Here is a 115343-nt window from a genome sequence, read left to right as displayed (position 1 = left end):
TCAGCCTGAGCGCAGTCGAAGGCCACGCGACCACGATCGCCCCAGTCCGGGGATCTGGCCAGCAGATGTCGGGGTCCAAGTCCCTCTCCCGCTACCACCGACGCTTCACCGATCACGGCCATACCATTCATCCCGCCGCATCAGCTGGTCATACTCTGCATAAGGCGCATATTCGGGCACCAGCTTGGCGGTGAACGGCGCATCCCCGGTCAGCCATTGCCCGGCCGCCTCGGCGAAATTCGACGCCGCGATGGCAACGAACTCGTCGGTGCGGATCCGCTCGCGCTTGCCGTCGGGATCGACCGGAGTGGCGATATAGCCCAGCCCCTCGCGCCCGCGCCCCAGCGACCAATATTCGAAACCGCCCGCCTTGCCCGACACGCCCTCGAACCCGCCACGCTCGGCGATCAGGCCGAGCAGCCCGAGTTGCAGGCTGAACCCCTCGCGCACCGCCGTGGTGGAGGGCGGCTTGCCGGTCTTATAGTCGATCACCACCAGCGCGCCGTCCGCCGCCTTGTCGATCCGGTCGAACCGTCCGGTCAGGGTGACGCCCGCCAGCTTGGCCTCGCCCTTGCCTTCCGCGCTCAGGACATGACGGCCCTCGGCGGCCTTGGCGGCGACCTCGGCGGCGATCCAGTCGATCGCCTCGATCAGACGCGGCTGCCACAGCGCGCGCATCATCGGATGGGTCCGCTGGTCGCGCAGCATCGCCAGCGCACGCGGGCGGAGCGCCGAGACGTCGCAGGCGTCCTCCTTCCACCACATCTCCAGGATGTCGTGGACGGCGGTGCCGCGCCACGCCGCGCTGGGATCGGCATCGACCGGGTCGAGCGGCGACAGGCGGAGCACCCGGCGCGCGTAAAAGGCGTAAGGATCGGCCTTCAGCCGGTCGACCTCGGTCACCGAAATGGTCGTGGGGCGCAGCGCGGCGGGCGGCTTGGGCGCGGGGCGATCCGCGGGGGTATAGTCGTCGGGCCGGTCGAGCCGTTCCGCCCAGCGCGCGAGGGTCGGATGCGCCTCGAACCGATCGCCCGCCATCGCCTGAAGCCGCAGCCAGAAGCGCGAGGCGAGCGTCGGTCCGCTGGCGTCGCGGCGCGCACGGGTCAGGATCGCGCGCGGCGCGCCCATCGCTTGCGCCAGGTCATGCGCGGCGATGCCGATCCGCTGCTCCAGACCCACCAGCCCCAGCAGCGAGCGGATGCGCGGCGCCAGCCACGGATCGGGCGCGGGCCGCCCCGGCCAGACGCCTTCGTTCAGCCCGCCCGCGATCATCAGGTCGGCGGTCTGGAGGCGCGCCTCGATCGGGCCATAGATGGCGAGGCGCGGATGCTGCCCCTCGCGCGGGATGGCGCGCACCGCGATCTCGTCGAACAGGCTGCGCAGCAGGCCCGGCAGTTCGGCGGGATCGGCGCGCGCGGGGCCATGATCGGCCTGTTCCTCATAGCCCGCCAGGAATTCCGCCGCCGCGCGCCCCTGCGGCCCGGTCCACAGCGCGTCGCCGCACAGACTCTGCCCGCATTCGCGCAGACAAGCGAGCAGGGTGCGCAGGCCCTGCGGCCCGTCGCCAAAGGTCCGCCCGACCGCCTCCAGCATCGGTGCGGCCTGGCTCCAGAAGGCGGCGGCGGTCGGCTTGTCGGCGACATGCGCGGCGATCCCATCCAGCCCCGGCGCCGGACGCGGCCCCCGGAGCGCCCGGTCGAGCGCACGCACGCCGTCCAGCCACGCCACCCGGTCCATCTCGCCACGGATCAGCGGATGCTTGAGCAGCGCCAGCAGCGGCAGGGGCGCGAAATGCTGCGCCGCCGCCTCGGCCAGCTGGAGCAGGAACGTCCCCGGCAGCAGGATCGACAAGGGCCGCCCCGCCGTATCGTCGATCAGGATGTTCCACCGCCGACAATGCGCCGCCACCCGCCGCGCCAGCGCGCGATCGGGGGTGACGAGCGCCGCCGTGCGACCCGGCTCCTCGATCGCCTCGCGCAGCGCCAGTGCGATCGCCTGGGCTTCCTCGGCGGGGGTGGCGAGCTCGATGGTCGACACGCCCGACAGTCGTCGGTCCTCGGCGGGCATCTCGGTCCACTTGCCGGTAAAGTCCGCCGGGGCCATGGCATTGGCGATGGCGCGGCCGCGCACCGGCCCCGCGTCGTAATCGCCGCCGCCGCGCCACACCGTCACCTCGCCCCGCCCGACGCTCATCCGGTCGAGCAGCAGCTTCAGCGCATATTGCGGATGCGTCTCGATCGATCGCCGGGTGCGGCCGGTATCGGGGTCGGGCTTGTGGGGGCCGAGCGCATCCCATTCCTCGTCGGGCATGGTCAGGTCCAGCCCGGCGAACACCACCGATCCCCCCGGCATCTCGGACACGCAGCGCAGGAGCCGTGCGACGGCAGGCGCGGTATCGGTGACGCCCGCCGCACAGACGAACCCGGCGGGCTGCGCCTCGGCCCAGCGCGCGGTGATCCGGTCGAGCAGCAGCGTCCGCCGCTTGGCCGCATCGATCCGCCCCATCTTCGCCAGCACCGCAGGCCAGCGGTCGAGCACCACCGAAAAGGTCGCCAGCGCCGATTGCCAATGCTCGGTCAGTTCGGGACCCAGGTCGAGCGCGGCAAGTTTGGCCGGGTCGACCTCCTCGACCAGCATCTGGTCCAGCGTGCGCGCCAGATCGCCCGCCAGCCGCACCGCCTCGGCCGCCGTCACCGGCTGACCGGCGCGCTGGCGTTCCTGCTCGACCAGCCGCGCGAGGATCATCCGGCGCGCGGAGGGTGCGATGGCGGGCGGCGGGGGCGCCTCGGCATCCGCCGGATCGAGCGCGGAGCCCGCCGCCTCGCCCAGTTCGGGATCGCCCAGCGCCACCATGCGCGGCAGGATCAGGCCGCCGCCGCTGGCGCGCACGAACGCCTCGGTCACCGCGCGGACGCCGCGATTGGTCGGCAGCAGGATCATGCCCTGCGCCAGCGTCAGCGGATCGCCGCCGGTGCGCCGCATCAGCCCCGCGACCAGCGTATCGGCGAACCCGCGATGCGCCGGGATCGTGTGCAGCCTCGGGCGGCGCGGCTCAGCCATCCGCGAGGATCAGTTCCGTCTGCGGAATGGCGCGCGGCGTGCCGACATCGAACCACAGCCCCTGATGCACCTGGCCATAGGCGCGCCCGGCCGCGATCGCGCGGTCCCAGAACAGGTTGGTCGAAAAGGCCCCCTCGGGCGCATCGGCGATGATCCGGGGGTGCAGGATCTGGAGCCCGGTATAGGAGAAGGGCGCGACTCGGCCGGGCCTGCGCCGCCCGGTGATCCGGCCATCGGCCCCCAGATGGAAATCCCCCTGCCCCTGATGATTGTGCGCGCGCGCCAGCGGCACCATCAGCAACAGCGCGTCCATCGCGGCCTCGTCCCAGCGCGATGCCAGCAGGCGGATCGCGTCGACCGGCCCGTCGACCCACAGATTGTCGCTGTTGACCACCAGCACCGGCGCGTCGCCCAGCAGCGGCCGCGCCTTGACCAGCCCGCCGCCGGTTTCCAGCAACTGGTCGCGCTCGTCCGAGATGACGATCTCGATCTCCGGGAACCGGTCGCGCAGATGCGCCTCCAACTGGTCCGCCAGGTAATGGACATTGACCACCGCCCGCTCGACCCCCGCCGCGACCAGCCGGTCGAAGACGTGATCGATCAGCGGCTTGCCCGCCACCGACACCAAGGGCTTGGGCCGGGTCGCGGTCAGCGGGCGCATCCGCTTGCCGATCCCCGCCGCCATCACCATCGCGGTGCGCGGCACGCGGCCCGCCGGGGTGGGCCGAATGGAAAGCTGTCGGGTCATTCGCCGTCGCCCCGCGATGCAAGGACATGGGGATCGCCGCGCAACTCGGGCGGCACATTGTCGTCGAACCAGGCCGCGACCGGCGCCAGCACCGGCTGCGACAGGTCGCGTTCCAGATAGGCCCAGACGCGCGGGCAGAGCGCGGCGTAACGCGGCTTGCCGTCGCGCTTCCACAGGCGGGTGAAGATGCCCAGGATCTTGGCGTTCCGCTGCGCGCCCAGCACATGATAGGCGTTCAGGAACGCATCCCCCTCGCCCGTCGCGGCCAGATAGCGTTCCAGCATCGCCTGCTCGATCGACGGCTCGACATCGCGCCGCGCGTCCTGAAGCAGCGAGACGAGGTCATAGGCGGCATGCCCCGCCAGCGCGTCCTGAAAGTCGAGCAGCCCCAGCGTCCGCATCGGCCCGACCAGCATCAGATTCTCGACATGATAGTCGCGCAGCACGGTGACGGGATTGTCGGCGATGGCATGGGCGAACACTTGGTCCCAGGCGGCGCGATAGCCCTCGACATCGACCTCCAGGCCGACCGTGGGCGTGTACCATTCGGGGAACAGCGCCGCCTCGCGGTGGAGGACGGCGGCGTCATAGGGGGCCAGCCCCTCGGGCGCGTGGCCGCGCAGCGCGGCGAGCAGGTCGACCGCATCGCTATAGAGCTTCGCCGTCGCGTCGGGATCGGCCTCGATCGCCTCGCGCATCCGGTCGTCGCCGAAATCCTCGATCAGGACCAGCCCGCGCACCTCGTCCGCGCCCAGGATCGCGGGCGCGGCAAAGCCCCGGCCGACCAGCCAGCGCGCGATCGCGATGAAGGGGCGCGGGTCCTCATGCGGCGGCGGCGCGTCCATCAGGACGGCGCTGTGGCCAGCGCGCGTGACGCGAAAATAACGGCGGAACGAGGCGTCACCGGCGAGCGGCGCGACCACCGCCCCCTCCCATCCGACGCTTGCAAGAAAGGCGGCGGCGTCCGCCGGCGGGGTCATATCGGCCATCGCGCTTCCCAGCCCGAGGGGACCCTGGCTGTCAAGACACGTCCGCCATCCGGATCCATCTCCAGCGTCAGCGCCAACGCCTGCGGCCAGGCATCGGGGCCCGCGCGGTCGGGCCATTCGACGACCAGCGCCGAGTCCCACAACGCCTCGTCCAGCCCCAGTTCCTCCAGCTGCTCCGGCCCGTCGAGCCGGTAGAGATCGACATGCAGCACGGGGAAGGCCGTCTCGGGCGGGGCATAGGGCTGGACGATCGCGAAGCTCGGGCTCGGCGCCTCGCCGGGCAGGCCGAGCGCCGCCAGCAGCCCGCGCGCCAGGCTGGTCTTGCCCGCGCCCAGCGTGCCGGTCAGCGTCACCACGTCGCCGGGGCGGAGATGTGCGGCCAGGCGGCGGCCGAAATCCTCGGTGGCGGCGGCATCGGCCAGCCGGATCGTCATGGCTTTTCCTTTGCGGTCGGGGTCTTGTCGGCCACCCTTCGCGGCAGTTCCACCGTGACCAGCGTCCCCTGCCCCGGTTCGGACAACAGGCTGATGGTGCCGCCATGCGCCTCGACGAACTGCTTGGCGAGCGGCAGGCCCAGCCCCAGCGCGCGCTCGCCGGTGGCCTTGATCCCCGGCTCGGCGAAGCGGTCAAAGGCATGGGCGACCGATTGTTCGTCCATGCCCTGGCCGTCGTCGGACACCACGATCCGCGCGCGCGCCGAATCGCCATCGGCATGGAGCAGGATGCGCCCGCCCTCGGGCGTCTGCTCGACCGCATGGCGCAGCAGATGCTCGATCGTCTCCTGCAGGCGGCGGCGGTCGCCGGTGATCCGGCCGAGCGAGCGGTGGATCTCGACCGCGAAGTCCAGCTTGCGCCGCCCCGCGACCGGGCGGATCGTGTCTGCCGCCGCACGCGCGACGCGGCCCAGTTGCACATCCTCGCGCGCGATGTCGGCATCCACCTGGTCGCGGGTCAGGTCGAGCACATCGTCAACCAGCAGCCCCAGCCGCTCGGTCGATTCGAGGATCGCCTCGATATAGCTGATCGCGGTATCGGGCAGCGGCCCGGCAAAGCCGCCATGCAGCATCTCGGCAAAACCGCTGATCGAGGTCAGCGGGGTGCGCAGCTCATAGCTCATATTGGCGACGAAGGCGGTCTTGACCTTGTCCGCCGCCTCCAGCGCATCGGCCCGGTCGCGCGCGGCCTGTTCGGCGCGTCGGCTGTCGGTGATGTCGAGCAGCGTGAACAGCGCGTTGCCGTCGGGCAACGGCACGCCCGCAAATTCGAAATGCCGCCCATCGGCAAAGGCGACGCGCCCGCTGCGCTGCTGCCGCTCCAGCGTTGCGGACCGGACCAGCTCGACGATCAGTTCGGACCGGCTGGGGGTCGCCAGCCGCCCGGCGACCCGGTCGACAAAGGCATCGACACGCGGATGGCTGGACAGGAATTCCTCCTCCAGCCCCCAGAGCGCGCGGAAGCGGTTGTTCCACAGTTGCAACCGGCCATCGGCGGCGAAGACGCCCAGCGCCTCGAACAGATTGTCGAAGGTCGCGGTGCGCACGCGCAACAGCGTGTCGCGCGCCGAGGCCAGCTGCACCTCCTCGGTCCGGTCCTCGAAGATCAGCAGCAGGCCGCCATCGGGCAGCGGCTGGGCGACGACGCGCAAATGGGTGCCGCCGGGCAGATGCCATTGCTCCTCGATGCCGCCCCCCGCCTGGCGGAACCAGGCGGCGCGCTCGGCCTTCCAGCCGGGGAAGTCGCGGACCTCGGGACTTCGACTGGCTTCGCGCATCCGCTCCAGGACGCGGTCGAATTCGGGATGGTCGGCCAGCCATTCGGCGCGCATCGCGAACATCCGGCGGAACGGCTGGTTGCAGAAGACGAGGCCCCGGTCGGGCCCGAAATGCGCGACCGCCGCCGACAGCCGGTCGAGCATCGCCCGCTGCGCCTCGGCAAAGCGCTTGGCGCCCGCGCGCGACTGTTCCAAATCCTCGATATCGACCGCAAAGCCCGCAATGCCCCCGGTCGGCAAAGGCACGTCGAAGATGTGCAGCGCGCGCCGCGCGCCGTCGATCGTCGCGGGCAGCACCTGTTCGTGCGGTCGTCCCTGGTCGCGCGCCGCCGCCGCCCCCGCCAGCGGGCCGCCGCGCCCCGATCCCTCGACCAGTTCCAGCCCGCGCCCGACCACATCGGCGGCATCGCGCCCCTCGACCGCCTCGACATAGGCGGTGTTGACCATGGCGAGCCGCAAATCGTCGCCGCGATACCACATGGGCAGCGGCGCCGCCTCGATCAGCCCGGTCAGCGCCTGGAAGGCATTGCCCAACCGCTTGGTCTCGGCATCCAGCCGCGCAATCTCGTCCTGCGCATCGGTCATGTCGAAGACCCAGACGACCACCGCGCCGCCCGCACCCTGGTCCTGCGGCGCGCGCGCGCCGTCGAACAACAGCGTCCTGGGCGACCCCTGCGGCCGGATGATCCGACGGAAGCGCTTGCCGGTCTTCTGCGCGGCGATCAGGTCGATGCCCAGCGCGGCGCTGTCGTCGGGGGTCAGGCCGCAGACCTCGTCCCCCAGTTCCTCGGGGAAGCGCGCGACGTCGGGCAGGCCCAGCCAGTCGGCCAGGCGCCGGGGCATGTCGATCCGCCCGTCGCTGCGCACCAGCATCGCCTGCGCCGGCCCGGCGCGCAGCAGCGCATCCAGCCGGTCGCGCTCCAGCCGCACCGCCGAGGCTTCCTTGCGGGCGCGCAGCCCCAGGAACATCAGGGCCATGCCCGTGACGATGACGGCGCACGCCGCCGCCCCCAGCAGAGCCGCCTCGACGCTGCTGATCGCGATCATCCGACAAGGTCCGGGGCAAGGCTGCGCATCCCTACTCCTCTAACCCGATCCGCCAGCGATGCGCCACAATGAAGAAGAGCGCCGCGTGTCCCGCGCGAAAAAGGGGGCCGCCCGGCCGGGCAGCCCCCTTCCCTTCCCATCGGCCGGAGCCGAGCGGGATCAGTAGCGGTAATGATCCGGCTTGAACGGACCCTCGACCGGCACGCCGATATAGGCGGCCTGCTTCTCGCTCAGCTTCGACAGCTGGACGCCCAGCTTTTCGAGGTGGAGCGCGGCGACCTTCTCGTCGAGGTGCTTCGGGAGAACGTACACTTCGTTCTTGTAGTTCTCGCCCTTGGTCCACAGCTCGATCTGGGCGAGCGTCTGGTTGGTGAACGAGGCCGACATCACGAAGGACGGGTGGCCGGTCGCGCAGCCCAGGTTCACCAGGCGGCCCTTGGCCAGCACGATGATCTGCTTGCCGTCCGGGAACTCGACCAGGTCGGTGCCGGGCTTCACTTCGGTCCACTTGTAGTTCGACAGCGCCGCGATCTGGATCTCGGAGTCGAAGTGGCCGATGTTGCAGACGATCGACATGGGCTTCATCGCCTTCATGTGATCGGCGGTGATGACGTCGGCATTGCCGGTCGCGGTGACGAAGATGTCGGCGCGCTTCACGGCCTCATCCATGGTCACGACCTCGAAGCCCTCCATCGCCGCCTGCAGCGCGCAGATCGGGTCGATCTCGGTCACGAGCACGCGCGCGCCGCCATTGCGGAGCGACTGGGCCGAGCCCTTGCCCACGTCGCCGAAACCGGCGACCGCGGCGACCTTGCCCGCCAGCATGACGTCGGTGGCGCGACGGATCGCGTCGACCAGCGATTCCTTGCAGCCATAGAGGTTGTCGAACTTCGACTTGGTGACCGAGTCGTTGACGTTGATCGCCGGGAAGGGCAGCTCGCCCTTCTTCGCGATCTCGTACAGGCGGTGAACGCCGGTGGTCGTCTCTTCCGACACGCCCTTCAGGTTCTTGACGGTCTGGGTCAGATAGCCCGGCTTCTTGGCGATGAACGCCTTGACCGAACGCTGGAACTCGACCTCTTCCTCGTTCTCCGGCTCGCCGAAGGTCTGGCCGGCTTCCAGCTTGGCGCCCCACAGCGCGAACATGGTCGCGTCGCCGCCATCGTCCAGGATGATGTTGGCGGTGGTGCCGTCACCATTCTTGTCCCAGTCGAAGATGTCGCCGACATAGTCCCAATATTCGGCCAGCGTCTCGCCCTTCACGGCGAAGACGGGGATGCCCGCAGCGGCGATCGCGGCGGCGGCATGGTCCTGGGTCGAGAAGATGTTGCAGGTCGCCCAGCGCACATCGGCGCCCAGCGCGGTCAGCGTCTCGATCAGCACGGCGGTCTGGATCGTCATGTGCAGCGAGCCGGTGATGCGCGCGCCCTTGAGCGGCTGCGCCGCGCCGAATTCCTCGCGCAGGGCCATCAGGCCGGGCATCTCGGTCTCGGCGATCTTGATCTCGGCGCGGCCGAAATCGGCCAGGCCGATATCCTTGATGACGTAATCGTTCTTGGTGGCAGCAGTCGTGGACACGACGAAACTCCGTGCAAAATGGGGCCGACCAAGACGTGGGAAACGCCGATCGGCACGGCCGACGCCTTAGCGGCGATCGCCTTAGGGATCAAATATAAAGATATCTTTATATCGTTGAGCGGGTATCGGATGCGGGCCGATACCGGCGGGAACGCGGGCTCAGGCCGTGCCGCCGCCGGTCACCAGCTGGCGCGGATCGACCCCGGCCGCGCCGAACGCCGCCTGCCACCGCCCGCCCGCGCCGACATCATAGAGGATACGCGGCTCGCCGCCGACATTGAACCAGCATCCCGGCTCGCGCAGCTCGCCCTCCAGCTGGCCCGCATCCCATCCGGCATAGCCGAGCGCGACGATCCAACGTTCCGGCCCCCGCCCCTCGGCGATGGCGCGCAGCACGTCGACCGTGCTCGACAGGACCCAGCGGCCGCCGACATCGACGCTGTCCTGCCCCTGCCAGTCATGGCTGTGCAGTACGAAGCCGCGCCGGGGCTCGACCGGGCCGCCATAATGGACCGGCGCGTCGGGTGCGTCGCCGGGCGCGATGCCGAACTGGTCGAGCAGCGCGTGGAAGCCGATGCCGTCGATCGTCGCGCCGACGCCGATGCCCAGCGCGCCGCCTTCGTCATGCGCACACATCGCGATGATCGCATGATCAAAATGGGGATCGGTCATGCCGGGCATGGCCAGCAGGAATTGGCCGGAGAGATAGGTCAGTTGATGCACATCCCGACTATAGGGATCACCGCTTCGCCTCGCCATGCTTGAAATGCGGGGCGGCTTGGCGGCATGGACGGCCCCGACACCCGGCATGGTGCCGGGCCGCGATGCCCCAAGGATTGCAACGATGACGATCAAGGTCGGAGACCGCCTCCCCGCCGCCACGCTGGTCAAGGTGACGCCCGAGGGCCCCGAGCAGGTGAACGCCGCCGATTACTTCGCCGGTCGCCGCGTCGCGCTGTTCGCGGTGCCGGGCGCCTTCACCCCCACCTGTTCGGCGCAGCACCTGCCCGGCTTCATCGCCCAGGCCGATGCGCTGAAGGCCAAGGGCGTGGACGAGATCGCCTGCACCTCGGTCAACGACGCCTTCGTCATGAAGGCCTGGGGCCAGGTGCAGGGCGCGGGCGGCGTCACGATGCTGGCCGACGGCAATGGCGATTTCGCCAAAGCGGTCGACCTGACGCTGGACGGCACCAAGTTCGGCATGGGCCTGCGCAGCCAGCGCTACACCATGCTGGTCAATGACGGCGTGGTCGAACAGCTGTTCGTCGAGGCGCCGGGCGAGTTCAAGGTCAGCTCGGCCGAGTACCTCCTCAGCCAGCTCTGACCGAGCGGACGGCGCGGGGATTTGGATCGCTCGCGGAACAGCCCCAAGTCCCCATGCGTTTTGCACGCGAGGATCAACAGACAAGAGGAACCATGGCATGACCACCTATGTCCCCCCCGAAAAGCAGGCCGAGGCCAAGAGCCTCGCCGAAAAGGCGCAGGGCGCGGCCAAGGCCGCCGGTGACACGGTGAAGAGCCACCCCTATGCCGCCGCCGGAATCGCGGCGGGCGTCGCGGCGGCGGTGGCCGGGGCGGCGTTCGGCGCGGCCAAGCTGCGCACCGCCAGCGACGACGAGAATTCGACGCAGGGCGCCTGACCCGACGGGGCGGGTGCGGACGGCCACGGCATCGTCCGCACCCGCTTGCCAGCTTCCGCGACACACCCGCTTGTCAGCTTCCGCGACAGGGCCTAGCTCCTGTTGCATGACCAATGCCGTACAGATCGTCGAGGAACTCGACCGCCTCTACACCGCCTCCGTCACGCGGCTGAAGGACGCGCTGACCGCCTATCTTCGCGACGGCACCGTGCCCTCGCTCGACGACCGGGCGCATGGCTGTTTCGCCTATCCCGAAATCCGCCTGGTCTTTCGCGGCGACGTCGGACGCCCGACCCCGATGCGTTCCTTCGGACGGCTGGTATCGCCCGGCGACTATCGGATCAGCGTCACCAAGCCCGCCCTGTTCAAGGACTATCTGGTCGAGCAGCTGACCCTGCTGATCGAGGATTACGACGTCACCGTCGAGGCGGTGGCGGGGCGGCAGGAAATCCCCTTCCCCTATGTGCTCGATCCCGGCCACGCGTTGAGCCTGGACACGGTGTCGGCGGCCGAGCTGGCGCGCTTCTTCCCCGCGACCGAGCTGGCCCATATCGGCGACGAGATCGCCGACGGGCTGTGGATGACCGCCGACGGCAACCGGCCGCTGGCGCTGTTCGACGGGCTTCGCACCGACTTCTCGCTCGCCCGGCTGCGCCATTATACCGGCACGCCGCCCGAACATTGCCAGCGTTTCGTGCTGTTCACCAACTATCACCGCTATGTCGACGAGTTCGTCCGTTGGGGCGCCTCGCAGCTGGGCGAGGGGTCGCGCTTCACCGCCCTGTCGGGCGCGGGCGGCGTGGTGATCGAGCGGCCCGAGGATGTCGACAAGATCGTCACCGACAGCGCGTGGCGGCGGCACCAGATGCCCGCCTATCACCTGGTCGCCAAGGACGGCACCGGCATCACCCTGGTCAATATCGGCGTCGGCCCGTCCAACGCCAAGACGATCTGCGACCATCTGGCGGTCATGCGGCCCGAGGCGTGGCTGATGATCGGCCATTGCGGCGGGCTTCGTCCCAGCCAGCGGATCGGCGACTATGTGCTGGCGCACGCTTATCTGCGCGACGACCATGTGCTGGACGATGTGCTGCCGCCCGAAATTCCCGTTCCCGCCATCGCCGAGGTGCAGGTTGCGCTGGCCAGGGCGGCCGAGATCGTGTCCGGCCAGTCGGGTGACGACCTCAAGCGTCGGCTGCGCACCGGCACGATCGTCACCACCGACGATCGCAACTGGGAATTGCGCTATTCCAAGTCGGCGCTGCGCTTCTCGCTCAGCCGCGCGGTCGGCATCGACATGGAGTCCGCGACGATCGCGGCGCAGGGCTATCGCTTTCGCGTGCCCTATGGGACGCTGCTCTGCGTGTCGGACAAGCCGCTGCACGGCGAGCTGAAGCTGCCGGGCCAGGCCAACCGCTTCTATGAGCGCGCGATCAGCGAGCATATGCGGATCGGCATCGAGACGTGCGAACAGCTCCGCCGCGAGGGCAACAAGCTGCACAGCCGCAAGCTGCGCGCGTTCAACGAGCCGCCCTTCCGCTGACCGGCAACCGGCGGCGGGGCGAAGCGTTACGCAGACGGACCGAAACAGGGGGAATGTCGATGGTCGATACACCGGACACCAACAAGCCACGCCCGCCCCGCCGCCGCGCCGCGCCCAAGACGGCGGGCACCGCCGCGTCCCGGAAACGTCCCGCGCCCAAGCCGGTCGAGGACAAGCCGCGCGAAGAGGCCGAGCCCGTCGCGGTAGAGGATGAGGCCGCCAAGGCCCCCCAACCCGCCGCCAAGCCCAAGGCACCGCCCAAGCCGCGATCGACCAAGCGGACCACACCGCGCAAGTCGCCGCCGCGCAAGCCTGCTCCCATCAAGCCCGCACCGGCACCGGCGCTGGGCAAGCATGGGCTCGACCGGGTCGGCGGCAAATGGGGGGTGGCGTCGATTTTGGGGAGCCTCGCCGCGGCGGCCGGACTGACCGCGGCGCTGCTGTCGCTGCGGGGGAGTACGCCGAAGCGGGACAAGGGCGAAGGCGAAGACGGCAAGAAGGACTGATCCCCGACCTCCGTTCAGCCTGAGCGCAGTCGAAGGCCACGGGAAGGCCCGTCTCCTTGGCCTATGGTCGGGCGTGGGCTTCGACTTCGCTCAGCCTGAACGGGCGCTGGGTTAAGCGCCCCTCCACCACCGCTTCGCGGCGGTCCCCCTCCCCATCAAAGATGGGGAGGATTTGGGGTGCCGCTTCATTCCTCCCCAAGCTGTGCTTGGGGAGGGGGACCGCTCGCGAGAGCGAGTGGTGGAGGGGCCGACAACGCCAGCCGCCCCCTCGCAACATCACCAACCCTGCGGCTTGCCCTTGTTCTGCTGATCCAGCCACGTCTTCAACGGCGCGAAATATTCGACCAGTGCCTTGCCCGACATCTCGCGGCTGCCGGTGAACACCTGAAGCGCGTCCGGCCAGGGCTTGGATTGCCCCATGGCCAGCATCGCGTTCAGCTTCTCGCCGACCTTCTTGTTGCCATAGAAGGAACAGCGGTGGAGCGGCCCCTTCCACCCGGCCTGGTCGCACGCCGCCTTGTAGAACTGGAACTGGAGCACCCGCGCCAGGAAATAGCGCGCATAGGGCACCCCCGCCGGGATATGATACTTCGCCCCCGGATCGAACTTCGTCTCGTCGCGCGCGACCGGCGGCACCACGCCCTGGTACTTCAGGCGCAGCGCGTCCCAGCCCGCCTGATATTGCCCCGCCGGGATCTGGCCCGAGAACACGCCCCAGCGCCACTTGTCGATCAGCAGGCCGAAGGGCAGGAACGCCACCTTGTCCATCGCCTGGCGCAGCAACAGGCCGATATCCTTGTCGGCGCTCGGCACCTTGGCGGGGTCGAGCAGGCCGATCTTCACCAGATAATCGGGTGTGATCGACAGCGCGACGGTATCGCCGATCGCCTCGTGGAAGCCGTCATTGGCGCCGTTCTTGTAGAGGAAGGGCTGGTCCTTATAGGCGCGCTGGTAGTAATTATGGCCGAGTTCGTGATGGATGGTCACGAAGTCGTCGGCATTGACCTTCGTGCACATCTTGATCCGGATATCGTCCTTGTTGTCGACATCCCAGGCCGAGGCATGGCAGATCACCTCGCGGTCGGCGGGCTTCACGATCTGCGAACGCTGCCAGAAGCTTTGCGGCAGGGGTGCGAAGCCCAGCGAGGAGTAGAAGCCCTCGCCCGCCTTCACCATCCGGATCGGGTCATAGCCCTTGGCCTTCAGCAGCTCGCCGGTGTCGTATCCGACATCGCCCGCCCCCTTGGGCGCGACGAGGTCATAGATATTGCCCCATTCCTGCGCCCACATATTGCCGAGCAGGTCGGCGCGGATCGGGCCGGTCTTCGACTGGACGGCATCGCCATATTTCTCGTTCAGCTTCCACCGGACATAGGTGTGCAGCGCCTGGTACAGCGGCTCCAGCTCGCCCCAGATCCTGTCGGTCAGCTGCGCGAACTGTTCCGGCGGCATGTCATAGCCGGACCGCCACAGCGATCCGGCATCGACATAGCCCAGCTCCCTGGCGCCCTGGTTGGCGAGCGCGGTCATCTGCGCATAGTCAGGCCGCATGGGGGCGCCGACATTGTCGTGCCAGCTGACCCACATTTCCTTCAGCTTGGCGGGATCGCGCTCGCTGCCCATCGCGGCCTCGATATCCGATCCGTTGATCGGCTGGCCGTTCCGCAGCCCCTTGCCCTTGCCATAGGCCGAGGACATGCGCGTGGTCAGCATCGACAGCTGCGCCGCCGCGCCGGGCGTGGTGGGCGCGGGCAGCGTGATGCCGCCGCGCAGCAGGTCCAGCTTGCGCTTGGTGTCATAGGACAGGCCGGGCAGCGCCTGATAGCGCGCCGCGCCCAGGCCGTAGCGGACCGCGAGATCGGTCATCTCCGCGCCCGAGGCGGCGGCCAGCGCGTCGGTGTCGTCGGTGATATAGGTCGCGTTGACCCAGGCGATCTGCTGTGCCCCGACCGACTTGTCGGCCAGCGTCTTCTCGGCCTCCGCGACGAAGGCATCGGCCCCCGCGACGGTGGCGGGGGGCTGGGTCGCGGCCGGCTGCGGGGCGGTTTGGGCCTGGGCGCCCCCCGCCAGCGCGAAGGCGAGCACGGTGCCGGAAACGGCGGAGCGAAGCATCATTTTCCCCCTGAAATCATCACATTGCTCTCGAAGCGGAGCCGATGACGCGCAGTTGCGCGGCTTTGCCCGCTGCCGTCAAGCGGTCAGGAACCGGGCGATGGCCTCCCCCAGTTCGGGCTTGGTCACCGAACTCATGTGATTGCCCGGAATCTCGACATAGCGGCCGCGCGGCAGGGCGTCGGCCAGATCGACCGCCGCGCCATTGTCGAAATCCTCCACGCCCGCGACGACCAGAGCGGGCAGGTCGAACCCCTCGATCGCCGATAGCGGCGTGTCGGCGAAGGTGTTCAGGATATGCAGCAGCGCGACCGGATCGCCGCCGGTGGTCTTCAGGAACGCCTCCGCCATCCATTCGGGCGAACCGCGCTTATGCTCGCCCAGACGCGTCAGGATGTTGGTGAAATGATCGACCCGTCGCCCGGTATGGAGCAACCCCTCCAGCCCCATGCCCGCAAAGATCGCCTTGCCCGGCTCCGCCCCGGTCGCGAGCATCCGGCTGACCGTCCGCGCGCCCAGCGAATAGCCGCCCAGGTCGTAATCGGTCAGCCCGAGATGCTCGACCAGCGCATGGCCGTCGCGGGTCAGCGCGTCCTTCGGATAGGCGGCCGGGTCATGCGGCTTGCCGCTTTCGCCATGCGCGCGCAGATCGGGCATGATGACCCGGTAGCCCCTGGCCGCGATGGCGGCGGCGTGGCCATAGCGGATCCAGTTGGTGTTCGCGTCGGAGAAATAGCCATGGATCAGGACGAGCGCCCGCCCCTCCCCCATTTCGCGCCACGCGATTGGTGTCCCGTCGAAGCTGTCGAAGAAGCGGGTTTCGGGGGCGGTTGCGGCCAAGGGTCAAATCTCCGGTAGGAAAGCGGGGCTACCGGATCGCCCTAATATAGATCGCGCGGGAAGTGGACCCGTTTGCGGCCGGAATGCCGCGAACGGGCCCGTCTCCGACGGCGGAAAGACCGTGGCTCAGCCGACCGTGATGCCGACGATCCGCCACGCCCCCGCCTGATGCTCGAGCGTGACCGTCTCGATGACATCGCCCGATCTGGAATAGCGCGCGCGGAATTTCACCACCTCATAGCCATCGGGCGGCGCGGGCAGATTCTCCTGCGAGAGGAACGACCGCGAGACCATCGCCCCCATCTGCGCGCGCATTTTTTCGGAGGCCGCCGCCCATGCCGCCTCGCTATTGATCCTGCGAAAGGCCAAGCCGGTCGCGCGGTAGCTGTCCGCCCAGCGTCCCTGATCGACCAGCGCCAGGAAGCGCTGCGCGGCGTCGACCACCGCCGGGTCGTGCGCGGCGGAGGCGACCGGGGCATCCTGCGGCGACGTCGCGAGCATATGGGGCAGGCCGACAAGGGCCATCAGGCCGAGGGCAAGGGTCATGAGCAAGGCTCCTATGAGGATCGGGAAACGGCGTCCGCCGCGTCCCACGCGGTCGATCGGCGCCATGGCCTGATCCTCCGTCACGGCCGGGCGGTCCTCCCCGATCGTCATGTCCCCCGACTTTTCGGGGGGTAGCGGGACGACCAAGCCCCCTTCCGCATCGAGGAGCATCCGCGCCGCCTCCCGGCTGCTCGACACCGACAATTTGCGCCGCGCGTCGCGCAGCCGTTCGTTGATGGTATGGACCGACAGGTCGAGCGTCTGCGCGACCGATTTGGCGTCATGCCCCCGGACGATCAGGCGCAGCGTCTGCTTCTCCTTGTCGGTCAGGGCCGCGAGGCCGTGGCGCTCCTTCATGGTCATCGGCGCGCCCTATGCCCGCGCGGGGCGTGTCGCCACCCCCAATAATTTGTACCCTTCGGGCGGATGATGGCGCGGGCCCGCCGCCCGCCATTTGGCTTGGCTAAGCAGTTGCGCTAAAAGGCCCCATGCCTGCCGCCAGAAGCGGGCCGATGGAGCGGATGCCGGACCCATAACCGGACGCTTGATGACCGCAACCACCGCTCCCGCCGCCGAGACCCTGCCGCCCAGCCCGATCGGGCGGCCGCACAGCCTGCTCGAAGACGCCTATGCCATCTTCATCGGCTGCACGCTGCTGATCGTGGGGCTGGTGTTCCTGAAAGCGGCGGGGCTGGTGACCGGCGGGATCGCGGGCGTCGCGCTGCTGCTGTCCTATCTGATCCCGTTGCCCGCAGGCGTGCTGTTCACGCTGGTCAATATCCCGTTCTTCCTGTTCGCGCACAAGGTGATGGGCGCGCGGTTCGCGGTGAAGACGGTGCTGGTCAATGTCGGGATCGGCATCGCCTCGGCGATCACGCGGGTGTCGGTGCATGTCGATGCGGTCCACCCGGCCTTTGCCGCGCTGGTCGGCGGTACGGTGATCGGCATGGGCATATTGTCGCTCGCCCGGCACCAGGCGGGGGTCGGCGGCACCGGTGTCATCACCATCTGGCTCTATCGCAAGCACGGATGGAATATGGGGCTGACCCAGGTCGCGCTCGACGTCGTGATCCTCAGCCTCGCCATCCCGGTGGTGACGGGCACCCAACTGATCTGGTCGGCGATCAGCGCGGCGGCGATCAGCCTGATCCTCTTCGCCTGGCACCGGCCGGGGCTGTATATGGGGCGGTGAACCCCTTATCCTCCCCGATACGGGGAGGTGGCGGCGCGCAGCGCTGACGGAGGGGGGCTTCCCCATAGGACTGCCCCGTCGGAGAGCCCCCTCCACCATCGCTTCGCGATGGTCCCCTCCCCGTTCCAGGGAGGATCGAGACTTACCCCTTCTTCAGGTGGCGACGGCCGAGCAGTTCGGCGATCTGCACCGCGTTCAGCGCGGCGCCTTTCCGCAGATTGTCCGACACGCACCACAGCGACAGGCCGTTATCGACCGTCGAGTCCTCCCGCACGCGGCTGATGAAGGTCGCATAGTCGCCGACGCATTCGATCGGGGTGACGTATCCGCCGTCCTCGCGCTTGTCGATCAGCATGACGCCGGGCGCCTCGCGCAGGATGTTCTGCGCTTCCTGTGCCGAGATTTCGTCCTCGAACTCGATGTTCAGCGCCTCGGAATGACCGACGAACACCGGCACGCGGACGCAGGTCGCCGTCACCTTGACCTTGGGGTCCAGGATCTTCTTGGTCTCGGCGACCATCTTCCACTCTTCCTTGGTGGAGCCGTCCTCCAGGAAGCTGTCGATGTGCGGGATCACGTTGAAGGCGATCTGCTTGGTGAACTTCTTTGGCTCGGCTGGGTCGCCGACGAAGATGTTGCGGCTCTGCTCGAACAGCTCGTCCATGCCCGCCTTGCCCGCGCCCGACACCGACTGATAGGTCGCGACGACGACGCGCTTGATCGTCGCCTTGTCGTGCAGCGGCTTGAGCGCGACGACCATCTGCGCGGTCGAGCAGTTCGGGTTGGCGATGATGTTCTTGGCGGTATAGCCGTCGATCGCATCCGGGTTCACTTCCGGCACGATCAGCGGCACGTCCGGGTCCATGCGATAGAGCGACGAATTGTCGATCACGATGCAGCCCGCGGCGGCGAATTTGGGAGCATAGACTTTGGTCGCGTCCGACCCGATCGCGAACAGCGCCATGTCCCAGCCGGTGGGATCGAAATGCTCGATATTCTTGATGGTGAGCATCTTGCCGGTCTCACCATATTCGATCTGGTCGCCCTGGCTGCGCGACGAGGCGACGACCGCCAGCTCGTCGATCGGGAATTCCCGCTCCGCCAGAATGTTGATCATTTCCCGGCCGACATTGCCCGTCGCCCCGGCGACCACCACGCGATAACCCATTAAACCCTCCACTCGGAAGCCTGAGCCGGTAGCGTCATTGCGCGGATACGTCCACCGACTTTACGAATAGTGCGCGTTTGGGAAAGGCAAGCGGGGGTTTAGGCCGCCTCCCCTCCCGCAAGCGGGAGGGGGCCCGGGGGAGGGTCCGGAGTCTCACCGAGACCGGCGCGTGCGGCACGCCCCTCCCCCAACCCCTCCCGCCTGCGGGAGGGGAGTTTAGTCATGCGTACTCGCCGCCCAGGTCGCGTGGGCGATGCCGTGGACGCTCTGGAAATGGTCGGTGATCCGGTCGAGTTCGCCCGCCTCGACGATGGTGCTGGTCAGGATCGCGGTGACGGTCACCTGATCCTCTCCGCGCTCCTCGCTATCCAGTTCGCCGACCGGCAGGCCCGCGCCCTCCAGATGTTCGACCAACAGGTCGCCGACCGGCCCGGCCTGCGCGGCGCTGGTGGTCAGGCTGACCGAATAGGTCGCCTCGACATGCCGCCCTTCGACGGGGATGCGGTTGATCGCATCGACCAGCGGGCGCAGCGCGGTGTTGGCGAGCAGGACGATGCCGGTCAACAGCACCGCCTCGGCCACCATGTCGCTGCCCGCGATCGAGCCCACCGCCGCCGAGCACCACAGGGTCGCGGCCGTATTGAGCCCGCGGACGTTCATCCCCTCCTTCATGATGACGCCCGCGCCCAGGAAGCCGATCCCGGACACGACATAGGCGATGATGCGGATCGACTCGACATTGCCGCCCAGCCGCTGGCCCAGATCGACAAACGCCGCCGCGCCGATCGCGACCAGCGCATTGGTGCGCAGACCTGCGGTCCGCTGGCGATATTGCCGCTCGGCCCCGATCACCGTGCCCAGCACGAAGGCGGTCAGATAGCTGACCAGCGTGTCGAGGAAGGGCCAGAGGTGGAAGGTCTTCAGGAATGCCATGGTCGCCACCCTAATTCCTCCCCTGCAAGGGGAGGGGGACCGCCGCGAAGCGGTGGTGGAGGGGTGTCACCATCCGCATGGACACCCCTCCGTCAGTCCTGCGGACTGCCACCTCCCCTTACAGGGGAGGAATGACGGCTTTATTTCTCCGCCGGCTTGTCCTTCACCGTCCGATCCAGGAAGTTCAGGATCGTGTGCCACAGATGCTCGGAAATGCCCGGCCCGCCGACGCGGTGGGTCTGGCCCGGATAGAGCATCATCTCGAACGGCGTGTCGGTCTTCTGCATTTCGGCGGCAAACGCGGTCGCGTTGTCGAGGAAGACATTGTCGTCGGCCATGCCGTGGATCAGCATCAACGGATCGCGGATCTTCGCGGCATCCGTGATCGCCTGCGACGTCGCATAACTCTTCGGATCGGTGCGCGGGTCGCCCAGATAACGCTCGGTATAATGGGTGTCGTAAAGCTGCCAGTCGGTCACCGGCGCGCCCGACACGGCGGCGGCATAGACGCCCGGCGTCTTCTCCAGCATCTTGATCGACATATAGCCGCCATACGACCAGCCATAGGTCGCGATCCGGGCCGGATCGACAAAGGGCAGGCTCTTCAAATAGTTCGCACCCGCAAGCTGGTCGGCGACCTCAACCGTGCCCATCGCGTGATAGATGGCATCCTCGAACGCCTTGCCGCGATTATACGAGCCGCGATTGTCGATCTGGAAGAAGATCCAGCCCTGATCGACCAGATATTGCGGCAGCGCGCCCTGCCAGCCGCGCGTGACCTGCTGGCCGGTGCCGGGCCCGCCATAATGCTGGAAGAAGACGGGATATTTCTTGCCCGGCTCCAGCTTTGGCGTGATCATCTCCCAATAGAGCGTGGTGCCGTCATCGGCCTTGATCGTGCCGAACTGCGTCTCGCGGTGGCTGGCGAGATAGGGCGCATAGGGATGGCCCGCGACAATCGCATTCTCGTTGATCCAGCTCAGCCGCTTGCCCGTGGTGTCGGCCAGATAGACCTGGGTCGGCTGGCTCGGGCTGGAGCGCGAGACGATGAAGCGGCTGGCCGACGAATCCATCGTGGCGCTGTTGGTATAGCCGCGCTCGGTCAGGCGGGTGACGACGCCCGGATGCGCGATGTCGACGGCATAGAGATGCTGTTCGAGCACATCGTCCTTCAGCCCGGTGAAGTACAGCCGCCCCTTGGCCTCGTCGACGCCGACCAGATTGGTGACGACCCAGGGGCCCTTGGTCAGCTGCGTCCACTGACCGTTCGCGAAGTGATAGAGATGGCCATAGCCGTCGCGCTCCGACCGCCAGATCAGGCTGCCGTCCTTCATCGGGCGATAGGCATCGGACAGGTTCAGCCAGCTGCGCTGGCCCGAACGCTCGGTGAAGAGGATGGTCGACTTGCCGGTCACCGGGTCGACGCGCAGCATGTCGAGCGTCTTCTGGTCGCGGCTCTCGCGCTGGACCAGCAGGGTCTTGCCGTCCGGCGTCCAGTCGACGCGCGCCAGATAGATGTCGGGGTTGGTGCCCAGATCGACCTTCACCCGGCCCGATCCGTCCGCCTTCATGACATAGAGGTCGACCAGCGCATTGGGCGTGCCCGCCGCCGGATAGCGCTGTTCATAGACCTTGGTGCCCGCCGCACCGATGGCGGCGCGGACCGCGACCTTGACCGGCGCATCGTCGAACCGCTCGACGGCGATGTAGCGCTCGTCGGGGCTCCACCAATAGCCGGTGAAGCGGTGCATTTCCTCCTGCGCGACGAACTCCGCTTCGCCGAAATGGACGGTGCCGCCGCCTTCCTTGGTCAAGGCCCGCGCCTCGCCCCCAGTGAGCGGCATGGCCCACAAATTCTGGTCGCGCACGAAGCTGACATAGCCGCCCTTGGGGCTGACGATCGGGTTCAGCTCGCCGCCCGGCGTATTGGTCAGACGACGGACCTGCCCGTCCAGCCCGGCGAGATACAGGTCGCCGTCCAGCGGCACCAGGATCGACTTGCCGTCGGGCGCCCAGTCATAGGCGACGATGCCCTTTGACCCGCCGATGCGCGCGCGTTCGCGCTGCATCTTCTCGGCCTCGGACAGTTCGGCGCCCGAGCCGACCTTCTTGGAGTCGACCAGCATGCGTTCCGCGCCGGTGCGGGTGTCGCGCGCCCAGAGGTCCAGCCGCTCGCGCTCGTCGGCGCGCGGGCGCAGCGAGGTCAGCAGCGTGCCGTCGGGCGACAGGCGCAACCCGCGCGGCTGCGACCCCGACAGGTCGGGACTGCCGAACACGCGCGCCAGGGTCAGTTCGCCCTGCTTTTCCGGTTCAGCCGCCATGGCGGGCGCCCCCAATCCCATCGCGATCGACGCCCCGACCGACGCCAGCGCCAGACCCAGCACCCATTTGCGCATTCATACCACTCCAAGCCTCATTGCCACCGGGGGCGCCCCCGGCGCGTCGCCGGGCGTTATCGCGACGAGACCGCGTTCCGTAAAGCCGGATCGACACCATGCCGGATCGGCGGCGATCGGCGCGTCCCGCTCCCCGCGATTTTCCGCGGATCGCAATGCTTTCCATTATTCGTAAACCGGCCGTTAACGAATTTGGATTAGGCCGAAGCTCCGGGGTCGGAAGGCGCATCCTATCCGCGCGTGGCCCCCGGTCTTTTTCGGAATGGACATGGCAAGCTCGACGGCCTTTGACATACAGAATGACCGAAGCGGCGATATCGGGGCGATCATGGCGCGCCTGGGCAGCGCCGGGCACCCGCATGTCCAGGCGCTATTGCTGCCGCAGGCGTTGCTCCACGACCTGACCGACGCGGTCCATGCGGTCTGCGCGGTGCATGGCAATCACCCCTGCATGATCGATTACGCGATGGCGCGCGGCATCCAGATCGACACCTTGCCCTGGCTGATCCAGTCGTCCACCGCCTTTGCCCATGAACGCGCCTATCTGGCGCATCTGACGTCGGCGGCGGGGCCGCTGCCCTCGACGCCGGGGCAGGCACAGACCGATGCGGCGCTGACCCAGTTGCGCCACACGCTGGAAATGCTGGCCAATTCGGACCGGCGCGGCTGCGCGACCGGCGCGGTGTCCGCGCTGATCCTCGACTGGCGCGCGATCCGGCAGGTGCTCGACCAGGCGGCGCGGCGGTTCGGGCTGGCCTCGCTACCCGGCACGATGCCCGATCCGATCCTGGACGATCCCGAAGACGATACCGCCATCGGCCTGGCGCGTGCGCGCGGGTTTGGTGCGACCCAGCTGTTCGTCCAGCATCGCGGCCTGTGGAACATCCTGGAGGCGCGGGCCAGCGCGCGGCGCGGATAGCCCCGTGGCGGCCGCAAAGCCTCGATCGGTCGCGGCGAACGCTCGGCTGATCGCCCTAAGGCCGCATTAACCATCTTGTACAGTTCACGATTAAGCGAGGCTTGTTACCGTGACAGAGATGAAAGGCGTGGTGTCCAAGGCAACTCTCTCACTCTGTGCGCTGACGGTCGCCATCCCCTCGGACGCGCGCTCGCTGCTGGATTATGTCGGCCAGTGCGTCCCCTTCGCGCGACAGGCCTCGGGCATCTCGCTTTATGGCGATGCCTGGACATGGTGGTCGCAGGCGGCGGGGAAATATCCACGCGGCCACGCCCCGCGGGTCGGTGCGGTCGTCGTCTTCGAAAAGACCAGCCGTCTGCCGCTCGGCCATGTCGCGGTGGTCAGCCGCGTGGTCGAGGACCGGGTGCTGATGCTGACCCATGCCAACTGGTCGATCCAGAATGGCGAACGCGGCCATGCCGAGCAGGACGTCACGCTGTTCGACGTATCGCCCGCCAATGACTGGAGCGTGGTGAAGGTCTGGTTCCGCGACTCGGACGGCCTGGGCAGCACGACCTATCCCATCTACGGCTTCATCTATGGCAATGGCCGCACCGCGCCCGAACTGACCGGCGCCAAGCCCGATTATGTCGGCGCGCTGATCGACGCCTATGTCGCACGCTGATTGTCGGTAACGGCGCGTCATGATAGGCTGACGCCCGTCATCTGGGAGGATGCCGATGCTGTCGCTGCTCGCCTTGCTCGCCCTGTCCGCCGCCGATGAGGCGTGGCCCGTCACCCCGACGCTGGGCCAGTTGCCCGAACGCTGCGCACCGAAGGAAAGGCGGGTCAGCCGCAAGACGCCGAGCGTTGGCCTGCACAAGCTGAACGAGATGCCCGATGCCGACCCGCAATATTCCGTGGTCCGCGAGATCGACGGCTGTCCGGTGCCGGTCAAGGCCGACAAACCCCTGAAGCCCCAACGCTAGGGCCGGTCGCCATTCAGGATGCTTCTTTTCCCCTCTCCCCTGGACAGGGGAGAGGGTTAGCGAAGCTTGCCAGCCTGCTGGCTAGCGCAGCTTGGGTGAGGGGTTGAGCGAGCCTAAAGGCTCGCGCGCTCGCCAAGCGAGCGCTCACCCCTCACCCAGCTCCGACTAAGCCTTTGCTCTTCGCAAAGACCAAGTCTGCGCAACCCTCTCCCCTCTGTGAGGGGCGAGGGAAGGAAAGGCGTCGCTGAATGTAGCTCCGCCCCAAGGCCGGAGCGGGACTCGCCGGGACGACGGTCATGCCCGATCGCCTGAACTATCCCCCGGCGGGGCGGTGGATCACGCCCCCGGTCATCGGCTGCGGCACGCCGGTCGTGCCGGGAAAGCTGATCGGCCGCTCGTTCAGCCGACGCACCGCCATATAGGCGAAGCCCTCCGCCTCCATCGCGTCGCCGTTCCAGCCGAGCGCATCGCTCGGCTCGGGGGTCAGCCCCGTCGCGGCGGCGATCATCGCCAGCATCGTGGCATTGTGCCGCCCGCCGCCCGCGACCAGCAGGCGCCGGGGCCGCGCGGGCAGATGGTCGAGCGCGCGTGCCACCGTCTGCGCGGTGAAGGCGGTCAGCGTCGCCGCGCCGTCCGCCGCCGACAGCCCCCGCGCGGGCTGGATGGTGAAGTCGTTGCGGTCGAGCGACTTGGGCGGGGCGAGGTCGAACCAGCCATTGTCCATCATCGTGTCGAGCACGGTCGGCTCCACCCGTCCGCTGCCCGCCAGCGCGCCATCGGCGTCGTAACGCTGCCCGGTCTCGGCCTCCATCCAGCTGTCGATCAGGCCATTGGCCGGGCCGGTGTCGAAGGCGACGAGCGCGCCGTCGTCGCCGATCCAGGTGACGTTGGCCACCCCGCCCAGATTGAGGATTGCCACCGGCTTCTCCAGCCCGGCCGCCAGCGCGGCGTGATAGACGGGGATCAGCGGCGCCCCCTGCCCGCCCGCCGCGACATCGGCCGAGCGGAAGTCGGAGACGGTGACGATCCCGGTCGCATCCGCCAGCGCCTGTCCGTCGCCGATCTGCCAGGTCCAGCCGCGATCGGGGCGATGCGCGACCGTCTGGCCGTGAAAGCCGATGACATCGACCGCATCCGCACCGATCCCGGCATCGCGCAGCAGCTTCTGGACGACCATCGCATGGGTGCGCACGATCAACTCGCTCGCCGCGACGATCGGCGGGCTGGCGCGCGGGCGGTCGAAGGTCAGCGCCATGGCGGTGGCCTCCGCCAGTTCGGTGCGCGCGGCATCCGAATAGGGTTCGCTGCGAAAGGCGATCGCGCGCCGCTGCGCCTCGCCGTCCGTCTCGATCAGCGCGGCATCCACCCCGTCGAGCGAGGTTCCCGACATCAATCCGATCGCCAGCATCACGCTTAACCCTTGTGAATTTGCATCCCTCATGCCGGGATCGCGCGGACGTGTCGACCACATGGCGCAAGCGCATCTGGAAAAGCGCGACGATTTGGACTATGTGCGCGCGTATCCCATGGCAACCAAACTCCCCACTCCGCCGCGTGTCGGCATGGTCTCGCTCGGCTGTCCCAAGAATCTGGTCGACAGCGAACGCATCCTGACCCAGCTCCGCGCAGACGGCTATCAGATGTCGCCCGACTATGCGGGCGCCGACGTCGTGCTGGTCAACACCTGCGGCTTTCTCGACTCCGCCAAGGAGGAAAGCCTGGAGGCGATCGGCGAGGCCATCAAGGAAAATGGCCGCGTCATCGTGACCGGGTGCATGGGCAAGGAGGCCGAGGCGATCCGCACCCGCTTCCCCGACGTGCTCGCGATCACCGGCGCGCATGAATATGAGCAGGTGGTGGAGGCCGTCCACGCCGCCGCGCCCGCCAACCTGTCGCCCTATATCGACCTGATCCCCGACGCCGGGCTGAAGCTGACCCCGCGCCATTACAGCTATCTGAAGATTTCGGAGGGCTGCAACCACCGGTGCAGCTTCTGCATCATCCCGTCGCTTCGCGGCGACCTGGTCAGCCGCCGCCCCGACGCCATCCTGCGCGAGGCGGAAAAGCTGGTCGCGGCGGGCACGCGCGAGCTGCTGGTCATCAGCCAGGACACCTCGGCCTATGGCATCGACATCCGGAAGGAGCCCCGGATGTGGAAGGGGCAGGAGGTCGTGCCGCACATGACCGATCTCGCCCGCGAACTGGGCAAGATCGCGCCCTGGGTGCGGCTGCACTATGTCTATCCCTATCCGCATGTGGATCAGGTGATCCCGCTGATGGCGGAAGGGCTGGTGCTGCCCTATCTGGACATTCCCTTCCAGCATGCCGCCCCGTCGGTGCTCCGCCGCATGAAGCGCCCCGGCAACGACGCCAAGGTGCTCCAGCGCATCCACCAGTGGCGCGACATCTGCCCCGATATCGCGATCCGCTCGACCTTCGTCGTCGGCTTCCCCGGCGAGACGGAGGAGGATTTCGAATATCTGCTCGACTGGCTGGACGAGGCGCAGCTCGACCGGGTCGGCGCCTTCCGTTTCGAGCCCGTCGAGGGCGCGGCCGCCAACGCGCTGCCCGATCACGTCCCCGAGGAGGTGAAGGAAGAGCGTTACGCGCGGATCATGGAAAAGACCGCCGCCATCTCCGCCGCCAAGCTGGCCGCCAAAGTCGGTCGCACCCTGCCCGTCATCATCGACGCGGTGGATGAGGAAGGCGGCGCGACCGGCCGGTCCCAGGCCGACGCGCCCGAGATCGACGGAGAGGTCTTCCTGCGCGATGCCGGGCATTTGTCGGTCGGCGACATCGTGGCGGTCGAGATCGAGGATGCCGACGAGCACGACCTATATGGCGTCCCCGTCACAGGAAGCGAATAAGCATCATCACCAGCCCGGCCATCGACACCAGATAGGCCAGCGACCGGACGTACCGGACGCCGAACAGATAGAGCGGCACATAGGCGACCCGCGCGAGGAACCAGACCCACGCGCCGGTCGCCGCCATCCCGCCGCTCCGGCCCGGTCAAGGCCAACCCCAGCGCCAGCGCGATGAAGACGGGCCAGGTCTCACGATAATTGGCCGAAGCACGCTCCGCCCGCCCGGCAAGCGGCCCCAGCGGCGCCGGAGTCCCGTCGCGCGGCCCCGCATTCCAGCCGATGCCCCGGTCCAGCGTCGCCAATTGCGATTGCAGCGTGAGATGGACGAAGAACAGGATGATCGACCAGCCGAGGATGGTCAGTTCGGTGGTCATGTGCCTGCCCTTTTGTCTACACCACCCCGACGGAGGCCGGGGCGCGCCATGCCTTCTACCAACGCGGGGCTTCGCAACGGGACCCCGGCCTTTGGGGGATTGGGGCGTTTTTTTACCGGGCCTTTTGCATCGTGCGACGTCGAGAGGTTTTCCCGTGGCCTTCGACTTCGCTCAGGCTGAACGGAGGGGAGCCCCTTTTCCCACCGTCGCTCAGACTGAACGGGAGCGTCCCCATTTCCCGCCACCCTTTCAGGCTGGAGCAAGGCTCCATATCCCCACATCCGTTCAGGCTGAGCGAAGTCGAAGCCCACGCCCCTCACCCTCGCCCACCCCCCTCCACCCTCATCCCCGAACGCTCCCGTTGCACCGCCCCCACAAACCTGCTTCCTTGGGGCGCATGAGATACCCGACCCTGCTGGCGGCCGTCGCGCTGCTCGCCCCCGCTCCGCTCGCCGCACAAGCCCTGACCCCGGCCGAAACCCAGAAGATCGATGCGCTGGTAACCAGGACACTGGCCGATACCGGCGTTCCCTCCGCCTCGATCGCGGTGGTGCGCGGCGGCAAAATCGTGCTCGCCAAGGCTTATGGCAAGCAGTTCGAGGGGCAGCGCGGCCCTGCCGATCCGGCGCTCCCCTATCAGATCGCCTCTGTGTCCAAGCAGTTCACCGCCACCGCGATCCAGTTGCTGGCGGACGAAGGCAAGCTGTCGCTGGACGACACCGTCGCAAAATATATCCCCGGCATCAGCGGCGGCGACACAATCACCATCCGCCAGTTGCTCAGCCATACATCGGGCCTGCGCGATTACTGGCCGCAGGATTACAGCTTCAAGGCGATGGCGACCCCGACCACGCCGCAGGGGATCGTCGACCGCTGGGCCAAGGCGCCGCTGGACTTCGCGCCCAGCACCCAGTGGCAATATTCCAACACCGGCTATGTCGTCGCGGGCCTGATCGTCGAGAAGGTATCGGGCCAGCCGCTGCTCGACTTCCTCCAGGCGCGCGTCTTCCGCCCGCTGGGCATCCGCGCGGTGGATCAGGACAAGGCGGTCGGGCCGGGCTTCCCCCAGGGCTATCTCCGCCATGCGCTCGGTCCCGTCCGGGTCGAGACGCCCGCGGCCCCCGGCTGGCTCTATGCGGCAGGCGAGCTGTCCATGGCGCCGCGCGACCTGGCGAAATGGGATGTGGCGCGGATGAACCGCACGCTGCTGCCCGCGAAGGACTGGGCCGAGCAGGAGACGCCGGTCAAGCTGGCCGATGGATCGAACACCAATTACGGGCTGGGCGTCGCGGTCGGCACCGCCGATGGACGCCGCGTGGTCGAGCATAGCGGCGAAGCGGTCGGCTTCCTGACCGAGAATATCGTCTATCCGGACGACAAGGCCGCCGTGGTGGTCGCGGTCAATGCCTGGTTCGCCGATGCGCAGGGGCGGATCGCCAAAGGCATATCCGACATCGTCCTGCCCGCGCCCAAGGCCGATGCCGGGGATGCCGCCGCGCTCGACCGCATCCGCCGGGTCTACGCCCAGCTTCAGGCGGGGCGCCTCGACCGATCGCTGCTGACCGAGGATGCGGCCTATTATTTCACCCCCGCGACCATCGCCGACTATCGGTCGAGCCTGTCGCCGCTCGGCGCGCCGAAGACGATCGAACAGACGGGCAAAACCCGGCTGCGCGGCGGGTTCGTCAACCGTTCCTACCGCGTGACCTATCCGAACCGCACGCTGCGCATCAGCACCTATGCCGAGCCGGGTGCGACCGGAAAGATCGAACAGTTTCTCGTGAGTCCTGCCGAATGACCGACTTTGCCCCCCTGCTCCAACCCGATCGCGGCCAGAGCGCCCATGCGATCACGCTGCTGACCGCCGACGGCTTTGACGGCTGGCTGGGCCGCCAGCCCGCCGCGACCCGCGCGCTGGCGGCGGCGCAGCGCTTCTCCGCCAAGCCCAACAGCCATATCCTCGTGCCGCAGGATGACGGCATCGCGGTGGTCGCGGGCGTCGCCGATCCCGCCGCGCCCTGGGCGCTGGCAAAGCTCGCCGAGACGCTGCCCGAGGGCAGCTATCGCCTGGACGGCGTGGAAGTCGGGGCCAATGCGCTGGGCTGGCTGCTCGGCCAATATCGTTTCACCCGCTATCGCAAGGCGGAGGATGCGGGACCCCGCGTCCTGCTGACCCGCGACGTCGCGCACCGGGACGAGATGCTCCGCATCGCCGCCGCGACCGCGCTGGTCCGCGATCTGGTCAACACGGGTGCGGGCGATCTGGGGCCCGCCGAGCTGGAGGCGCAGGCCGAGGCGCTGGCCCAGGCCCATGGCGCCACCGTCACCGTCACGGCGGGCGAGACGCTCGCCCGCGACTATCCGATGATCCATGCGGTCGGGCAGGCCGCGACGCGCGACCGGGCGCCGCGCCTGATCGAGCTGGCCTGGGGAAACCCCGCCCATCCGCGCATCGCGATCGTCGGCAAGGGCGTGTGCTTCGACACCGGCGGGCTCGACATCAAGCCGTCGGCGGGCATGCGGCTGATGAAGAAGGATATGGGCGGCGCGGCGCACGCGCTGGCGCTGGCCGGCCTTGTCATGGCGGCCAAGCTGCCGGTCCGGCTGCACCTGCTGATCCCGGCGGTGGAGAATGCGGTGTCGGGTGCGTCCTTCCGCCCCGGTGACGTGCTGAAGACCCGCAAGGGCCTGACCGTCGAGAACACCAATACCGACGCCGAGGGCCGCCTGATCCTGGGCGACGCGCTGACCCGCGCGGGCGAGGAGAAGCCGGAGCTGATCCTCGACTTCGCCACGCTGACCGGCGCGGCGCGCGTGGCGCTGGGCCCCGACCTGCCGCCGCTGTTCACCGATGACGAGGCGCTGGCGGCCGAGCTGCTGGCGGCGGGCGTGGCGGAGGACGATCCCGTGTGGCGGATGCCGCTCTGGGACGGCTATGACGATATGCTCAAGTCCGACATCGCCGACATGGTCAACGCACCCGATGGCGGCTTTGCGGGGGCGATCACGGCGGCGCTGTTCCTGCGACGCTTCGTGCCCCGACATACGGCCTGGGCGCATCTCGACGTGTTCGCGTGGCGGCCTTCGGGCAAGCCGGGACGCCCCAAGGGGGGTGACGCCTATGCCCTGCGCGCGGCGTATCGGATGTTGAAGGGGCGCTATTCGGGGGGTTGATCGGCGGTCGGGCGTGGCCTTCGACTACGCTCAGGCTGAACGGAGCTTGGGGATCAATCCCGACAGCCGTTCACGCTGAGCGAAGTCGAAGCGCACGGGCCAACCCCAGCCCCAATCACAACCCCGCCGCCGCCTCGATGATCGGCACGAACTTCTCGGCGGTCAGGCTGGCCCCGCCGACCAGCGCGCCGTCGACATTCTCGACCGACAACAGGGCCGCGGCATTCTCGCCGATCACCGAGCCGCCATACAGGATGGGCACGTCATCCGCCGCATCGCCGATCAGCATGCGCAGCTTGGCGCGCGCGATCGAATGGATCGTCGCGATCTCCTCGACGGTCGGCGTCCGCCCGGTCCCGATCGCCCAGCGCGGTTCATAAGCCAGGGTGAACCAGCTGCCATCGGCATTGTCGGGCACCGACTTCTCGATCTGTGCCTGCACCACCCGCTCGGCGCGGCCCGCATTGCGCTCCGCCTCGGTCTCGCCGCAGCACAATATGACCTTCAGGCCGTTGCGATGCGCCGCCGCCGCCTTGGCCCAGGCGTCCTGGCTCGTCTCGCCCTGGTCGGCGCGGCGCTCGGAATGGCCGACGATCGTGAAGCGCGCGCCCGCCTCGCGCACCATTCCGGCCGAGACGCAGCCGGTATGCGCCCCCGAATCGCGTTCGTGCACATCCTCCGCGCCGATCGCCAGATCGGGCACCCGCTCCGCCGCCGCGGCGATCAGCGTGAAGGGCACCGCCATCGCGACATCGACATTCGGAGCCGCCAGCGCCGCCGCCGCGATCGCGTCCAGCTCGGCCAGGGCGGCGCGCGAACCGTTCATCTTCCAGTTGCCAGCCACCATTTTGCGCCGTGCCATAACCGGGCTCCTCATCTGTCGACTGTTATACGTGTTCAACACCGATAGCGGATCATGCGATCCGCGCAAGCTTGATGCGGGCGCGACGGGCCCCTAAAGCACATCCGTTTTTATCCTTTGCCGATCGGTCGTCCATGCTCAGCTTCTTCCGCCGGATCATCAATTCCAAGGCCGGCGTCGTCGTGACCTTCATCGTGCTGGGCGTGATCGCGATCGCGTTCGCCGCGGGCGACGTGTCCAACATCTCGGGCATGGCGGGCGGGCTGACCGGCTCGTCGGTCGCCAAGGTCGGCGATGCGAAGATCACCGCCAACGACCTGCGCACCGCCGCGCAGAACGAGGTCGCCGCCTATCGCCAGGAACAGCCGACCTTCGACATGGCGCAGTTCATGGCGGCGGGCGGGTTCGAAGGCGTGCTCCAGCGCGAGATCACCGGCCTGTCGCTCGAACAGTTCGGCAAGGACCAGGGCATGGTCGTCTCGCGCCGCCTGATCGACGGGCAGATCGCCTCGATCCCGGCCTTTCGTGGCCCCAATGGCCAGTTCGATCCGGCGCTTTACCAGCAGCTTCTGGCCCAGCGGAAGATGACCGACGCGCAGGTCCGCACCGACCTGGAGCGCACCCTGTTCGCGCAGCAGTTGACCGTGCCCACCATCGGCGCGACCCAGATGGCGATGCAGATGGCGCTGCCCTATGCCTCGCTGCTGCTCGAAAAGCGCGGCGGTGAGGTCGGCTTCATCCCGACCCGTCTGGTGCCCACCGGCCCCGCGCCCAGCGACGCCGACATCCAGGCCTTCTACACGCGCAACGTCCAGCGCTACACACTGCCCGAGCGTCGCGTCGTCCGCTATGCGCTGGTCACCCCGGCCGCCATCGCGGCCAAGGCGACCCCCAGCGAGGCGGAGATCGCCCGCTATTATCAGAGCAACCAGTCGCGCTACGCCGCCGCCGAAAAGCGCGACGTGACGCAGGTGATCGTCGCCGATCAGGCGGGCGCGAACGCGCTGGCCGCCAAGGCGAAGGGCGGCACCAGCCTGGCCGATGCGGCGCGCGCCGCCGGGCTCGAGGCTTCGGTGCAGAAGGGCCTGGACAAGGCGGCCTATGCCGCGCGCGCCTCCGCGCCGGTCGCCGATGCGGTGTTCGCCGCCGCCAAGGGGACGGTCGTGGGCCCGGTGCGCGGCAGCCTCGGCTTCGTCGTCGCCCGTGTCGACGGCGTGACCCAGGTGCCGGGCAAGACGCTGGCGCAGGTCCGTCCCGAGATCGTCGCGGAGCTGACCAAGCAGAAGCAGGCCGCCGCGCTGGGCGAGATGCGCAACGCGATCGAGGATTCGCTGTCGGGCAACGCGACCTTCGAGGAAGTGGTCGCCGACCGCAAGCTTCAGGCGCAGACCACCCCCGCCGTCACCGCGCAGGGCGCGGCGCCCGACGCGCCCGCCTTCCAGCCGACGCCCGAACAGCGCGCGATGATCACCGCCGCCTTCACCGCCGAGGAGGGCGACGCGCCGCAGCTGGTTCCGGTCGGCCAGGACGGCGGCTTCGCCATCGTCGGCGTCGGCCAGATCCAGCGCTCCGCCCCCCGTCCGCTGGCGCAGGTCCGCGCGCAGGTGCTGGCCGATCTGAACGCCGACCGCGCCCGCGCCGCCGCGCGCAAGCTGGCCAATGCCGTGCTCGCCAAGGTGAGCAAGGGCATGCCGATGGCGCAGGCGCTGAAGGAAACCGGGCTGGCCGTGCCGCCGGTCCGCCCGATCGCCGCGTCGCGCCGCGACCTCGCCGCCGCGCAGAACACCCCCGCCGCCGCCCCGCTCGCGCTGCTGTTCTCGATGCCGCAGAACAAGGCGCGCACGCTGGAGGCACCGCAGAACGAAGGCTGGTACATCCTGCGCGTGACGAAGATCGAGGCGGGCAATGCGACCGGCAACGAGGCCGCGATCCGCGCCGCGCGCGGGGACATTGGCCGCCTGGTCGGCCGCGAATATGTCTCGCAATTTGCCCGCGCCGTCCGCGACACGCTGGGCGTCAAGACCGACCCCAAGGCGATCGCCAAGGTCCGCTCGGAGCTGCTGAACAATGGCGGCAACTGAGCCCCACGCCGATGACGCCGCGCTCGCCCAGCTGAAGGCGGGGCGGCCCGCGCTGGTGTGGCGGCGGCAGATCGCCGACACCGAGACGCCGGTCGCCGCCGCGCTGAAACTGATCGAGCCCGGACGCGGCGACTTCCTGCTCGAATCGGTCGAGGGCGGCGCGACGCGCGGGCGCTACAGCCTGATCGGGCTGGCCCCCGATCTCGTCTTCCGCGCCGACGGGCATGATGCCGCGATCAACCGCCAATGGGCGACCGACCGCGACGCGTTCGAGCCCTGTGCCGCGCCGACGCTCGCCGCGCTGCGCACGCTGGCCGCCGAATGCCGCGCCGACGTGCCCGAGGGGCTGCCGCCCGCGCTCGCCTGCCTGGTCGGCTATTTTGGCTATGAGACGGTGGGGCTGGTCGAGGCGCTGCCCAAGCCCCCGGTCGATCCGCTCGGCCTGCCCGACATGATCTTCGTGCGGCCGACCGTCATCCTGGTGTTCGACCGGCTTGCCGACGCGCTCTATCTCGTCGCGCCGGTCTGGCCCGAGAATGTCCGCGATCCCGAACGCGCGCTGGCCGAGGCGCAGGAGCGGCTCGACGCCACCGCCGCGCGGCTGGCCTCGACGCGCTTGCCGCCGCCGGTCCGTGCCGACCTGCCCGAGCCCAGCTATGCCCCCGCCCTGTCCGCTGGCCGCTATGCGGAGATGGTGGCGCGGGCGAAGGACTATATCGTCGCGGGCGACATATTTCAGGTGGTGCTGGCGCAGCGTTTCTCGGCGCCCTTCGCGCTGCCGCCCTTCGAACTGTATCGCAGCCTGCGGCGGATCAACCCCTCGCCCTTCCTTTATCATCTCGACCTGCCAGGCTTTTCGCTGATCGGGTCGAGCCCCGAGATCCTCGTCCGGGTCCGCGCGGGCGAGGTCACGATCCGCCCGATCGCGGGCACCCGCCCGCGTGGACGGACGGGGGCCGAGGATGCCGCCAACCGCGACAGCCTGCTCGCCGATCCCAAGGAACGCGCCGAGCATCTGATGCTGCTCGACCTGGGCCGCAACGATGTCGGCCGCGCCTCGGCGGCGGGCAGCGTCCGTGTGACCGACAGCTATACGGTCGAATTCTACAGCCATGTGATGCACATCGTGTCCAACGTCGTCGGACGGCTGGGCGACGACAAGGACGCGCTCGACGCGCTGTTCGCGGGCTTCCCGGCGGGCACGGTCAGCGGCGCCCCCAAGGTCCGCGCCTGCCAGATCATCGCCGAGCTGGAACCCGAACAGCGCGGCGCCTATGCGGGCGGCGTCGGCTATTTCTCGCCCGACGGATCGATGGACTCGTGCATCGTGCTGCGGACTGCGGTGGTCAAGGACGGCACCATCCATGTCCAGGCGGGCGCGGGCATCGTCGCCGACAGCGACCCGGCCTATGAACAGCGCGAATGCGAGGCCAAGGCGGGCGCGATGCTCGCCGCCGCACGCGATGCGGTCGCGCGGGCGGGCGACGGGGATTTCGGGCAGTAGGGCGGATCAGGGCCGGGTCGCCCGACGGGGAAGCGGAACCAGTATCGCCGCAAACGCGAGGGGACTGGGGCGGATCGATATTCAGGATCACTTCTTCTTCCCCTCTCCCCTGGAAAGGGGAGAGGGGAAGCGAAGCTTGCCAGCCTGATGGCTAGCGCACCCCTCACCCAGCTCCGACTAAGTCTTTGCTTTCGCAAAGACCAAGTCTGCGCAACCCTCTCCCCTCTCCCCTCTCCCCTCTGCGAGGGGCGAGGGAAGGAAGGCATCGCTGAACGTCGATCGACCCTAAGCCAAAGCCCTCACTGCCCGTCGGCGGACGGCGGGGTCGCTTCGGCGCGGCGGGCGCGGCGTTCCTCGGAATATTGGCGGTTCCAGGTCATGCTGCACCCGCTCTGCCCGCCCGTGCCGACCGGCGAGCAGGTGTCGGGGATGCCGCCCGCGACCCGGCCGACCTGATCGATCGTCGCGGCACGGTTGACCCAGCTCTGGTTCTGCGCGGGAATCGGCTTGTCGTCGCGCAACGCCTTGGGAATGCGGTAGGGCTCGTCGACGCGACCGCAGACCACCACCTCTTCGGACGTGCTGGGCGGACATTTCTGGTCGCCGGTCAGCGTCACCTGGCGCACCCGCTTGGGCGGTTGGCCGGAGGCGGCCTGCGCATCCTGCCCCGCTTGCTGGGCAAGCGCCGCGCCGGGGGTCAACAGCAGGGCGGCGATCAGGGCGGCACGAACCATGGCGACGAAACTCCTTTGAGACGACAACGTCGAACGCCGCGCATGGCTCCACGCTGAACGGCCTCTCCCCACGGCCGAATTCCGGCAAATTTAGGGCCATGTGTCGCGCGGCCCGACAATTTCGCACCTCCGACCGCCCGGTGCGGCGCGGCGGGCGTTGCACCATCCGTGCGATCGGCTATGGCGGGATCATGATCCTGGTCGTCGACAATTACGACAGCTTCACCTGGAACCTCGTCCATTATCTTCAGGAATTGGGCAGCGAGGTGGAGGTGGTCCGCAACGACGCGATCTCGGCGGGCCAAGCGCTCTCGTCGGGGGCGCAAGCCTTTCTCATCTCCCCGGGGCCCTGCACCCCGACCGAAGCGGGCGTCAGCCTGGACCTGGTCGCCGCCGCCGCCGATGCGGGCCGTCCGCTGCTGGGCGTGTGCCTGGGCCATCAGGCGATCGGCCAGCATTTCGGCGGGCTGGTCCAGCGCGGCGGGCTGATGCACGGCAAGACCTCGCCCGTGCATCATGACGGCACCGGGCTGTTCCGGGGCCTGCCCTCGCCTTTCACCGCGACGCGATACCACTCGCTGATCGTCAACGACGTGCCCGACAGCCTGGTGGTGAATGCGCGTGCCGAGGATGGCACGGTGATGGGGTTCCGCCACGCCACGCTGCCCATTCACGGCGTCCAGTTCCACCCGGAAAGCATCGCCACCGAATATGGCCATGCGATGCTCGCCAACTTCCTGCGCGAAGCGGGCGTGGCGCACGACCTGCCCGAGCGGCTGCGTCCGCCGGTCGAGACGCCCGCGTGACCACGATCGCGCTGCTGCCCGATCCCGTCAGCCCGCTGTCGCGCGAGACGGCCTATGCGGCCTTTGCCGACATTCTCGACGGTCGCGCGGGCGACGAGGCGACAGCGACCTTCCTGACCGACTTGGCCGAGCGGGGCGAGACCTCGATCGAGATCGCCGAGGCCGCGCGGGCGATGCGCGAGCGGCTGATCCCCATCACGGCGCCGCCGGGCACGATCGACGTCTGCGGCACCGGCGGCGACGGGCATCACACGCTCAACGTCTCGACCGCCGTGTCGCTGGTCGTCGCGGCGCTCGGCGTGCCGGTCGCCAAGCATGGCAACCGCGCCGCCTCGTCCAAGGCGGGCGCGGCGGACACGCTGGAGGTGCTGGGCCTCGACATGGAGCGCGCCGGACAGGTGGCGCAGGCCAGCCTGGGCGACATCGGCATCGCCTTCCTCTTCGCCGCCAACCACCACCCCGCCATGGCGCGGATCACCCCGATCCGGCGGCGGATCGGGCGGCGGACGATCTTCAACCTGATGGGCCCGCTCGCCAATCCCGCGCATGTCGGCCGCCAGCTGATCGGCATCGCGCGGCCCGATTATGCATCGGTCTATGCCGAGGCGCTGGATCAGCTGGGCGCGACGGCGGCGCTGGTCGTGTCGGGTGAGGAAGGGCTGGACGAACTGTCGGGCGCCGGGCCCAGCATCGCGGTGTCGGTCGGCGATGTCGCCGCGCCCGCGACGATCACGCCCGAGGATGCGGGGCTGCCCCGCCATCCCATCACCGCTATTCGCGGCGGCGACGCCCGGCACAATGCCGAGGCGCTTCGCCGCCTTCTCGCCGGAGAGCCGGGCGCGTATCGCGACGCGGTTCTCCTCAACGCCGCCGCCGCCTTGCTGGTCGCGGGGCATAGCGCCGATCTGGCCCAGGGGGCCGTGGCCGCTGCCCGCGCGATCGATACCGGCGAGGCTGCGGCGCTTCTCGATCGATGGATTGCTTACCGATGACGATGCTCGACCGCATCCTGGAAACCAAGCGCGCCGATGTCGCCGCGCGCAAGGCGACGATGTCGCTGTCCGATCTCGATGCCAAGATCGACACGGTGTCCGCCCCGCGCGGCTTTCGCGCCGCGCTCGACGCCAAGACCGGCCATGCGCTCATCGCCGAGGTGAAGAAGGCCAGCCCCTCCAAGGGCCTGATCCGCGCCGATTTCGATCCCCCCGCCCATGCCCGCGCCTATGAGGCCGGGGGCGCGGCGTGCCTGTCGGTGCTGACCGACGAGCGCTGGTTCCAGGGGGCCGACCTGTTTCTGGAGCAAGCGCGCGCGGCGGTGTCGATCCCAGTGCTGCGCAAGGACTTCATGGTCGATCCCTGGCAGGTGCATGAGGCCCGCGCGCTGGGGGCCGACGCGATCCTGATCATCGTCGCCGCGCTGGACGACGGCCAGATGCAGGAGATCGAGGCGGCCGCGATCGAATGCGGCATGGACGCGCTGGTCGAGGTGCACGACGCCGCCGAGATGGAGCGCGCCGCCCGGCTGAAGTCGCGGCTGATCGGGGTGAACAACCGCGATCTCAGGGACTTCTCGGTCGATTTTCAGCGGACCTACGAACTGGTCGGCCGCGCCCCGCAGGGTTGCACCTTCGTCGCCGAGAGCGGGCTGACGACACGCGCCGATCTCGACGCGATGGCCGAGCATGGCATTCACTGCTTCCTGATCGGCGAAGCGCTGATGCGCCAGCAGGATGTCGAGGCGGCGACCCGCGAACTGATCGGATGACCGGCCTCACCCATCTGGACGAGACCGGGTCGGCGCGGATGGTCGATGTCGGGGGCAAGTCGGTGACGGCCCGGCAGGCGGTGGCGCAGGGGCGGATCACCATGTCGGCCGAGGCCGCCGCCGCGATCGCAGCGGGCAGCGTCCAGAAGGGTGACGTGCTCGCCGTCGCGCGGGTCGCCGGGATCATGGCCGCCAAGAAGACCAGCGACCTGATCCCGCTCTGCCACCCGCTTCCGCTCAGCAAGGTCGAGATCGAACTGACGCTGGATGCCGAAGGCGTAACCGCGACCGCGACCGCCGCGACGGCGGGCCAGACCGGGGTGGAGATGGAAGCACTGGCCGCCGTGTCGGTCACGCTGCTGACCGTCTATGACATGGCCAAGGCGCTCGATAAGCGCATGACGATCGGCGATATTCGCCTGTTGTCCAAGACCGGCGGCAAGTCGGGTGACTGGCACGCCTGACCGGCCCGCCTGCGGGAACGCCAGCGCCGACGACGCGTCTTGTCGCCAACAGGAGTGACCGCCATTCTTCTACCCGTTGCCGAAGCCCAACAGCGCCTGCTCGCCCTCGCCCCCGACCGGCCCGTCATCGAGCTCGCTCTGCGCGACGCCGCCGGGCGCTGGGCGGCGCGCGACGTGCTGGCGCAGCGGACCCAGCCGTCGCGCGACCTGTCGGCGATGGATGGCTATGCGATCCGCTTCGACGACATGCCGGGGCCCTGGACGGTGATCGGCGAAAGCGCCGCCGGACGCCCCTTTCCGGAGAAGGTCGAGGCCGGACAGTCGACGCGCATCTTCACCGGCGCCGCGCTGCCACCGGGCACCGACACGGTGCTGGTCCAGGAAGAGGCGGGGCGCGAGGACCGGACGCTGACCCTGACCGGCGAAGGCCCGGCACATCGTGGACGCAATGTGCGGCGGCGCGGGCTTGATTTTTCGCAAGGCGACCGGCTGATCGCCGCGGGGCAGCGGCTGACGCCCGCGCGGATCGCGGTGGCGGCGACCGGCGGCCATGGCACCCTGCCCGTCCGCCCGCGCGTCCGGATCGCGATCGCCGCGACCGGCGACGAACTCGTGCCCCCCGGACAGGGGGATGCCGACGCCCTGCCGGAGTCGAACGGCGTGATGCTGGCCGCTTTGCTCGCCGACCTGCCCGTCGAGATCATCGACCTGGGCATATTGCCCGACAATCTGGAACGGCTGCGCGACGCCTTTGCCGGGGTCGCGGCCGATCTGCTGGTCACGACCGGCGGCGCATCGGTGGGGGATCATGATCTGGTCCAGCCCGCGCTGAAGGCGGCGGGCGGCAGCATCGATTTCTGGCGGATCGCGCTTCGCCCCGGCAAGCCGATGATGGCGGGGCGGCTGAACGACATGGTCGTGCTGGGCCTGCCCGGCAATCCGGTGTCGGCCTTCGTGACCGCGATCCTCTTCGTCAAGCCGCTGGTCGCGCATATGGCGGGCGCAGGCGATCCCTTCCCCAGCGCGATCCCCGCCATTCTGGGTGAGGATCTGCCCGCCAACGGTCCGCGCATCGACTATCTGCGCGCCGCGATGATCGACGGGCGCATCCATGCGGCGGCCATCCAGGACAGCTCGATGCTGCTGACCCTGGCGCGTTCGACATGCCTGGTGATCCGCCCGCCGCACGCGCCCCCGGCCCGTGCGGGCGACTCGGCGGAAATCCTGATGCTCGCTTGACGCAAGCCTTTCCGTTCCATATAAGTTCCACGTCTGTTCTGGACGGAGGATCGCGATGCTCACCGCAAAGCAGCATGAGCTTGTCTGCTTCATCAACGACCGTTTGCGGGAAACCGGCGTCTCGCCCTCCTTTGAGGAGATGAAGGAGGCGCTGGACCTCAAGTCCAAGTCGGGCGTCCATCGCCTGATCTCCGCGCTGGAGGAACGCAACTTCATCCGCCGACTGCCCAATCGCGCCCGCGCGCTGGAGGTGCTGCGGATGCCCGATCGGCCGGAAAAGCCGGTGGCCGCCGCCGCCAGCACGGCCGATGCGCGTCCGCCCGCCGCGAAGCCGGTCGCCGAGCCCGCCAATGACGTGGTCGAGATCCCCCTGCACGGCCGCATCGCCGCGGGTGTCCCGATCGAGGCGTTCGAGGGCAGCTCGACCTTGGCCGTCCCCGCCGCCCTGCTCGGCACGGGCGAGCATTATGCGCTGGAGGTGTCGGGCGATTCGATGGTCGAGGCGGGTATCCTCGACGGCGACTATGCGCTGATCCGCCGCACCGACATCGCCCGCGACGGCCAGATCGTCGTCGCGCTGATCGACGAGGCGGAGGCGACGCTGAAATATTTCCGGCGCGAAGGCTCGATGATCCGGCTCGACCCCGCCAACCGCGCCTATGATCCTCAGCGTTACGCCCCCGCCCAGGTGCGGGTGCAGGGCAAGCTGTCGGGCATTCTGCGCCGCTACGATTGATAAGAGGGCGAGCGGGTCAGCGGCCACGCGCCTCGCTCGCCACGATCCAGGGGTGCCGGTCCCCCGGCATCCGCGCGGTTTCGGCCACGGGTCCCGACAGCCGGATCGTCACGCCGCCGCTGCGGCGCAAGGCGGGGGCATCGAGTTTCAGCCAGCGCGGGCGACACGCCTCGGGCAGCCGCCGGTCGGCGATCATGATGTCGACGCGGTCGCACAGCGCGATCAGGCTGGCCCAGGGCACCGCATAGCCGCTCCGCGTCGCCGCCACCCGCCAGACGCGCCCGTCCCGCACGATCCGGGTCAGGCAGATATCGGCGCCGCACCGCGCCTCCGCCTGGTCGACCAGCGCGAGCGGTGCATCGTCGCTGCCGCCGATTTCGGATAGCGCATTCCGGACATAATCCCCCGCCCGCTCCCGCAACAGCGCCATGCCGCCGCCGGTGCGGATCGCGGCATGGCGGCCGTCGCCGGTCACGATCAGGTCGGGCAAGGGCGCGGCCAGCATGGCGATCACGCCGATGGCCACGCCCGGCACGCCCAGCCATCGCCACCGCGTCCGCCACAGCGCCACCCAGAGTCCGCCAAGGATCGTCACGGCGAAAGCCCCGTCCGGCGCGACCGGCAGCGCCATCACCGCCCCCGGCATCGCCGCCACCTGCCGCGCCAGCCAAAGCAGCGCCCCCAGCGCATGGCCGAGCAGCCACCAGAAGGGCGCGCCCAGCCCCACGGGATCGAGCAGCAGCGCCAGCATCTCCAGCGGCATCGCGACAAAGGTCGTCCAGGGAATGGCGACGATATTGGCGAAGGCACCGTACAGCCCCGCCTTGTGGAAATGATAGATGGCGATCGGCATCAGCGCCGCCTCGACCACCAGCCCGGTGACGAGCAACGCCCCCAGCTGCCGCGCCGCCGACCAGCGCCAGTCGGGATGCGGGCCGAACCAGCGCCGCATCGCGGGATGTTCGTGCAGCGCGACGATGGCGGTGATCGCCGCGAAGGACAGCTGGAAGCTCGCCCCCATCAGGGCCTCGGGCCGGAAGAGCAGCACGATGAACGCCCCCGCCGCGACCAGCCGCAGCGTCATCGCCTCGCGTCCCAGCGCCAGCGCCGCCAGCACCAGCATGGCGGCGACACAGGAGCGGATCGTCGGCACCTCCGCCCCCGTCAGCGCGGTATAGCCGATCGCCGCGACCGCGCCCGCCAGCGCCCCGACCAGCGGCAATCGCACGCGCAGCGCCAGCCATGGCCAGAGCGCGAGCAGCCGGATCGTCAGGACCATGACGATCCCGACCACCGCCGTGATGTGCAGCCCGCTGACCGACAGGAGATGCGCGAGCCCCGCCCGGCGCATCGCCTCGGCATCCGCCTCGCCGATGCCGCCGACATCGCCGGTTGCGAGCGCGGCTGCGATACCGCCCGCACTCCCCTCGATCCGCGCGGAAATATGGGATGACAGCCGCTGGCGAAGCCCCTCTCCCCGGCTCGATGGCCGCAGGACCTCGACCGGCGCGAAGCCACGCCCCGTCGCGCCGATCCCCTGGAACCAGGCGGCACGGGCAAAGTCATGGCCGCCGCGCGCGATCGGTCCGGCAGGCGGCATGAGTCGCGCGCGCAGGCGGACGATCGCCCCGCGCCCCAGACCGGTCGGAACATCCTCGATGGGCAGCGATACCCGGACATGGGGCGGCAGCATGATCGCCCGTCCGCGCCCGTCGCTGGCCTTCGACGGTCGCAACATCAGCCGCATCAGCCCGCGCGCCGCCAGCCGGTCGACGCCCTCCACCGCGCCCGTCATGGTCGCCAGCACCGGGCGGGCCAGGACCGGCGCCGCCACCGACTCGGCCCGCGCCCAGGCCAGTGCCGCGCCGCCGCCGACCAGCAGCGCAGCCATGCCGATAGCGCGCGTCACGCGGCCGCCCCCGGACAGGGTGAACGCCGCCAGCCCGACCCCGCCCGCCACACAGATCAACGCCGCCCAGCCGCGCGGATCGGGCAGGACGAACCACAAGGCGATGCCCAGCCCCCAGGCCACCGGCATCCACAGCGCCAGCTGCGTCCGCTCGCGTTCCGCCCAAAGTTCCAACGCCGTCCCGCGCGGCATTTGGCGAGGGCCGCGCTTGATGCTAGGGGCTGCGGCGGCTGAATAGGCCATCGAAATTCATGATTGGGAGTATGCGCGGTTGAGCGCAACAGATGATATCGCCACCGGGTCGGCCGCAGGCGAAGTGGTCACCCGCTTCGCGCCCTCGCCGACCGGCTTCCTCCATATCGGCGGCGCGCGCACCGCGCTGTTCAACTGGCTGTTCGCCAAGGCGAATGGCGGCAAGTTCCTGCTGCGCATCGAGGATACCGACCGCGCCCGTTCGACCCAGCCCGCGATCGACGCGATCCTGGACGGCATGCGGTGGCTGGGCCTGGACTGGGACGGCGAGGCGGTGTTCCAGTTCGCCCGCGCCGACCGCCATGCCGAGGTGGCGCGCGAGATGATGGCCAAGGGCCATGCCTATCGCTGCTACATGACGCAGGACGAGATCGCCGCGCAGCGTGAGGCCGCGCAGGCCGCCAAGCAGCCTTTGCGCATCCGCTCGCCCTGGCGCGACGCCGATCCCGCGACCGCGCCCGAGGGCCAGCCCTTCGTCGTCCGCCTCCGCGCCCCGCGCGAGGGCTCGGTCACGATCGAGGACCGGGTGCAGGGCAGCGTCACCGTGCAGAATGCCGAGCTGGACGATCTGGTCCTGCTCCGTTCGGACGGCACGCCGACCTATATGCTGGCGGTGGTGGTCGACGACCATGACATGGGCGTGACCCATGTGATCCGCGGCGACGATCACCTCAACAACGCCTTCCGCCAGCTGCCCATCTACAAGGCGATGGGCTGGGCCGAGCCGATCTATGCGCATATCCCGCTGATCCACGGATCGGACGGCGCCAAGCTGTCCAAGCGTCACGGCGCGGTCGGGATCGAGGCGTATCGCGACGAGATGGGCATCCTTCCGGAAGCGCTCGACAATTATCTGCTGCGCCTGGGCTGGGGTCATGGCGATGCCGAGATCATCGCGCGGGACGAAGCGGTGAAGTGGTTCGACCTCGCCGCCGTGGGCAAGGCGCCGTCGCGCTTCGACCTGAAGAAGCTGGAAAATCTCAACGGCCATTATATCCGCGAAGCCGACGACGCGCGCCTCGCCGCGCTGACCGCGGGCCGCATGGGCGTGGAGGACGTCGCGCTGCTGACCGCCGCGATGCCCTCGCTGAAGCCGCGCGCCGCCAATCTGAACGAATTGGCCGATGGCGCGCGGTTCCTTTTCGCGACCCGTCCGTTGACCATGGATGATGCCGCCGCCGGTCTTCTCGATGAAAAGGCACGGCACATTCTCTTTTCCGTACACACCGCGCTTGACGCGGTGCACAACTGGGATACGGAGCTTTTGGAAGACGCGGTACGCAAGGTGGCCGAGGCAGAGGGCGTCAAGCTCGGCCAGGTCGCCCAGCCGCTCCGCGCTGCCTTGACCGGACGCAAGACGTCACCGGGGATCTTCGACGTGCTCAGCCTGTTGGGCCGTGAGGAAAGCCTGGGTCGGATCGCGGACCAGATGACCGCAGATAGGAAGGATAATTGAGCATGAGCGACACCGCGAAATTCAACATCGCAGGCAAAGAGTTCGACTATCCGGTCATGTCGGGTTCGATCGGCCCGGACGTGGTCGATATCCGCAAGCTCTATGCGCAGACCGGCGCGTTCACCTATGACCCCGGCTTCACCTCGACCGCCTCGTGCCGGTCGGAGCTGACCTATATCGACGGCGACGAGGGCGTGCTGCTCCATCGCGGCTATCCGATCGGCGAGCTGGCCGAGAATAGCAGCTTCATGGAAGTCGCCTATCTGCTGCTGAACGGCGAACTGCCGAACCAGGACGAGCTGTCGGGCTTCACCAACACCATCACGCGCCACACCATGGTGCATGAGCAGCTGGCGGCGTTCTTCCGTGGCTTCCGCCGCGACGCGCACCCGATGGCGATCATGTGCGGCGTGGTCGGCGCGCTGTCGGCCTTCTATCACGATTCGACCGACATCCATGACCCGGTGCAGCGCACCATCGCCTCGCACCGCCTGATCGCCAAGATTCCGACGATCGCGGCGATGGCGTACAAGTACAGCGTGGGCCAGCCCTTCCTGTACCCGGACAACTCGCTGTCCTACACCGGCAACTTCCTGCGCATGACCTTCGGCGTCCCCGCCGAGCCATATGAGGTGAACCCGGCCGTCGAAAAGGCGATGGACCGCATCTTCATCCTGCACGCCGATCACGAGCAGAACGCCTCGACCTCGACCGTTCGTCTGGCCGGTTCGTCGGGCGCCAATCCGTTCGCGTGCATCGCGGCGGGCATCGCGTGTCTGTGGGGCCCGGCGCATGGCGGCGCGAACGAAGCCGCGCTCAACATGCTGCGCGAGATCGGCACGCCCGATCGCATCCCCGAGTTCATCGCGCGCGCCAAGGACAAGAATGATCCGTTCCGCCTGATGGGCTTCGGTCACCGCGTGTACAAGAATTACGACCCGCGCGCGACCGTGATGCAGAAGACCGTGCGCGAAGTGTTCGACGCGCTGAAGGTCAACGATCCGCTGTTCGAGACGGCGCTCCGCCTCGAAGAGATCGCGCTGAGCGACGATTATTTCGTCGAGAAGAAGCTGTTCCCGAATGTCGACTTCTATTCGGGCGTGATCCTGTCGGCGATCGGCTTCCCGACCGAGATGTTCACCGTTCTGTTCGCGCTCGCCCGCACCGTCGGCTGGGTCGCGCAGTGGAACGAGATGATCACCGATCCCGACCAGAAGATCGGCCGCCCGCGTCAGCTGTACACCGGCCCGACGCAGCGTTCGTACGTTCCGGTCGAGCAGCGCTAAGCCATGAACCGGTTCCGGCCGATCCTGATCGCCATCGGTGTCATGCTGACGCTGACCGGGCTGTTATGGATCGGTCAGGGGCTGGGCTATATCCACTGGCCCGAACAGAGCTTCATGCTCGGCCAGGGCCAGTGGGCCGATCGCGGGGCGTTTGTCGCGGTGGTGGGATTGCTGATGATCCTGATCGCGCGAAGGCTGCCCCGGCTGCGGCGCTGAACGGATAGCGACGACAGGGAAAGGGCTCCTTCGGGAGCCCTTTTTATTGGGCGCGCAGCCCGAAGGTGAAGGTCGCGCCCTCGCCCGGCACGCTCTCGACGCTCAGGTCGCCCCCCATCGCGCGCGCCAGACGGCGGGCGATATAGAGGCCCAGGCCATTGCCGCCGGGCTCGGACGGATCGACCCGCTCGAACTTCTCGAAGATGCGCCGCTGATCCTCGGGGGCGATCCCCTTGCCCTGGTCGGTGACGCGGACCAGCGCCCATTCCTCCTCGCGCGTGACGCCGATGACCACCTCGCCGCCTTCCGGCGAATAGCGCAGCGCGTTGCCGATCAGGTTGATCAGGATCTGGAGCGAACGGCCGAAATCGCCGGTCGCGGGCATGGCCTCCGCCGGATCGGGGCGGCGCACCCGGACCCCCGCCGCATCGGCGCGAACCGCGAGCAGCCCGGCCGCCCGGCGGGCGACGTCGGCCAGGTCCATCGGCGTGGCGGGCAGCGTGAAATCAGGCTGCTCGACCGCCTGCAACTCGACCAGATTGTCGACCAGCCCGAGCAGATGCCGACCGGCATGCGCGATGTCGCTGGCATATTCGGCATAATCGGCCGCGATCGGGCCGTCCGCCCGTGCGGCGATGCTGTCGGCATTGGCGACGATGCGCGCGAGCGGCGTGCGCAGCGCTCGGTCCAGCCCGGCGGTGAAGCTCTCGGTCAGCGGCGGATCGCCCAGCATGGCGGCCGGATCCACCTCCCCACCCTCCGGATCGACCAGATAGGTCGCGCCGATCAGCCCCGCTATGCCGCCCATCCCGTCATGGCGCACCGCCGCCGACAGCCGGACCGCCGCATCGGTCGGCACCAGCCGCGCGCCCCGTCCGTCGAGCGGGGCCGCCTCGTTGAGCAGCCCCGCCTCGCCGGTATCGAAGGCGAACAGCGCGCTGAGCGGACGCCCCAGCAGCGCGGCGGCATCGATGCCATGATGCAAAGCGGCTTCGGGCGAAAGGAATGTCAGACGCAACGCGGCGTCGGTTTCCCAGCGGAAGTCGGCACCCGCCGTCGCATAATCGGGGGGCGTCGCGCGCGGCTTCCACGCCGCCCGGTCGCGCCAGCCGCTGACGCTCAGGCGAATCTGCCCCGTCTCGGGCCGGGCCTGGACCCAGAGGTCCAGATCGCCCTCGTCATCGGCGACGACGACCCGGCGCGACACCGCGACGCCCAGCCGCCGTGCGAGTCGGGCGATCCGCGCGATCGGCGCCACCGCCAGCCGGTCGGACGAGTCGCCGCCCGCGCGGATGTGCAGCAGCTCGATCGGCGGGTCGGCCGACAGGATACGGTCGCTGCCGTCCAGAATGGCGCGCGCCACCATCGATTCGCCGGGGCCGCTCATCGCGCTCACCGGCGGACAGCCCCGTCCAGCCGGTCGATCGCATCGCGAAACCCGCGCGGCAGGGTCAGCGGCGCGAGCGCACGCCTGGCATCCTCGGCCGTCACCGTCATGATCGCGTCCAGCGCGTCGGCGAACCCCTCGATATCGCGGGCGCCATCCGCCTCGCTCAGCGCCAGCCCGATCCGGCCGAGCGTCGCTCGGTTCATGTCGAGCGCGCGCAGTACCAGCCAGAGGCGATCCCCCTCCGGCTCCAGCACGATGTCGCGCATATCGGCATCGTCGATGCCGGTTCCGCGGGCGAGAAAGGCGATGAACAGGCCCAGCTGCCGGTCGGACAGGCTCTCGACCAGCAGATCGGGCAATTCCCCCGCCCGCGCATCGATCGCCGCCGCCAGCCGACGCGCGGCCACGTCCGGCCGAATCTCACCCGCCTGTGCCGCCAACAGATGATCCGCCGCCAGCGTCAGCGCGCGGTCGAGCGTGGGGTCGTCACCATCGCGCAGCGCGGCGGCCACGGTCCAGACCAGCTGGCGGTGAAGCGCTTCGGGCAGGCAGGGCGCGACGCTTCCCTGCCCCGCCGCCCGGCTCGCCCCCTCGGCCAGCAGCACCGCCCGCGCGGCGTCGGAGACATTGGGGTCGGGTGCCTCGGCCAGCCGTACGAGCAGGCTCGTGCCGTCGCTCGCCAGCGCCTCGCTCGGCAGGGCGTCGGCCAAGAGCCGCTGGCGCAGTTGCGCGACGAGCTCGGTCACCAGTTCGGGATCGGCCAGCAGTCCGGCCCGGCGCAGCCGCTCGACGGTGGCGGCCACGGGGCTGCGCCACGCGACCTCGCCCTCCATGTACAGCGCCGCCTGGTGCCGCAGGTCGCGCGCCACCCCCTCGACCAGATCGTGCAGCCGCGCGATCACGGTCAGCCGGATGCGTTCGCTCAACCGACCATCGTCATCCAGCCCCAGGTCGACCAGCGCCGCCCGCCGCCGCCGCGTATCGCGCGCGCGCGCCGAGGCGACCCGCGCGGACAATCGCGCGCCCTGCCAATGCACGGCATGATAAGGGTCCGGGTCGACCGCCATTCCGAACCGCTAACCCGTTTGATGTTAATGCGACACTAAACTTGCGCGCGTAATGTCTCGATTGCGGACGCCAGGGTCGCAATCGCATAGATGCTGGCCAGCACCAGCCCCCACAGGCCGATGCCGAGCAGCGTGGCGGGCAGGATCACCAGCAGATAGGCGGGCGGGCTCGCCCACCAGCGGCGGCGGAAACGATAGAGCGCGGCGCGCTCCGCCAGGATGCCGAGGACGACCAGCACCAGCGCCATGGCCAGCCCCAGATCGTCGGCCCAGGCTCGGTAATGCTGCCACCCCAGCGCCATGATGGCGAGCGCCGTCAGCACCGCGATCGCGGCCGACAGCGCGCGCGCCGCCCCCTGTTCGTCGCGCAACCCCGCCAGCGTCTCGCCCAGCCCCAGCCCCAGCGTGCCGATCATCGCGAGGAACAGGCCAAGCCCCGGAAAGCCCGTCAGGATCAGGATCAGCCCGAGCAGCCCGGCGCCGCCACCGACCCCGCCCGCGACATGGGCGGGCACCGAGCGTTCGACCAGCCGGGGCAGCGCCAGCCGGGCGATCGGCGCCAGGATATAGCGATCGAACCAGCTCCGCCGCCCCGACACCAGCCGCGCGACGACCGCCCGCCCCCGCGCGTCGAGCGTCTCGGCGCGGTGGACGATGCCGTGCCCGGCCTTCTCCGCATCGGCGGGCAGCAGGATATGCGTCGCCCGCGCCTGCGCGGCGAGGCGGAGCAGAGTCGATTGCAGATCATAGTCGCGGGGCAGCGCGGCCACCTCGGCGACGCGACGCGGGTCGAGCCGCGCGACCCCCGCCCAGGCCATCTGGCTGCCGACCCGCTCCAGCCCCGGTTCGGCCCCCGCCTCCGGCACGACCATCAACGCATCGTGGCCGGTGTCGCGCAGGACATGCGCGATCGTGTCCTCGGTGGTGATCAGCCCGTCCGCCAGCACGACCAGGCGCGAGAGCGGATGCAGCTTTTCCGCCGCCTCGACCGCGCTGCGCACCGTGTCGACCACCACGCCACGCTGTGCGATTCGGGCGATCGCGCCGAGCAGTTCGGGGGTCAGGCGCGCGACGACGATGATGATCTGCGCCGCCCCCGCCGCGATCAGCAGCCGCGCCTGATACTCGATCAGGGTCACGCCCGCGAACGGCAAGGTGGCCGTCAACCGTCCGGGACGGTCGTCGGCATCGTCAATCGCGAATAAAAGGCCGGATAACATTGCCCGCTGTTAGGCGCTTGGCGCGGCCCATGCCAGCCCCGAGCGCCGATGAACGGATCGGCGCGGGCGTCAGAGCCGCGCGACGACCTCGCCGATCCGGACGAGCAGTTCGGCGTCGGGCGCATCGCGCGTCGCCGCCTGCGCGGCCAGCGTCATCAGCGGCAGCGCATTGACGCTGGCCGCCAGCCCCTTCAGGCGAAGCGCCGCCTCGCGCCACCCCTGCCCGCCCTCTGCCGCGTGCAGCGTTTCCACCGCGTGGTTCACGCCGTCGACAAAGGCCCGGCGCAAATCCTGGATCACCGCAGGCTCATCACCGGCCACCGCCGCCAGCGCGGAATCGATTGTTCCGTGTTCATAGGTCATTCATGGCCGCTTACCCGGATTGCCCACGACACGGAACAGCGCAAATGACTTTCTGCCGTCGGCAAACGTGATAAACCGACCCATTGTGACACGGGGGCTCGGATGATCGTGGATATGCGCGCGGAGCGTCAGGACAGGCCGGATATCGCCGACGTGGAAAGCCATGACGGGCGCTATGATCCGGTCTTTGCCGAGCCCGTGGCGGCGCCGCCTGCCAGCCCGTGGCTGGACGACGGCCCCCTGCCCCCGCCCGAGGAACCCGCGCCGCGCTGGCCGATGATCCTGGCGATCGGGGCGTCGGTGCTGTGGTTCGGCGGCATGCTGGCCTGGGGACTGCTGGGCGCGAACGCCCCGTCGGCCGAGGGGCTTGCCTCGTTCGTCACGCTGGCGCTGGCCGGGCCGATGCTGATCGCGATCCTGTGGCTGCTCGCCCAGCGCAGCAGCTCTGCCGAACAGCGCCGTTTCGCGATGACCGCGCATGACATGCGCCGCGAGGCGATGGCACTGGAGCGTGCGGTCGGGATGATCGGGCGCGCATTGGAGGCCAATCGATCCGAATTGTCGGCGCAGGCGATCGCGCTGGGCGAAATGGCGCAGGCCGCCGAAACCCGGTTCAACGCGATCGCGCGCGATCTGTCCGACGATATCCAGATGGTCGAGGCGCATGGCCGCGTGCTGAGCGATGTCGCCGGGACCAGCCAGGCCTCGCTCGCGCACCTGCTCGACGCGCTGCCCCGCGCCGTCGACGAGGTCGGCGAAGCGGGCGACCGGATGGCCGAGGCGGCGCGATCGGCCGAGAGCCATGCCGCCGCGCTCGATGCGCAACTGGTCGCGCTGGGCCGCCGGGGGCAGGATGCGGACACCATCGCCAGCGGCGCGGCGCAGCGTCTGGCGACCCATATCGAACAGATGGAGGCGACCAGCCGGACCGCCAGCGCGCATCTGGAAACGGTGACGGCCAGCGTCGCGACGACGATCGACGCGCTGCTCGACCGCACCGCCGAGGCGATCGACCAGTCGCGCAAGGGCATCGCCGCACAGGGTGACGCGATGCTGGCGATGGTCGGGGCCAATCAGGCCGCGCTCGAAAGCGCCGCGCGCGACAGCGCCGACGCGCTGGCCGAGCGGGTGGGAAGCGTCGACCAGGCCATTGCCCGCCTGACCGCCGAATTGGAGGGACAGCGGATCGCGGGCGAGGCGATGATCGACGCGCTGGACGCGCAGCTCGACCGGGTGGAGGCGCGCATGGCCGTGCTCCACACCCAGGGCACCGAAAAATCGCAGATGCTGGCCGCCTCGATCAGCGCGCTCGGCGGATCGGCGGACGCGATGACCGGCGCGCTGGAGGCGGGTGAGACGATGGCCAACCGCGTCATCGCCACCACCGAAACGCTGCTGATCGCGCTCGACGCCGCCGCGCGCGAGATCGACGAGACGCTGCCCGAGGCGCTGGGCCGGCTCGACCAGCGGATGCACGCCAGCCATGAGGTCGTGGTCGAGACCAAGCCCGAGCTGCTCGCGCTGGTCGCGGCGGCCGAAAGCACGCATGAGGCGATCGCCGCCATTGCCGACGTCATCGCCGAGCAGCGCCAGACGCTGGAAACGCTGTCGGGTTCGCTGATCGAGACGCTCTCGACCGGCCGGGCCAAGGCCGATGCGCTGGGCATGATGGTCGACGAGACGATCGACCGCTCGCACCGCTTCGCCGACGAGGCCGCGCCCAAGCTGGTCGATGCGCTGCTGCGCGTACGCGAGACGGCGGCGACCGCGGCGGAAAGCGCCCGCGAGACGCTGGCCGAAGTCATTCCCCAGGCCGCCCATGCGCTGGAGATCGCCAGTGCCGAGGCGATGCGCCGCGCGACCGGCGACACCGTCGAGCGTCAGGTCCACGCCATCGTCGAGGCGACGCAGGGCGCGGTCGAGGCCGCCACCCGCGCCACCGAAAGGCTGGCCCGCCAGGCCGAGCAGATCGCCGAGAAGACGGCCCTGGTCGAAAACCGGATCGAGGAGGCCCGCACCGAGCGGGAAGAGGCCGACCGCGACAGCTTCGCCCGTCGCGCGTCGCTGCTGGTCGAATCGCTCAATTCGGCGTCGATCGACATCGCCAAAATCTATGCCCCCGAGGTCACCGACAGCGCCTGGGCGGCCTATCTGAAGGGAGATCGCGGCGTCTTCACCCGGCGTGCGGTGCGCATCCTCGACTCGCATCAGGCGCGCGATATCGCCGAGCTGTATGACGACGATCTGAAGTTCCGCGAGCATGTGAACCGCTACATCCACGATTTCGAGGCGATGCTGCGCGGCGTGCTGGCCCAGCGGGACGGATCGCCGCTGGGCGTGACCTTGCTGTCGTCGGATATGGGCAAGCTCTATGTCGCGCTGGCCCAGGCGATCGAGCGGTTGCGGTAGGCGGGAACGGGCGCATAGCCTGACCGCGTGCACTTCCACTTCGCTCCGTGCGAACGGAGGTGCAAACACGGCCCCGCGTCCTATCCCGACCTCCGTTCAGCCTGAGCAAAGTCGAAGGCCACGCATCGCCACGGCCACCGGTCAAACCAGGCTCAGACGCCCCGGCTCATCCCGCTCCAATCGAGCATGTCGGCGGTAATCCAGCCATAGACGTAATTGAGATAGAAGAGCGCGAACATCACCGTCGCGGTGATCGTCGTGCGCCGTAGGAAGCGGCCGACCGCAAAGACGTGCGGGGCGCTTTCGACGGTGCCGGGGATGTGCGCCTCCCCGGCCTCATGCGCGGTCCTGACCCCGAAGGGCAGGACCAGGAACACCGCCAGGAACCAGAACAGGACGTAGATCGCAAGCGCCGACGTCCAGTGCATGGCATCAGCCCTCGATCAGGAGGACGTCGACGATCGGCTTCTTGCCGGTCCAGCGGGTCGCGACCCGGCGCACCGACAGGCGGATATCCTCGCGCAGCTTGTCGGTGGCGCGGCGCGGGCCGTCCACCGCCTTGGCGGCGGCCGCCACCGCTTCGGCGATGAAGGCATCGCGCTCGTCCTCGACGGGCACGCCCTGCACCCGCACCTGCGGACTGCCGACCAGCCGCCCCTTGGCGACCGCGACGCCGACCGAGATCTGGCCGTTGATCGCCAGCTTGCGGCGCTCGTTCATCGTCGACCCGTCCGAAGGCAGGATCACGTCGCCGTCCAGCACCAGACGGCCGACCGGCGCGTTGCCGATCTTGGTTGCATTGCCCGGTAGCAGGCGGACGATGTCGCCGTCCGACTGGACCAGCGTCTGCGGCACGCCCTGGGTCGTCGCGAAGCGGGCATGTTCCATCATGTGCCGCATCTCGCCATGCACCGGCATCAGCGTGCGGGGGCGCAGCCACTTGTACATCTGGGCCAGTTCGGGCTGGCCGGGATGGCCCGACACATGGACATGCGCCTGGCGCTCGGTGACCATGCGGACGCCCTTGCCCGCCAGAATGTTCTGGATACGACCGACTGCGGTCTCGTTGCCCGGAATCTGGCGCGCGGAGAAGATCACCGTATCGCCCGTGTCGAGGCGGATCGTATGGCTGCCCTCGGCAATGCGCGACAGCGCGGCGCGCGGCTCGCCCTGACCGCCGGTCGCGACGATCAGCACGCGGTCCTTGGGAAGCCGCATCGCCGTTTCGGGATCGACCGTTTCGGGGAAACCCTTGAAGTAGCCACAGGCCTTGCCGACCTTCAGGATCCGGTCGAGCGAGCGGCCGGTGACGCACAGCTTGCGCCCGGTCTCCTTGGCCACCTCGCCCAGCGTCACCAAGCGCGCGGCGTTGGACGCGAAGGTCGTCACGACCACCCGGCCCTTGGCCTTGGCGACCGTCTCGGCGATGCCGGGACGGACGCTGGCTTCCGAGCCCGAGGCTTCGGTGTTGAAGGCGTTGGTCGAATCGCAGACCAGGATGTCGACACCTCGGTCGCCGATCGACGACAGCTGCGCCGGGCTGGCGGGCTTGCCGATCACCGGGGTGGGGTCGATCTTCCAGTCGCCGGTGTGGAACACCCGGCCGACAGCGGTTTCGATCAGCAGCGCGTTGGCCTCTGGGATCGAGTGCGACAGCGGAACGAAGGTGAAGTCGAACGGGCCGACCTCGAACGCCTTGCCCGCCTCCATCACGCGCAGCTTGACGCGGCTGGCGCTGCCCTCTTCCTCCAGCTTGCCACGCACCAGCCCGGCGGTGAAGGCGGTGGCGTAGATCGGCACGCCCAGATCCTCGGCCAGATAGGGCAGCGCGCCGATATGGTCTTCATGCCCATGGGTCAGCACGATGCCGACCAGATCGTCCAGCCGATCCTCGATGAAGGACAGGTCGGGCAGGATCACGTCGATGCCGGGATAGGCCGGATCGGCGAAGGTGATGCCGCAATCGACCATCACCCATTTGCCTTCGGTGCCGTACAGGTTCACGTTCATGCCGATTTCGCCCGAGCCACCGAGCGCGCAGAACAGCAATTCTTTCTTGGGAGTCATTCACTTCCTGACAATGAGCGCCCACCCCGCTGAAAGCGGGTCCGGGCGATAGGGGTGCGCCGGTCAGGGCGCGGTCATCTCTTCACGGGCCATGCGCCCTGCGGCATCTCGCGGGCTGCACGATCCGAAACTCTCGTTACCGAATATGGGCGCGTTCCCACAGGATCGCCAGCCCCTGAATGGTCAGATCGGGTTCGATATGATCGAATACGTCGGTATGCGGGCTCAGCAGCGTGGCGAGACCGCCGGTCGCGAGCACCTTGACCGGCCGCCCGACCTGCGCCTTCAATCGCGCGACCAGCCCCTCGATCATCGCGACATAGCCCCAGAAGATGCCGATATGCATCTGGTCGACCGTGTTGCGGCCGATGACATTGCGGCTTTCCGGCGCCTCGATCGCGATACGCGGCAACTTGGCGGCGGCGGTGACGAGCGCGTCGAGCGACAGGTTGATGCCCGGCGCGATGATCCCGCCCTTATAGGCGCCCTGATAGTCGCTGATGTCGAAGGTCGTCGCGGTGCCGAAATCGATGGTGATCAGATCGCCGGGATAGAGCGCATGCGCGGCAATGGTGTTCACCGCGCGGTCCGCGCCCAGCGAGGCGGGCTCGTTGACGTCGATTTCGATGCCCCATTCGGCGGCGCCGCGACCGGCGATCAGCGGGTCGACCTTGAAATATTTCTGCGCCAGCACTTCCAGATTGTGAAGCGCGCGCGGCACCACAGTCGCGATGATGACTCCGGTCACATCCTCGCGCGCATAGCCTTCCAGTGCGAGCAACTGGTTGATCCAGACCGCATATTCGTCGCCGGTCCGACGCGGATCGGTCGCGATCCGCCAGCGGCCCTTGATCGTCCGCCCTTCGAGCAGCGCGAAGACCACATTCGTGTTCCCGGCATCGATCGCAAGCAGCATGGGGGTCCTTCAGATCAGGAAAATGTCACCGGCATGGATGACATGCACCGAGCCATCCGCCAAGCCGAGCCGTAAAGCCCCGTCCCCCGCCAGTCCGTCGAAGACGCCGTCTAGGCTCTGTCCGTCGGGCAAGCGGGCATTCAAGGGCGTGCCACGCGGATGCGCCCGCGACTCCCAGCGCGCGGTCACCGCGGACAGACCCCAGGTCCGCCACGCCTCGACCCAGCAGGCCATGGCCTGGGACAGCCGGTCCTGCATCGCCGCCACGCTGACCGCCACGCCCTGTGCCGCAAGCGACGTCGTCGCCCGGTGGGGCAGGTCGGGCGCGGAGGCCAGGTTGATGCCGATGCCGATGATGACCGCGTCCCCCACCCGCTCCAGCAATATGCCGGACAGCTTGGCGCCGTCGATCAGCAGGTCGTTGGGCCATTTGAGGCGAAGCCGGTCTTCGATCGCGGGGAGGCAGGATCGCACCGCCTCTTCGATCGCCACCGCAGCGACCAGCGCCAGCGTCGCGGGGCTCGGATCGCCCGGCTGCAACCGCACCAGCGTCGATCCGTAATAATTGCCGATGGGCGAGGACCAATCCCGCCCCTGGCGTCCGCGCCCCGCTGTCTGGCGGTCGGCGCGGAGCCAAAGACCGTCTTCGCCGCCCGCTTCCGCAAGCTGGCGAAGATCGGCATTGGTCGATCCCGTTTCCGGGACGTGCAGCACTCGGCTCAGAACAGAGCCCGCGCCGCCGCGAGCGACCAGGCGCCCAGCACCGGGATCAGCAGATAGCCGACCGGCGAAACGAACAGCGCCGACAGCGCGATCAGGCCGTTCTCGATCGGCTGCGCATCGCTATTGTCCCAGGCCCCTACGGGCTCGTCGAAGAACATCGTCTTGACGATGCGGAGATAATAATAGGCACCGATCACCGAGGCGACGACACCGATCACCGCCAGCGGGAACAGCCCCGCCGCGACCGCCGCGTTGAACACCGCGAACTTGGCATAGAAGCCGAGCAGCGGCGGGATGCCCGCGACCGAGAACATGAAGAAGGCCATCGCCCAGGCGAGCGCCGGACGCGTGCGGGACAGCCCCGACAGGCTGGCGATCGACTCCATCGGATTGCCCTGCTCGTCGCGCATGCGGATGACGATCAGGAACGCACCCAGCGTCATGATGACGTAGATGGTCAGATAGGTCAGCACCGCCGCAACGCCCTGCGCCGTGCCGGCCGCCAGACCGATCAGCGCGAAGCCGACATTGTTGATCGACGAATAGGCGAGCAGCCGCTTGATGTTGGTCTGCCCGATCGCCGCGACCGCACCCAGGATGATCGACGCCAGCGCGGCGAAGGTCACGATCTGCTGCCACTGCTGCACCGCCGAGCCCATGGCCTCGACCGCGACGCGGATCGCCAGCGCCATCGCCGCGACCTTGGGCGCGGAGGCGAAGAAGGCGGTCACCGGGGTCGGCGCGCCCTCATAGACGTCCGGGGTCCACATGTGGAACGGCACCGCCGACATCTTGAACGCGAGGCCCGCAAACACGAACACCAGGCCGAACATCAGCCCCAGCGAGCGCGTGCCCATCGCCGCGTCACGACCATAGGCGCCCGCGATCTGCGCGAAGTCGGTCGAGCCGGTGAAGCCATAGACCAGCGAAATGCCGTAGAGCAGGATGCCCGACGCCAGCGCGCCCAGCACGAAATATTTCAGGCCCGCTTCGGCCGAGCGGCCATCGCGCCGCATGAAGCTGGCCAGCACATAGGCCGACAGGCTCTGTAGTTCGAGACCGACATAGAGCGTCAGCAGATTGCCCGCCGACACCATCATACCCATGCCGACCGACGAGAGCAGCATGAGGATCGGATATTCGGGACGCAGATCCTCACCCGGCGAGCGGGCGAAGAAGCGCGGCGCCATAATGATCGCCACCGCGGTCGCCAGATAGATCAGGACCTTGGCGAAACCGGCAAAGGCATCCGCCCGGTACAGGCCGCCAAAGGCCAGCCCACCCGTGGTCGCCGGACCGGCGAGCGCGACCATCGCCCCCGCCAGCACGAACACCGCCGCAATGGAGATCCCCCGCGTCGAGGCGGTTCCGCCCCAGGCGGCGACGAGCATCAGCGCGATCGCGCCGAGGGTCAGCACCAGCTCGGGCAGGACCATCAAGAGGTTCAACGAATAGCTCATCAGTGCGCCTCCCCGTGCGCAGCTTGGTGCTCAGGGGCATGGGTGGTGGCCAGCGCCGGGTTACCGGCGGTGGGGCGGCTGTCCGAACCGGGGTTCGCGCGGTCGATCCGCTGGAGCAGGATCGTCACGTCCTTGCGCATCGGCGCCAGGAAGCTTTCCGGATAGACACCCATCCACAAAGTCACCGCCGCGATCGGGGCCAGCAGCCAGAGTTCACGGGCCGACATGTCGGGCATCGCCGCCACCTCGTCCGACTTGATCTCGCCATAAGCGATCCGCCGGTAGAGATAGAGCATATACGCCGCACCCAGGATGATGCCCGTGGTGCAGAGCAGCGCGGTCCAGGTCGACACCTGATAGGTGCCCATCAGCGACAGGAACTCGGCGACGAAGCCGCTGGTGCCCGGCAGACCGATCGACGCCATGGTGAAGAACAGGAAGAACACGGCGTATTTCGGCATGTTGATCGACAGCCCGCCATAGCGCGCGATCTCACGGGTGTGCAGCCGGTCATAGATGACACCGACGCACAGGAACAGCGCGCCCGACACCAGACCATGGCTGAGCATCATGATCATCGCGCCTTCGATGCCCTGCTGATTGAAGGCATAGAGGCCGATGGTCACGATCGCCATGTGCGCAACCGACGAATAGGCGATCAGCTTCTTCAATGTCGGACTGCACCAGCGCGACCAGCGAGGCGTAGATCACCGCCACCGCCGACAGCGCGAAGATCAGCCAGGTCAGCTGTCCGCTCGCCTCCGGGAACATCGGCAGCAGGAAGCGCAGGAAGCCATAGCCACCCAGCTTCAGCAGGACGCCCGCCAGGATGACCGAACCCGCCGTCGGCGCCTGGACGTGCGCGTCGGGAAGCCAGGTGTGGACCGGCCACATCGGCATCTTGACCGCGAACGAGGCGAAGAAGGCGATCCACAACCACGTCTGGACCGAGGCCGGGAAATCATAGGCCAGCAGCGCCGGGATCGAGGTCGTGCCCGCCGTGCGCGCCATGTAGAGCATCGCGACGAACATCAGCAGCGAGCCGAGCAGCGTGTACAGGAAGAACTTGTACGACGCGTAGATGCGGTTCGCCCCGCCCCAGATGCCGATGATCAGATACATCGGGATCAGGCCGGCTTCGAAGAAGACGTAGAAGAGGAACAGGTCCTGTGCCGCGAAGGTGCCGATCATCAGCACTTCGGTGAACAGGAACAGGCCCATATATTCGGGAACGCGCTTGTCGATCGAGCGCCAGCTGGCGCCGATGCAGATCGGCATCAGGAATACGCTGAGCATGATCAGCAGCAGCGCGAAGCCGTCGATGCCGAGCGACCAGCCGAACGGGCCGAAGATGCCGGGAGCATGTTCGACAAACTGCCACTGCGCGCCGCCCACGTCGAACTGCGTCCAGAGCACGATGCCCAGGACGAAGTCGACCAGCGTGGCGGCCAGCGCCAGCATCCGCGCGCCCTGCGCGTTGAGGAAGAGGCAGGCGATCGCGGCAACAGCCGGGACCGCCAGCATGACGGAGAGGATCGGGAAGCCCTGCATCACGCGATCAACCCAAAATGGCCCAGGTGACGGCCGCGGTCAGGCCGATCAACATGACGAACGCATAGCTGTAGAGGTATCCCGTCTGGAAGCGCGCCGCACCCTTGCTGCCTTGCTGGATAAGCCAGGCAACGCCGTTGGGGCCGAACCGGTCGATCGTCTTCTCGTCGCCACGGTGCCACAGGAACCGGCCGATCGCGAAAGCGGGGCGCACGAAGAGGAAATGGTAGATCTCGTCGAAATACCATTTGTTGAGGAGGAAGCGGTACAGGATGCGGAACTGGTCCGCGAACTTGGCCGGGAATTCCGGCGCACGGATATAGGTCAGATACGCGGTCAGCAGACCGAGCAGCATCACCACCGTCGCCGACAGCTTCACCCACACCGGCACGCCGTGCATCGAATGCATCAGGTGCTCGTTGAAGGCGATCGCGCCCTTCCAATAGGTCTCGCCCGCCTCCGGCTCGATGAACCAGCCGTGGAAGACGAAGCCCGCCGCGATCGCGCCGATCGACAGGACGATCAGCGGGATCAGCATGACCAGCGGGCTTTCATGCGGGTGATAGCCGCCGGTCCCCTCGGGCATGTCGGTATGGCCCGCGCTGTGGACGTGCGGCTCGTGACCGGCATCTTCCGAATGCGCGTCATTGTGGTGCGCATCATGAGCCGCTCCGTGCGCATGATCGTCATGACCGTGGCCATGCGCGTCGTGCAGCGCGTGCTGGATATGCTCCGACCCGGCCCAGCGCGGCTTGCCCCAGAAGGTCAGGAACATCAGGCGCCACGAATAGAAGCTGGTCAGCAGCGCGGCGATCACGCCCGCCCAGAAGGCGAAGCCAGAGCCACCCGCATAGGCGACTTCGATGATCGCGTCCTTCGAGTGGAAGCCCGCGAAGCCGAACGCCATCGGATTGCCGAACAGAGCCGGGATACCGACGCCGGTGATCGCCAGCGTGCCCATCATCATCGCCCAGAAGGTGAGCGGGATGTGCCGACGCAGACCGCCATAATAACGCATGTCCTGCTCATGGTGCATCGCATGGATGACCGAGCCCGCACCCAGGAACAGCAGCGCCTTGAAGAAGGCGTGCGTGAACAGGTGGAACATCGCCGCGCCATACGCGCCGACACCCGCCGCGAAGAACATATAGCCCAGCTGCGAACAGGTCGAATAGGCGATGACGCGCTTGATGTCGGTCTGCACCGTGCCGACGGTCGCGGCGAAGAAGCAGGTGCAGGCACCGATCACGGTGATCACGCCCAGCGCGGTCGGCGACGTCTCGAACATCGGCGACAGGCGGCACACCATGAACACGCCCGCGGTCACCATGGTCGCCGCGTGGATCAGCGCGGACACCGGGGTCGGGCCTTCCATCGCGTCCGGCAGCCAGGTGTGGAGACCCAGCTGCGCCGACTTGCCCATCGCGCCGACGAACAGCAGCAGGCAGAGCACGGTCATCGTGTCGAACCGATAGCCCAGGAAGCCGATGGTCGAGCCTGCCATGCCAGGCGCGGCGGCCAGGATCGCCGGGATCGAGACGGTGCCGAACACCAGGAAGGTACCGAAGATGCCGAGCATGAAGCCCAGGTCACCGACGCGGTTGACGACGAACGCCTTGATCGCGGCCGCATTGGCCGAAGGCTTGCGGAACCAGAAGCCGATCAGCAGGTAGGACGCGAGACCCACGCCTTCCCAGCCGAAGAACATCTGGACCAGATTGTCCGCCGTCACGAGCATCAGCATCGCGAAGGTGAAGAGGCAGAGATAGGCGAAGAAGCGCGGCTGATCCGGCTCCTCGCTCATATAGCCCCAGCTATAAAGGTGGACCAGCGCCGAGACGCTGGTGATGACCACCAGCATGATCGCGGTCAGCGAGTCGACGCGCAACGCCCAGTCGACCGACATGTCGCCGCTGGTGATCCAGTGGAGCACCGGCGTGACGGTCGCGACATTGGCGCCCGACAGATAGCCGATGAAGATCGGCCAGGACAGCGCACAGGAAATGAACAGCGCGCCGGTCGTGACGACCTTGGCGGGCACGTTCCCGATGGCCTTGTTGCCGAACCCCGCAATGGCGGCGGCCAGCAACGGCAGGAAGACGATAGCGAGGATCAACCCGATTACCCCTTCATCCGGTTGACGTCGTCGACCGCGATGGTGCCGCGGCCACGGAAATAGATGACCAGGATCGCCAGACCGATCGCCGATTCACCGGCAGCCACGGTCAGCACGAACATGGCGAAGACCTGCCCCACCAGATCCTGAAGCGCGGCCGAGAAGGCGACGAGGTTCAGGTTCACGGCGAGCAGGATGAGCTCGATCGCCATGAGGATGACGATCAGGTTCTTCCGGTTCAGGAAGATACCCAGCACCCCCATGGTGAACAGGATCGCTGCGACGACCAGATAATGGACGAGACCGATCGTCACAGTTCCACCCCCTGCCCGATGGGCTGATTGATGTTGCGGATCGCCTCATGCGGCTGACGCGCATTCTGCTTGGCGATGTTCTGCGGACGGACGCCGCCGCGCTTGCGATGCGTGAGGACGATCGCGCCGATCATCGCGACGAGCAGGACGAGGCCCGCACCCTCGAAGATGAACAGGTAGCGCGTGTACAGCAGGTTGCCGATCGCCTGGATGTTGGACACCTCGGGCGCGATCGGGGCCGCACGGGCCGCCAGCTGAACGCCGCCGACGCTCCAAGCCTGGAAGGCGATGATGACCTCGGCCAGCAGGGCGACGGCGAGTGCCAGGCCCAGCGGCAGATAGCGCGCAAAGCCCGCCCGCATCGCCGCGACCTCGATATCGAGCATCATGACGACGAAGAGGAACAACACCGCGACCGCGCCCACATAGACGATGACGAGCAGCATCGCGATGAACTCGGCCCCGCACAGCACCATGAGGCCCGCGGCGTTGAAGAACGCCAGGATCAGCCACATGACCGAGTGCACCGGATTGCGCGACGCGATCGTGAGCCCTGCGGACACGATCACCACGGTCGCGAAAATATAGAAGGCGATAGCCTGTATCACTGCCTGTCAGGCCCCTTTTCTGTCCGCCCCGAACCGATGGTCGCGGGCTTTAACGGTACGGCGCATCGGCGGCAAGGTTCGCCGCGATCGCGCTTTCCCAGCGGTCACCGTTATCGAGCAACTTCGACTTGTCGTAGATCAGCTCTTCGCGGGTCTCGGTCGAAAATTCGAAGTTCGGACCCTCGACGATCGCATCGACCGGGCAAGCCTCCTGGCACAGCCCGCAATAGATGCACTTGGTCATGTCGATGTCGTAGCGCGTCGTGCGGCGGCTGCCGTCGTCGCGGGGTTCCGCCTCGATCGTGATCGCCTGGGCGGGGCAGATCGCCTCGCACAGCTTGCACGCGATGCACCGCTCCTCGCCATTGGGATAGCGACGCAGCGCGTGCTCGCCCCGGAAGCGCGGAGAGATGGGGTTCTTCTCGAACGGATAGTTGATCGTCGCCTTCGGCTTGAAGAAGTAGCGAAGGGTCAGCGCATGCCCCTTCACGAACTCCCACAGCGTAAAAGCCTTGACGTACTGAGCGACGCTCATGCCGGAACTCCCACGCGCGCATACATCAGCACGCCAGACACCAAGAATACCCAGAACAGCGACACCGGCAGGAACACCTTCCAGCCCAGCCGCATCAGCTGGTCGTACCGATAGCGCGGTACGGTCGCCTTCACCCACGAAAAGACGAAGAAGAAGAAGCACATCTTCAAGAGCAGCCAAACGATCCCCGGCACGGCATAAAGCGGCGCCCAGTCGAGCGGCGGCAGATAGCCACCCCAGAACAGGATCGCGTTCAGCGCGCACATCAGGATGACGTTGGCATACTCACCCAGCCAGAACAGCGCGAACGACATCGAGCTATACTCGGTCTGGTAACCCGCGACGAGCTCCGACTCCGCTTCGGTCAGGTCGAACGGCGCGCGCTGCGTCTCGGCCAGCGCCGAGATGAAGAACATCACCGCCATCGGGAACAGCAGCGGGTTGAGGAAGAAGCCGTTGACCGGAATTCCCAGCACGCTCTTCTGCGCCTCGACGATGTCGGTCAGGTTGAAGCTGCCCGACCACATCACGACCGAAATCAGGATGAAGCCGATCGCGACTTCATAGGACACCATCTGCGCGGCCGCACGAAGCGCCGAGTAGAAGGGATATTTCGAGTTCGATGCCCAACCCGACAGGATCACGCCGTACACGCCCAGCGACGAGGCGGCGAGGACATAGAGCAGGCCGACATTGATGTTGGCGACGACCACGCCCGGCTGGAACGGCACCACCGCCCAGACGATCAGCGCGACCGTGAAGGTGATGATCGGCGCCAGCAGGAACAGCCCGCGATTGGCGGCGGCCGGAACGATGGTTTCCTGAAGGAAGACCTTCAGACCGTCGGCGAAGGACTGGAGCAGACCGAAGGGGCCGACCACGTTCGGACCACGGCGCAGCGCCATCGCCGCCCAGATTTTGCGGTCGACATAGATGACCATCGCGACCGCCAGCATCAGCGGCAGCGCGATCGCCAGAATCCCGACCAGGGTCGCGATCGTCCAGGCCCAGCCATAAGGAAGGCCGAGCGTCGTGTTGAAAAACGCGGTCACTCCGCTGCCTCCGCATAGCTCTCACCATGGACCAGTTCGGCCGAGCAGCGCTGCATCGTCGGGCTGGCGCGGCAGATCGCGTTGGTGAGGTAGAAGTCCTTGATCGGATAACCCTCGATCGTTCCGCTCGCGGTCGCGTTCAGCGACGGTGCTGCCCAGTCGAAGGTGACGAGACCGACCTGGCCCAGCGCGGGAACCTCGGCGGCCATGGCGGCGCGGAGTTCGTCCAGCGTGTCGAACTTCAGGGTCTGGCCCAGAACCTCGGACAGCGCGCGGAAGATCGTCCAGTCGTCGCGCGCGTCGCCCGGTGCGAACACCGCCCGCTCGCCACGCTGCACCCGGCCTTCGAGGTTGACCCAGGTGCCCGACTTCTCGGCATAGGTCGCGCCCGGCAGGATGACATCGGCGTGATGCGCACCCTTGTCGCCATGATGGCCGACGAACACCTTGAAGCTGCTGCCGAACTTGGCGAAGTCGACCTCGTCGGCGCCCAGGAAGAAGGCGAGCTTCGGCGCGGCCGCGACCACGTCGGCGATACCGCCCTTCTGCGCATAGCCGAGCATCAGCCCGCCCATGCGCGCGGCCGCCATGTGGACGACATTATAGCCGTTCCAGGCCGAACCGTCTTCCAGCGTCCGCACCAGATTGAACTGTTCGACCAGCTTCAGGCTCGCGCCATGCGCGCCCTTGATCGCACCGCCACCGAGGATGACCATCGGACGCGCGGCCTTGCCGAACAGCTCGGTAACCGCCTCAGGCAGATTGCCCAGCACCGACAGGTCGGCACCCAGCCACTCGACCTTGTAGGTCAGGTCGGTTTCGGGGCCGATCGCGAAGACCTTGGCGCCCTTCTTGATCGCCTTGCGGATACGGGTGTTCACCAGCGGCGCTTCCCAGCGCAGATTGGTGCCGATCAGCAGGATCGCATCGGCGCGCTCGACGCCCGCGATGGTCGTGTTGAAGTTGACCGCGGCCAGGCTCGACGTGTCGTAATCCATGCCGGTCTGACGGCCTTCGAGCAGGCTCGAACCCATCTTGGCCAGCAGCGCCTTGGCGGCGAACATCGTCTCGCAATCGACCAGATCACCGGCGATCGCGGCGACGCTCGAACCGGCGTTCACGTCACGGATCGCGGCAAAGGCCTCGTCCCAGGTCGCGGGCACCAGCTTGCCGTCGCGGCGGATGAACGGACGGTCGAGACGACGACGGACCAAGCCGTCAATCGCGTGACGCGTCTTGTCGCTCGCCCACTCCTCGTTCACTTCGTCATTGATGCGCGGCACGCAGCGCAGCACCTGACGACCCCGGCTGTCGAGGCGGATATTGGTGCCGACGGCGTCCATCACGTCGATGGCGAGCGTCTTCTTCAGCTCCCAGGGACGCGCCTCGAACGCATAGGGCTTGGACGTCAGCGCGCCCACCGGGCACAGGTCGACGACATTGCCCGACAGCTCGCTCGACACGGCCTGTTCGAGGTACGAGGTGATCTGCATATTCTCGCCGCGATAGATCGCGCCGATTTCCTCCACGCCCGCGACCTCTTCGGCGAAGCGGACGCAGCGGGTGCACTGGATGCAGCGGGTCATGACCGTCTTGACGATCGGACCCATGTACTTCTCGGTGACGGCCCGCTTATTCTCGTCATAGCGGCTATGGCCCTTGCCATAGGCCATGGACTGGTCCTGCAAGTCGCACTCGCCGCCCTGATCGCAGATCGGGCAGTCCAGCGGGTGGTTGATCAGCAGGAATTCCATCACGCCTTCGCGCGCGGCCTTCACCATCGGGGTGGTGGTGAAAATCTCCTGATTCTCCGCCGCCGGAAGCGCGCACGACGCCTGCGGCTTGGGAGGCCCAGGCTTCACCTCGACCAGGCACATGCGGCAATTGCCCGCGATGGACAGCCGCTCATGATAGCAGAAGCGCGGGATTTCCTTGCCCGCAAGCTCGCAGGCCTGCAGCACGGTGGCGCCCTGGGGCACCTCGATCTCGACGCCGTCGACTTTGACCTTAGGCATTATTCGGCAGCTTCCATCATCGGGGCGTTGCCGCCCGTCTCGCCTTTGCGTTCGCGAATGCGGCGTTCCATCTCCGGGCGGAAGTGGCGGATCAGGCCCTGGATCGGCCAGGCCGCCGCGTCGCCGAGCGCGCAGATGGTGTGGCCTTCGACCTGCTTCGTCACCTGGAACAGCGTGTCGATCTCGGAGACATCGGCATCGCCGGTGCGCATCCGCTCCATCACGCGCCACATCCAGCCGGTGCCTTCACGGCACGGCGTGCACTGGCCGCAGCTCTCATGCTTGTAGAAATAGGACAGACGGCTGATCGCGCGGACGATGTCGGTCGACTTGTCCATCACGATCACGGCCGCCGTGCCGAGACCCGATCCGACCGCCTTCAGGCCGTCGAAGTCCATCGGCGCGTCCATGATCTCGGCGGCGGGCACCAGCGGCACCGACGAGCCGCCCGGGATCACCGCGAGCAGATTGTCCCAGCCGCCGCGAATGCCGCCGCAATGCCGCTCGATCAGTTCGCGAAACGTGATCGACATGCTTTCCTCGACCACGCAGGGTCGGTCGACATGGCCGGAGATCTGGAAGAGCTTGGTGCCCTTGTTGTTCTCGCGCCCGAAGGAGGAGAACCACTCGGCGCCGCGCCGCAGGATCGTCGGCGCGACCGCGATCGACTCGACATTGTTGACCGTCGTCGGGCAGCCATAGAGGCCCGCCCCCGCCGGGAAAGGCGGCTTCAGGCGCGGCTGGCCCTTCTTGCCCTCCAGGCTTTCGATCATCGCGGTCTCTTCGCCGCAGATGTATGCGCCGGCGCCGCGATGGACGAAGACGTCGAAGTCGTAACCCGAGCCACAGGCATTCTTGCCCAGGAAACCCCGGTCATAGGCCTCGGCGACTGCCGCGAACAGCGTCTCGGCCTCGCGGATATATTCGCCGCGAATATAGATATAGGCCGCCCGCGCGCGCATCGCGAAGCCCGCGACCAGCGCACCCTCGATCAGCTTGTGCGGATCGTGGCGGATGATCTCGCGGTCCTTGCACGAACCCGGCTCGGACTCGTCGGCGTTGATGACCAGGAAGCTCGGCCGGTCGGGACGCGGTTCCTTGGGCATGAAGCTCCACTTCATGCCGGTCGGGAAGCCCGCACCGCCGCGCCCGCGCAGACCCGACGCCTTGATGACGTCGATGATCTTGTCCTGGCCCAGCTCCAGCAGCGCCTTGGTATTGTCCCAATCGCCGCGCTTCATCGCCGCGTCGACGTTCCACGGCTGGTAGCCGTAGAGATTGGTGAAAATGCGGTCCTTGTCAGCGAGCATTATGCGCCCCACTCCCCGCGATAGTCGTGATTGTCGCCGACCATGGCGGTCAGCGTGGTCGGACCGCCGATCGGCTCGACCGTGTGGCGACCCGGCTCCTGCGTGCCGGTCTTGGGGCTCTCGCCGCGTGCCAGCGCTTCCAGGATCGTGACCGTGCGGTCGTAATCCAGATCCTCGTAATTGTCGTCGTTGATCTGGACCATCGGCGCGGAGGCGCAATTGCCCATGCACTCGACCTCGGTCAGCGTGAACAGGCCGTCGGGCGTGGTCTTGCCCTTGATCAGCCCCTTGTTCTTGCATGCCGCCAGCACGTCGTCCGACCCGCGCAGCATGCACGGCGTCGTGCCGCACACCTGGACGTGATAGCGGCCGACCGGCGCCAGGTTGAACATCGTGTAGAAGGTCGCGACCTCATAGATGCGCATATAGGCGACGCCCAGCTGGCGCGCGACGAACTCGATCACCGGCACGGGCAACCAGCCCTGCGTCTGCGTCTCCGCCCCCACCTGGCGCTGCGCCAGATCGAGGAACGGGATCGAGCAGGACTGTTCGCGACCCTTGGGATAGCGCGCGAGGATCTCGTTCGCCTTCTTCTGGTTCTCGTCCGTCCAGGCGAAATTGCCCCAGCGGGCGCGGACTTCGGACTCGTCGGGAATGATGGCTGCGTCGGCCATTAGCGAATGAACTCCACGCGCGACACCTTGTCGTTCTCGAAGGAATAGATGGACATGACCTCGAACGCCTCGCCACCCGGCGCGCGTTCGACCTTTTCATGCAGCAGCACGGTCTCGCCGAACGCCTGGTCGGCGACGATCTCGGCGCGGTTCTGCGGGAACTGCGCGAACATCGCCTTCAGCCCCGAACGCACGCCCTCGCGCCCGTCGCGCAGGACGGCACCGCGATAACCCGCTTCGCAGGCATCCTCGGTCATCAGCGCGACATAGGCGTCGGCGTCCTGCGCATTGTAATGCGCGATCATCTCGCGGGCGATCGCGACGCGCCGGGCGGTGTCGATTCCGCTCAACGGTCGCACTCCCCGAACACGATGTCCATCGCGCCCAGGATCGCGGTCGTGTCGGCCAGCATATGCCCCTTGGACATGAATTCCATGGCCTGGAGATGGCTGAACGCGGTCGGCCGGATCTTGCAGCGATAGGGTTTGTTCGATCCATCGGAGACGAGATACACGCCGAACTCGCCCTTGGGGCTTTCGGTCGCGACATACACCTCACCGGCGGGGACGTGATACCCTTCGGTATAGAGCTTGAAGTGGTGGATCAGCGCTTCCATCGAGCGCTTCATCTCACCGCGCTTGGGCGGTGCGACCTTGCGATCGCTGGCCAGCACGGGGCCTTCGGGCATCTGCGCCAGGCACTGCTTCATGATCCGGGCCGACTGGCGCACTTCCTCGACGCGCACCATGAACCGATCATAGCAGTCGCCGCTGGTGCCGACCGGCACGTCGAAGTCGACCTTGTCATAGGCATCATAGGGCTGCGACTTGCGCAGATCCCACGGAATGCCCGAGCCGCGGATCATCGGGCCGGAGAAGCCCCACTTGATCGCGTCCTCGCGGTTGACCACCGCGATGTCGACGTTGCGCTGCTTGAAGATGCGGTTGTTGGCGACCAGGCCGATCGCATCCTCGAACAGGCGCGGCAGACGGGTGTCGAGCCAGTCGGCGATGTCGGTCAGCAGCTTGAGCGGCACGTCCTGATGGACGCCGCCGACGCGGAAGTAATTCGCGTGCATGCGCGCGCCCGAGGCCCGCTCATAGAAGTTCATGCAGTCTTCGCGAATTTCGAACAGCCACAGGTTCGGCGTCATCGCGCCGACGTCCATGACGTGGCTGCCAATGTTGAGCATGTGGTTCGAGATGCGCGTCAGTTCGGCGAAGAACGTCCGCAGATATTGCGCGCGCAGCGGCACTTCCAGATCGAGCAGCTTCTCGACCGCGAGCACATAGCTGTGCTCCATGCACATCGGCGAGCAGTAATCGAGGCGATCGAAGTACGGCAGCGCCTGCGAATAGGTCTTGTATTCGATCAGCTTCTCGGTGCCGCGATGCAGCAGACCGACATGCGGATCGACCCGCTCGACGATCTCGCCGTCCAGCTCCATGACGAGGCGAAGCACGCCGTGCGCCGCCGGATGCTGCGGGCCGAAGTTGATCGTATAGTTCTGGATCGACACGTCACCCGTGGTCGGGTCGACGGCGTCGGTCTTGTGGAGCAGTTCGTCGACGTAGTCGCTCACTGATTCTGTCCTCCACCCTTGCCCGGCACGACGTCCGGATCCTGGGGCTTGCCCTCGGCCTTGTTGCCCGGATGCGGTTCGCCCGCGCCCGTCTGCTTGGGGCTTTCGGTAGTCTTCACATCGGCGGCACGCGGCGCGGCGGTCTTGTCCGGCTCGGCACCGGCCTTCTTGACCGCATCGGCGCTGGCCGGGGTCTGCGCGCCCTTGCCTTCGGGCTGCGCGCCCTTCTCGTCGCCGGGAAGCACATATTCAGCGCCTTCCCACGGACTCTGGAAGTCGAAGTTGCGGAAGTCCTGCGCCAGCTTCACCGGCTCATAGACGACGCGCTTCTCTTCTTCCGAGTAACGCAGCTCGGTATAGCCGGTCAGCGGGAAGTCCTTGCGCAGCGGATGGCCGCGGAAGCCGTAATCGGTCAGGATACGACGCAGGTCGCTATTGCCCGAGAACAGCACGCCATACAGGTCATAGACCTCACGCTCCAGCCAGCCCGCGACGGGCCACAGGCCCGTCACCGACGGCACCGGCTTGTCCTCGTCGGTCGAGACATGGACATGCAGGCGGTGGTTGCGGGTCAGCGACAACAGGCAATAGACCACCTCGAAACGCTCGTCGCGTTCCGGATAGTCGACGCCCGCGATCTCCATGAGCTGCTGATATTCCAGCCCCTTGGTGTCGCGCAGCGCAGTCATCGCCGGGACGAGGTTCGCACGGTCCACGACCAGCGCAACTTCGCCGACATGATCGCGCGCATCGAGCAACCACGGCCCGAGAGCAGCACGGGCCGCATCGATCACGCCATCGTTCGAGGCGAAACGGGGAGCAGGCGCCCTCACCGTTCGATGCTCCCGGCACGGCGGATCTTCCGCTGCAACTGCATTACGCCGTACAGCAGCGCCTCGGCGGTCGGCGGGCAGCCGGGGACATAGATGTCCACGGGCACGATCCGGTCACAGCCGCGCACCACCGAATAGCTGTAATGATAATAGCCGCCGCCATTAGCGCAGCTGCCCATCGAGATGACGTATTTCGGGTTCGACATCTGGTCGTACACACGACGCAGCGCCGGGGCCATCTTGTTGCACAGCGTGCCCGCCACGATCATCACGTCCGACTGGCGCGGCGACGCGCGCGGCGCGGCACCGAAGCGCTCCAGATCGTAACGCGGCATGTTCACGTGGATCATCTCCACCGCGCAGCACGCCAGACCGAAGGTCATCCACCAGAGCGAGCCGGTGCGCGCCCACTGGAACAGCTCCTCGGTCGAGGTGACTAGGAAGCCCTTGTCGGTCAGCTCGCCGTTCAGCCCGTCGAAAAAGCCCTGATCGGGCTGAATGACGGCCTGGCCATCATGGGCGGGTCCGCCATGGGCCTGCGGCTTGAACTCAACCGGACCGGAGTGAAGATTTACTCCCAATCCAACGCTCCCTTCTTCCACGCATAGACGAGACCCAGCGCGAGCTCGCCGATGAAGATCATCATCGAAAACCAGGCGGTCCAGCCGAGGCTGAACACGCTGACCGCCCAGGGGTACAGAAACGCCGCTTCCAGATCGAAGACGATGAACAGGATCGCGACGAGATAGAAACGCACGTCGAACTGGCTGCGCGGGTCTTCGAACGCGGGGAAGCCGCATTCATATTCGGACAGCTTCTGCTCGTTGGGCTTATGGGCACCCGTCAGGCGCGCCACGAGCATCGGCAGAAACACGAAGGCCGTCGACAGAACCAGGGCAACGCCCAGGAACAGGAGGATCGGCAGATATTGCGACAGATCGACCAAGTTTTTCTCTCGCAGATGCGGAACTGGATGCGATTGGCTTTAGGCCGATGGGTCGGCCGGAGCAAGCCAGCGGAGGCATGAGAATGAATCGCAAGTGAACGCCCTCACCCGCCCTCATCCTCGAATTTTCAGATGGTAATTCAGTGGGTTGAACGCAAGAGGCATGACCCCTCGCGTTCAAATCCCACCAAATTCTTAACGCAGCGCGTTGGCCAGCAGCTTGTGCAGCTTGGAATGCAGGCCCTCATTGGCCGCCAGATACTCGCCGCGCTCGAGCGACTTGTCCGAACCGCGGAAGTCGCTGACGAAACCGCCCGCTTCTCGCACCAGCAGCATGCCCGCCGCCGCATCCCAGGGCTTCAGGCCCGACTCCCAGAAACCGTCGTAACGGCCGGCGGCAACCCAGGCGAGGTCGAGCGCGGCCGAGCCGAAGCGGCGGATACCGGCGACCTGCGGCGCGATCGCACCGAAAATGCGGCTCCACTGGACGAAATCGCCATGCCCCAGGAACGGGATGCCGGTGGCGATCAGCGCCTCCGACAGGTCGCGGCGCGACGACACGCGCAGGCGGCCGTCCTGCAACCAGGCGCCCCGGCCCTTTTCGGCCCAGAAGCTCTCATCGGTCAGCGGCTGATAGATCAGGCCGGTCGTCACCTCGCGCTTGCCGTTCGCCAGCGGCTCCTCGACCGCGATCGAGATGGCGAAGTGCGGGATGCCGTGCAGGAAGTTCGAGGTGCCGTCGAGCGGATCGATGATGAAGCGCGGCTTGGACGGATCGCCCTTGATCTCACCGCCCTCCTCCATGAGGAAGTTCCAGTCGGGACGCGCCTTCTTCAGTTCCTCGAAGACGGTTTCCTCGGCGCGCTTGTCGGCCATCGACACGAAGTCGGCGGGCCCCTTGCGGCTGACCTGGAGGTGCTGGACCTCGTTGAAGTCGCGACGAAGACGCGGCGCGGCCTTGCGCGCGGCGCGTTCCATGATGGTGAGAAGCCCGGAGTGCGAGGCCATGATCGTCCTTTCGGTCGCGCCTCTGCATCTCGGGCGCTGGAAGTGAAAAGGCCCGCCGCGAACGACGGGCCGGGACGGCGGATGACGGGGTCGCGCGTCTGTCGCGCCGGTCATCCGCCGATACCGATTAGTCCGCGCGGCGGACGTAGGTCTGTTCGTACACGTCGACCACGATGCGCGTGCCGCTGGCGATGTGCGGCGGCACCATCACGCGGACGCCATTGTCGAGGATGGCGGGCTTGTACGACGAGGAGGCGGTCTGCCCCTTCACCACCGCGTCGGCCTCGACGATGGTGGCTTCGATCTGGTCGGGAAGCTGGACCGAGATCGGCTTTTCCTCGTGCAGTTCCATCACGACGTCCATGCCGTCCTGAAGGAACGCGGCGGCGTCGCCCAGCAGGTCGCGCGGCAGCGTGATCTGCTCATAGCTTTCCTTGTCCATGAAGGTCAGGTCGTCACCCTCGGCGAACAGGAACTGGAAGTCCTTGGTGTCGAGGCGGACGCGCTCGACCGTCTCGGCGGAGCGGAAGCGGACGTTCGTCTTGCGGCCGTCGATGAGGTTCTTCATCTCGACCTGCATATACGCACCGCCCTTGCCGGGCTGGGTGTGCTGAATCTTCACGGCGCGCCAGATGCCGCCTTCATACTCGATGATGTTGCCGGGACGAATGTCCACGCCGCTGATCTTCATGGGTCTTCAACCTGCTGGAAAGAGCAAAGGATGCCGGGGCGTGGCGCCGGACGGCAGTCCGTGTGGCCTGCCTTAGCTCGAAGCGGTCTTTCCGGCAAGCAGCGGATAGGGATCGACCGGCTCGCCCTGCCACCAGCCGTCCCCGGCGCGCATCCAGCTGATCGCGAAATGGAGATGGATGTTACCCGCCCCGGCATTGCCGCTGTCGCCGACATAGCCGACCACCTGCCCCTGGCGGACCGGCGCACCCTCCGCGATGCCCGGCGCATAGCCCCGGAGGTGCGCGTAATAGAGGCTCCAGCGGCCGTCGCGCGAGCGGATATAAAGGGTATGCCCGCCGCGATCGCTGTCGAACAGCTTTTCGATCGTGCCGGCCAGCGCCGCGACGACCGGGGTTCCGGCGGGGGCGATCAGGTCGATCCCCTCATGCTTGCGCTTGCCGCCTTCGCGCGGATCGCCCCAGTCATGATGCAGCGAGCCCAGCGGATAATGCGCGATCGGCATGGCCAGCGCCGCCGAACTGCCCGCCACCGCCTGGCGGGCGGGGGCCGCGACCTCGGGCACCACCACCCGGCCCGGCCCGAAGGACAGCATCGACAGGAAGCCGCCGACGCCGATCACGATCAGCGCCAGCATCACCCAGCCGAAGCGCGATAACGGCCCCCTGCCCCCGCTCTGCTTCATGCCCCCTCCTTCGCATCCGGCCGCCCATCCCCAAGCAAACGCGAGGAGGGGCGCTTGTTTCCGAAACGCAACGGATGGGAGGGTTCTCCACCACCCTTCGCCCCCGCCAGAGGGTGGGGGCGGAGCGGCGATATTATTTCAGCACCTCGGCAAAGGCCTTCACCGCGGCAGCCTCGTCGCCGTTCCACACCGCGCCCGACACGGCGAGGAAATCGGCCCCCGCCCGGACCAGCGGCGCGGCATTGGCCGGGGTGATCCCGCCGATCGCGACGCAGGGCAGCTCGAACAGCGTCGACCACCAGGACAGGACGACCGGCTCGGCCTGGTGCTTGGTTTCCTTGGTCGTGGTCGGGTAGAAGGCGCCGAACGCGACATAGTCCGCGCCCGCCTCGCCCGCTTCCATCGCCAGGTGGCGGCTGTCGTGACAGGTCACACCGATCTGCACCGTCGGGCCCAGCACGTCGCGCGCCTCGCGCGCATCGCCATCCTCCTGCCCCAGATGGACGCCATCCGCGCCGAGCCGCTTGGCCAGGCTGATGCTGTCATTGACGATGAAGGCCACCTCGCGATCCGCGCAGATACGCTGGAGCGGCTCGGCGAGCTTGGCGGCGGCGTGCTGGTCCATGTCCTTCACGCGGAACTGGAATGCCGCGACCGGCCCGGCGTCGAGCGCGCGCGCCAGACGGTCGGGGAACGTCCCGGCGACGTCGAGCGGCGAGATGAGGTAGAGCTGGCACGGCGGCCGCCGCATGTCGCGCACGAAGGCGCTGGCGAATTCGGGATCGAGCGGGCCGAGGGGATCGTCTTCAAGCGTCATGCCTGTCCCCCTAGCGCGTGACGCGGCGTCCGTCACCTGGGGGCGGCGCATGGTGGAATGGGCGTCCCGGTTCCCCAACCGGAACGCCCAAGCCTGCCAAGAACTTATTCCTCGTTCTTGTAGATCGCGACCAGCTTGTCGAGCATCGCGAGCGCCTCGTCGCGCGGACGCTGGAAGGTGTTGCGGCCGATGATCGAGCCGTTGCCGCCGCCGTCGCGAATGTCGCGCGCATCCTGATAGACGGCGTCCGCCCCCTTGGCCGCGCCGCCCGAGAAGACGACGATGCGACGGCCCGCAAAGCTGGACTGGACGACGTGGCGCACCCGGTCGGCCTGGTGGGACCAGTCGGTGCCCTCATAGGCGGACTTGGCCTCGGCCTGCTCGATATGGTCGGTGGGCAGCTTCACCTTGATGATATGCGCGCCGAGCTGCGCGGCCATGTGCGCCGCATAGGCACCGACGTCGAGCGCCAGTTCGCCGTCCTTGGTCAGCTTGCCGCCGCGCGGATAGCTCCAGATCACGGTGGCGAGCCCCGCCTCGCGCGCTTCGGCCGTCAGGATCGCGATCTGGTCCATCGCGTCGAAAATGCCGTCCGAGCCGGGATAGATGGTGAAGCCGATCGCCGCACAGCCCAGCCGCACCGCGTCCTGCACGCTGCCCGTCACGGCCTGCGTGATCGAGGTGCCCCAGCTGTTCGAGCTGTTGATCTTCAGGATGGTCGGGATCTGGCCCGCGAACGTGTCCGCCCCGGCCTCCAGCATCCCCAGCGGCGCGGCATAGGCGGACAGCCCGGCATCGATCGCCAGCTGGAAATGGTAATGCGGGTCATAGGCGGGCGGGTTGATCGCGAAGCTGCGCGCGGGCCCGTGTTCGAACCCCTGATCGACCGGCAGGATGATGAGCTTGCCAGTGCCCCCCAGCCGCCCCTGCATCAGGATACGCGCCAGATTGGCCTTCACAGCCGCCGGCGTGGCTTCGTACTTGTCGAGAATGGCCTTCACGATCGGGGTCATCGATTCTCTCCGGATTGGGTTCGGGGAACGGGTCAGAGCATCAACCAGCGGCGCAGCGCCTGGTCGACCTGCTCCATCCGGGTGGGCGAAGCATGGCCGAGCACTTTGACGATATGATTGCGCGGGATGGACAGGATCTTGTCCACCTGCACCTCGCACTCGACGGTCAGGCCGGTATGTTCGCGCGGGGAAAAGGCGACGCGAAACAGCGCCTCGCCGCCGACGACCGAGGTCATCGGACAGACGGTGATCGTATTGTGCGTCTCGTTGTAAAGGTCGGACTGGACGACCAGGAACGGGCGGTGGTCGCCCCCCTCGCCCGTCGTCGCGAGCACGATGGCGGCGTGCGAGATCTTCACGCCTCCGCCTCCTGCGCCAGTGCGTTCCAGAAGGCGAAATCCTCCGGCGTGTCGCGCTTCGACGCGCGAGTCGACTGGCGACGGGCCTCGCGGCGATAGGCCTCGTCATGCAGGTCGACATAGCGCCGGACCGCCTCGCGCGCGATGTCACTCTTGCTGCGGCCCTGCGTCCGCGCGACGGCCGCCAGCCGCTCTTCCAATTCGGTGTCGAGACGAACGCCGAGCATCGCCATTCCTTCGTTTAACACGTTCAACGTAGCAAGTCCGCCAAGTCGGATCAAGCGCCCTTGACGGCATAAAGTGTGCGCGATCATTCTGATGCGGGGCAGATGGGGGGAGTCTCGGGATGAAATGGTTGCGCTTCGCAGGGGCCGCGATGCTGGCCGTGACGCCCGTTGCGTCCCCGACCCTCGCCAGGTCCACGCCCAAGGTCGGCGACATGGCGCCCGATTTCGACCTGACGCTGATCGACGGCAGCCATGTCCGGCTGGCGGATTTGCGAGGACAGGTGGTCGTGCTGAATTTCTGGGCGACATGGTGTGGGCCGTGTCGGGCGGAACTGCCGCTGCTCGACCAATATTATCGCATCCAGGCGCAGCATGGCCTGAAGGTCTTTGCGATCGCAACCGAGGATTCGCTGCCGCTCTACAGGCTGAAGCCGTTGTTCGCCGCGATGACGATGCCATCGGCGCGGCGGATCAAGGGGCCCTATGCCACGCTGGGCGCGGTGCCGACCAATTACATCATCGATCGCAGCGGGCGGGTCCGCTACGCCAAGGCCGCCGCGTTCGAACTGAGCGACCTCAACCAGTTGCTGGTGCCGCTTCTAAAGGAAACCCCGTCGCCAGCGGCGACGGGGTCGTAGCCCCTTAATCCTCTTCCCCTGCAAGGGGAGGAGGTCCAGCGAAGCTGGTGGAGGGGTGTCCCCGCTCATCGGGAAATTCCACCCTCGCCGATGGTGACACCCCTCCGTCAGGCCTTCGGCCTGCCACCTCCCCTTGCAGGGGAGGATTGCGGTTACGCGATCAGCGCGGCGACGCCGGGCAGGTCCTGGCCTTCCATCCATTCCAGGAACGCGCCGCCCGCAGTCGAGACGAAGCTGAACTGCGTCCCCACGCCCGCCTGGTTGAGCGCGGCGACGGTGTCGCCACCGCCCGCGACCGAGACGAGGCTGCCATCCTGGGTCAGCGCCGCCGCCGTCTTGGCGAGTGCGACGGTCGCCATGTCGAAGGGCGGCGTCTCGAACGCGCCGAGCGGGCCGTTCCAGACGAGCGTGCGGCAGTTCTTGAGCACATCGCCCAGCGCCTCGACCGCATTGGGGCCAAGGTCGAGGATCATCTCGTCGGCGGCGACCTCGTGCACGTTGACGGTGCGCGTCGCGGGGTTCGGCTTGAACTCCTTGGCGACCACCACGTCATAGGGCAGGTGGACGGTGCAGCCCGCCTTGTCGGCGGCGTCAAGGATCTCCTCGGCGGTGCCGGTCAGGTCATGCTCGCACAGCGACTTGCCCACATCGACCCCGCGCGCGGCGAGGAAGGTGTTGGCCATGCCGCCGCCGATGATGAGGTGATCGACCTTGCCGACCAGATGCTTGAGCACGGCGAGCTTGGTCGAGACCTTGGCTCCGCCGACCACTGCCGCGACTGGGTGCTGCGGATTGCCCAGCGCCTTTTCCAGTGCGTCGAGTTCGGCCTCCATCGCGCGTCCCGCGAACGCCGGAAGCTGGCGCGCCAGACCCTCGGTCGAGACGTGGGCGCGGTGCGCCGCCGAAAAGGCGTCGTTGACGTAGAAGTCGCCCAGCCTGGCGATCTGCGCCGCCAGTTCGGGGTCGTTCTTCTCCTCGCCGGCATGGAAACGCGTGTTCTCCAGGATCGCGATATCGCCGGGGTTCAGCGTCGCGACCGCCGCCTCCGCCGCCTCGCCCGCGACATCGTCGATGAAGCGGACTGGACGGCCCAGCACGTCGCTATAGGGCTGGGTCAGCATCGCCAGCGAATAGTCGGGATTACGCTGCCCCTTGGGGCGGCCGAAATGAGCAAGGACCAGGACGATCGCGCCCTTGTCGGCCAGTTCGGTCACGGTCGCGATCGTCGCGCGCAGGCGGGTGTCGTCGGTCACGCGGCCATCGGCCATCGGCACGTTCAGATCCTCGCGGACCAGCACGCGCTTGCCCTGGACATCGCCCATATCGTCGAGCGTCTTGAAGGCCTTGGTCATGATTCCTCGATCCTGATGTTATCGCCGATGCGGATCGTGCCACCCTCGATCACGCGGGTGCATACGCCACCGCGCCAGTCGGGCTTGAGGGCCGTCTGCAATCCGTCGGCGATCGCGTCCATGCGGTGGCACGGATCGCATTCCATGGTGATTTCCAGAAGGACGGGCCCGATACGCAACCGGGTGCCCGGAATTTGGGGAAGGTCGAAATCCTCGACCAACAGGTTCGCGCGGCGCTCCTGCCAGGGGATGTTACGGTCGATCTCGGCCAGTGCGGCGTCCCAGTCGGCCCGCTCGATCAGCGTCACCTGACGCCGCCCGCGCCCACCGGGCTTGATCCGCCCGCGACAATCGCCTTCGACGCCGCCCGCCGGGGTGACGATGGCGGTGTCGATCACCTCCATCGGCCCCTTGGGTACGGCATGGCGGGCGATGCCGGCCAGATGCCCGGTCATCGCCCGCCCCGTCGTCATCAGAGGAACTTCGCCATCGCGGTCGCGGTGTCGACCATGCGGTTCGAGAAGCCCCATTCATTGTCGTACCACGACACGACGCGCACCAGCTTGCCGTCGATCACCGCCGTTTCCAGGCTGTCGACGGTCGAGGACTGCGGCGAGTGCATCAGGTCGATCGACACCAGCGGCTCGTCCGAGAAGACCAGCACGCCCTTCAGCGGACCGTCTTCCGACGCCGCCTTCAGGATCGCGTTGACCTCTTCCTTGGTCGTGTCGCGCGCCGGGGTGAAGGTCAGGTCGACCAGGCTGACGTCGGGCACCGGCACGCGGATGGCCGAGCCGTCCAGCTTGCCCTTCAGTTCCGGCAGAACCTCGCCCACCGCGCGGGCGGCGCCCGTCGTGGTCGGGATCATCGACATGGCGGCGGCGCGGGCGCGACGCAGATCGGGGTGGATCTGGTCGAGGATCTTCTGGTCGTTGGTATAGGCGTGGACCGTGGTCATCAGGCCACGCTCGATCCCGATCGCGTCGTTCAGCACCTTGGCGACCGGCGCCAGGCAGTTGGTGGTGCACGAAGCGTTCGAGACGATGGTGTGCTCGGCGGTCAGCTTGTCATGGTTGACGCCGTACACGACGGTCAGGTCGACATTCTTGCCGGGGGCCGAGATCAGCACCTTTTTGGCGCCCGCCGCGATGTGCTTCTCGCACGACGCCTTGTCGGTGAAGAAGCCGGTGCACTCCAGGACCAGGTCGACGCCCAGTTCCTTGTGCGGCAGGTTCGCCGGATCGCGCTCGGCGGTGACGCGGATGCGCTTGCCGTCGATCACGATGTCGTTGCCGTCGGCCGACACCTCGCCCGGATAGCGGCCATGGACGCTGTCGCGGCTGAACAGCCAGGCGTTCGACTTGGCATCGGCCAGATCGTTGATCGCGACGAGTTCCAGCGCGTCGCCGCCCCGCTCGAGAATGGCGCGCGCGACCAGGCGGCCGATGCGGCCGAAGCCATTGATTGCAACCTTGACCGTCATGCCGGCAATCTCCTGTCTTTCACGTCGGGCCGATGGCTGGACGCCCGGCCCCGGGTTCGGTGGGGGATGTAGCGGCCCGTGCCGCCGAATTCCACCGTTCGCGCTCGCCTTTCGGGGCCGATCGGGCCGCTGTCAACCGCCCCTCGGCCCCGGACGATCCAATTCCGGGTTGCCGCATGGAGCCATCCTGCTAAGCCGCATTCATGCCCGAACCCATTGTCGACGATGTCCTCTCCTCCGTCGAGCGGATCGACCGCGCGATCGCCCGTATCGAACAGGCGATCCGCACCCGCGCGGCCAAGGAAGACGCGCTCGCCCGCCGTCATGCCGCGCTCAAGGCGCGCATGGCCGACGCGGTCACCGCGCTGGACGACGTGATCAGCCGGGGGAGCGCCGCCTGATGGCCGAGGTGACGATCCTGGTCGGCGACCGTCCGCACACCGTCTATTGCCAGGACGGCGGCGAGGCGCGCGTCCGGATGCTGGGCCAGATGCTCGACCAGCGCTGGTCGGCCGCGCTGCGTGCCTCGGGCGGACATAATGGCGAACGGGCGCTGCTCTTCGTCTCGCTGATGCTGGCCGACGCGCTGGAGGAGGCCGAGCGGCGCCCGCCCGCCGGAGCCGCGGTCAGCGAGGCCGCGCTCGCGCGGATCGCCGAGCGGCTGGAGGGGCTGGCCGATGCGCTGGACGAAGAAGGGCGATCCGGGAACGGCCGCCCTTGAGTAACGCGGAGTCCTCGCCTACATGGGTCGGCGGCGGGCTCTGCCCGGTACGAGCCACGATAATCCCTGAGGCTATTCTTCATCCAAGGGGGCTGTCCCTGCCCGGACCCTGGTCCGACGTACATGGTCCCCACCTGACGTATTGGGCGTCGGTGGATATTACGGCAAACGGCCATGGCGGTCCCGCCACCCGCTTTCTTCTGACATGACCGACAAACGTGCCCTGCGCGCCCGGATGCGCGGCGTCCGCGACGCGCATGGCCCCGGCCTGCTGCCGGTGGCACGCCTTTTTCTCGACCGGCTGCTGCCCGGACAGATCGTCGCGGCCTATCGCCCGCTGGGGTCGGAGGCCGATCCGGCCTTGTGGGTCGAGGCGGCGCTGCACGCGGGCGCAACGATCGCCCTGCCGCATGTGGTGGACCGGGCGAGCCCGATCCGCTTCCTGCGGTGGTCGCAGGGGCAAAATCTGGCCATCGGCGCCTTCGGGCTTCACCAGCCCTCCCCCGACGCCCCCGAATGCGCCCCCGACATCATCCTGACGCCGCTGGTCGGCTTCGACCGGCGCGGCAATCGGCTGGGACAGGGGGCCGGGCATTATGACCGCGCCTTCGCGGCCCATCCCGACGCCTGGCGGGTCGGCATCGCCTGGAGCGTGCAGGAGATCGGGGAACTGACGCCCGACAGCTGGGACGTGCCGCTCCACGCCATCGCCACCGAATCGGAATGGATCGTCCCATGACCCCCAGCTGGCGCAAACCCGCAGGAATGCTGCTGATCGTCGCGATCATCATCGTCTGGGCGATGCTGGTCGCCAGCCTGTCCGGCGTGGTCGGACGGTGGCATTGGGTGTTGCAGCTGCTTTTCTATGTCGTCGCGGGGATCGCATGGATCACGCCGATGAAGCCGCTGCTTCGCTGGATGGAGGGTGGACGGAGCTGAGGGGGCGCCGCGGAACCGGCCCTGCCTCCTGCACCTGCCACCGCATCCTCGCTCCCCAACACCGTTCGCTCAGGCGGAACGGAGGGATGGGCGCAGGAGGCGGGTTTTCCGGGGAGCCATCGGCCACGAAGACCAGCGCCCGTTCACGCTGAGCGAAGTCGAAGCGCATGCCCTGCGATCACAACCAAACCGGCAATGTCTATGCTGAAAACAAAAGCGCCATCCCGAAGGATGGCGCGAGTGACGGGGCTCGAACCCGCGACCTCCGGCGTGACAGGCCGGCGCTCTAACCAACTGAGCTACACCCGCTTGAAAGCCATGGGATGCCAACCGAAATCGGCATCGGCCCCTAGAGGGGATTTCGATATTTTCAGCCATTCTCCGAGGAGAGTGGCGCGAGTGACGGGGCTCGAACCCGCGACCTCCGGCGTGACAGGCCGGCGCTCTAACCAACTGAGCTACACCCGCTGAAAGCGTCGAGGCGCGCCAACTAGGCGAGCGTTCCCGACCTGTCAACGCATCATTTCATTTTTCTTGCGGAACGTCCGCCGGGTCGCTGTCGCGGTCGAGATGGGTGAGCGTTCCATGCTCGAACAGGAAGCCCGCAATGTCGGGCTTGCCCGCCGCCTTGAGCACGGTCTGGAGGATGATGAGCAGCGGCACCGCCAGCAGCGCGCCCAGCGTCCCCCACACCCATCCCCAGAAGCTGAGCGAGACGAGGATCAGGATCGGACTGATGGTCAGGCGGTGCCCGACGATCAGCGGGGTGATCAAGTTCGCCTCCACCAGATGCATGCCGTACATGATGGCGGGGGGCGCCAGCGCGACCCAGATGTCGCTGAACGTCATCAGCCCGCCCACCGCCAGCAGCAGCGCGCCGATCACCGGCCCGAAATAGGGGATATAGTTCAGCAGCGCGACGATACCGCCCCACATCAGCGGATAGGGCATGCCGAACAGCGACAGCGCCCCCGCCACCGCACCGCCCAGCGCCAGGTTGATGATGGTGATGGTGCCCAGATAGGCCGACACGTCGTCGACCACGTCCTGGATCACCCGCGCGGTCGCCATCGCGCCGTCGAAGCTCGTCCGCCCGCGAATCGTCTCGCGCCGCATCCGGGTCCAGCCCGACAGGACGAAGAAGACGACGAGGACGCCGAAGAGGAACTGGACGATCAGCCCCGGCGCGGAGGTCGCCGCCAGTTCCAGGATCGAGCTGGGCGGCGAGACGGCCGCCGTCTGCGCCTGGCGGATCGGGGTCGTGGCGACCTGCCGCAACGCCTTGTTCACATAGCGTTCGAGACTGGAATAGAGATCGAGCAACGGCGCCAGATTGTCCTGGATCCGCCCGATCCGGCTGGGCAGCAGGCGGAAAAAGTCGGTCGCGGGCACCACGATCGCCGCCAGCGCGATATTGGCGACGATCAGGAACAGCAGAACGCACAGCAACGCGGCGAGCGGCGACGGCACGCGACGCCGCTCCAGCCACTCCAGGATCGGCACCAGCGCGATCGCGATGACCAGCGCGGTGGTCAGCGGCAGGAAGAACTCCGCCCCTTCCTTCAGCGCGAACGGCAGCGCCAGGATGAAGCCCGCCCCCGCCGTCAGGGTCAGCCCGGCGAGCAGCCGGTCGCGGCGCATCGCGATCCGCACCGCATCGCGCTGCCCCATGCCGACCGGCACCCCCAGGATCGAATCACCGACCGGCCGACCCAAGCCGACCTCGTCATCTTGCGCGTCACTCATCCGGTCACGTTAGCGGCTTTCCCCAAGCTGAAAAGCCGCTAACCGCGCCGTTTCATGACGTTTGTGTCATGCGTCGCGCATGGGTGCGCGCCCTGCCGCCAGCGGAGGGCGGCGGTGCCGTCACCAGGCGCGGGGAATCCCGCCCGTCCGCTCCGCGACCGCATTCTCGATCGACTGGAGCTGGGTGCGGTTCAACACACCCGCATCCATCAGGTGCCGCATCAATTCATCGGTCAACGCGGCCAGGAAGTGCAGCTCGGCACGCTCCGAGGCGCCATCTTCGTTCAAGACTTCCATCGCCATCTCCCGATCTTCTCGTCGACGCGGACTGTGTAGCGGGCACCCCAAGGGCGCGATAGTATCTTTTACCCGCCGCTCCATTGACGTTTACGTTAGCGGAATCCATCAAGGGCGGATGGACCATGCCAAGCCCTCCGCCCCCTCGCCCGAAGCGCTTGCCAGGGGGCTGGTCGCCCTGCTCGACGTCGAGGAGATCGACACCGATCTGTATCGCGGTGCCCGCCGACCGGGCGGCGAAGGCCGGGTCTTTGGCGGACAGGTGATCGCGCAGGCGCTCCAGGCCGCGCAACGCTCGACCGACGCCCCGCGCGCGGCGCATTCGCTCCACGCCTATTTCATGCGCGCAGGCGACGAACGCTATCCGATCATCTACCGGGTCGAGCGGGATTTCGAGGGGCGCAGCTTCGCGACGCGGCGCGTGATCGCGATGCAGAAGGGCAAGCCGATCCTCAACCTCGCCTGCTCGTTCCAGACGCCCGAGGACGGGCTGCACCATCAGGACGCGATGCCCGATGTCCCGATGCCGGACAGTCTGGCATCCGAACGGGATCTGCTGGCCTCGCTGGGCGACCGGGTTCCCGCACCGATCCGCGCCTTTCTCAGCCGACCGCGTCCGATCGAGCTGCGCCCGGTCGATCCGCGCCAGTTGCTCCAGCCCGAACCGCGCGAGCCGACCCAGGCGATCTGGTTCCGGCTGGTGGCGCCGATCGGCGACGATCCGACGCTGCACCGCGCGGTGCTGGCCTATGCCAGCGACTTCGCGCTGCTCGGCACCTCGACGCTGCCGCACGGGGTGAACTGGCTGATCGACAATATGCAGACCGCCAGCCTGGACCACGCGCTGTGGCTGCACGAGCCGTTCCGCGCCGACCAGTGGCTGCTCTACACCACCGACAGCCCCTGGGCGGGCCATGCGCGCGGGTTCAACCGGGGGCGCATCTTCACCGCGGAGGGCCGACTGGTCGCCAGCGTCGCGCAGGAGGGGCTGATCCGGCTGCGCGACTGAAGGCCCGCCGGACATACCCGATCTTTGGAAACGCCGCCGTCCCTGCCCCACCTGCCCCGCGAAACAGCAAGAAGGGCGATGACCGGCGACACTTTTTCTTCTAATCGGCCGTTACACGACCCCGTTACACGACCATGAGGAACTCGACGCGATGACCGCGATGCCCGTCGGCGAAGGGCTGAATACCGAACGCTATCGCCAGAAGCGCGACGCCATCCTGGCGGCGGCGGCGCAGGCGATCAACGAACAGTCGGCCAAGGGCATGACCTTCGCCGATGTCGCGCGCCGGGTCGGGCTGAACACCACCAGCGTCACCTATTATTTCCGCCGCAAGGAGGAACTGGCCGCCGCCGCGTTCGAGAACACGCTCGAGCGGCTGCTGGAGATGCTGGCGACCGCCGCCGAGGAGCCGACGCCGCAGGCGCGGGTCGCGCGCTATGTCTCGATCAACATGGCCCGGCTGGCGCGGATCGAGCGGGGGGAGGAAACGCCCTTCGCCGTGCTGTCGGACCTGCGCGCGATGGAGGAGCCCATTCGCGGCCGGTTGATGGCCGGGTGGCAGAAGGTCTTCCGCGCCACGCGCAGCCTGTGGGGTACGCCCGCCAGCCGCGCGCATACCGATCTGTACGGCGCGCGGGCGCATGTCCTGCTCGAAAACACCTTCTGGCTGCCCGTATGGCTGGGCCGGTACGAACCCGACCAGTATGACCGGGTCGAGGCGCGGCTGCTCGACGTGCTGACCCATGGCGTCGCGGCACGGGGATCGGCCTGGCACCCCACCCTGCTCGACCTGGAACAGCACCGGGCCAGCGCGTCGGAGCCGGGGCGCGAGGCGTTCCTGCTGGCGGCGACGCGCCTGATCAATCAGCTCGGCTATCGCGGCGCCAGCGTGCAGCGGATCGCGTCCGAGCTGAACGTGACCAAGGGCAGCTTCTACCACCATCTCGACGCCAAGGACGATCTGGTCGCCGCCTGTTATCGCCGCAGCTTCGACACGATCACCGGCGCGCAGCAACTGGCCGATGCGGCGGGGGGCAGCCATTGGCACCGGCTGTCGAGCGCGATAGCCACGCTGCTCGACATCCAGTTCGCCGAGCGCGGGCCGCTGCTGCGCACCTCGGCGCTGTCCAGCTTGGCGGGGGATGAGCGCGCCGCGATGGTCGAACGGTCCAACCGGATCGCCCGCCGCTATGCGGGGACGATCATGGACGGGGTGGCCGAGGGCTCGATGCGCCCAGTCGATGCGCTGATCGCCGCACAGGCGTTGATGGCGCTCCAGAACGCCGCCTTCGACATGCGCAAATGGGCCAGCACCATGGAGCGGCCGCATGCGATCGCACTCTATGCCTCGACCATCCTCTACGGCCTGTTCGACGACCGGCTGCTGGACTGACGCCCCGCCCTCCCCGCACATTTTGCGACAATATGCCGGGCGGCGCGACATGATCCGGTGACAGGACGGCGCGACAAGGGGGCATGACCGGAGGGAATGGCCCTTCCGTCCAGAAGGAATGCTTCCTCCATGCGAAAGACCCTGATCGGCCTTTCCCTCGCCGCGCTGCTCGGCAGCACCGCCGCCTATGCCCAAGGCGACATGCCCCCTCCCCCGCCCAGCGGCATGATGGGGGCGCGCCCCGACGCGAACGGCAATATCACCCGCGCCGCCGCCATCGCCGACGCCGACCGGCGCTTCGCCGACATGGATGCCGATCATGACGGCACCGTCACGCCCGAGGAAATGCAGGCCTATCACGCCCGGCGTCGCGCCGAATGGCAGCAGCGCCGCCCCGAAGGGCCCCGCCCCCATGGTGAGCGCCCCAAGGGCGAGCGCCCCGGTCGGCCCGCACCGGGACCGATCACCGCCGATGCGTTCCGGGCGCGCGCGCTCGCCATGTTCGACCGGCTGGACACCAATCACGACGGCAGGATCGACGCGACGGAACGCGCCGCCGCGCCCCGTTTCGGCGGCCGCCGCTTCGGCCATGACCGTATGGGCGACCTGCCCCCTCCCCCTCAGCCTGCACCGCAGGACCACTGAGCCGTCAGGCGGGGCGACCGATTCTCCCAACGGCCGCCCCGCTTGCGAGCCGCGCCCGCCATGCTAGACCCAGAGATCATGTCCGATACGCCGCATTTGCTGCTCGTCGACGACGAGCGTTCGATCCGCGAGCCGCTGGCCGTCTATCTGACCAAACAGGGTTTCCGCGTGACCCAGGCGGGCGATGCCGCCTCGGCCCGGACGCGGCTGGCCGCCTATGCGATCGATCTCGTCATCCTCGACGTCATGATGCCCGGCGAGGACGGCCTGTCGCTCTGCCGCCATATCGCCGCAACCAGCGAGGTGCCGGTCATCCTGCTGACCGCGCGTGCCGAGGAAACCGACCGCATCGTCGGGCTGGAGATGGGCGCGGACGACTATGTCGTGAAGCCCTTCTCCCCGCGCGAACTGGCGACCCGCGCCAAGGTCGTGCTGCGCCGGACCCAGTCCGGTGGCGCGCGGCTGCATGCGCCCGACAGCGGCTCCTATGCCTTTGCGGGCTGGGTGCTGAAATCAGGCGAGCGGTCGCTGGTCGATCGCGAGGGCGTGTCGGTGATGCTGTCGACCGGCGAATACAACCTCCTCCTCGCGCTGGTCAGCCGCCCGCGCCAGGTGCTGACCCGCGACCAGCTGCTCGACCTTACGCAAGGGCGCGAGGCCGCCGCCTTCGACCGCGCGATCGACAATCAGGTCAGCCGCCTGCGCCGCAAGATCGAGACCGATCCCAAATCGCCCGAGATCATCAAGACGGTCTGGGGCGGCGGCTATACGCTGGCCGCCGAAGTCACCCGCCTGTGACCGCCCACCGATGACCGTCCGGCTCTGGCCGCGTCGGCTGGCGGGGCAGATGGCGCTGCTGCTCGCCATCGCGCTGTTCGTGGCGCAGGCGATCAGCTTCACGCTGCTCCTGCGCGAGCGGCGCAGCCTCCAGCTCGAACAGACCTCCGGCCCCGCCATCGCGCGACTGAACGACGCCATCGAGCGCGCCGCCAGCGGCAAGCCGCTTCCCCCCGATCGCGGGCGGGTGCGGGCCTCGGCGAACAATCCGATCCGCCCCGACCTGCCGCGCGTGAAGGAGGTCGAGGCGCTGATCCGCGACGGGCTTGCCGAGACCGGCCATCCCGTCGTTCGGGTGGTGACCGGCGTGCGCCCCTTCAACCCGGAGGATTTCGACTGGCCCCGCCGCCGGGGCGACCGTCGCCGCATCCCCGCCGAGGAATTGCTGATCGCGGTCGAGCGCAAGGGCGGCGGCTGGTTGGTCACGCGATCCTTCTGGCCGCATGATGGCCTGTTCCTGGTCTGGCGGCTGATCGCGCAGACGCTGATCCTCTACGGCGTCATCCTGCTTCCCGTGCTGTGGATCGGGCGTCGCATCTCGCGCCCCTTGCGCGACCTGACCCGTGCCGCAGAGGGCTTCGATCCGCGTGAGAAGGGCGAGCCCATGCCCGAACAGGGCCCGCTGGACGTGTCCGCGCTGATCGCCGCGTTCAACGCCCTTCGCCTGCGGATCGGCGCGATGCTGGAGGAGAAGGACCGGATGCTCGGCGCGATCGGCCACGACCTGCGTACCCCGCTGGCCGCGCTGCGCGTGCGGATCGAGTCGGTCGAGGACGAACAGGACCGGCTGCGCATGGCCGATACCATCGCCGAGATGAACAAGACGCTGGAGGACATCCTCTCGCTCGCGCGCGTCGGGCGGCCCAGCGAGGCGGAAACCGATGTCGACCTGAACGCGCTGGTCGATGCCGTGGTCGCCGATTTCCATGATCTGGGGCAGGATGTCAGCTTCGAGGAGCGCGGGCGGCTTCGGCTGAAGCTGCGGCCCTCGCTGATGCGGCGCGCGGTGCGCAACCTGATCGAGAATGCGGTCAAATATGGTCACTCCGCCGATGTCCGCATCGACGCGCTGCCCGACCGGATCGCGATCATCGTCGCCGATCGCGGCCCCGGCATCGCCGTCGACCAGTTGGAGACGGTGTTCGACCCCTTCATCCGGCTGGAGCATTCGCGCAACCGCGATACCGGCGGGATCGGGCTGGGGCTGGCGCTGGCGCGGTCGATCGTGCGCGAGGCGGGGGGCGATATCCGCCTGGCCAACCGGCCCGAGGGCGGGCTGGCGGCGACGATCACCCTGCCCCGCTGATCAGGCGTCGCGCGCCACCCGCAGCATCGCCGCCGCCGCCAGCACCATGACCCCCGCCGCGATCGCCATCGCCCAGACCAGGTTGCCGGGAAAGAAATGCCCGACCACCGCGCCCATCACCGACGACACGATCAGCTGTGGCAGCACGATAAAGATATTGAACAACCCCATGTAGATACCCAGTTTTTCGGCCGGAAGCGCCGCCGACAGGATCGCATAGGGCATGGTCAGGATCGACGCCCAGGCGATCCCCACCAGCACCATCGCGCCGAGCAGCCACCAGGCGTCGCGGATCACCAGGAACGAGGCGAACCCCGCCGCGCCGCACAGCAACCCCAGGACATGCGTGTTGCGCCGCCCGATCGCCCGCGCCAGCCGGGGCAGGACAAAGGCCCAGAGCGTCGCCACCCCGCTATAGACCGCAAAGAGCACCCCGACCCAGTTCGCGCCCTCGTTGAACGCCGCGCTGCTCGGGTCGCTGGTATGGAACACCCGGTCGGCGACGATCGGGGTGGTATAGATCCACATGATGAACAGCGCCGACCAGGTGAAGAACTGGACCAGCGCCAGCCGCTTCATCGTCACGGGCATCGCGCCGAGATCGGCGAGGATCTGGCTGAGCGCGTTGCCGCCGCGCCCGCTGCGCACCAGCGCGGCGCTGACGATCTTCGCCAGGCCGAAGGCGACCAGCCCGCCGCCCAGCAGATAGACCGGCTTGTCGAGCCCCAGCCCGCCGACGCCTGCGACGATCGCCAGCCCGGCCGCGATCCAGAGCGGCGCCGCCCCCATGGCGCGCGACGGCGGGGCATCGCCATGGCTGGCCTGTTGCGCATCGTCATCGGCAAAGGCGGCGATCTGTTCGGGCGAATATTCGCGCGTGGTCAGGACCGTCCACATCACCGCGACGAACAGCGCCGCCGCGCCAATATAAAAACCATAGCGCACCGAGGGAGGCACCTCGCCCGGTCCGGCGACATTGGCGACGTGAAAGACATCGGTCAGCACCATCGGTGCCAGCGATCCCAGCACCGCGCCCGCGCCGATGAACCCGGTCTGGAAGGCATAGCCCGCCGTTCGCTGCCGACCGGGCAGCATGTCGCCGACAAAGGCGCGGAACGGCTCCATCGAGACGTTGAGCGACGCGTCGAGCAGCCATAGCAGCATCGCCGCCGCGACCAGCCCACCGGCATTGGGCATGGCCACCAGCGCCAGCGTCGCCAGCACCGCCCCCGCCAGGAAATAGGGCCGCCGCCGCCCGAAACGCCCCCAGGTCCGGTCGCTATAATGACCGATCACCGGCTGGACGAGCAGCCCGGTCAGCGGAGCCGCGATCCACAGAAACGCCAGATCCTTCTCGGCGGTGCCCAGCGACTGGAAAATGCGGCTGACATTGGCATTTTGCAGGGCAAAGCCGATCTGGATGCCGAAAAAGCCGAACGAGGTGTTCCACAAGCCCCAAAAGCCCTGACGCGGCTTCTCCATATCCTGTCCCAATCATCTGTTTTATTTGTTTTTATGGCCGGATGCTCGATCCGCGAACGACCAACGTCGCGGGCAGCAGCGCGGTGACACGCGGCTTGCCCGCAATCTCCGCCAGCAGCGCGCGGACCAGCAATCGCCCGGCGGCGGAGGCGTCCTGCAACACGGTGGTCAGCGGCGGGTGCGCAAAGCTGGCGGCGGGAATATCGTCGAAGCCGACCACCGACACATCGGCGGGCACGCGCATCCCCGCCTCCGCCAGCACGCGCATCGCGGCGAGCGCGATCAGGTCGCTGGCCGCCATGATCCCGTCGAACGTCCGCCCCCGCGCCAGCAGCGCCCGCGCCGCGCGCTCGCCCTCCTCCTCGCTGGAGATCGCGCCGACCTGAAGCGCGGGATCGCAAGGCAGGTCCGCCTCGGCCAGCGCGTCGCGATAGCCGCGATAGCGGTCGTGGAATTCGGGATAATGGTCGGTCGCGTCGCCCAGAAAGGCGATACGCCGTCGGCCTTGCGCGACCAGATGCCGGGTCGCGGCCAGCGCACCCGCATGATTGTCGCATCCGATGGTCAACCCCGGCTGGTCCGGCGTCACCGATCCCCAGCGCACGAAATGGGTGCCGCGCGCCACCAGCTGGTCCAGCTGCTCGCGATAATCGGCATAGTCGCCATAACCCAGCAGGATCAGCCCGTCGGCGCGGTGGCTGTCCTCATAATCGGCCTGCCAGTTGTTCTCGACATTCTGGAACGAGACCAGCAGGTCGTAACCGACCTCGGCACAGCTCTCCATGATCGAGCCCAACATACCGAGAAAAAAGGGATTGATCAGCGTGCGGCCCGGCGAGGGATCGCGAAACAGCAACAGCGCCAGCGTCCGCGTCTGCCCGCTGCGCAGATTGGAGGCGGCCCGGTCGACGGTATAGTTCAGCGTCTTGGCGATCGCCTCGATCCGGGCGCGCGTGGCTGCGCTCACCGAAGGACTGCCGCGCAGGGCCCGGCTGACGGTCGGCTGCGACACCCCCGCCAGTTGCGCGATGTCGAACGATGTGGGCTTTCTCTGGCCGACCAAGACGCGCGGTTCCTCCTCTCCCTGCTGCATACCGGCATTGCGCACATCGGTTAAGCAGCAACCCTGTCGTAATAATGCAACAGGCCGATCTGGCCGCATTGAATACGTATGCGGCTTTGTTGGCATTTTGCGCCATCGATTTCATGGAGGCTGTAACAACCATACCCGTTCGTCGAACAGAGACGGGGTTTCCTGGAGGGGATTTTCATGACGGTTCGCCCTGTGGCGCCGGCCGATGCCGCGCGCTCGTTCCTGAAGCTCGGCGTCAGCACTTTGGCCATGGTCATCGCCGCACCGGTGTTCGCGCAGGTCGCGACCACCCCCGTCGATCCGGCCGCCAGCACCACCGCCGCCACCCCCAATGACGGAGCCGCCGCCGATCCGCAGACGCAGGATGGTGTGGGTTCGGGCGATATCGTCGTCACCGGCTTTCGCGCCGCGCTGGAAAATGCCGTCGCCGAGAAGAAGAACCGCGACCTCGTCGTCGAGTCCGTCTCGGCGGAGGATATCGGCAAGCTGCCCGACGCCTCGATCGCGGAATCCATCGCCCGCCTGCCCGGCGTCACGTCGCAGCGGGTCAACGGCCGCTCCAACGCCATCTCGATCCGCGGCTTCGCACCCGATTTCTCGACCACCCTGCTCAACGGCCGCGAGCAGACCTCGACCGGCGACAATCGCGCGGTCGAATATGACCAGTACCCCGCCGAGGTGGTCAACCAGGTCCTGATCTACAAGACCGCCAATGCCGGGCTGATCGGCCAGGGCCTGTCGGGCACGGTCGACCTGAAGACCATCCGCCCGCTCGACTATGGCAAGCGCGTCTTTTCGGTTGGCGCGCGCGGCACCTATGCCGATATCGGCAAGCTGAATGCCGGATCGAAGGACTTCGGCTATCGCGCCTCGGCCACCTATGTCGACCAGTTCGCCGACGACACGATCGGCGTGGCGCTGTCCGCCAGCTATCTGAACGAGCCGTACCAGATCCAGGAAGGCAATGCCTGGGGCTATGCACCGGTCACGGTGAACGGCACCTCGGCCAATGTCATCGGCGGCTCCAAATCCTATGTCACCTCGACCACGCTGAAGCGGCTGGGCCTTTCGGGCACGCTCCAGTGGAAAATGAGCGACACCTTCACCAGCACGCTCGACGGCTTCTATTCCGACTTCAACGACGATCAGATCAAGCGCGGTATCGAGCTGCCGCTGGCCTGGGGCAGCGGTACGACGCTGACCAATGCGGTGGTCAATAACGGCCTCGTCACCTCGGGCACGTTCAACAATGTCGAGGGCGTGGTCCGCAACGACTCGTTCCAGCGCAAGGCCAAGCTCTATTCGTTCGGCTATAACGGCAAGTATAAGGGCGATGACGGCTGGAGCGCGTTCATCGACCTCAGCTATTCGCGCACCGATCGCGACGAGGTGACGCTGGAAACCTATAGCGGCACCGGATACGGCCAGGGCAATGGCGCAACCGATACGATCGGCTTCACCACCGGGCGCACCGGCACGGTGTTCAAGCCGACGCTGAACTATTCCGACCCCAATCTGATCCAGCTGACCGATCCGCTGGGCTGGGGCGGCACGACGCGGCAGGCGGGCTATTTCAACGACCGCAAGATCACCGACCAGATCAAGCAATACCGCGTCGAGATCGAGCGCGAGGTCGAGACGCCGATCGTTCACGCCATCCGCTTCGGCCTGAACTATACCGACCACAGCAAATCGCTGGCGCCCAACGAATCCTTCGTCACGCTGCCGAACGGGGCGACCATCGCGCCGCTGCCCCAGCAATATCGCCAGACACCGACCGACCTGACCTATCTGGGGCTGGGGCCGATGCTCAGCTATGATCCACGTGCGCTGCTGGCGGGCGGGGTCTATACGCTGACCCCCAATACCAGCCCGGACGTGCCCGCCAAGGCGTACACCACGACCGAGCATCTGATGACGGCCTATCTGCAGACCGATCTGCGCGCGCAGATCGGCGCGGCGGAACTGACCGGCAATATCGGCGTGCAGGCGGTGGGCACCGAGCAGAAGTCGCGCGGGCTGATCTATAACGGATCGGGCTATACCAGCATCGTCCAGGGCGACGACTACTGGGACATCCTGCCCAGCGCCAACCTGTCGCTGCGCCTGCCCAGCGACTGGGTGTTCCGCGTCGCCGCCGCGCGCCAGATGATGCGGCCGCGCTTCGACGATATGCGCGTCGCCCTGTCCTATGGCTTCGACGCGGCGCAGGGGATCATCTCCGGCAATGGCGGCAATCCCTATCTCCGCCCGATCCGCGCCAATTCGTTCGACGTCACGGTGGAGAAGTATTTCGGCACGCGCGGCTATCTGGCGGCGCAGGGCTTCTACAAGGATCTTAAGAGCTTCGTTTACAATCTTGAGCAGCCCTATGATTATGCGGGCCTGCCCCTGCCCGCAGCCGTGCCGGTCGGCACACCGACGCTGGGCCGCATCACCCGGCCGATCAACGGCTCGGGCGGGACCATCTATGGCGTCGAGCTGGCGGGCACGCTCCCGCTCGGCCAGGTGGTCGGTTTCCTCGACGGTTTCGGCCTGACGGGCGGCGGGTCGTACACCAAGACCGAGATCGTCCCGACGCCCGGCGGCGAGCCCGAGGATATTCCCGGCTATTCGCGCTGGGTGGCGAACGGCACCGCCTTTTTCGAGAAATGGGGCCTGAACATCCGCGGGTCGGTGCGCTACCGCTCGACCTTCGTGGGTGAGCTGTCGGGCTTCGGCGCCAACCGCGTCCGCCGCCGCGCCATCGACGAGACGATCGTCGACGGGCAGATCGGCTATGATTTCCAGGAGGGGACGTTCAAGGGACTGTCGCTGTTCCTGCAGGGCCAGAACCTGACCGACACGCCGTTCGTCACCACCAATGGCGGACAGCGCGATCAGGTGATCGACTATCAAAGCTATGGTCGCCGGTTCTTCGCCGGGTTTACCTATCGCTTCTGATGCCCCCCGCCCCGCGCCGCTGTTCGGCTGGCGCGGGGTATCGTGAGACGCCGCATGGACGCCGCCCCTTCGACAGCCCCCATCGCGCCCGCCCCCGTCACGCAGCGGGTGGTGATCGTCGGCGGCGGCACCGCCGGATGGATGGCGGCGGCGGCGCTGGCGCGGTTCCTGCCCGCCTCCTCCCGCATCACCCTGATTGAGTCCGAGGCGATCGGCACGGTCGGGGTCGGCGAGGCGACCATTCCCGGCATCCGCCTGTTCAACCAGATGCTGGGCCTGGACGAAGCCCAATTCCTTCGCGCCACCCAAGGCAGCTTCAAGCTGGGCATCCGGTTCGAGAGATGGTCGGGTGCGGACAGCGGCTATCTCCATGCGTTCGGCAGCATCGGGCGCGCGCTGGGGCTGGTGCCCTTTCACCATTACTGGCTGCGTGGCGGCGGCGGGGCCAATCCGGCCTCGCTCTGGGGGCATATGGCCAGTGCCCAGGCCGCGATGGCGGGCCGCTTCGCCCCCGATCCCGGCCGCCCCGACCTCCCGAGCGGCCTGGCCTGGGCCTATCATTTCGACGCCAGCCTCTATGCCGCGCTGCTCCGCCGTCATGCCGAGGCGGCGGGCGTGGTGCGGATCGAGGGCAGGATCGGCTCGGTCGCGCGCGATACCGGCGGGCGGATCGATCATGTCGTGCTGGAGGATGGCCAGCGCGAGGCGGGCGACCTGTTCATCGACTGTACCGGCTTTCGCGCGCTGCTGATCGGCGAGACGCTGGCCGAGCCCTTTGATGACTGGTCCGAACTGCTCCCCTGCAACCGCGCGCTGGCGGTAGCGGGCGAGCGGACCAGCCCCCTGCCCCCTTATACCCGCGCCATCGCGCATGGCGCGGGCTGGCGCTGGCGCATTCCGCTTCAGCACCGGACCGGCAACGGGCTGGTCTATGACAGTCGCCATCTCTCGGACGACGAGGCGGCCGACCGGCTGCTCTCGGCGCTCCGTGGCGAGGCGGTGGGGGAGCCGCGCCTGCTGGCCTTCACCAGCGGACGGCGGCGGCGCGCCTGGGTGGGCAATTGCGTCGCGCTCGGCCTGGCAGCGGGGTTTCTGGAGCCGCTGGAATCGACCAGCATCCACCTGATCCAATCGGGCATCGCCCGGCTGCTGGAGTTCTGGCCGGGGCCGACGCTCCAGCCGGTCGAGATCGACGCCTATAATCGCCTGACCGAAGTCGAATGGCGGGGCATCCGCGACTTCCTGATCCTCCATTACCACGCCAATGCCCGGCCCGACCCCTTCTGGACCGAGCGGCGCGCGGTGCCCTTGCCCGACGGCCTGGCCGCCCGCATCGCCCTGTTCCGCGCCAGCGGCCGCGTGCTGCGCGACGGCGAAGAGCTATTTGCCGAACCCGCCTGGATCCAGGTCCTGATCGGTCAGGGCATCCTGCCCTCCGGCCATCATGCGCTGGCGGATGGGCTCTCGGCGGACGAACTGGACGATCTCCTCACCCTCACCCGGCGTCATGCCGCGCAGGTGGCCGCCCGGCTGCCGACGCACGACGCCTTCCTCGCCGCGCATTGCGCCGCGCCCGTTCCAAAGGTCTGCCCATGAAGACGCTGCTGCTCGCCTTGCTCGCCACCGCCACGCCGCTGGCCGCACAGGATTATCGCCAGCGCCTGCCCCAGGACGAGGTGATCTATTTCGTCCTGCCCGACCGGTTCGAGAATGGCGACACCGCCAATGATCGCGGCGGGCTGAAGGGTGGGCCGCTGACCACCGGCTTCGATCCGACCCACAAGGGATTCTACCATGGCGGCGACCTGAAGGGGCTGGCCCGGCGGCTCGACTATATCCAGGGGCTGGGCGCGACCGCGATCTGGCTGGGGCCGATCTTCAAGAACAAGGCCGTGCAAGGTGCCAGGGGCCAGGAGAGCGCGGGCTATCACGGTTACTGGATCACCGACTTCACGACCGTCGATCCGCATCTGGGCAGCGAGGCGGACCTGCACGCCTTCATCGCCGCCGCGCATGGCCGGGGGATGAAGGTCTACATGGACATCATCGTCAACCACACCGCCGACGTGATCCAGTATCGCGAATGCGCCGAGGGCTCCCCCTGCCCCTATCGCGACCGCGCGACCTGGCCGTATCAGCGGCGCGGCGGGGTGAACGGCCAGCCGATCAATCCGGGCTTTCTGGGCGACGAGGTGCAGACCGCAGCGAACTTCGCGCATCTGACCGATCCCGCTTACGCCTATACGCCCTATGTCCCGGCAGGCGAGAAAAACGCCAAGACCCCCGCCTGGCTCAACGATCCGATCTATTATCACAATCGCGGCAACTCGACCTTTGAGGACGAGAGTTCGACGACGGGCGATTTCTCGGGGCTGGACGATCTCTACACCGAGAATCCGCGCGTCATTGCGGGGATGATCGACATTTACGGAGGCTGGATCGACCGGTTCGGGATCGACGGTTTCCGCATCGACACCGCCAAGCATGTGAACCCCGAATTCTGGCGCCGCTTCGTCCCCGCCATGCTGGCGCGGGCCAAGGCCAAGGGCATCCCGAACTTCCACATCTTCGGCGAGGTCACGGCGGGGATGGAGCCGGGCACGCTCGCGCGCTGGACCAGGATCGCCGACTATCCGGCGATCCTCGACTTCGCCTTCATGAACGCGGTGATCCAGACGGTCGCGGAGAACAAGCCGACCCGCATATTGTCCAATCTGTTCGAGGGCGATGTGCTCTATGCCAAGGGCGAGGCGACGGCGGACATATTGCCGACCTTCCTCGGCAATCACGATCATGGCCGCTTCGCGCGCGACGTTCGGGTCGCAAACCCCAATGCTTCGGGCGAGGAAGTCCTGAAGCGGGTCGAACTGGGCCATGCCATGCTGCTGACCCTGCGCGGGGTGCCGACCATCTATTCGGGCGACGAACAGGGTTTCGCGGGCGACGGCAACGACCAGGACGCGCGCGAGGACATGTTCGCAAGCAAGGTCGCCAGCTATAACGACAACCGGCTGGTCGGCACGACGAAGACGACCGCGACCGACAGCTTCGTCCCCTCCCACCCGCTCTATCGGGAGATCGCGACGCTCGCCCGGCTGCGCGTCGCCAATCCCGCCCTCACGCGCGGGCGGCAGGTGATCCGCGCGCGCGGCGATGCGCCGGGGCTGTTCGCCGTCTCGCGCTTCGACCCCGATACGGGGCGCGAATATGTGATCGCCTTCAACACCTCGGCCAAGCCCATCGCCCAGGCCGTGCAGGTCGAAACGGCATCGCAACGTTTCGCGACCATGGTTGGCACCTGTGCCCCGGCTGCCGCCGCGCCCGGCAGCCTGATGTTTGACTTGCCCGCCTTCGGCTATGCCGTCTGCGCGGCGGAGACCCGTTGATGACCGAGACTGCCCGCACTGCCTCGCGCCCCTGGTGGAAGGGCGCGGTGATCTATCAGATCTACCCCCGCAGCTTTGCCGACAGCAATGGCGACGGCATCGGCGACCTGCCCGGCATCACCGCCCTGCTGGACCATGTCGCCAGCCTGGGCGTCGATGCGATCTGGCTGTCGCCCTTCTTCACCTCGCCGATGAAGGATTTCGGCTATGACGTCGCCGATTATCGCGACGTCGATCCGATCTTCGGGACGCTTCGCGATTTCGACGCGCTGGTCGCCCGCGCGCACGAACTGGGACTGAAGGTCGTCATCGACCAGGTGTACAGCCACACCTCGGACGAGCACCCCTGGTTCACCGAAAGCCGGTCCAGCCGCACCAATCCCCGCGCGGACTGGTATGTCTGGGCCGATCCCAAGCCCGACGGCTCGCCGCCGTCCAACTGGCAGTCGGTGTTCGGCGGCCCCGCCTGGACCTGGGACGCGCGGCGCGGGCAATATTATCTGCACAATTTCCTGAAGGAACAGCCGCAGCTTCACGTCCACCATCCGGACGTGCAGGCCGAATTGCTGGCGACCGCGCGTTTCTGGCTGGATCGGGGCGTGGACGGCTTCCGGCTGGATGCGATCAACTTCATGATGCACGAGCCGACCCTGCGCGATAACCCGCCCGCGCCCGACACGGGCAAGACGCGGACCCGGCCGTTCGACTTCCAGCTGAAGCTCTACAATCAGAGCCATGCCGATATCGTGCCCTTCCTGGAGCGGATCCGCACCACGCTGGACGGCTATGGCGACCGCTTCACCGTGGCCGAGGTCGGCGGCGACGAGGCCGACCGCGAGATGAAGCTGTTCACCGCCGGGGATAACCGGCTGAACACCGCCTATGGCTTCGACTTCCTCTATGCCGACCGGCTGACTCCGCGCCTCGTCGCCGAGGCGGTCGCGAAATGGCCCGCAGAGCCGGGGGTGGGCTGGCCGAGCTGGGCGTTCGAGAATCATGACGCGCCGCGCGCCGTGTCGCGCTGGACCACGCCGGAACATCGCGACGCGTTCGCGCGGATGAAGATGCTGTTGCTCCTGTCCCTGCGCGGCAATGCCTTTGTCTATCAGGGCGAGGAACTGGGGCTGACCCAGGTGGATGTCCCCTTCGAGCGGCTGGTCGACCCGGAAGCCATCGCCAATTGGCCGCTGACCCTGTCGCGCGACGGGGTGCGCACGCCGATGCCGTGGAGCAGCAACACGATCAACGGCGGCTTCTCGGATGCCGAGCCCTGGCTTCCGGTCGGCCCCGATCATGCCGCACTGGCGGTCAACCGACAGGACGGCGATCCGGACTCGCTGCTGAACCTCACCCGCCGCCTCGTCCGCTTGCGCGCCGATACGCCTGCGCTGGCGGTCGGCGACCTGACGCTGTTGCACGCCGACGACCAGCTGCTCGCCTTCGAGCGGCGCGAGGGCGACCAGCACCTGCTCTGCCTGTTCAATCTGGGCGACACCCCTGTCCAGCTTCCCGCCGCCCTGCCACGGGGCGGGCGGGTGCTGGTCCAGATCAATAACGCCACCGATGAACGCCTGGGTGCGTTCGGGGCGGCGATCCGGGAGATGACTGCATGAAGACGACCATTGCCATCGGGCCCATTCTCGCAGGAGCCCTGATCGCCAGTACCGCCTCGGCCCAGAACGGCCCCGCCGATCCGGCGGTGAACGAGACGTTCAAATTCGCCAAGCCCGCCGGACAGCCCGACGCGATCGAAACCTCGCCGAACGGGCAAATCACCGTGCAGGTGTCGACCGACAATGACGGGCGTGCGGTCTATATGATCGCCAGGGGCGGCAAGGCGATCGTCGCCCCCTCGCGGCTGGGGATGATGTTCACCGACGCGCCCAAGATCGAGCGGGGGCTGAAGATCGAGGCCGTCACCCATGCCAAGTCCGACACCAGCTGGACCCAGCCCTGGGGCGAATGGCGCACCATCCGCGACAATCACCGCGAGATGCGCGTCCGCCTGATGGAATCGAGCGCGCTCCATCGCCGCTATGACGTGGTGTTCCGGGTGCAGGACGACGGTGTCGGCTTCCGCTACGAATTTCCCGAGCAGCAGACTTTGCCCAAGGCGAACATCGCCGAGGAGCTGACCGAGTTCAACATCGCGCAGGGCGGCACCGCCTGGTGGAAGCCCGCTTTCCTGTGGAACCGCGAGGAATATCTCTACAACCGCACGGCCATCGGCGCGGTCGGCACGGCGGCGACGCCGATCACCATGAAGCTGGACGACGGCACGCATATCGCCATCCATGAGGCGGCGCTGGTCGACTATGCCAGCATGGGGCTGATGAAGACCGAGGGGAACGGCTTCAAGGCGGTCCTGACCCCCGGCTCGGGCGCCCCCAAGGTGGTGAAGACGGGCGCGTGGACGACGCCGTGGCGCACCTTCCTGATCGCACCCGATGCGGGCGGCCTCTATATGAGCCACCTGATGCTCAACCTGAACGAGCCCAACAGGCTGGGCGACGTATCCTGGGTGAAGCCGGGCAAGTTCGTCGGCGTCTGGTGGAAGATGATCAAGGGCGAATGGAGCTGGGCACGGGGCCCGCGCCACGGCGCGACGACCGCCAATGTGAAGACCTATATCGACTTCGCATCGAAATACGGCATCCCCGGCGTACTGGTCGAGGGGTGGAATATCGGCTGGGACGGCGACTGGGCGGGCAATGGCTCGGCGATGCAGTTCGCGACCCCGGCGGAGGATTTCGACGCGGACGCGCTGGCGAAATATGCGAAATCCAAGGGCGTCTCGCTGATCGGCCATCACGAGACCGGCGGCGCGGTCAGCCATTATGAGAGCCAGTTCGACCCCGCCTTCAAATTCGCCGCCGATCATGGCGAGCATGTCGTCAAGACCGGCTATGTCGCCGATGCCGGGCAGATCGAGCGGATGAACCCGGACGGCTCGGTCAGCCGCGAATGGCATGAGGGCCAGTGGATGGTGAACCACCATCTCCGCGTTCTTCAGGCCGCCGCCAAGTATAAGGTGTCGATCGATGCCCACGAACCGGTCAAGGACACCGGCCTGCGCCGCACCTATCCCAACTGGCTGGCGCGCGAGGGCTCGCGGGGCATGGAATATAATGCCTGGCCCGGCAAGAACCCGCCCGAGCATGAGGCGAACCTGGCCTTCACCCGGATGCTCGAAGGGCCGATGGACTTCACGCCCGGCGTGCTGAGCCTGACGGGCAGCGACAACAGCCCGATCCAGTCGACCATCGCCAAGCAACTGGCGCTGTATGTCGTGCTCTACTCGCCGGTGCAGATGGCGGCCGACACGCCGGAGAATTATGCCAGGTATCCGCAGGCGTTCCGCTTCATCGCGGACGTGCCGGTGGACTGGGAAGACAGCCGCGTGCTGAACGGCGAGGTCGGCGATTACGTCACCTTCGCGCGGCGCGACCGTAAGAGCCGCGACTGGTATGTCGGATCGATCACCGACGAGAATGCGCGTGAGCTGACCGTGACGCTCGACTTCCTTGATCCGGACAAGTCCTATGAGGCGCAGGTCTATAAGGACGGCCCCGGCGCGACCTATGCGACCGAGGCGCGGCACGCGATCGCGTTCGAAACCCGGCGGGTGAAGAAGGGCGACACGCTGAGGCTGTCGCTGGCCCCTGGCGGCGGCCAGGCGATCCGGTTGAAGGCGCTGTAAGCCCAATCCTCCCCAAGCTCGCTTGGGGAGGGGGACCATCGCGTCAGCGATGGTGGAGGGGCGGACGGACCGGCCATGCCCCTCCACCACGCCCTTCGGGCGCGGTCCGCCTCCCCATCTGACGATGGGGAGGATTAGGTCGTTACTTCGTCGGGAAACCCCGCTGCTTGAGCAGCGCATTCACATCCGGGTCGCGGCCCCGGAACGCGCGATAGGCCTCGGCGCGGTCGGTTTCATTCCCCGTCGACAGCAGGATGCGCGCGAAGCGATCCGCCGTTGCCTTGTCCCACGGGCTCCCCGCTTCCTCGAACGCGGCGAAGGTGTCGGCGTCCATCGTCTCCGACCAGAGATAGCTATAGTAACCGGCCGAATAGCTGTCCGACGAGAACAGGTGATTAAACTGCGGCAAGCGGTGCCGCATCACCAGCTCCTTCGGCATGCCGATCTCCTTCAGGGTCGCCGCCTCGAACACCGCCGGATCGACGATCCCGTCGGGCACGGTGTGCAGCTTCATGTCGACGATCGCCGAGGACAGATATTCGGTCGTCGCAAAGCCCTGGTTGAAGGTCTCCGACGCCTTGATCTTGTCGAGCAGCGCCTGCGGCATGGGCTGGCCGGTCTTGTAGTGGCGGGCATATTTGTCGAGCACGTCGCGGGTCAGCAGCCAATGCTCGTTCACCTGGCTGGGATATTCCACGAAGTCGCGCGGCGTACCCGCCAGCCCCGGATAGGTGACGTTCTGGAGCATCGCGTGGATCGCGTGGCCGAATTCGTGGAACAGCGTCTCGGCATCGTCCAGGCTGATGAGGACCGGCTCGCCGGGCGCGCCCTTGGCGAAGTTGTTGTTGTTGGACGACAGGACATTCTGCACCGGCGGCAGATTGCGCTGGCCGCGATAGGTGTTGGCCCAGGCGCCCGAACGCTTGCCGGTCCGCGCGAAATCGTCGCGGTAGAACAGGCCGACCTCCTTGCCGTTCCGCGTGACGTGCCAGACACGCATGTTCGGCTCGAAGACGGGCACCGTGCCGGTGATCTCCTTGAACTCCAGCCCGTAGAGCCGGTTCGCGGCATAGAGCGAACCCTGGATGATGTTGTTCAGCTCGAAATAGGGCTTCAGCTCGGCCTGATCGAGATCGTAGCGGCTCTTGCGGACCTTCTCCTGATAGAAGCGATAGTCCCAGGGCTCGATCGTGATCTTCGCGCCCTCCTTATCCGCAATGGCCTGCATGTCGCGGACCTCTTCGGCGACGCGCGCCTTGGCGGCGGGCCAGACGCGCATCATCAGGTCCATCGCGGCGGCCGGGGTCTTGGCCATCGTGTCCTGCATCCGCCAGTCGGCATGCGTCTTGAAGCCCAGCAGGTGCGCACGGTTTGCGCGGAGGCGGACGATACGCGCGATCGTCGCCTTGGTATCGTTGATGTCGCCATTGTCGCCGCGCTTGGTGAAGGCGCGCCACACCTGCTCGCGCAGCGCCCGGTCGGTGGCGAAGGTCAGCACCGGATCGACCGCCGAGCGGGTGTTGACGATCGCCCAGCCCTGCTGCCCGCGCTCGGCCGCCGCCGCCTTGGCGACCGCCTTCACGCTGTCGGGCAGGCCCGCAAGGCGCGCCTCGTCGGTGACGATGATCGCAGTGCCTTCGTCCGCCAGCAGCCGCTGCGAGAACTCGCTGAAATTGATCGCCAGATTCTGGTTGAAGGCGGACAGTTCGGCCTTCTGCGCCGGGGTGAGCTTGGCCCCCTGCCGCACGAAGCTGTCATAGGTGCGCGTGACCAGCCGCTTCTGCTGCGCGTCGAGTCCGCTCGTGTCGCGTGTCCGGTAGATCGCCTCGATCCGCGCGAACAGCTTGGGGTTGAAGGTGATCTCGTCCGACGCCTTGGACAGTTTGGGCGACCATTCGCGGTCCAGCGCCTGATAGGCCGGATTGTTCATATTGCCCGTCATCACCCCGAACAGCGTCATCACGCGGTTCAGCGTCTGTCCGGCATTCTGCATCGGCACGAAGGTATTGGCGAAGCTCGGCTTGGCGGGATCGTTGGCGATCCGGTCATACTCCTGCCTGCGCTCGGCCAGCGCGGCCTCGAACGCGGCGGGGAACAGCTCGGGCTTCACCTTGTCCCAGGGCGGCACGCCGCCATAGGGGCCGGTCCAGGGGGAAAGCAGCGGATTGGTGGCGGGCGCCTGCGCCGCCTGCGGGGGAGCAGCCATGGCGGTTTGGCTCATCAGCGTGGACAGGACAAAGGCGAGGGACAGGTGACGCAATGGGAACTCCCGGACATGACACGGAAGTCATCACCATAAGCGCCTGAACAAAGGGGTAAAGTCCCGATCCCTTCGCGCGGGATCACCCTTGCCGCCGATTCTGCTCCTCCGCCACCCCGGCAGCGGCGATCAGCGCCTCGCCCGTCCGGCGCGCGGCTCCGGCCGTCATCGTGACCGCGACACCATCGGGGCCATCGAGCATGACCAGCCCCTCCTCTGCGGTCGCCCGTCCGGCATCGGATCGGATTCCGGAATGGCCGGGGGATGCGCTCATATGTCCTTGCCCATCATGTTGGGGCCGCCGCCATAGAGATAGCCCGGATCGAAATCGGCCAGCGCCGCCAGCGCGTCGATGTCGAGCATCCGCACCTCCCCGCTGCGAAAGGTCATCAGCCCGCGCTCGCGCAGCGACCGCAGCACGCGGTTCAGATGCACCGGCGTGACCCCCGCCGCCTCGGCCAGATCGATCTGCGTCACCGGAAAGCGGAACGTCCCGTCGCGCACCAGATCGACCATGGCGAGCCGCGCATGAAGCTCGCAGAACAGATGCGCGACGCGCCCGTCCGCCTCCAATCGGCCGAGCCGGAATACCCATTCGCGGTGCATCGCCGCGTCGAGCAGCGTCGAGAACCATAGGAGCCGCGTCAGGCGCGGTCGATGCAAGACGATCTCGTCCAGCCGGTCATGGCCTGCCAGCGCCACCTTGGCGCGGGTCAGCGTCGCCACCTCATGGTCGAGATAGCGCATCGCGAAGCCATGGAGATCGACGAAATCGCCCGGCACGTGAAAGGCGACGATCTGTCGGTTGCCGTGCCGGTCGTCCATATACCGGCACATCACCCCTTCGAGCAGCAGGCTACTGTGCCGGACCCGCTCGTCCCGGCGGATGACGATCCGGCGCGCGGGCAGGTCGACCACCTCGTCGATCGTGGACTCCAACGCGGCGACGTCGTCCGCCGTCATCACGTCGCGCCCGCGCTCCTTCAGGAACAGGCCGGTCAGGGGAGGACGGCCGGCCGTGGCCTTGTCCAGATGCAAGGCATCGATCGCAGTTGCCGCCATGCCGTGATCCCTCGCTCCAACCGTTCGCAGGGGAAATCCTTCGCGATGCGAAACGGTTCCCCTGCGCGACGATGGCGCGCGATCAGTGACCGGGCGAGCGTCCGGTGCCCTTGACCGGATCGGCGGAGGCCAATGCCTGTTCGGGATGCTTGCGGTTGCTGCGCACCGACGCCCAGAAGGACAGGCCGATGACGGTCGCGCCGATCAGGCCGGTGATCGTCTCCGGAATATGGAACCGCACCGACAACAGCATGATCGCCGCCAGCGCCAGGATCGCATAGAAGGCGCCATGCTCCAGATAGCGATACTGGGTCAGCGTGCCGTGATCGACCAGCATGATCGTCATCGACCGGACGAACATCGCCCCGATCCCCAGGCCCAGCGCGATGATGAACAGATTGTTCGACAAGGCGAAGGCGCCGATCACCCCGTCGAATGAGAAGCTGGCGTCCAGCACTTCCAGATACAGGAAGGCGGCAAAGCCCGACTTGGCCGCCGCGCCCGTCGCCGCATCGCCATCGCCCTCCAGCAGCACGCCGACCGCATGGACCGCGATATAGGTCAGCAGGCCGAAGATCCCGGCGGTCAGGAAGGTCATCGCCTCCTCGGCGGGAATGAACCGACCGATGACATAGAGCGCGAGCAGCACGATCCCCATCGCCAGCCCCGAAATGTCGCGCAGCGCCGCCAGCGGCCGTTCGATCGCGGGGAGCCAATGGTCCTCCTTCTCGTCGTCGAGGAAGAAGTTCAGCCCGACCATCGCCAGGAAGCTGCCGCCGAACCCCGAAATCCCGACATGGGCCGAGGTGATGATCTGTTCGTAGCGGACCGGATCGCCCGCGGCGAGCTTCACCGCCTCGATCGGCCCCATATGCGCGGCGATCGCGACGATGGCGAGCGGGAAGACGATCCGCATCCCGAACACCGCGATCAGGATACCCCAGGTCAGGAAACGCCGCCGCCATTTGTCGTCCATGTCGCGCAGCACGGTGGCATTGACCACCGCATTGTCGAACGACAGCGACACCTCCAGCACGCCGAGCACCAGCACGATCCACAATATGCCCAGCGTCCCCGCCAGCGTGCCCGTGCTCTCAAAGCCCAGCCAGGCCGCGATCGCCAGACAGATCGCGGTGAAGAGGAACGATCCCTTATAATATTTCAGCAGCACCTATTCCCCCTGTACGCGGCCGACCGACAAGCTCCGCAGCCCGGTAAAGCCCGGCTCCATGCTTTTGTTCAATCGGGCACCGGCTCTATCGCCGCCGGGCCCGGTCGCGACAAGCGGCTTTGCACGCGGAGATACGCGGAAGGGGACCCACGCGCGGCTCAGATGCGCGCGTCGTTGCCGATCAGCTGATTCGTGATGCGGTCGGCGGTCGCGCGCAGATGATTCAGCGCGGCGGCCTCGTCGACGGGCGCGTCGGTGATGCGGATGAACGGGACCGCCAGGACGGCCATGGCCTGATCGCCGCGCATGATCGGGGCCGCCAGTTCGACCATGCCGACCAGATCGGGGCTGTCGACCCGGGTGAAACCCTGTTCGCGCACCGCATCCGCCTGCGCCACCAGCCGGGCGCGTGCCTCTTCCGACAGCGGCGGGTCGAACAGCCCCTCCCATTCGCGCCGGGTCTGTTCGGGCTGCATGGCATAGAGGAGGACGCCCGACGGGGTGTCGTAGAGGGGCCGCCGATAGCCGACGCGAACCGAGAAGCCGACGGCCGTACACGCCTCCATTCGCGCGATGACCGAGGATGCCGCGCCCGACGGAACGGAGAGATAGCAGGACTGGCCGATCGTATCGGCGAGCAGCCGCATTTCGGGAAGCGACTGTTCCATCAGGCTGCGCACCGGCGGACGCTTCAACCCCAGATGGAACAGCCGCGAGGTCATGACATAGCCGTCCGGCCCCTGCGACACATAGCCGCGATGCTCCAGCACCTGGATCATGCGGAACAGCTCGCCCGTCGACCGGCCCAGCCGGTTGACGATCCCGCTCATGGTCAGCGGATGTTCCTCGGCCGCCAGCAGCTCCAGAATGTCGAGCCCCTTTTCGAGCGCGGGGGCGCGGTAGAGCCGCTTATCGTCCAAGCTGCCCTCTGTTAACGTAACCAAACACACTCTCCACCGCAATCTGCCGGAAAGATCCGATAGATTCGCCATGACATCAGAGTGTTCGCATCTACATCCTTTGGTCAGCCCGCAGCAATATCATTAACGACCGTTTCACCTTCCCGTCAGTCGACCAGAAGGTGGACGACATTCCCATGGACATGGGCAATGGCCCGCACCGGCGCGACCGGGGCCGATGCCACGAGCGCCGGATCGGCCAGCTCGACACGCCACCGTCCCGCATGATGGCTGGCCGCACGGACATTGCCCGCCCCGCCCAACAGGCCGAGCAGCGCGTCGGGCAGGCTCGCCACAGGGGCCACCGCCGGGGCGGCGGGGGTCGGCGCGACGGCGACCGGCGCAACCGCGACCGGTGCCGCGACCGGCTGGCCATGGCCCGCCTGGATGGCCGCACGCATCTCCATCGCAACCGTGTCCGCGACCGGACCCAGCACCACCTGAACGCCATTGGCGGAGGGGCGCAGGATGCCGCGCGCACCCAGCCGCTTCAGCGCGGGCTCATCGACCCGTGCGGGGTCGTTGACGACCAGCCGGAGCCGGGTGGTGCAGGCCGCCACCTCGCTGAGATTGGCGCCGCCGCCCATCGCCGCGACGAAGGACGCGCCGCGCCCGCCCTCGACCACCGGCTGATCGCCCGCCGCCTCGCCGCTCTCGACCATCGGCTCGGCCTCGCGGCCCGGCGTCTGGAGGTTCCAGCGGCGGATCGCAAAGCGGAAGACCGCGTAATAGAGCAGCGCATAGACCGCGCCGACCGGGATCAGCATCAGCGGCTTGGTCGCCTTGCCGAAATTGATGACATAGTCGAACAGGCCCGCCGAGAAGGTATAGCCCAGCCGCACGCCCAGCGCGTTCATCAGCGCCTCCGACACGCCGGTCAGGATCGCGTGGAAGGCATAGAGGACCGGCGCCAGGAACATGAAGCTGAACTCGATCGGCTCGGTCACGCCGGTCAGGAATGACATCAGCGCCAGGCTGAACAACATGCCGCCGACCGCCTTCTTCCGCTCGGGCAGCGCCTCGTGATACATGGCGAGACAGGCGGCGGGCAGGCCGAACATCATCACCGGGAAGAACCCGCTCATGAACGCGCCCGCCGTCGGATCGCCCGCGAAGAAGCGGGTCAGATCGCCGGTCTTGCCCTGATAGTCGCCGACCACGAAATAGGCGACGGTGTTCAGGATATGGTGCAGCCCGGTGACGACGAGCAGCCGGTTCAGCACGCCGAACGCGAACAGCCCCAGCCCGCCCGCCTGGACGATACCCTGGCTCATCGCATCGATGCCCGTATTGACCGGCCCGAACGCCACGCCCAGAAGCGCCGCCAGCCCCAGGCCGACAATGCCCGAAATGATCGGGACGAACCGACGCCCACCGAAAAAGGCCAGATATTCCGGCATCTTGATCGTCGCAAAACGGTTGTAGAAGCTGCCGCCGATCAACCCGGCGACGATCCCCACCGGCACGTCGAAACGATGGACCGACTTGGTCCGCCAGGCCGCCTCGACGGTGGCCGCGATGTCCTTGGCCAGCCCCGCGCCGGTCCCGGCGGGCGGGACGACCAGCGTCTCGGCCCCCTTGATCGTGACGAGATAGCAGGTGATCCCCGCCAGCGCCGCCGCGCCATTGCCGTCGCGGGCAAAGGCGGTGGCGACGCCGACCGCGAAGAGCAGCCCCAGATTGTCGAAGATCGCATTGCCCGCATTCGCCATGAAGGCGATGTTCAGCATGTCCGGCTGGCCCAGGCGGAGCAGCAGCCCCGCCACCGGCAGGACCGCGATGGGCAACATCAGCGCCCGCCCGAGCGACTGAAGCGAGGCCATGGGCGAGCTCATGCGCCGATCTCCTGAAGCATGGTGGTGATATGCGCGCGAACCGCCGCGGCCGAGGGCAAGGCGGTCGCCTGAAGCGCGGCGGCGCGGCAGCGGACCATGTCCAGCTTGCCGACCAGCGCCTTGATCGCGGCGACCCGCGCGGGGGGCACCGACAATTCGGTGACGCCCAGCCCCAGCAGGATCGGCACGGCCAGACGATCGGCGGCCAGCGAGCCGCAGACGCCGACCGGCGTGTCGTGCCTGGCCGCGCCTTCGCAGGTGGTGCCGATCAGCCGCAGCACGGCCGGATGAAGCCCGTCGACCCCCGCCGCCACCGCCGCGTTGCCGCGATCCATCGCCAGGGTATATTGGGTCAGGTCGTTGGTGCCGATCGAGAAGAAGTCGGCCTTGCGCGCGAGGATATCGGCGGAAATGGCGGCGGCGGGCGTCTCGATCATGACGCCGACCTCGGCCTTGCCGCCCTGGCGTTCGACGACGGCGCGGACCGCCTCCAGCTCGGCCAGGCTGGCGACCATCGGCGCCATGATCCGGCAGGGCTGGCGCACCGCCAGGATCGCACCGACCTGATCCTCCAGAAGCTGCGGATCGGCCAGCGACACGCGAATGCCGCGCAGGCCCAGCGCCGGATTCTCCTCGACGGGCAGGTCCATATAGGGTGCGGGCTTGTCGCCGCCGACATCGAGCAGTCGGACGATCATCGGCCGGTCGCCCAGCGCATCGGCGATCGCTTGGTAATCGCGGGCCTGTTCGTCGCGGGTCGGCGCGGTCGCGCGTTCCAGGAACAGGAATTCGGTGCGCAGCAGGCCGCAGCCCTCCGCCCCTTCGGCCACCGCCGCCTCGGCATCGGCGACCGAGCCCAGATTGGCGAACATCTCGATCCGGGTGCCGTCCGCCATGCGGCACGGCCCCTGGGCGGCGCGTGCCGCCTCCATCTCGGCCTTGCGGCGCGCGATGGTGTCGCGGGCCTGGCCCTGCGCGTCGGCATCGGGTTCGGGATCGATCAGCCCGCGATCGGCATCGAGCACGATCACCCGGCCATCCTCCAGCGCGGCAAGCGGATCGCCGAACGCCACCGCCATGGGCAGGCCCATGCCCGCCGCCAGGATCGCGGCGTGCGAGGTCGGACCGCCCTTGACCAGCGCGATCCCCGCGACGACGCCCGCATCCAGCGCCGCCACCTGGCTGGGCAACAGGTCCTCGGCGACCAGGATCGCCCCGGCGGGAACGCTCGGCCCCTCGATCGGCAGCCCGGCCAGCGCCGCCAAGACATGACGTTCCAGATCGCGCAGATCGTCGGCGCGCTCGGCGATGCGGCGGTCGCCGCTCGACACCAGCACCTTGACCTGCTCGGCAATCGCCTCCTGCCAGGCGACGCCCGCGCTCAGGCCGCGCGCGACCCCGGCCAGCGCCGCTTCGGTCAGCGTGGGATCGGCCAGCATCGCGCCATGCGCCGCCATCACGCCGCCCCGCGCGCCACCGGCCGCAGCCGCCAGCACCAGCCCTTCGCGGACCCGTGCCAGCGCATCGGTCAGCCTGGCGCGCTCTTCCTCGGCGCTTGCCGCGACGGTCTCGACCGGAATCGCCGCGCGGGTCAGCCGGTGGATCGGTCCGACCGCCAGGCCGGGCGCGGCGGGCACGCCGCCCAGGCCCGGTCCTTCGCCGCGTGCGGGTTCGGGCGCCTCGACCGGGGTTTCCTCGGGCGTCGCGTCGCTCAGAAAGGCGACGACCTCGGCCAGCGCGGCGGCGGCCTGCGGACCGTTCGCCTCGATCCGTACCGTCGTGCCATGACCCAGCCCCAGCCCCAGCAGGCCGACCGCGCTCAGCGCCGAGGCGCTGCGCTCGCCATGCGACAGGGTCACGCGCGCCTCGTGCCGCCGGACCGCCTCGACCAGCCGGGCGGCGGGACGGGCGTGGAGGCCGTGCGACAGCGCGACCGTCATCTCCTCGATCAGCGTCTCCCCGCTCTCCTCGGCGACCAGGGCCTCACCGGCGAGCGGCACGACGCGCAGCAGCGGATCGCCGACCGCGACCAGCCCGGTGGCGATCGGCTCGACTCCGTAGCGGGTGGCGTCCGCGACGATGACCGGCGTCACCACGGCGGGTGCGTGGCGGACGAGATAATCGAGGTCAAAGCGGATCAGCGGCTGACCCGCCAGCACCTTGGCACCCGCCTGCACCTGCGGGGTCAGACCCTGGCCGCCCAGCGACACGGTGTCGATGCCGATATGGCAGATCAACTCGAAGCCCTCGATGCTGCGCAGCGTCACCGCATGCCCGGCCTCGTGCACGGTCAGCACCGTGGCGTCGCACGGGGCGCAGAGCGCGTCGTTCACCGGATCGATGGCGATGCCGTCGCCCAGCATCTTCTCGGCGAAAACCGGATCGGGCACCTGCGCCAGCGGCATCACCCAACCCGCCAGCGGGGCAAAAATGGTCAGGTCACTCATCGCACGTCACTCTTTGCCAAACTGCATTCCTTCCCCCGCGACGATCGCCCGTCCCCCGCATCAGCGTGGACGGATCGTCACCCGGCCCAGCAGACCGCTTTCGATATTGCCCAGTCCCGCGACGATCAGCGCGATCGTCCGCTTGCCCGACCCGGCCGGCAGCACGGCGGTCAGCGGGCCCGGCCGGGGATCGCGCTTCTCGGCGACCAGCCGTCCGTCGACCCACAGGCTGGCCATGCCGCCCACCGAGGCGAAGCTCAACGTGCCGCCGCGCGCCGCGACGGCCCGGCGAGGCGTGAGGACGGTGCGATAGACGCGCCACCCCGCCCCCTCCGCCGGGGTCGGCGTTCCCGCCCGGACAAAGGCCCAGCCGTTATTGTCGCTGGCGGCGGGCGCGAGGTCGGGCGAAGGCCTGGCCTCCAGCCGGGGCGAACGCCGCCAGTCGCGCACGTCCATGTCCCCCGCCAGCACCGGCACCTGCGCGCGCGGCGCCACGCCCAGCCGGTCGAGCCGCAGGGTGGCGGGCCTCAGCCCGTCCGCCGTCGCGCGGATGGTGATCCGCCCGCGCCCGGTGTCGGGCCGCACGATCATCTGGGCCAGCCCGTTGAACAGCGAGCGCCGATCGCCCTTTTCGGGCTCATGGCTGTTGGGATCGCCATTGCCGACGCCGATGATCGCACCCCCGTCGATCGTGAAGCGGGTCATCAGATTGGCGGTCGGGACATGACGCCCATGCGCGTCGATCGCATCGATGGTGATCGCCTGCGCATCCTCGGTATCGCCCGCCATCACGGTGCGCGCGGGCGTCAGGCGCAGCGCCACCGGCACGCCGACCGTCTCATGCGCGGCGCGCGCGACCTCGCGCCCGCCGCGATAGGCGATCGCCTCGATCCGGCCCGGCGCATAGGGGATGGTCCATTCATTGCCCATCAGCCGGTCGACCGCGCCCTCACCCACCGTCTTGCCGTTCAGGCGAAGGACGACGCGCTCGGCGTTCGACAGGACCATGACCTTGGTCGGCTTGCCCTCGCGTCCCGGCCAGCTCCAGTGCGGTGCGATCGCCACGACCGGCGCGTCATCGACCCAGGCGGCGCGGTGGATATCGAACGCGGTCTTGGGAAAGCCGCAAAGGTCCAGGATGCCGAAGAAGCTGGCGATGGTCGGCCATTCATAGGGCGTCGGCTCGCCATGATAGTCGAAGCCGGTCCACACGAATCCGCCCGCGACGAAGGGGCGATCGGCGATCTTCTTCCAGGCGCCACGATGGGTGTCGCCCCAGCTCGCCGCCTCGATATCGTAGCTCGACGCGATGTGGCGCGCCGGATCGCTCTCGAACGCGCCGCGCGTCATGAACGCGCTGGTATCCTCCGAACTGGTCATCGGCTTGGCCGAGTTCAGCTGGTGATAGCGGTCGTAATCGCCCTGATAATAGTTGAAGCCGGTCACATCGACGACCTGCGCGACGTTGACGGGATCGAAAAAGGCCCCGTTCATCGCCGCCGTCACCGGGCGGCTGTCGTCCAGCGCGCGCACCCAATGCGCCATGCGCTTGACCATCTCGACCCCGGCCGGGGTGCCCTGCATCGGTTCCTCGTTGAAGACCGACCACAGGATGACCGAGGGATGGTTGCGGTCGCGCCGGACCAGCCATTCCAGCTGCGCGCGATATTCGGGCGCCGGATTGAACTGCCGGTTCTCGTTCATGACCAGCAGGCCCAGCCGGTCGCACCAGTCGAGCAGCTCGGGCGTGGGCGCATTGTGGCTGGAACGCACCGCGTTGCACCCCATCGCCTTCAGCCGCTCCAGCCGCCAGCCGATCAGCGCGTCGGGAAGTGCGGTGCCCACGCCCGCATGATCCTGATGCAGGCAGACGCCCTTCAGCTTGACAGGCCGGTCGTTGAGGAAGAAGCCCCGGTTCGCGTCGAAGCGGATCGTGCGGAACCCGATCGGCACGCGGCGTTCGTCCGCCACCTGTCCGTCGCGCAGCAACCGCACCTCGACCGTGTACAGCGTCGGCCGCTCGACCGACCAGAGCACCGGATCGGCCACCGACAGGTCGAGCGCGGCGCGCCCTTCGTCCAGCGACGGCACGGTCGCCTGGGCCTGGCCCTGCGCCACCACCTTGCCCTGCGGATCGAGCAGCCGCGCATCGACCGTCACGGGACTGTCGGTTTCGACAATGCTGGCCAGCGTCACCGCGACGGGGACATGCCAGCCGCCGTCGCGCTTGCGCGGGTCGCAATGGACGCCGTCGGTCGCGATCGACACGGGCGCATAGTCGCCCAGCCAGACATGGCGATAAAGGCCCGCGCCTTCATACCACCAACCCTCCATCGCATCGGCGTCGACGCGGACGGCCACGACATTGGCCTCGTCGCCGAACCGCGCGAACGGGGTCAGGTCGATGCGGACGGCGTTATAGCCGGAGAAATTGTGCGAGACGATGCTGCCATTGACCCAGATGGTCGCAAAGGTCGCGATCCCGCCGAATTCCAGCTCGATCCGCCGCCCGCGCAGGGCCGGGTCCAGCCGGAAGCTGCGCCGATACCAGCCGATCCCGCGCGGGCGATAGCCTTGCGCGACATTGGCGGTTTCCACGAAGGGCTGGAACGAGGCCCAGTCGTGCGGCAGGTCGACCGCCTGCCAGTCGCTGTCGTCATAATCGACCGCCGCCGCGCCGCGCGCATTGCCCGCCTTGACCGACAGATAGGTCGCATTGTGCGTATCGAGCCGCGCGGGCTCGACATCGCCCTCGTGGAACAGCCAGCCGCGATCCATCAGGACCCGGCCCGCATCCTGCACCGGCAGCGCGGGCGGCAGCCGGTCCACCGGGGCGGGCATGGGAAGCGCGCCCGCGCCGTCCGCCGGGCGGCGATCGGCGGCGAAGAGCGGGGCGGACGGAATACCGCCCGCCAGCCCCACCACCGCGCTGCCCAGCAGAAGGTCGCGGCGCGCGACCGTCATGCGGCGATCCGCGTATCGACGGGCTTGAGCGCGGCGTCGAGCACCACCCAGTCGGCACGCAGGCCGATGCCGAGCGCACCACGCTCGTCCGACAGGCCCAGGAACGCCGCCGGGTTGGTCGCCGCCATCGCGGCGGCCTGGTCGACGGTGATCCGCAGCTGCTCGACCGCATTGGCGACCGCCGAGCCCATGTCGAGATCCGATCCCGCCAGCGTGCCGTCGGTATAGGTGCACTTGCCGCCCGACACGTCGATATGACGGCCGTGCAGGACGAAGTCCTTCTCGACCGCGCCGACCGACGACATGGCGTCCGTGACCAGCATCAGCTTGTCGAACGGCCGCGCCTTCAGCGCCAGCCGCAGCATCGGCGCGGAGACGTGGAAGCCGTCGATGATCAGCCCCGAATAGGGGCGCGGATCGTCGAGCGTCGCGCCCGCCAGCCCCGGCACGCGCTGCTGCATGGCGGGCATCGCGTTATAGAGGTGGGTGATGCCGGACAGCCCGACATCGAACGCCGCGATCGCCTGCTCATAGCTGGCCTCGGTGTGCCCGGCGCTGACCAGCACGCCCGCTTCGACCAGACGGCGGATCGTGTCGACCGGCACCCGCTCGGGCGCGATGGTCAGCATGACCTTGCCACGGCGCGGGCGGGTCAGGACGGCGATCATCTCCTCGTCCAGATCGCGGAACCGCGTCGGATCGTGGATGCCCTTGCGCGCCGGGTTGAGCACCGGCCCTTCGACATGGATGCCGATGACGCCCGGCACCTTCGCCTCGATCGCCTCGTCGATCGCGTCGAGCGCGCGGGCGATCTTGTCGGGGGTTTCGCTGACCAAGGTCGGCAGCATCGCGGTGGTGCCATAGACGGCGTGCGCCGCCGCCATGGTCGCGATGCCGTCCACGTCCAGCCGGTCGTTGAACAGCACGCCGCCGCCGCCATTGACCTGGGTGTCGATATAGCCGGGGACGACCCAGCCGCCGTTCAGGTCGATCGTGTCGTCCGAACCCTCGACCGCGCCGATCGACGCGATGCGGTCGCCGTCCACGACGATCTCCGCACCCGGCAGGACGCCGCCGGAGGTCGCGACATGGCCGTTGACGAAACGGAAGCGGGTCATAGCGTGCGGGTCACTTTCTGCAGATGCGGCGGCGAGTCAGGGTCCATGCCACGGGCGAGCGCCAGCGCCTCGACCATGCGGTAGAAGCTGGCGAGCATCGAAATCGGCTCCAGCGCGGGGTGGCCGGCGACCATGGGGAGCGCACCGCCCTGCCCCGCGACGAACGGCTTTGCACCGCGCGCCTCGAACTGGTCGGCGACCGCCTTCACATCCTCGCCCGCCACGTCCGAGGTGGCGAAGCCCAGCACCGAATAGCCGGGCTCGACGATGCGCATCGGGCCGTGGCGAACCTCGGCGGCGCTGAACGGCTCGGCCTGGATCGAGCAGGTTTCCTTGAGCTTCAGCGCGGCTTCCTGCGCCACGCCGTAGCCATAGCCGCGACCCAGCACGAACATCTGGCTGAGTTCACGCAGGCCCTCGACCGCAGGGGACCAGTCGAGCCCCAGCGCCTGCTCGACCTGACCGGGCAGCTCGGCGAGCGCCGCTTCCAGCGTCTCGTCGCCCGCCCAGGCGGCGGCCAGCTGCGCCAGACCCGCCAGCGCGGTCAGGCAGGACTTGGTGGCGGCGACGGCCTTTTCGGGACCGGCCGACAGCGGCAGGAAGGTGTCGGCGCCGGTCGCCAGCGGCGATTCCTCGTCATTGACCAGCGCGACGATATGCGCGCCGCCCGCGCGATACGCCTCGACCGTCGCCAGCAGGTCCGGGCTGCGCCCCGACTGCGAAATGGCGATGACCAGTGCGCCCTGCACCTTCATCGGCGTCTCGAAGATCGACGCGACCGAGGGCGCCGCCGACGACACCGGCACGCCGGTCTTGGTCTCCAGGATATATTTGCCGTAGGTCGCGGCGTGATCCGACGATCCACGGGCGATCGTGACGATCACCGGCGGCGGGGCGGCACGCAGCCGTTCGGCCAGCGCCTTGAC

The 115343-nt window shown here is 67.9% G+C and carries 102 protein-coding genes, 2 tRNA genes and 2 pseudogenes (1 of these 106 running past the window's edge); 38 read left to right on the top strand and 68 right to left on the bottom strand.

What is annotated here, in order from left to right; translation table 11 throughout:
- Positions 1-105: 105 nt before the first annotated feature.
- The 7 genes from QE360_RS12455 to QE360_RS12425 all read right to left on the bottom strand — a co-directional run bounded on the left by QE360_RS12455 (position 106) and on the right by QE360_RS12425 (position 9916).
- A complete protein-coding gene (locus QE360_RS12455; protein ID WP_309701928.1) occupies positions 106-3060 on the bottom strand; it encodes a PD-(D/E)XK nuclease family protein in 2955 nt (984 codons plus the stop codon).
- Positions 3053-3808 carry a nucleotidyltransferase family protein gene (locus QE360_RS12450; protein WP_309701926.1) on the bottom strand — a complete coding sequence of 252 codons (756 nt, stop codon included), beginning with the start codon at positions 3806-3808 and terminating at the stop codon, positions 3053-3055. The genes QE360_RS12455 and QE360_RS12450 overlap by 8 nt, the downstream gene beginning before the upstream one ends.
- Complete coding sequence (locus tag QE360_RS12445; protein WP_309704166.1) at positions 3805-4788, bottom strand: phosphotransferase; 984 nt, start codon at positions 4786-4788, stop codon at positions 3805-3807. The genes QE360_RS12450 and QE360_RS12445 overlap by 4 nt, the downstream gene beginning before the upstream one ends.
- The gene (gene tsaE, locus QE360_RS12440; protein ID WP_309701924.1) at positions 4785-5231 is read right to left on the bottom strand and encodes a tRNA (adenosine(37)-N6)-threonylcarbamoyltransferase complex ATPase subunit type 1 TsaE; all 447 of its coding nucleotides are present in this window, start codon (positions 5229-5231) and stop codon (positions 4785-4787) included. The genes QE360_RS12445 and tsaE overlap by 4 nt, the downstream gene beginning before the upstream one ends.
- On the bottom strand, positions 5228-7615 hold the full coding sequence (locus QE360_RS12435; RefSeq protein ID WP_309701922.1) for a PAS-domain containing protein: 2388 nt from the start codon (positions 7613-7615) through the stop codon (positions 5228-5230). The genes tsaE and QE360_RS12435 overlap by 4 nt, the downstream gene beginning before the upstream one ends.
- 159 nt (positions 7616-7774) lie before the next feature.
- Entirely contained in the window at positions 7775-9193 is a 1419-nt protein-coding gene (ahcY, locus tag QE360_RS12430) for an adenosylhomocysteinase (RefSeq protein ID WP_307099625.1), read from the bottom strand.
- Between the two features lie 159 nt (positions 9194-9352).
- The gene (locus QE360_RS12425; protein ID WP_309701921.1) at positions 9353-9916 is read right to left on the bottom strand and encodes a YqgE/AlgH family protein; all 564 of its coding nucleotides are present in this window, start codon (positions 9914-9916) and stop codon (positions 9353-9355) included.
- Positions 9917-10037: 121 nt separating this feature from the next.
- Here QE360_RS12425 and QE360_RS12420 point away from each other — a divergent pair, with 121 nt between their 5' ends.
- From QE360_RS12420 to QE360_RS12405, 4 genes are all read left to right on the top strand, one after another.
- A complete protein-coding gene (locus QE360_RS12420; RefSeq protein ID WP_309701918.1) occupies positions 10038-10517 on the top strand; it encodes a peroxiredoxin in 480 nt (159 codons plus the stop codon).
- Positions 10518-10614: 97 nt separating this feature from the next.
- Positions 10615-10833 carry a hypothetical protein gene (locus QE360_RS12415; RefSeq protein WP_307099630.1) on the top strand — a complete coding sequence of 73 codons (219 nt, stop codon included), beginning with the start codon at positions 10615-10617 and terminating at the stop codon, positions 10831-10833.
- Positions 10834-10939: 106 nt separating this feature from the next.
- Positions 10940-12376 carry an AMP nucleosidase gene (locus tag QE360_RS12410; protein ID WP_309701915.1) on the top strand — a complete coding sequence of 479 codons (1437 nt, stop codon included), beginning with the start codon at positions 10940-10942 and terminating at the stop codon, positions 12374-12376.
- Between the two features lie 59 nt (positions 12377-12435).
- On the top strand, positions 12436-12882 hold the full coding sequence (locus QE360_RS12405) for a hypothetical protein (protein ID WP_309701913.1): 447 nt from the start codon (positions 12436-12438) through the stop codon (positions 12880-12882).
- A 276-nt stretch (positions 12883-13158) separates the two neighbouring features.
- Here QE360_RS12405 and QE360_RS12400 read toward each other — a convergent pair whose 3' ends face one another.
- From QE360_RS12400 to QE360_RS12390, 3 genes are all read right to left on the bottom strand, one after another.
- A complete protein-coding gene (locus QE360_RS12400; protein WP_309704164.1) occupies positions 13159-14994 on the bottom strand; it encodes a M2 family metallopeptidase in 1836 nt (611 codons plus the stop codon).
- A 78-nt stretch (positions 14995-15072) separates the two neighbouring features.
- Positions 15073-15834: an alpha/beta fold hydrolase gene (locus QE360_RS12395; RefSeq protein ID WP_309701911.1), complete on the bottom strand. Its 762-nt coding sequence runs from the start codon at positions 15832-15834 to the stop codon at positions 15073-15075.
- A 126-nt stretch (positions 15835-15960) separates the two neighbouring features.
- Positions 15961-16743: a DUF4019 domain-containing protein gene (locus QE360_RS12390; RefSeq protein ID WP_309701909.1), complete on the bottom strand. Its 783-nt coding sequence runs from the start codon at positions 16741-16743 to the stop codon at positions 15961-15963.
- Between the two features lie 184 nt (positions 16744-16927).
- Here QE360_RS12390 and QE360_RS12385 point away from each other — a divergent pair, with 184 nt between their 5' ends.
- The gene (locus QE360_RS12385; RefSeq protein WP_307099641.1) at positions 16928-17572 is read left to right on the top strand and encodes a YitT family protein; all 645 of its coding nucleotides are present in this window, start codon (positions 16928-16930) and stop codon (positions 17570-17572) included.
- A 142-nt stretch (positions 17573-17714) separates the two neighbouring features.
- Here QE360_RS12385 and QE360_RS12380 read toward each other — a convergent pair whose 3' ends face one another.
- From QE360_RS12380 to QE360_RS12370, 3 genes are all read right to left on the bottom strand, one after another.
- The gene (locus QE360_RS12380) at positions 17715-18740 is read right to left on the bottom strand and encodes an aspartate-semialdehyde dehydrogenase (protein WP_309701907.1); all 1026 of its coding nucleotides are present in this window, start codon (positions 18738-18740) and stop codon (positions 17715-17717) included.
- A 216-nt stretch (positions 18741-18956) separates the two neighbouring features.
- A complete protein-coding gene (locus QE360_RS12375) occupies positions 18957-19673 on the bottom strand; it encodes an MgtC/SapB family protein (protein WP_309696282.1) in 717 nt (238 codons plus the stop codon).
- A 140-nt stretch (positions 19674-19813) separates the two neighbouring features.
- On the bottom strand, positions 19814-22069 hold the full coding sequence (locus QE360_RS12370) for a DPP IV N-terminal domain-containing protein (protein ID WP_405052592.1): 2256 nt from the start codon (positions 22067-22069) through the stop codon (positions 19814-19816).
- Between the two features lie 268 nt (positions 22070-22337).
- On the opposite strand from QE360_RS12370, the gene QE360_RS12365 reads away from it, so the two are divergent.
- From QE360_RS12365 to QE360_RS12355, 3 genes are all read left to right on the top strand, one after another.
- Entirely contained in the window at positions 22338-22988 is a 651-nt protein-coding gene (locus QE360_RS12365) for a DUF6975 family protein (RefSeq protein ID WP_309701905.1), read from the top strand.
- A 118-nt stretch (positions 22989-23106) separates the two neighbouring features.
- On the top strand, positions 23107-23652 hold the full coding sequence (locus QE360_RS12360) for a CHAP domain-containing protein (RefSeq protein WP_307104560.1): 546 nt from the start codon (positions 23107-23109) through the stop codon (positions 23650-23652).
- 55 nt (positions 23653-23707) lie between these two features.
- On the top strand, positions 23708-23956 hold the full coding sequence (locus QE360_RS12355; RefSeq protein WP_309701903.1) for a hypothetical protein: 249 nt from the start codon (positions 23708-23710) through the stop codon (positions 23954-23956).
- A gap of 313 nt (positions 23957-24269) precedes the next feature.
- On the opposite strand, the gene QE360_RS12350 is transcribed toward QE360_RS12355, so the two are convergent.
- Positions 24270-25364, bottom strand: coding sequence for an anhydro-N-acetylmuramic acid kinase (locus QE360_RS12350; protein ID WP_309704159.1), 1095 nt, complete (start codon positions 25362-25364; stop codon positions 24270-24272).
- Positions 25365-25482: 118 nt separating this feature from the next.
- On the opposite strand from QE360_RS12350, the gene rimO reads away from it, so the two are divergent.
- On the top strand, positions 25483-26823 hold the full coding sequence (gene rimO, locus QE360_RS12345; RefSeq protein ID WP_309701901.1) for a 30S ribosomal protein S12 methylthiotransferase RimO: 1341 nt from the start codon (positions 25483-25485) through the stop codon (positions 26821-26823).
- On the opposite strand, the gene QE360_RS12340 is transcribed toward rimO, so the two are convergent.
- Both QE360_RS12340 and QE360_RS19145 read right to left on the bottom strand, forming a co-directional pair.
- The gene (locus QE360_RS12340) at positions 26807-26950 is read right to left on the bottom strand and encodes an MAPEG family protein (RefSeq protein WP_309701897.1); all 144 of its coding nucleotides are present in this window, start codon (positions 26948-26950) and stop codon (positions 26807-26809) included. The two genes, rimO and QE360_RS12340, sit on opposite strands and share 17 nt — an antisense overlap.
- 70 nt (positions 26951-27020) lie before the next feature.
- Positions 27021-27197, bottom strand: a pseudogene (locus QE360_RS19145) (hypothetical protein); the annotation flags it as partial.
- Between the two features lie 397 nt (positions 27198-27594).
- On the opposite strand from QE360_RS19145, the gene QE360_RS12335 reads away from it, so the two are divergent.
- The gene (locus QE360_RS12335) at positions 27595-28995 is read left to right on the top strand and encodes a serine hydrolase domain-containing protein (protein ID WP_309701895.1); all 1401 of its coding nucleotides are present in this window, start codon (positions 27595-27597) and stop codon (positions 28993-28995) included.
- Positions 28992-30371 carry a leucyl aminopeptidase family protein gene (locus QE360_RS12330; protein WP_309701893.1) on the top strand — a complete coding sequence of 460 codons (1380 nt, stop codon included), beginning with the start codon at positions 28992-28994 and terminating at the stop codon, positions 30369-30371. Before QE360_RS12335 ends, QE360_RS12330 begins: the two co-directional genes overlap by 4 nt.
- Positions 30372-30486: 115 nt before the next feature.
- On the opposite strand, the gene tpiA is transcribed toward QE360_RS12330, so the two are convergent.
- Positions 30487-31233 carry a triose-phosphate isomerase gene (gene tpiA, locus QE360_RS12325; protein ID WP_309701891.1) on the bottom strand — a complete coding sequence of 249 codons (747 nt, stop codon included), beginning with the start codon at positions 31231-31233 and terminating at the stop codon, positions 30487-30489.
- Between the two features lie 134 nt (positions 31234-31367).
- Between tpiA and QE360_RS12320 the strand changes: the two genes are divergently transcribed.
- Positions 31368-33314 carry a SurA N-terminal domain-containing protein gene (locus QE360_RS12320; protein ID WP_309701889.1) on the top strand — a complete coding sequence of 649 codons (1947 nt, stop codon included), beginning with the start codon at positions 31368-31370 and terminating at the stop codon, positions 33312-33314.
- Positions 33301-34818, top strand: coding sequence for an anthranilate synthase component I (gene trpE, locus QE360_RS12315; RefSeq protein WP_309701887.1), 1518 nt, complete (start codon positions 33301-33303; stop codon positions 34816-34818). The genes QE360_RS12320 and trpE overlap by 14 nt, the downstream gene beginning before the upstream one ends.
- Before the next feature lie 299 nt (positions 34819-35117).
- Here the strand turns inward: trpE and QE360_RS12310 are convergent, their stop codons facing one another.
- Positions 35118-35552 carry a hypothetical protein gene (locus tag QE360_RS12310; protein ID WP_309701885.1) on the bottom strand — a complete coding sequence of 145 codons (435 nt, stop codon included), beginning with the start codon at positions 35550-35552 and terminating at the stop codon, positions 35118-35120.
- A 191-nt stretch (positions 35553-35743) separates the two neighbouring features.
- Here QE360_RS12310 and QE360_RS12305 point away from each other — a divergent pair, with 191 nt between their 5' ends.
- From QE360_RS12305 to lexA, 6 genes are read left to right on the top strand one after another with little or no spacing between them, the layout of a single operon-like run.
- The gene (locus QE360_RS12305; RefSeq protein ID WP_307104562.1) at positions 35744-36358 is read left to right on the top strand and encodes an aminodeoxychorismate/anthranilate synthase component II; all 615 of its coding nucleotides are present in this window, start codon (positions 35744-35746) and stop codon (positions 36356-36358) included.
- On the top strand, positions 36355-37350 hold the full coding sequence (trpD, locus tag QE360_RS12300) for an anthranilate phosphoribosyltransferase (RefSeq protein ID WP_309701882.1): 996 nt from the start codon (positions 36355-36357) through the stop codon (positions 37348-37350). Before QE360_RS12305 ends, trpD begins: the two co-directional genes overlap by 4 nt.
- Positions 37347-38123 (top strand): indole-3-glycerol phosphate synthase TrpC, encoded by a 777-nt coding sequence (gene trpC, locus QE360_RS12295; protein ID WP_307099675.1) that lies wholly within the window; start codon positions 37347-37349, stop codon positions 38121-38123. Before trpD ends, trpC begins: the two co-directional genes overlap by 4 nt.
- Entirely contained in the window at positions 38120-38587 is a 468-nt protein-coding gene (gene moaC / locus QE360_RS12290; protein ID WP_307099677.1) for a cyclic pyranopterin monophosphate synthase MoaC, read from the top strand. The genes trpC and moaC overlap by 4 nt, the downstream gene beginning before the upstream one ends.
- 54 nt (positions 38588-38641) lie before the next feature.
- The gene (gene glp, locus QE360_RS12285) at positions 38642-39826 is read left to right on the top strand and encodes a gephyrin-like molybdotransferase Glp (RefSeq protein WP_309701879.1); all 1185 of its coding nucleotides are present in this window, start codon (positions 38642-38644) and stop codon (positions 39824-39826) included.
- A gap of 55 nt (positions 39827-39881) precedes the next feature.
- Complete coding sequence (lexA, locus tag QE360_RS12280) at positions 39882-40562, top strand: transcriptional repressor LexA (protein ID WP_309701877.1); 681 nt, start codon at positions 39882-39884, stop codon at positions 40560-40562.
- Between the two features lie 16 nt (positions 40563-40578).
- Here the strand turns inward: lexA and QE360_RS12275 are convergent, their stop codons facing one another.
- A complete protein-coding gene (locus QE360_RS12275; RefSeq protein ID WP_309701875.1) occupies positions 40579-42645 on the bottom strand; it encodes a ComEC/Rec2 family competence protein in 2067 nt (688 codons plus the stop codon).
- Positions 42646-42742: 97 nt separating this feature from the next.
- Between QE360_RS12275 and gltX the strand changes: the two genes are divergently transcribed.
- The 3 genes from gltX to QE360_RS12260 are packed head-to-tail and all read left to right on the top strand — an operon-like array spanning position 42743 to position 45681.
- The gene (gene gltX / locus QE360_RS12270; protein WP_309701873.1) at positions 42743-44179 is read left to right on the top strand and encodes a glutamate--tRNA ligase; all 1437 of its coding nucleotides are present in this window, start codon (positions 42743-42745) and stop codon (positions 44177-44179) included.
- A gap of 2 nt (positions 44180-44181) precedes the next feature.
- The gene (locus QE360_RS12265) at positions 44182-45465 is read left to right on the top strand and encodes a citrate synthase (protein ID WP_307099687.1); all 1284 of its coding nucleotides are present in this window, start codon (positions 44182-44184) and stop codon (positions 45463-45465) included.
- A 3-nt stretch (positions 45466-45468) separates the two neighbouring features.
- A complete protein-coding gene (locus QE360_RS12260; RefSeq protein WP_309701871.1) occupies positions 45469-45681 on the top strand; it encodes a hypothetical protein in 213 nt (70 codons plus the stop codon).
- Between the two features lie 43 nt (positions 45682-45724).
- On the opposite strand, the gene QE360_RS12255 is transcribed toward QE360_RS12260, so the two are convergent.
- From QE360_RS12255 to QE360_RS12240, 4 genes are all read right to left on the bottom strand, one after another.
- Positions 45725-47068 (bottom strand): HAMP domain-containing sensor histidine kinase, encoded by a 1344-nt coding sequence (locus QE360_RS12255; protein ID WP_309704156.1) that lies wholly within the window; start codon positions 47066-47068, stop codon positions 45725-45727.
- Positions 47069-47073: 5 nt separating this feature from the next.
- Entirely contained in the window at positions 47074-48138 is a 1065-nt protein-coding gene (locus QE360_RS12250; protein ID WP_309701869.1) for a DUF2336 domain-containing protein, read from the bottom strand.
- A gap of 35 nt (positions 48139-48173) precedes the next feature.
- The gene (locus QE360_RS12245) at positions 48174-49358 is read right to left on the bottom strand and encodes a hypothetical protein (protein WP_309701867.1); all 1185 of its coding nucleotides are present in this window, start codon (positions 49356-49358) and stop codon (positions 48174-48176) included.
- Between the two features lie 69 nt (positions 49359-49427).
- Positions 49428-49721, bottom strand: coding sequence for an Hpt domain-containing protein (locus QE360_RS12240; RefSeq protein WP_309696322.1), 294 nt, complete (start codon positions 49719-49721; stop codon positions 49428-49430).
- A gap of 102 nt (positions 49722-49823) precedes the next feature.
- Here QE360_RS12240 and QE360_RS12235 point away from each other — a divergent pair, with 102 nt between their 5' ends.
- Positions 49824-52130 carry a hypothetical protein gene (locus QE360_RS12235; protein WP_309701865.1) on the top strand — a complete coding sequence of 769 codons (2307 nt, stop codon included), beginning with the start codon at positions 49824-49826 and terminating at the stop codon, positions 52128-52130.
- Between the two features lie 152 nt (positions 52131-52282).
- On the opposite strand, the gene QE360_RS12230 is transcribed toward QE360_RS12235, so the two are convergent.
- The 26 genes and pseudogenes from QE360_RS12230 to QE360_RS12105 all read right to left on the bottom strand — a co-directional run bounded on the left by QE360_RS12230 (position 52283) and on the right by QE360_RS12105 (position 75631).
- Positions 52283-52558, bottom strand: a complete 276-nt coding sequence (locus QE360_RS12230) for a DUF1467 family protein (protein WP_309701863.1) — start codon at positions 52556-52558, stop codon at positions 52283-52285.
- A gap of 4 nt (positions 52559-52562) precedes the next feature.
- On the bottom strand, positions 52563-54197 hold the full coding sequence (locus QE360_RS12225; protein ID WP_307099701.1) for a ribonuclease J: 1635 nt from the start codon (positions 54195-54197) through the stop codon (positions 52563-52565).
- Between the two features lie 136 nt (positions 54198-54333).
- Positions 54334-55113 carry a type III pantothenate kinase gene (locus QE360_RS12220; protein ID WP_309701861.1) on the bottom strand — a complete coding sequence of 260 codons (780 nt, stop codon included), beginning with the start codon at positions 55111-55113 and terminating at the stop codon, positions 54334-54336.
- A 9-nt stretch (positions 55114-55122) separates the two neighbouring features.
- On the bottom strand, positions 55123-55827 hold the full coding sequence (locus tag QE360_RS12215) for a biotin--[acetyl-CoA-carboxylase] ligase (protein ID WP_309701859.1): 705 nt from the start codon (positions 55825-55827) through the stop codon (positions 55123-55125).
- A gap of 5 nt (positions 55828-55832) precedes the next feature.
- On the bottom strand, positions 55833-57296 hold the full coding sequence (gene nuoN, locus QE360_RS12210) for an NADH-quinone oxidoreductase subunit NuoN (protein WP_309701857.1): 1464 nt from the start codon (positions 57294-57296) through the stop codon (positions 55833-55835).
- Positions 57296-58847, bottom strand: a pseudogene (locus tag QE360_RS12205) (NADH-quinone oxidoreductase subunit M). The gene nuoN and the pseudogene QE360_RS12205 overlap by 1 nt, the downstream one beginning before the upstream one ends.
- Before the next feature lie 7 nt (positions 58848-58854).
- On the bottom strand, positions 58855-60963 hold the full coding sequence (gene nuoL, locus QE360_RS12200) for an NADH-quinone oxidoreductase subunit L (RefSeq protein ID WP_405052591.1): 2109 nt from the start codon (positions 60961-60963) through the stop codon (positions 58855-58857).
- A gap of 5 nt (positions 60964-60968) precedes the next feature.
- Positions 60969-61277 carry an NADH-quinone oxidoreductase subunit NuoK gene (gene nuoK, locus QE360_RS12195; RefSeq protein ID WP_007404079.1) on the bottom strand — a complete coding sequence of 103 codons (309 nt, stop codon included), beginning with the start codon at positions 61275-61277 and terminating at the stop codon, positions 60969-60971.
- Complete coding sequence (locus QE360_RS12190; RefSeq protein WP_007404217.1) at positions 61274-61885, bottom strand: NADH-quinone oxidoreductase subunit J; 612 nt, start codon at positions 61883-61885, stop codon at positions 61274-61276. The genes nuoK and QE360_RS12190 overlap by 4 nt, the downstream gene beginning before the upstream one ends.
- A 49-nt stretch (positions 61886-61934) precedes the next feature.
- Positions 61935-62420 carry an NADH-quinone oxidoreductase subunit NuoI gene (nuoI, locus tag QE360_RS12185; protein ID WP_042483186.1) on the bottom strand — a complete coding sequence of 162 codons (486 nt, stop codon included), beginning with the start codon at positions 62418-62420 and terminating at the stop codon, positions 61935-61937.
- On the bottom strand, positions 62417-63472 hold the full coding sequence (nuoH, locus tag QE360_RS12180; protein WP_307099710.1) for an NADH-quinone oxidoreductase subunit NuoH: 1056 nt from the start codon (positions 63470-63472) through the stop codon (positions 62417-62419). The genes nuoI and nuoH overlap by 4 nt, the downstream gene beginning before the upstream one ends.
- Positions 63469-65487, bottom strand: coding sequence for an NADH-quinone oxidoreductase subunit NuoG (gene nuoG, locus QE360_RS12175; RefSeq protein ID WP_309701852.1), 2019 nt, complete (start codon positions 65485-65487; stop codon positions 63469-63471). The genes nuoH and nuoG overlap by 4 nt, the downstream gene beginning before the upstream one ends.
- A complete protein-coding gene (gene nuoF, locus QE360_RS12170; protein ID WP_307099714.1) occupies positions 65487-66797 on the bottom strand; it encodes an NADH-quinone oxidoreductase subunit NuoF in 1311 nt (436 codons plus the stop codon). The genes nuoG and nuoF overlap by 1 nt, the downstream gene beginning before the upstream one ends.
- Entirely contained in the window at positions 66797-67471 is a 675-nt protein-coding gene (locus QE360_RS12165) for an NAD(P)H-dependent oxidoreductase subunit E (RefSeq protein ID WP_309701849.1), read from the bottom strand. Before QE360_RS12165 ends, nuoF begins: the two co-directional genes overlap by 1 nt.
- Complete coding sequence (locus QE360_RS12160; RefSeq protein WP_309698210.1) at positions 67471-67776, bottom strand: nuclear transport factor 2 family protein; 306 nt, start codon at positions 67774-67776, stop codon at positions 67471-67473. The genes QE360_RS12165 and QE360_RS12160 overlap by 1 nt, the downstream gene beginning before the upstream one ends.
- Before the next feature lie 41 nt (positions 67777-67817).
- Positions 67818-69053: an NADH-quinone oxidoreductase subunit D gene (locus tag QE360_RS12155; RefSeq protein WP_309696345.1), complete on the bottom strand. Its 1236-nt coding sequence runs from the start codon at positions 69051-69053 to the stop codon at positions 67818-67820.
- Positions 69050-69886, bottom strand: a complete 837-nt coding sequence (locus QE360_RS12150) for an NADH-quinone oxidoreductase subunit C (protein ID WP_309701847.1) — start codon at positions 69884-69886, stop codon at positions 69050-69052. The genes QE360_RS12155 and QE360_RS12150 overlap by 4 nt, the downstream gene beginning before the upstream one ends.
- Positions 69883-70467 carry an NADH-quinone oxidoreductase subunit B family protein gene (locus QE360_RS12145; protein ID WP_373424634.1) on the bottom strand — a complete coding sequence of 195 codons (585 nt, stop codon included), beginning with the start codon at positions 70465-70467 and terminating at the stop codon, positions 69883-69885. Before QE360_RS12145 ends, QE360_RS12150 begins: the two co-directional genes overlap by 4 nt.
- On the bottom strand, positions 70458-70832 hold the full coding sequence (gene ndhC, locus QE360_RS12140) for an NADH-quinone oxidoreductase subunit A (RefSeq protein WP_307099722.1): 375 nt from the start codon (positions 70830-70832) through the stop codon (positions 70458-70460). Before ndhC ends, QE360_RS12145 begins: the two co-directional genes overlap by 10 nt.
- Positions 70833-71027: 195 nt before the next feature.
- Positions 71028-71840, bottom strand: coding sequence for an inositol monophosphatase family protein (locus tag QE360_RS12135; protein WP_056438117.1), 813 nt, complete (start codon positions 71838-71840; stop codon positions 71028-71030).
- A 127-nt stretch (positions 71841-71967) separates the two neighbouring features.
- Entirely contained in the window at positions 71968-72531 is a 564-nt protein-coding gene (gene efp, locus QE360_RS12130) for an elongation factor P (RefSeq protein WP_007403968.1), read from the bottom strand.
- Between the two features lie 72 nt (positions 72532-72603).
- Positions 72604-73215 carry a M23 family metallopeptidase gene (locus QE360_RS12125; RefSeq protein WP_309701845.1) on the bottom strand — a complete coding sequence of 204 codons (612 nt, stop codon included), beginning with the start codon at positions 73213-73215 and terminating at the stop codon, positions 72604-72606.
- Positions 73216-73348: 133 nt separating this feature from the next.
- Positions 73349-74032 carry a thiamine phosphate synthase gene (thiE, locus tag QE360_RS12120; protein WP_309701842.1) on the bottom strand — a complete coding sequence of 228 codons (684 nt, stop codon included), beginning with the start codon at positions 74030-74032 and terminating at the stop codon, positions 73349-73351.
- A gap of 104 nt (positions 74033-74136) precedes the next feature.
- Complete coding sequence (locus QE360_RS12115; protein ID WP_309696357.1) at positions 74137-75045, bottom strand: class I fructose-bisphosphate aldolase; 909 nt, start codon at positions 75043-75045, stop codon at positions 74137-74139.
- Between the two features lie 32 nt (positions 75046-75077).
- The gene (locus tag QE360_RS12110; RefSeq protein ID WP_309701840.1) at positions 75078-75404 is read right to left on the bottom strand and encodes a type II toxin-antitoxin system PemK/MazF family toxin; all 327 of its coding nucleotides are present in this window, start codon (positions 75402-75404) and stop codon (positions 75078-75080) included.
- The gene (locus QE360_RS12105; RefSeq protein WP_307099731.1) at positions 75401-75631 is read right to left on the bottom strand and encodes a ribbon-helix-helix protein, CopG family; all 231 of its coding nucleotides are present in this window, start codon (positions 75629-75631) and stop codon (positions 75401-75403) included. Before QE360_RS12105 ends, QE360_RS12110 begins: the two co-directional genes overlap by 4 nt.
- A 119-nt stretch (positions 75632-75750) precedes the next feature.
- Between QE360_RS12105 and QE360_RS12100 the strand changes: the two genes are divergently transcribed.
- Positions 75751-76269, top strand: coding sequence for a TlpA family protein disulfide reductase (locus QE360_RS12100; RefSeq protein ID WP_405052590.1), 519 nt, complete (start codon positions 75751-75753; stop codon positions 76267-76269).
- Between the two features lie 152 nt (positions 76270-76421).
- On the opposite strand, the gene QE360_RS12095 is transcribed toward QE360_RS12100, so the two are convergent.
- The 3 genes from QE360_RS12095 to gap are packed head-to-tail and all read right to left on the bottom strand — an operon-like array spanning position 76422 to position 79104.
- Complete coding sequence (locus QE360_RS12095; protein ID WP_309701837.1) at positions 76422-77621, bottom strand: phosphoglycerate kinase; 1200 nt, start codon at positions 77619-77621, stop codon at positions 76422-76424.
- Positions 77618-78094 (bottom strand): MOSC domain-containing protein, encoded by a 477-nt coding sequence (locus QE360_RS12090; RefSeq protein ID WP_309701835.1) that lies wholly within the window; start codon positions 78092-78094, stop codon positions 77618-77620. Before QE360_RS12090 ends, QE360_RS12095 begins: the two co-directional genes overlap by 4 nt.
- Positions 78094-79104, bottom strand: a complete 1011-nt coding sequence (gene gap / locus QE360_RS12085; RefSeq protein WP_307099737.1) for a type I glyceraldehyde-3-phosphate dehydrogenase — start codon at positions 79102-79104, stop codon at positions 78094-78096. The genes QE360_RS12090 and gap overlap by 1 nt, the downstream gene beginning before the upstream one ends.
- Before the next feature lie 203 nt (positions 79105-79307).
- Here gap and QE360_RS12080 point away from each other — a divergent pair, with 203 nt between their 5' ends.
- From QE360_RS12080 to QE360_RS12065, 4 genes are all read left to right on the top strand, one after another.
- Positions 79308-79505 carry a hypothetical protein gene (locus tag QE360_RS12080; RefSeq protein WP_307099739.1) on the top strand — a complete coding sequence of 66 codons (198 nt, stop codon included), beginning with the start codon at positions 79308-79310 and terminating at the stop codon, positions 79503-79505.
- Positions 79505-79825 (top strand): cell division protein ZapA, encoded by a 321-nt coding sequence (locus QE360_RS12075; RefSeq protein ID WP_307099741.1) that lies wholly within the window; start codon positions 79505-79507, stop codon positions 79823-79825. Before QE360_RS12080 ends, QE360_RS12075 begins: the two co-directional genes overlap by 1 nt.
- A 205-nt stretch (positions 79826-80030) precedes the next feature.
- Positions 80031-80564: a 5-formyltetrahydrofolate cyclo-ligase gene (locus tag QE360_RS12070; RefSeq protein ID WP_309701831.1), complete on the top strand. Its 534-nt coding sequence runs from the start codon at positions 80031-80033 to the stop codon at positions 80562-80564.
- On the top strand, positions 80561-80764 hold the full coding sequence (locus tag QE360_RS12065) for a DUF2842 domain-containing protein (RefSeq protein ID WP_309701830.1): 204 nt from the start codon (positions 80561-80563) through the stop codon (positions 80762-80764). The genes QE360_RS12070 and QE360_RS12065 overlap by 4 nt, the downstream gene beginning before the upstream one ends.
- Before the next feature lie 232 nt (positions 80765-80996).
- On the opposite strand, the gene QE360_RS12060 is transcribed toward QE360_RS12065, so the two are convergent.
- The 4 genes from QE360_RS12060 to QE360_RS12045 all read right to left on the bottom strand — a co-directional run bounded on the left by QE360_RS12060 (position 80997) and on the right by QE360_RS12045 (position 82813).
- A tRNA-Asp gene (locus QE360_RS12060) sits at positions 80997-81073 on the bottom strand.
- An 82-nt stretch (positions 81074-81155) separates the two neighbouring features.
- Positions 81156-81232: transfer RNA gene (locus QE360_RS12055), tRNA-Asp, on the bottom strand.
- Between the two features lie 57 nt (positions 81233-81289).
- On the bottom strand, positions 81290-82435 hold the full coding sequence (locus tag QE360_RS12050; RefSeq protein WP_309704150.1) for an AI-2E family transporter: 1146 nt from the start codon (positions 82433-82435) through the stop codon (positions 81290-81292).
- Positions 82436-82630: 195 nt separating this feature from the next.
- Positions 82631-82813 carry a hypothetical protein gene (locus QE360_RS12045; RefSeq protein ID WP_309701828.1) on the bottom strand — a complete coding sequence of 61 codons (183 nt, stop codon included), beginning with the start codon at positions 82811-82813 and terminating at the stop codon, positions 82631-82633.
- 112 nt (positions 82814-82925) lie between these two features.
- On the opposite strand from QE360_RS12045, the gene QE360_RS12040 reads away from it, so the two are divergent.
- The 5 genes from QE360_RS12040 to QE360_RS12020 all read left to right on the top strand — a co-directional run bounded on the left by QE360_RS12040 (position 82926) and on the right by QE360_RS12020 (position 87997).
- Positions 82926-83816, top strand: coding sequence for an acyl-CoA thioesterase II (locus QE360_RS12040; protein WP_309701825.1), 891 nt, complete (start codon positions 82926-82928; stop codon positions 83814-83816).
- 151 nt (positions 83817-83967) lie between these two features.
- On the top strand, positions 83968-85209 hold the full coding sequence (locus QE360_RS12035) for a TetR/AcrR family transcriptional regulator (protein ID WP_309701823.1): 1242 nt from the start codon (positions 83968-83970) through the stop codon (positions 85207-85209).
- Positions 85210-85338: 129 nt separating this feature from the next.
- Complete coding sequence (locus tag QE360_RS12030) at positions 85339-85854, top strand: ca2+ sensor protein (protein ID WP_309701821.1); 516 nt, start codon at positions 85339-85341, stop codon at positions 85852-85854.
- Positions 85855-85932: 78 nt separating this feature from the next.
- Entirely contained in the window at positions 85933-86652 is a 720-nt protein-coding gene (locus QE360_RS12025; protein WP_309701819.1) for a response regulator, read from the top strand.
- Between the two features lie 10 nt (positions 86653-86662).
- Entirely contained in the window at positions 86663-87997 is a 1335-nt protein-coding gene (locus tag QE360_RS12020; protein WP_309701817.1) for an ATP-binding protein, read from the top strand.
- On the opposite strand, the gene QE360_RS12015 is transcribed toward QE360_RS12020, so the two are convergent.
- Together QE360_RS12015 and QE360_RS12010 are read right to left on the bottom strand one after the other, a co-directional pair.
- Positions 87998-89479 carry an MFS transporter gene (locus QE360_RS12015; protein WP_309701815.1) on the bottom strand — a complete coding sequence of 494 codons (1482 nt, stop codon included), beginning with the start codon at positions 89477-89479 and terminating at the stop codon, positions 87998-88000. It abuts the gene before it with no gap.
- Between the two features lie 31 nt (positions 89480-89510).
- Complete coding sequence (locus tag QE360_RS12010; RefSeq protein ID WP_405052680.1) at positions 89511-90572, bottom strand: LacI family DNA-binding transcriptional regulator; 1062 nt, start codon at positions 90570-90572, stop codon at positions 89511-89513.
- Positions 90573-90749: 177 nt separating this feature from the next.
- Between QE360_RS12010 and QE360_RS12005 the strand changes: the two genes are divergently transcribed.
- From QE360_RS12005 to QE360_RS11985, 5 genes are read left to right on the top strand one after another with little or no spacing between them, the layout of a single operon-like run.
- A complete protein-coding gene (locus tag QE360_RS12005; RefSeq protein ID WP_309701811.1) occupies positions 90750-93515 on the top strand; it encodes a TonB-dependent receptor in 2766 nt (921 codons plus the stop codon).
- Between the two features lie 54 nt (positions 93516-93569).
- The gene (locus QE360_RS12000) at positions 93570-95111 is read left to right on the top strand and encodes a tryptophan 7-halogenase (protein ID WP_309701809.1); all 1542 of its coding nucleotides are present in this window, start codon (positions 93570-93572) and stop codon (positions 95109-95111) included.
- Positions 95108-96901 (top strand): alpha-amylase family glycosyl hydrolase, encoded by a 1794-nt coding sequence (locus tag QE360_RS11995; RefSeq protein ID WP_309701806.1) that lies wholly within the window; start codon positions 95108-95110, stop codon positions 96899-96901. Before QE360_RS12000 ends, QE360_RS11995 begins: the two co-directional genes overlap by 4 nt.
- The gene (locus QE360_RS11990) at positions 96901-98514 is read left to right on the top strand and encodes an alpha-glucosidase family protein (RefSeq protein WP_309701805.1); all 1614 of its coding nucleotides are present in this window, start codon (positions 96901-96903) and stop codon (positions 98512-98514) included. The genes QE360_RS11995 and QE360_RS11990 overlap by 1 nt, the downstream gene beginning before the upstream one ends.
- The gene (locus QE360_RS11985) at positions 98511-100601 is read left to right on the top strand and encodes a glycoside hydrolase family 97 protein (protein WP_309701802.1); all 2091 of its coding nucleotides are present in this window, start codon (positions 98511-98513) and stop codon (positions 100599-100601) included. The genes QE360_RS11990 and QE360_RS11985 overlap by 4 nt, the downstream gene beginning before the upstream one ends.
- A 142-nt stretch (positions 100602-100743) precedes the next feature.
- Here QE360_RS11985 and QE360_RS11980 read toward each other — a convergent pair whose 3' ends face one another.
- From QE360_RS11980 to QE360_RS11935, 10 genes are all read right to left on the bottom strand, one after another.
- The gene (locus QE360_RS11980; protein ID WP_309701800.1) at positions 100744-102861 is read right to left on the bottom strand and encodes a M3 family metallopeptidase; all 2118 of its coding nucleotides are present in this window, start codon (positions 102859-102861) and stop codon (positions 100744-100746) included.
- Between the two features lie 82 nt (positions 102862-102943).
- Positions 102944-103135: a hypothetical protein gene (locus QE360_RS11975; RefSeq protein WP_309696403.1), complete on the bottom strand. Its 192-nt coding sequence runs from the start codon at positions 103133-103135 to the stop codon at positions 102944-102946.
- Positions 103132-103923 carry a Crp/Fnr family transcriptional regulator gene (locus QE360_RS11970; RefSeq protein ID WP_405052589.1) on the bottom strand — a complete coding sequence of 264 codons (792 nt, stop codon included), beginning with the start codon at positions 103921-103923 and terminating at the stop codon, positions 103132-103134. The genes QE360_RS11975 and QE360_RS11970 overlap by 4 nt, the downstream gene beginning before the upstream one ends.
- Positions 103924-104005: 82 nt before the next feature.
- Positions 104006-105091 (bottom strand): DUF475 domain-containing protein, encoded by a 1086-nt coding sequence (locus QE360_RS11965; RefSeq protein WP_309698213.1) that lies wholly within the window; start codon positions 105089-105091, stop codon positions 104006-104008.
- A gap of 161 nt (positions 105092-105252) precedes the next feature.
- A complete protein-coding gene (locus QE360_RS11960; RefSeq protein WP_309701798.1) occupies positions 105253-106014 on the bottom strand; it encodes an IclR family transcriptional regulator in 762 nt (253 codons plus the stop codon).
- A 146-nt stretch (positions 106015-106160) separates the two neighbouring features.
- Complete coding sequence (nagE, locus tag QE360_RS11955) at positions 106161-107888, bottom strand: N-acetylglucosamine-specific PTS transporter subunit IIBC (protein ID WP_309701796.1); 1728 nt, start codon at positions 107886-107888, stop codon at positions 106161-106163.
- The gene (ptsP, locus tag QE360_RS11950) at positions 107885-110335 is read right to left on the bottom strand and encodes a phosphoenolpyruvate--protein phosphotransferase (RefSeq protein ID WP_309701794.1); all 2451 of its coding nucleotides are present in this window, start codon (positions 110333-110335) and stop codon (positions 107885-107887) included. Before ptsP ends, nagE begins: the two co-directional genes overlap by 4 nt.
- Before the next feature lie 60 nt (positions 110336-110395).
- Positions 110396-113299 (bottom strand): beta-galactosidase GalA, encoded by a 2904-nt coding sequence (gene galA / locus QE360_RS11945; RefSeq protein ID WP_309701792.1) that lies wholly within the window; start codon positions 113297-113299, stop codon positions 110396-110398.
- Positions 113296-114417: an N-acetylglucosamine-6-phosphate deacetylase gene (gene nagA / locus QE360_RS11940; RefSeq protein WP_309701790.1), complete on the bottom strand. Its 1122-nt coding sequence runs from the start codon at positions 114415-114417 to the stop codon at positions 113296-113298. Before nagA ends, galA begins: the two co-directional genes overlap by 4 nt.
- Positions 114414-115343 carry the 3' portion of an SIS domain-containing protein gene (locus QE360_RS11935; protein ID WP_309701788.1) on the bottom strand. The gene runs 111 nt beyond the window's last position, so the window shows 930 of its 1041 coding nt (coding positions 112-1041); its start codon lies off the right edge, out of view; it ends in the stop codon at positions 114414-114416. Before QE360_RS11935 ends, nagA begins: the two co-directional genes overlap by 4 nt.

The sequence above is a fragment of the Sphingomonas sp. SORGH_AS_0789 genome (assembly GCF_031453055.1).
In the GTDB taxonomy this organism is placed as follows: domain Bacteria; phylum Pseudomonadota; class Alphaproteobacteria; order Sphingomonadales; family Sphingomonadaceae; genus Sphingomonas.
The sequence above is the reverse complement of the archived record's forward strand: the minus strand, read 5'-3'. Positions and strand labels throughout refer to the sequence as shown.

What these genes read in the sequence shown, in the direction of transcription:
- QE360_RS12455 (WP_309701928.1), bottom strand. Translation starts at nt 3,060, where the DNA reads ATGGCTGAGCCGCGCCGCCCGAGGCTGCACACGATCCCGGCGCATCGC.
- QE360_RS12450 (WP_309701926.1), bottom strand. Translation starts at nt 3,808, where the DNA reads ATGACCCGACAGCTTTCCATTCGGCCCACCCCGGCGGGCCGCGTGCCG.
- QE360_RS12445 (WP_309704166.1), bottom strand. Translation starts at nt 4,788, where the DNA reads ATGACCCCGCCGGCGGACGCCGCCGCCTTTCTTGCAAGCGTCGGATGG.
- tsaE (WP_309701924.1), bottom strand. Translation starts at nt 5,231, where the DNA reads ATGACGATCCGGCTGGCCGATGCCGCCGCCACCGAGGATTTCGGCCGC.
- QE360_RS12435 (WP_309701922.1), bottom strand. Translation starts at nt 7,615, where the DNA reads ATGATCGCGATCAGCAGCGTCGAGGCGGCTCTGCTGGGGGCGGCGGCG.
- QE360_RS12420 (WP_309701918.1), top strand. Translation starts at nt 10,038, where the DNA reads ATGACGATCAAGGTCGGAGACCGCCTCCCCGCCGCCACGCTGGTCAAG.
- QE360_RS12415 (WP_307099630.1), top strand. Translation starts at nt 10,615, where the DNA reads ATGACCACCTATGTCCCCCCCGAAAAGCAGGCCGAGGCCAAGAGCCTC.
- QE360_RS12410 (WP_309701915.1), top strand. Translation starts at nt 10,940, where the DNA reads ATGACCAATGCCGTACAGATCGTCGAGGAACTCGACCGCCTCTACACC.
- QE360_RS12405 (WP_309701913.1), top strand. Translation starts at nt 12,436, where the DNA reads ATGGTCGATACACCGGACACCAACAAGCCACGCCCGCCCCGCCGCCGC.
- QE360_RS12400 (WP_309704164.1), bottom strand. Translation starts at nt 14,994, where the DNA reads ATGCTTCGCTCCGCCGTTTCCGGCACCGTGCTCGCCTTCGCGCTGGCG.
- QE360_RS12390 (WP_309701909.1), bottom strand. Translation starts at nt 16,743, where the DNA reads ATGACCATGAAGGAGCGCCACGGCCTCGCGGCCCTGACCGACAAGGAG.
- QE360_RS12385 (WP_307099641.1), top strand. Translation starts at nt 16,928, where the DNA reads ATGACCGCAACCACCGCTCCCGCCGCCGAGACCCTGCCGCCCAGCCCG.
- QE360_RS12380 (WP_309701907.1), bottom strand. Translation starts at nt 18,740, where the DNA reads ATGGGTTATCGCGTGGTGGTCGCCGGGGCGACGGGCAATGTCGGCCGG.
- QE360_RS12375 (WP_309696282.1), bottom strand. Translation starts at nt 19,673, where the DNA reads ATGGCATTCCTGAAGACCTTCCACCTCTGGCCCTTCCTCGACACGCTG.
- QE360_RS12370 (WP_405052592.1), bottom strand. Translation starts at nt 22,069, where the DNA reads ATGCGCAAATGGGTGCTGGGTCTGGCGCTGGCGTCGGTCGGGGCGTCG.
- QE360_RS12365 (WP_309701905.1), top strand. Translation starts at nt 22,338, where the DNA reads ATGGCAAGCTCGACGGCCTTTGACATACAGAATGACCGAAGCGGCGAT.
- QE360_RS12360 (WP_307104560.1), top strand. Translation starts at nt 23,107, where the DNA reads ATGAAAGGCGTGGTGTCCAAGGCAACTCTCTCACTCTGTGCGCTGACG.
- QE360_RS12355 (WP_309701903.1), top strand. Translation starts at nt 23,708, where the DNA reads ATGCTGTCGCTGCTCGCCTTGCTCGCCCTGTCCGCCGCCGATGAGGCG.
- QE360_RS12350 (WP_309704159.1), bottom strand. Translation starts at nt 25,364, where the DNA reads ATGCTGGCGATCGGATTGATGTCGGGAACCTCGCTCGACGGGGTGGAT.
- rimO (WP_309701901.1), top strand. Translation starts at nt 25,483, where the DNA reads ATGGCAACCAAACTCCCCACTCCGCCGCGTGTCGGCATGGTCTCGCTC.
- QE360_RS12340 (WP_309701897.1), bottom strand. Translation starts at nt 26,950, where the DNA reads ATGGCGGCGACCGGCGCGTGGGTCTGGTTCCTCGCGCGGGTCGCCTAT.
- QE360_RS12335 (WP_309701895.1), top strand. Translation starts at nt 27,595, where the DNA reads ATGAGATACCCGACCCTGCTGGCGGCCGTCGCGCTGCTCGCCCCCGCT.
- QE360_RS12330 (WP_309701893.1), top strand. Translation starts at nt 28,992, where the DNA reads ATGACCGACTTTGCCCCCCTGCTCCAACCCGATCGCGGCCAGAGCGCC.
- tpiA (WP_309701891.1), bottom strand. Translation starts at nt 31,233, where the DNA reads ATGGCACGGCGCAAAATGGTGGCTGGCAACTGGAAGATGAACGGTTCG.
- QE360_RS12320 (WP_309701889.1), top strand. Translation starts at nt 31,368, where the DNA reads ATGCTCAGCTTCTTCCGCCGGATCATCAATTCCAAGGCCGGCGTCGTC.
- trpE (WP_309701887.1), top strand. Translation starts at nt 33,301, where the DNA reads ATGGCGGCAACTGAGCCCCACGCCGATGACGCCGCGCTCGCCCAGCTG.
- QE360_RS12310 (WP_309701885.1), bottom strand. Translation starts at nt 35,552, where the DNA reads ATGGTTCGTGCCGCCCTGATCGCCGCCCTGCTGTTGACCCCCGGCGCG.
- QE360_RS12305 (WP_307104562.1), top strand. Translation starts at nt 35,744, where the DNA reads ATGATCCTGGTCGTCGACAATTACGACAGCTTCACCTGGAACCTCGTC.
- trpC (WP_307099675.1), top strand. Translation starts at nt 37,347, where the DNA reads ATGACGATGCTCGACCGCATCCTGGAAACCAAGCGCGCCGATGTCGCC.
- moaC (WP_307099677.1), top strand. Translation starts at nt 38,120, where the DNA reads ATGACCGGCCTCACCCATCTGGACGAGACCGGGTCGGCGCGGATGGTC.
- lexA (WP_309701877.1), top strand. Translation starts at nt 39,882, where the DNA reads ATGCTCACCGCAAAGCAGCATGAGCTTGTCTGCTTCATCAACGACCGT.
- QE360_RS12265 (WP_307099687.1), top strand. Translation starts at nt 44,182, where the DNA reads ATGAGCGACACCGCGAAATTCAACATCGCAGGCAAAGAGTTCGACTAT.
- QE360_RS12260 (WP_309701871.1), top strand. Translation starts at nt 45,469, where the DNA reads ATGAACCGGTTCCGGCCGATCCTGATCGCCATCGGTGTCATGCTGACG.
- QE360_RS12255 (WP_309704156.1), bottom strand. Translation starts at nt 47,068, where the DNA reads ATGAGCGGCCCCGGCGAATCGATGGTGGCGCGCGCCATTCTGGACGGC.
- QE360_RS12250 (WP_309701869.1), bottom strand. Translation starts at nt 48,138, where the DNA reads ATGGCGGTCGACCCGGACCCTTATCATGCCGTGCATTGGCAGGGCGCG.
- QE360_RS12245 (WP_309701867.1), bottom strand. Translation starts at nt 49,358, where the DNA reads ATGTTATCCGGCCTTTTATTCGCGATTGACGATGCCGACGACCGTCCC.
- QE360_RS12240 (WP_309696322.1), bottom strand. Translation starts at nt 49,721, where the DNA reads ATGACCTATGAACACGGAACAATCGATTCCGCGCTGGCGGCGGTGGCC.
- QE360_RS12235 (WP_309701865.1), top strand. Translation starts at nt 49,824, where the DNA reads ATGATCGTGGATATGCGCGCGGAGCGTCAGGACAGGCCGGATATCGCC.
- QE360_RS12230 (WP_309701863.1), bottom strand. Translation starts at nt 52,558, where the DNA reads ATGCACTGGACGTCGGCGCTTGCGATCTACGTCCTGTTCTGGTTCCTG.
- QE360_RS12225 (WP_307099701.1), bottom strand. Translation starts at nt 54,197, where the DNA reads ATGACTCCCAAGAAAGAATTGCTGTTCTGCGCGCTCGGTGGCTCGGGC.
- QE360_RS12220 (WP_309701861.1), bottom strand. Translation starts at nt 55,113, where the DNA reads ATGCTGCTTGCGATCGATGCCGGGAACACGAATGTGGTCTTCGCGCTG.
- nuoN (WP_309701857.1), bottom strand. Translation starts at nt 57,296, where the DNA reads ATGAGCTATTCGTTGAACCTCTTGATGGTCCTGCCCGAGCTGGTGCTG.
- nuoI (WP_042483186.1), bottom strand. Translation starts at nt 62,420, where the DNA reads ATGAGCGTCGCTCAGTACGTCAAGGCTTTTACGCTGTGGGAGTTCGTG.
- nuoG (WP_309701852.1), bottom strand. Translation starts at nt 65,487, where the DNA reads ATGCCTAAGGTCAAAGTCGACGGCGTCGAGATCGAGGTGCCCCAGGGC.
- nuoF (WP_307099714.1), bottom strand. Translation starts at nt 66,797, where the DNA reads ATGCTCGCTGACAAGGACCGCATTTTCACCAATCTCTACGGCTACCAG.
- QE360_RS12165 (WP_309701849.1), bottom strand. Translation starts at nt 67,471, where the DNA reads ATGGCCGACGCAGCCATCATTCCCGACGAGTCCGAAGTCCGCGCCCGC.
- QE360_RS12160 (WP_309698210.1), bottom strand. Translation starts at nt 67,776, where the DNA reads ATGATCGCGCATTACAATGCGCAGGACGCCGACGCCTATGTCGCGCTG.
- QE360_RS12135 (WP_056438117.1), bottom strand. Translation starts at nt 71,840, where the DNA reads ATGGCCTCGCACTCCGGGCTTCTCACCATCATGGAACGCGCCGCGCGC.
- efp (WP_007403968.1), bottom strand. Translation starts at nt 72,531, where the DNA reads ATGAAGATCAGCGGCGTGGACATTCGTCCCGGCAACATCATCGAGTAT.
- QE360_RS12125 (WP_309701845.1), bottom strand. Translation starts at nt 73,215, where the DNA reads ATGAAGCAGAGCGGGGGCAGGGGGCCGTTATCGCGCTTCGGCTGGGTG.
- thiE (WP_309701842.1), bottom strand. Translation starts at nt 74,032, where the DNA reads ATGACGCTTGAAGACGATCCCCTCGGCCCGCTCGATCCCGAATTCGCC.
- QE360_RS12115 (WP_309696357.1), bottom strand. Translation starts at nt 75,045, where the DNA reads ATGACCCCGATCGTGAAGGCCATTCTCGACAAGTACGAAGCCACGCCG.
- QE360_RS12105 (WP_307099731.1), bottom strand. Translation starts at nt 75,631, where the DNA reads ATGCTCGGCGTTCGTCTCGACACCGAATTGGAAGAGCGGCTGGCGGCC.
- QE360_RS12100 (WP_405052590.1), top strand. Translation starts at nt 75,751, where the DNA reads ATGAAATGGTTGCGCTTCGCAGGGGCCGCGATGCTGGCCGTGACGCCC.
- QE360_RS12095 (WP_309701837.1), bottom strand. Translation starts at nt 77,621, where the DNA reads ATGACCAAGGCCTTCAAGACGCTCGACGATATGGGCGATGTCCAGGGC.
- QE360_RS12090 (WP_309701835.1), bottom strand. Translation starts at nt 78,094, where the DNA reads ATGACGACGGGGCGGGCGATGACCGGGCATCTGGCCGGCATCGCCCGC.
- gap (WP_307099737.1), bottom strand. Translation starts at nt 79,104, where the DNA reads ATGACGGTCAAGGTTGCAATCAATGGCTTCGGCCGCATCGGCCGCCTG.
- QE360_RS12080 (WP_307099739.1), top strand. Translation starts at nt 79,308, where the DNA reads ATGCCCGAACCCATTGTCGACGATGTCCTCTCCTCCGTCGAGCGGATC.
- QE360_RS12075 (WP_307099741.1), top strand. Translation starts at nt 79,505, where the DNA reads ATGGCCGAGGTGACGATCCTGGTCGGCGACCGTCCGCACACCGTCTAT.
- QE360_RS12070 (WP_309701831.1), top strand. Translation starts at nt 80,031, where the DNA reads ATGACCGACAAACGTGCCCTGCGCGCCCGGATGCGCGGCGTCCGCGAC.
- QE360_RS12065 (WP_309701830.1), top strand. Translation starts at nt 80,561, where the DNA reads ATGACCCCCAGCTGGCGCAAACCCGCAGGAATGCTGCTGATCGTCGCG.
- QE360_RS12050 (WP_309704150.1), bottom strand. Translation starts at nt 82,435, where the DNA reads ATGGGGCAGCGCGATGCGGTGCGGATCGCGATGCGCCGCGACCGGCTG.
- QE360_RS12045 (WP_309701828.1), bottom strand. Translation starts at nt 82,813, where the DNA reads ATGGCGATGGAAGTCTTGAACGAAGATGGCGCCTCGGAGCGTGCCGAG.
- QE360_RS12040 (WP_309701825.1), top strand. Translation starts at nt 82,926, where the DNA reads ATGGACCATGCCAAGCCCTCCGCCCCCTCGCCCGAAGCGCTTGCCAGG.
- QE360_RS12035 (WP_309701823.1), top strand. Translation starts at nt 83,968, where the DNA reads ATGACCGCGATGCCCGTCGGCGAAGGGCTGAATACCGAACGCTATCGC.
- QE360_RS12030 (WP_309701821.1), top strand. Translation starts at nt 85,339, where the DNA reads ATGCGAAAGACCCTGATCGGCCTTTCCCTCGCCGCGCTGCTCGGCAGC.
- QE360_RS12025 (WP_309701819.1), top strand. Translation starts at nt 85,933, where the DNA reads ATGTCCGATACGCCGCATTTGCTGCTCGTCGACGACGAGCGTTCGATC.
- QE360_RS12020 (WP_309701817.1), top strand. Translation starts at nt 86,663, where the DNA reads ATGACCGTCCGGCTCTGGCCGCGTCGGCTGGCGGGGCAGATGGCGCTG.
- QE360_RS12015 (WP_309701815.1), bottom strand. Translation starts at nt 89,479, where the DNA reads ATGGAGAAGCCGCGTCAGGGCTTTTGGGGCTTGTGGAACACCTCGTTC.
- QE360_RS12010 (WP_405052680.1), bottom strand. Translation starts at nt 90,572, where the DNA reads ATGCAGCAGGGAGAGGAGGAACCGCGCGTCTTGGTCGGCCAGAGAAAG.
- QE360_RS12005 (WP_309701811.1), top strand. Translation starts at nt 90,750, where the DNA reads ATGACGGTTCGCCCTGTGGCGCCGGCCGATGCCGCGCGCTCGTTCCTG.
- QE360_RS12000 (WP_309701809.1), top strand. Translation starts at nt 93,570, where the DNA reads ATGGACGCCGCCCCTTCGACAGCCCCCATCGCGCCCGCCCCCGTCACG.
- QE360_RS11995 (WP_309701806.1), top strand. Translation starts at nt 95,108, where the DNA reads ATGAAGACGCTGCTGCTCGCCTTGCTCGCCACCGCCACGCCGCTGGCC.
- QE360_RS11990 (WP_309701805.1), top strand. Translation starts at nt 96,901, where the DNA reads ATGACCGAGACTGCCCGCACTGCCTCGCGCCCCTGGTGGAAGGGCGCG.
- QE360_RS11985 (WP_309701802.1), top strand. Translation starts at nt 98,511, where the DNA reads ATGAAGACGACCATTGCCATCGGGCCCATTCTCGCAGGAGCCCTGATC.
- QE360_RS11975 (WP_309696403.1), bottom strand. Translation starts at nt 103,135, where the DNA reads ATGAGCGCATCCCCCGGCCATTCCGGAATCCGATCCGATGCCGGACGG.
- QE360_RS11970 (WP_405052589.1), bottom strand. Translation starts at nt 103,923, where the DNA reads ATGGCGGCAACTGCGATCGATGCCTTGCATCTGGACAAGGCCACGGCC.
- nagE (WP_309701796.1), bottom strand. Translation starts at nt 107,888, where the DNA reads ATGAGCTCGCCCATGGCCTCGCTTCAGTCGCTCGGGCGGGCGCTGATG.
- ptsP (WP_309701794.1), bottom strand. Translation starts at nt 110,335, where the DNA reads ATGAGTGACCTGACCATTTTTGCCCCGCTGGCGGGTTGGGTGATGCCG.
- galA (WP_309701792.1), bottom strand. Translation starts at nt 113,299, where the DNA reads ATGACGGTCGCGCGCCGCGACCTTCTGCTGGGCAGCGCGGTGGTGGGG.
- nagA (WP_309701790.1), bottom strand. Translation starts at nt 114,417, where the DNA reads ATGACCCGCTTCCGTTTCGTCAACGGCCATGTCGCGACCTCCGGCGGC.